This is a genomic window from Tardiphaga sp. 20_F10_N6_6 (assembly GCF_052076045.1).
GTDB classification, from domain to species: domain Bacteria; phylum Pseudomonadota; class Alphaproteobacteria; order Rhizobiales; family Xanthobacteraceae; genus Tardiphaga; species Tardiphaga robiniae.
In genome coordinates this window covers 2,543,198-2,658,540 of the sequence record NZ_CP197239.1, presented here as the reverse complement: position 1 = coordinate 2,658,540, position 115,343 = coordinate 2,543,198, and the positions used below count along the sequence as shown (strand labels likewise).

Sequence of the window (115,343 nt, the reverse complement as noted above, 5' to 3'; positions counted from 1 at the left end):
CCCGAAACCGTCGTCTCCGCAATCACCCGCATCGTTTGTCCTGACTTGCTTGCAACGTCCCGCGCCTGGTGCCAGCGCGACTCCACTCACGGGTCACTGATAGAGACACCCCCCTGGCGCTGACAGGTGAAAGAGAGCCGAATGATAGTGGCGACCAAAAATGGTCAGTTGCCGGGGACAAGCGGCATGTCATGGCGGTGTCGCTTCACGCATGGTCGGCATGCAAGTCCTGCGCGCTCACCGCATACGCCGCGAAGGCGGCATCGATGATGGCCAGCTTCGCGGCCTGCGCAACGTGATACTCGCGCTGGAAAGCAGCCGAGATCCACAACGGAGATTTGCCGCGCCCGCGCGTCCAGCCGAGACTCCCCATCGCTTCGGCACCGATGAATTTGCGACTGAGCTGGCTCCGCGACAAATTGAGATGTTGCGAGAGCGACGACACCGACGTGATATCGGTCCGAAGGCGCGGCGGCCCGACCTCGTCGTCCTGGCATCCGGCGATCAGGCGATCCATCACGATGCCACCGTCGTTGATCCAGGTGAACAGCGAGAACGTCCCCTCGGGCTGGCGCACCGTGCCCGAGGCCAGCAGGCCATCGGCGATCACAGGCTGCATGGCTGCGAGCAGCTCCGGCCGGCTTTGCAACGCCGCCGACCGCCGGCCGCTGTCGAGGCCGTCCAGCGTGGCCAGATGAATCGCCAGCCAGTTGTGCAGGATCGCCAGCGTCCCGGGCGACGGCTCGAACGGCCGGTGGCGCCGCCCTTCGCTGTTCGCCACATGGCGCACGATGCCGTATTTCAGCGATTCCCGCAGGAATGCGCCGGCCGTGTTGCGGCTGGCGAGGTCGTGCTCCAGCACCAGCTCGATGAATCGCTCGGCCAGGACGCCGGTGCCCGGCTGCCCGGCCTCGTTGCGGAAATATTTCGCCAGCGCGACCTGCGACATGAGCCAGCGCTGCTGTGTGGCGAAGGGTGACGTGACGCGCGGGTTCGCCTGATGGGTCAGAACGAGCGCCTGGGCCTGCTGCCGGATCCACACGGCCAGCGCCGGATGCGCCAGGATCCGGTCCGCTGTCAAAGCTGCCGAAATGACCGTCGCATCTCGCGGCGGCAACGCCGGATACCCCGGCATCGCCGCGCCCGAAGCGGAATCCGGCCCGGCCTGGCTCAGTGCGATCTCGGAAGGCGGATTCATCATGGCCGGACGCTACCGGGTCGCACCGGAAGCGTCCTGATGCCGGGCCGTTACATTCTGACGTTTCTCTGATATTTGGCTGATAGCGCCATTTGCGCCGATTTGTCTGGTATGGCCGCAGCATCGAACGACCCAAAAACGTCTGAGGATCACGTGCTGCGTTTTTCCGGCTTTGAACTGGATCGGCAGCGCGCCGAACTGCGCGGCGCCGATGGCGGAGCCATCAAGCTCCGGCCCAAGACCATCACCATGCTAATTCTGTTCGCGACCCGTTCCGGGCGCGTGCTGAGCAAGCAGGAATTGATGGATGCGGTCTGGCCGAACGTGCATGTCGGCGACGACAGCCTGTTTCAGTGCATCCGGGAGCTCCGGACCGCCCTCGGCGACGACCGCCGCCAGATCATCAAGCTGGTGCAAGGCCGCGGCTATCTGTTCGACGCCGAGGTCACCCAGATGCCGGTCGCGCCGGCGTCCGCCACCGTCCAACACGACCCGGACCAGCCGTCCACTCCGGCGCTGCCCACGCCACCAGTGCGCCGCATCGGCCGGCGCGCCGTTTGGGCGCTGGCCGCCGCGGCGGTTCTCGTCATGGGGCTGGCGTTAGTGACCGCCATGGTCGCCCCGGGACTGGTCACCGGACGCGGACCGATCACCCTGGCGGTGATGCCGATCACCGCGGCCGAGAGCGACCTCGCCGCGATGGCGCGTGATGTCACGACGCGTCTCGGCGATGGGCTCGCGAAAATCGACAATGTCCGCGTCGCCACGCCGCAGGATGCCCGCACGATCAAGGCGGACTTCGTCGTCTCCGGCGAACTCCTGAAGCGTGACGGCGCATGGGAGCTGCGGGCACGCATGACCCACACGGCGACCGGCAATATCGTCTGGACCGCGCCGGTCTCACTCGCGATCGACGACAGCGACGTTCTGTTGCAGCAGTCGCGATTGGCCGCCGGCGTCGGTCATCCGCTCGCCCTGCGCATCAATGCATTGCTCCATGCGGAGCAGAAACCCGCCAACGACCAATCCACATCCGGCAGCGCCGGAGTGGTGATCGAGCAGGCCATGGCGTCCATCACGCAGACGACGCGAGAGCGCTTCGCGGCATCGCAGACCATGCTCGACAAGGCGCTCTCCGACGATCCGGGCAATGTCGATCTCGCCATCGCCCTCGCCGCGCTTCAGCTGCGTGGCGTGCAGATGGTCTGGTACAATGCAGCGGACAGCGCAGCCGCTGAGCGCAAGGCGCGCGCCATCCTCGAGCGCGGCCTGAAGTTGAAGCCGGATTATCTGCCGGTGCTCGAAGCCTATTGCCGCTTTCTCAACGCCACCAACGAATTCGTCGAAAGCCTGGTGGCCTGCGCCCGCACGCTGAGCTTCGATCCCTGGAACGGCGTGGCGCTGTATCACATAGGCCTCGCCCAGCTTCAGCTCGGACGCTTTGAAGACGCCCTCGCGACGTTCAAGCAGGCGGATCGCTTCGACACGCCGCGGGTGTCGCGCTGGACCTGGCAGCTCGGCGCGGGGATGAGCTATCTGTTCATGGGTCGCGCCGAGGACGCGTTGCCCTGGCTGCAAAGCTCGATCGCCATCACGCCGGCGTCGGGACGCCCGCTTGTGCTGCTTGCCGCGGCCTACCAGCGGTTGGGCCGCACGGACGAAGCACATGCGGCTTTGACGCAAGGCTTGATGCTACGGCCCGGTTCGACCGTGAGCAACATCGGGATCCCGACCAAGAATGTCAGCGCCGCATATATGGAAGCGCGCGGCCGGATCGAACAGGCGCTGATCGCGGCCGGATTGCCGGAGCGCTGATTGACGGGAGCGGTCGCCCGTATTTCACCCAACAATTACTGACGATGTGCCGTGCTTAGAGCCGATCCAGGAAGAACTTGAGTCAGATGTGAAAGTCTGAACACCATTTGACGGCCGACCGGCGCAGCCTTCGCTATCCCAGTGATTTGATTGATGCGGAGGACGACGCGTGGAAGCACGCTGACGAAGCTGGGCTTGTCGATGTCATCGATGGCAAGACAGTATTGGAAGACGGTTACACGATTCAGCCGTGCCGCTTGGACGAGAACGGTGTGGCGGTCGCGGTGCCGCCAGCGGTCGAGTAGCTAGTATGAACTAACCATTGGCGCGCTTGAGCCTATTGAGCGGGATCCGCCTAGCCGCGATTTGCTCGCCCGGGATGCTCGGGGAAGCCACGCCTTTAGTGCCCCGGTGGGCGCAAATTGAGCAGTAAAGCCCAAGGCCGACCGGGCCGGCGGAACAGCGTCGCCCGAGGGAGCAAGGCGGGGGCGGGTCGCGGTCGGCGCAAAACGTGCCGAAGGGCTGTTTCCGGGGCGTGGGGAGGCAGGAAGTGGTGGGCCGGGGCGTGACGAAATTCAAGGATCGAGCTGGGTGTAATAATACCGTAGCCGTTATTGGACTTAGGGTAGGCACCTAACGACCGCGTGAGCGGATGGAATTTACAGCCCGATCCTCACCGCTGCGTATCCCTTTGTCCGGCAAGGCGTCGGAGCTTCGATCCGACTTCTTACAGGTTGGTCAAAACATTCGGCACCGGCGGCATTGCATCTAACGCAGTAGCGTACAAGGCCTCGCGAGACTGATTTGGCCGCTTCCTATGCTGGCCAGAAGTGCCGAAGAATTGAAACGCAGCGGAGATAGTTAGTTGCAGTACTAACGGCCGATCAAATGCCACTGGCGATTTCCTCTTTCCGATTGGTCGTTATCTAATTAGAAGTGCACTTAATCCAAAGCTCAGGAGAAAAGCCCGGGTGCAGTTCGATTAGGACTGTCTCTCCGCCGACGTGAGTCAATTTCCACGTCACCGTCTTTCGGCCAATGGTGCCTTCGTCATAACATTTCAAATCGGTAGCCAGTGATAGAGTAGTCTCTGATCCGGCTCCCACGAAATTGTTCGTCTTCAATATTCGCTGGCGGATGATGTCGCACCCTACACTGCCTTGATAATACTGAAGCTCGCCAGCTGAGAATTTCAATTGAGGAGCAGGAGCGCCAGTAATTTCCGGAAGTCCCTCTTTCCACCGCTTTGCGCTGCATTGATTTCCCGCTGTCTGCTTACGGGCTACAACATAGAAGCCGTCGAATTCTGCCGTTTGACTACTTTTTGATTCTTCCGCGCAGCTGGGGTTAGCGCTCAAAGCGTAGATTATCATCATCGAAACGATAGCGAATTGCTGCCGAACGCCCATTGCCACTTTCCCCATTTTAATTACTTCTGAGCTCTCGTTGAGAATGACTAGCGCTTCCAAATTCCGAGAAGGATAAAGTCGGATATCCGCTGCAGCACTGAGGCGAAGCTCCGTCCGTTGTCGTTCGGGTCAAGCAACACAAACGATGCTACCGCCGGAAGAGCTCCGACTAAGTTTTTGCATTGGAGGCGTTCAATCAAATACGGCCTGTCGTCGAGCGACTTGTCGCAATCAGCGCCATTCATGTAGAGCAAAAAACTGTGCGGCTTATAGCGACCTGATCCGCCGAACTCACACGCCGGAGTCCAGCCCACGCTTTGATTAAGATCGACCAGCTTTACGTTTCCGGAACAAAGCTCAATTGCTTGCCGCATCGAAAAGTGGGCGAGCGTGCTTTCTCCCTGCCAGAGCAAGGGCATTGGAATGTACTTGGCGACTTTGGGGTCTAGGAGCTTCGCCGCGACGGCGTACGCAAGCCTCTTCTTCGATCTAGGGTCGACTACAATCAGTAGCTCCACATAGACCCCGCTGTAGACTGCTATTGAGAGCCTCTTGCTCGTCGCCTCCTTCGAAGGAGGCCCGAACGCCTGTTCTATCGAGCGGATTGAGGTGAATTCATCGATCTTCGATAAAGCGATAAATTGGTCGTTGCACTTGTTGAGGCAATCGGACGGCGACCCCATAGTTTGGGCCATCGTCAATTCGCAAAACAACAATGAAAGGATGAAAGCAGCCGAACTTGCGACCCTTCTAAAGGTCTTGAATTGATCGAAATCAAAAGTTGCGCGTCCCATACTTGGTGCGTCGTTGGCGTAGCCGGCGAGCGCTGAAATCGCGGCTTCAGCGTTCCTCCGTTTCATTAGAGCTGTCATTTTGCTTCTCGTCCGGCGCTGTAAGAAGCTGTAGGGAAAATATATCAGCTCGATGGCTTACAATTTAGGGATTGGCACCCGAGAGCGCTGAAAGCGTTCCTCGTGGTCCTTTTTCGCTAGGACGTCGTCATGAAGAATCACTCGGCGTTGGTTGAGCAAAAAGAGCAGGACCTTTCCGTCGCCCAAGTCCCAGCTATATTCTGCATTTGATGGCGTTGGCGTCGTCGCTGGCTTCGTTGAGAACTGATCCGAGAGCGATTGCGCTATCTCTTCCACGCTGGCCGTTGTTCGCAGGTCCATGTTGAGCCCTATAAGCGGCGCACCATCGAGCACTGTTGAGAACCACAGCGTTAGCCCCTCGCACATGATGCCGTAGGGGATCGCTTCGCGCGTAAAGTTATTACAGGAATAACCTTTCTCCTTAACAACACGACCAGCCTCCACGAAGGACATGCCCGGCGCAAGGCCGCGAATGTCCCGTTTGCCCTGCTGGGCCAAGCACGACGAACTCATCACAACTAGTGCGGCGACGATTGTATGTTTTGCGGAAAACATCAGGTGCAATCACTTGAATTCGTAGGTCGACGACCCGGCATTCGTGTCGATGGCGATACGGACAGCCCGGCAGAACGGGATAAGGCCGATGCCACCACCCACGTCGAGGCTTATCGGCCATGGGTTCGCGTCGGGGTTGCCGAGGTTGAGCATCGTGACAACCTTGCAGTTGGCTTGATCGTTGACGCGGACGCGCCGAACTTGGATTGCCTTTCGTCCGATGTTCTGGATTTGAATTTCGCCATTGCGGCTGAGTGTCACTTTCAGGTCAGGTGATCCCCCAAGCAGCGACAGAAGGAAAAGCCCGAGGGCAGCGGCCAAAGCGATGTGCCACCAGCGCCAGCTCCGTTTCGCCGTAAGCTTTGGATCAGCGCTTATGTCCGACATTCCCATCTCAGCGCTGTCGCGCCGCCCCCAATGGTATGGCTCCATTTCGTCGAGCCTGTTGACCTGCAGATTTGTGGCCGCCGAAGCAAATAACAGCTCATTAGATATATGTCGAATATATTCGATTGTTTGATTTGAGCCAAATTGGTCGCGTGCGGCCATGCAAGGCCGAACCCGCATCGCTCTAAACCTGCGCCGTATCCGAGCGGCGAAAGGCATTACGCAGGAGGCCTTGGCATTCGATGCTGAGGTTGATCGGTCGTATATCAGCGGCATGGAACGAGAATCCTTCAATCCCACAATCGATATGCTCGAAAAGCTAGCTGGTGCGCTGTCGGTTGACGTGTCGGAATTTTTGACCATTCCGCGCGGAGCAGCGGCAAAACCGAAGCCCCTGAAACCCGGGAGGCGACCAAAAAGCGTTCGTTGAATTGACACGTCGGGTCTCAGTATTCGTCCGCGCGCATGATGGTCAGTACGCGGGTCGTGAGGGAAGGGGCAGTCGGGTCGGGCGAGCCGAACAGGACCCATTGGTCGAACGAATCAATCTTCCAAATGAAGCGATTGCTATTCTGGTTGACTGCTCCGAAGTCGTGCTCGCCATGGGGATCGTTTTCGGGGCTGAACTCGGCGAAGCTCCGTACGCTGAGGAGCAATTGGGCGACCTGCGTGGCCCCCAGCGAGGCGACACCGGCAGTCAGGTTTAATCGATAGCCCTTGCTCGTGCGGGGCAGCTTGTGTCTAAACGCATCGTTGAGTTCACGGATTCTGAGCGTGCGTTGAGTTTCGACGCTCGCACTGGCTACTCCTGATGTCGGGTGCTGTTCAGCGCTCAACATGGTTTCACCATCTTCGGATGCAGTAAGGCAACTTGGGTTATCTTTCGAGCGAACGTGCCGAGCTCAGGGTAGTCCTTCCAAAGCAAAGTTACCGTTTGGCTTTCGAGAACCACGTTTTGGACCTCGCAGTAAAACCAGCCTTGCGTAGGTTCGTCGGTCGCTAATACGAGCGACCCTCGGACCAATGCACCCCAATCGTCTGATGCACCGGCCTTGGCACCAGCCGCAGGAGGTACCGCTTTTTTGTCGACGTCGCCCGAAGGCGGTTTCGGCGGGGAGGCGGGAGGTTCGGTCCCGGCGACTGCAAGTAGTTTGTTGTAAAGCGCAGGCCGGACAAGCGGCACCACCGTTGTGCCTTTTGCCGACACCGTGCCCGTGGGAAGTTTCGAGGCGATGGCGCGCTGCTCATCGCTGACGATCCTGATCGTCCGCATACCCATCACCTGGGCGGCCTCCTGAGCCGATTTTGCGGCTTCAGCACCGAACCGTGATGCGTGAGGTCGTTTGCGTCGGTCAATTCCAAATACCGCCAAAGCGATGTCGGCTGGGATCTTCTGAGCGGCGTTTCGTTTGGTGCTCATGAGTGTGCCCTCGAAGAGCGAAAAAAGGGCCCCAGATGAGGAGCCCTTTTCGCTAGACCAATCGGTTCGGGTTGCTGACTGCCCCCGGATGGGGGGTCCAAAAGCTGGAAGCCGTGAAAAACCATTTTTCCTCCAAAAGGGCGCAAATCGCCCGTCCGTGAATTTAAGGTAATATAACACCTCTGTCAATAGTTTGTTTGAAATCAATGGGTTGGAATTTTGTCCTTTTTTTTGGCATCCAAACTCCCGCCGGGGCGTCTGCGAATTCGGGTCCAGAAACCAGCGCGGGATCGGGACTCAACCTCTGCGGTCTCGACTTATGTTCTCTATATGTTCTAATCGCGACATGTCTGATAAACCCGCGAGCTGGCGCATGCCGACCCCAAAACAGATGGAAAAGCTGACCGCAAAGCCGGACCAGCGTCCTTTGCCAGCGAGCCCTACGCCGGGGCCCGCTGATGATCTGCCGGAGGAATACTGGGATTCCATTGTGCGGGACCCAAGCGGGCAGATCCGCACCGGAATTCCCATTCAGCAACGTCGTCTGTCAGAAATTCCGCGCCATGTGTTGCGGGTGAGCTGCCGGAGGTGCGACCGCATTGTCGAGATTCAAACGGTAGACGCTGTACGCCTCTACGGTCAGCACGCGGTGTGGAAAGATGTTGGCATGAAGTTGCTCGACGATGGGTGCCAGCAACGCACCGGCAGCCGAGAAGACGATGGTTGTTGGCCGTCGTTCGAGACGCCGTAGCTGCAGGACAGTTCCTCCCGGTTTTGTTAGCTTGGACGCCCCGTATGGCTCCGAAATATCACCCCACGCCTCTCTCCGGCGGCGAACTGGACTGCGATCACTGGCGCTAGATATCGGGCGATGAATCTGGATCTCACGAGGCGTTTCGCTCAAATGCAGGGACGGCTTCGCGCGATTTACCAACTAGAGAGCGACTAGGTCGTAACTAGCGCATATCAGCTGTGACCACATTCGGGATGCATCGGTCGCCAATCTGAATTACTCGACCGTCTTCAAATCCACGTTGCTAAGCTGGGCGGTTCCCACGCTGGGAGCCGTTCATGTCTGACGTTTCGCGCCGCGCGCAATTGATTCTTCTCAAAAACGATTTGCACGTGTTGCGAGGTCGAGCCGAGCGGTTGGATTTGCCGGAGCTGGTCTCGCTTTTATCAGAAGCGATGGCGGTTATTTCGAAGCAGCCAGAACTACCGAAGTCTGAGCAACCGCCCGTTTGACGTTCTCACCTTGTCGCGCAGTTGGGTGTTAAGATCGAAGCCTAAGTGGCTGCTCGCTTTAAGCGTTACACCTCGACTTCAAGTTCAATGCGACCAGCAAGTCAACGAAGCTGTTGCTGGCCTGAATGCACGCCTTCTGCTCTGGCGCCGTTCGAACCCGGGCGACATTCTGCTTCGGCTTCTTAACGGGTATGCTCGGTTTAGCTGAAGATACAGCCTTCTTTGGTTGAGTTTTGATGCTCAACGTCTGCCGATTTCGCCCCTCCGTACTGATATCGGGCGCGGCTGCGATTGGGGGAGTAAGCTCAGTATTCGAAGGAGCGTCAGAGAACGGAGCAGGGCGATCCTTAATGGCTTCTGGCGCGTAGGCGACACTGAGCTTGTCAGCTTTCGTTAAAGTATCGACGGTGACGGTCTGCGAGGAGGCCGGCGTGGACTGTACAACAGGCGCTTCGACGACCGGCGCGGACGTGCCTGTGCCGGCTTTGGTCCCAATCAGGCCACCAACGCAGAGCAATGCGAAAAACGCCAACCAGACCGTTCGCACCACAGATCCCCTCAGCTTGAACTTGAGGCTGACTCCAGCTGCATCAGGATTCTTCCCGATTGCGGCGCAAGCGGGGCCACGCTGAAGCAGCGCCGGGGCGGCCCCCGTTAATATAACCAAGTCGTAAACGGCGCGAGGGACCGGCTCGTATAAGGGGGCGTGTTGATAGCTGGTGCGCGAATGGCGAATTGCACGAGGAGTGAGTGTCTCTTCGCCATTCGCGTGCGCTGCGGTTCAGCTCCTTAGTTAGGACGGTCGACAATAGCCGCGCGCCGCCCGTCCTTCTTTGGGGGCATCCATGCCTGCTGTTTCTCCGCGCCTACCCACCCTTGACGCTGACGCCAGGGTGCGGCGCACGGACGCAGTTGTCGTGCCAAACCGTCAACATGCTCCGTTTTCTAACCGTTAGCGAAAGACTTTCGGTTCAGCCCGACGAGCGCTCCAAAGATGACGCCGACGCATATCGGCATTCCAATCATCGACAGAGGCGACACAAGCAATTGCATCAGCACGGCGTAGCCCTTACCGTCAGCCTCGCTTGAAGACTGAGACTGAAGAAAGCTCGTCACGAAGACGGCTAACAGGACTGCGGCCACTGATACCTTGAGCCATGTGATGCTACTCGGAAGGCGCTGCGCGGTGTAACCTACTGCGACGGCCGGGAGCACAGTGAGCGCGGTGAACAGCGGGATAACGAAGATCATGACCAGTCTCGCTTCCAGCGCCGAACGGTCCTTTCGACACTTGAATGCTGTGGCAGAACTAACGTGATCGCTGTGAATGTTGTGATCCAGAGCAACATGTAGGACGGCAGAGCGAAGCCTTGATAATCCGCTGACTGGCTCGATAACGCCCAGAAGAGGGCGACAAGCAGAATGGGGATGACAACCATTCTCAGTTTGTACGTGGGCAGAAGCAAACCCAAGAGAAGAGCGGGCACCCCGAATATCGATGCTAGAAATAGCGAGCCGACCGCTACCCAAACCCATTCTGTTTGCTGGATACTCCGAACCGCAATTGCCAGCGCAGGCCATCCGAAGCCAACGACTAGGATGGCGGTGCGGGCCTTATTGACCCATCGATCCAAGGGAAGAACGCTCATAATCTCCCACTACCACTGCCGAATTACTCGACGTTTCATCGAATGCGTCGCATTTTAGGTGTGCAGAGCCCGCAAAAGCTAATGTTCATCGGGGACATTTGCTGGCCATGAAGGCGCTTCTCCTACCAGCCCTTAACCCAATGACCTTCTCGTAGGGAAAGTGAAGAGTACAACGGCGCTGCCCTCCAGCGCTTCGAAAAGCAATTATTTGGGCCAACCGCTGTATCGCCCTTTCCCGCGAGCAATGCGTCGAGCCAGCCGGAGAAATCGGCCTCAGCATTTTTGATGAGAAGCGCACGATTTGCATTGATCAAGTCAGTTTGGCCGAGCTTGATCAATGCAACGATCAGGGCACTCTTCGATTCATCATCGAATTCCTTTTCCTCACTGCGTTCAATGACTTCCTGCTTCATTGTGTCAACGACAACAGGGCTGGCGCGACCTATCCGACAGAGGGCAAGGGCTGGAAATAGCCGACGATCACCCTTTGCATTCATAAAGTCCGCTTCGTAGAATTCTTGAGTGAGTTCGGGAGCGAATTCCTTCGCGCGCTTCCATAGCTTGTCGAATTTACTGACATCGAATTGCGGGAAGTACGCAACAAGCGATGGAGCGACCTTGACAAAGGCATCGTTTGGCAGCGCCGCTAGCGCCCTAGCCAGTCCTTCGTAACGAAATAAGAAATCCTGACCGTCTCCGTTTGCCGGTCGATAGTTCGTGAGTTCTACAAATCGATTGGCCATCGCCTCCGCGAGAGGGACCAACCGTTCGGGGTTGGTTGCGACTGTATAGCCGATCTGCATGGGCACCCTCGGATACCCGCCTTCCGCCAGTTCCTTTATCAGATCGAACATTCGCTCGCGCACGCGATGTGGTTCGCCCTTCAGATACTCCATGACTGCGTCGTTTTCGGGATAGCCACGGAAATCCGTAAATTCGGCGACGACGAGTTTCGGAATTCCAAGCATCACACTCTCAGGTGTGTCAAAGCGGTCTCGGTCAATGGACTCTGGAACGGCCTGTAACTCTACCGGTGATCTATCGAAACGAGCACCGCACTGCCACGCCGGGGCGGCGCTATTCAATGAGCACCCGATGACTAGCTTGGGCAGGAGAGGTAACCGCCAAATCGACCCGGTCTTGAACCTCCCAAGGATCTGACCATTGAAAGTGACTTCGCTTAGCTGCTCGTGGATTGCACCGTTGCGGTCGCGGATGTTCTTGTCGTCGGTCTTCGCAACGGAAACGAGAGCGTAAGGCGGCTTTTCAGGGATGCTTAGCGTGCATGCGAAAATCTTCGAGCTTGACGGCTCGAAAACTCCCGACGTCTGAATGCGGACGAGCCCATCCTTCTCCAGCCGACACTGGTCCGAGCGCACCAACCGAAACGACCGAAATCCTTCCGGCTCTGCGTATTGATCGACCGCATAGGCGACGGGAATCCGGTGATCGCTGATGAAGGTTTGGGCCGTGGAGGTGACGAGCGAGTGCGCTGCGGGGTCGAACTCCATCACCTTGCCAGAATTTTCGCTGCGGAACTGAGCAGCGGCCATGCCAACCTTGATGCCCTCGTAAACGTACGCTCCATAATAGCCGCCATAAGCGAGAATAGGCAGCATAAGCGCAGCCCGAGGCAGTCTGCCGACCATCGCCTCCACAGCCAGCGCGATCAGGAACACATGAACCAGCAAACCCGTCCACAGTGGCGCGGCAAGAACCATCAAGAAAATGCCGGTTACGGGAAATGCCTGCGCGATTAATAGAGCGACGATGATGATCAGGACCATTCCGGAGAAGTTCTTGAACAAGCGGGGCACCTTGGTTCCTGAAGTCAAGTTGGTGATTTACCGCTTAGTCAGCGCTGTGGGTAGTCTTGATTGGCGCGCAAGCGGGACGCTGAAGCAGCGCCGAGGCGGCCCGGTTAACGTAACCAAGTCGTTAACGTGACGGCCAGATCTATCAAACGGCGGACCCTGTTAGTTTCTGCTGAAATTGCCGGGCGCGACTGCGCGATTTTTGGAGGTCTACTGAGATTTTTGCATTCTCGAAACCGAACTTCGCGCAGGCACTTTCTATTCGGCAGTGGGATTGGCCTCGCCGGGAAAAGTGCCTCGGATGCCGGCCCCTGTGAGGCCTCGGCGGGCCCTTTTGGGCATCACAGGGCCTGATCAATGCATGGTCGCGTGCTGAAGCAATTTAAGGAATCCGCTTCAATCTCGACCATCACCATTGGGAGCGGCCAATTAGCCAGTCTATACCTCACTTAGGTAGCTTGCTGATGCGGGTATATGCCTGTCGCCCAATCCGGCTATGTTCCCTTAGCCCATATTCCAGTCTATCCCCTATAAAGTAAGGCTATTGGAGGGGTTGGTGTGGGTTTGGGGTGGGGTACATTGGGCACACACTACTGACCCCGCCAATTGAGCTATTTTTGATGTCTTACCGCGATGTACGACGACCATATTTCGGTGACATCGCGAATTTCCTGATCACCTTCAAGTTCAGGCGACGCCCGTGCCGTCGAATGCCTCTCAACAGCATCCTACGGCCAATTGGATAGCTATCCAGAAAAAGGAGCAGTTCTGGCTGATGTTTGTCTGGGATGTAATTTCGTTTGATGTCCCTGTTGAGATTTCCCGTTTCTTCATTGATGTAACTGTGATGCGTATCAAAACGCATCTTGTAGCTGTAACCAACGGGTTCGAGCCGATCCACTAGCTTCCGAGAAGAGTACGGTTTCTTGGCGGCGGGCTCGGGAGGAAATGCTGCCTTGATCGCGGTCGTTAAGGCTTTCCCTTTCGGATGATCGATCAAGATATACAGATGCAGTTGCCAGAACGGGGGTCCTTGGAGAGGAATTTCCAACGAGACATCAAGTGCTCCCAAGATGAGGCAGTTTGTTAAAAGTGGCGACCGTTCAATGCGTTTCTGCAGGCGTCGAACTACCTTTCTGACATTCAGACGGAAAAGGCCGCCTATCGGGAACTGCAGGCCTTCGGTGATGATCGAATAGGCCGTTCCGCCCACCGGCATCACGTTTATCGATTGTTCGAGGAGCCGACTGCGGAAGTCGAACATGCATTTAGTGCACGCCTCCGACACGCATGGTTTTTGCGGCGAGCAACCGCGAAGCTTTAACGCTAAGTTTGTCCCGGGGAAATTGCTTGTCGAAAGGACCCGGATCGACTGAGCCTGCCACCTCTTACACTGGTCCTGCGTCTCACGGTCAAACGGCTTTCGGCGAGCTGTGACCCAAAGGCTGTTACCTTCGTAGTCTGATGCACCCAAGTCATGTTCCTCGCTCAATTCTTCCAGATCCTGTTTGCTCTCGACCATCCGCTGCATCGTTTTCGCTTTCGGAAATGAGGGTGCAATAGCTTGCGCGCATACGCGCAAACTCATTTTGGTTTACGGACGGTGGACTGGGCTATGTATCTACGGGCGAGAAAATGACTTGCGCGCCCACACGTGAGCGACCTCTCTACTTGATCGACGAAGCTGGATCCGCTTCTCCATTGAACCGAACGGCAGCCTTGAGCATGTCACGGTCATGCGCGATATCGTTCTGCAGAAGCTGAACAATGGCGGTCCCGACCTCATCGGTAGACACTTCGTGACGGATGCGCTCACGCTGCCCGTTACGAGTCATCGTCATTAACAACGTTGCCCGCTCGCGCGTTGGCGGACCGACCTTCGAGGACAGGGTAAGCACGAAAGACATCCTTCCAGCGGCTTTCCGAGACCTGCGGGAGGGTGCCTTAGCTTTCGGGATGGCCTGAGCGGTTGGTCCATCAATCTGTGTGGTCCCGCTTTGAGCTGCGGCCTTCGCACCCGCCCGGTTATCATTGGCTATAGTCAGATTGTCATAATCGACAGTCATGTCGCTTCCTTCTCGTTAGTCGACGTCGGTGACGAGCGAATTGAGGACGCTGCCTTGCCAAACCGATATCTTCGGCCCGAGCTTGATGGGCTTAGGGTAACGGCCGGATTTTACGCCGGCCCACCACGACGAAGCGCAGATGGGGAATTTCCCATGTGGCTGCACGATGTGCTTCAAGCGATAGAATTGGTCGTCCCGAAATGGCTGCATGATCGGCTCCTCAACGGGACCGAACATGGTCGGGAACGGCGATGTTAACTAGTGCGTCGGTCGAAGGAAGCTTACCGGTTAGGGTGAGGGGTTTTCGCCGGCACCGCCTTATTCAGCGTAGCGATCAAGGTCTCACGCAGCGGCTCCCATTTGGCCATCCATGCCGCAGTGGGACGGCCGCCGCCCGTACGGAGCCCAGCCGGAAGCTTTTTCCAAATTTTTTCACGAAAACGTTTATCGGAAATACTCCCGCCAACCACGCAGTCGATAACCAAATCCTGAAGAGCAGGCTTGTAATAGCGAAGCGAATGATGGTCGCCGAAGGCCCTAATCTCCGTCAAAAGCTTGGCAATCGCGCTCTCACTCGACGGCGTTAGAGTAGATTGTTTGCGCTGACTGATCAGCGATCGAAGACCCGCTGGTATCGTTATCGCGTTGTCGTTTGCCCACTGCACTAAGCGCGTCGGATTTGCGGGAAAATCGACATGCTCATATTCGAGAGCGTCACTAAGTTTCTCCGTGAGGCTCACGTATCTTCCCGCCACAAGCGAATACGGACCGGCCGCATCTAACTCGTTGAAGTTTAGCTTATCGGGATCGATGCTAAGCAAAAGCGCAACGAGCTGATTGTAGGTCCACGTCTTTTTAGCGGCCCAGACTTTAAAATTAACCCTCACGCTGGGATTGAGGGGATCGTTTTCCTTTCGCTCTTGAAGCATGCGCTTCCAGTACCGGTTCAACGCTGCTAGGTACGCTCCTCGGCAAGCTTGTCGGGAAAGGCCGAAAATAAAGGTTCGATCGTCCGCATAAGCTTGGAGAACCTCGCGCAACACATCACTCAAAGGAACTTGAGAAAGGAGCCTCTTGCCAAGCCGATCACGGACGAGCTGCTGCTTCTCGCGATACAAATCAAACCGTTGCCACTGGATTGGCAGATCAGCCAGGACCTCAACCAACTCCGCGTCGTTCTTAGCGTCGTTGAAAAGAATGTCCGAGCAAATTGGTGGCGAGCACCAGGGGTGCAGCAATTCGATAGTTTGTTCGCAGTAGTTCGGTGTGTATTTAGCTTTCTTGGTCTTTGCCAGTCGGCGCACAAGGGTTTTGGATTTCGGAGCTGCTGCCATTTTCAAATCGATTTCACGTGAAAGCTGCACGATTGTTGTTCCGTTGTAGCCGCAACAGTATAGCGTTGCCGGTCCTTGCAATGTCAAATTCACTACATTCGAGCGTCCAGCCGTGGCTTCGAGGTGGGGCGAAAGGTGGGATTCGTTACCGGCAGCTAGCGTGAGGCCCTAAAAAACAAGGGGCCGGGGAAACCTGTAGCTGGTGCTACGTCAGCTACGAGGGTGAACTAAATAGGCCCTCCGTAAGGTCGGACTACTGATCACAAGCGATAGCGGGAGTCGCTGATTTGATAGGCTCCAGGGGCATCGGCCTCGATACGCGCGTACCTTGGCCTCATTAGCCGACCGGATTTTTGCTCCGACGGAATCGCGCCGTCGCCGGCGGGGCAGGGCATCAGAGTTATGCGGTGGCTCGATAACGAACGATAATGCAACGTTATCACTCGTTTTTATTAACCATAACCTGGGGCGGTTTGGGCGGGATTTTATGGCGTAAAGCGCCGTCTCGATAACTTAGGCTGCGCGATGTCCCAGACAGCGGAGACCATGCGCAATTTGTGGCAAGGAGCAGTGGTTTCGGTCGCAGCGTGTCGCGAAGCGGCTATCCGGCTTATATCTCACCTTTTCCGAGCGTATCGATTAGCCATGCCAAACCTGCATCCATCATCGCAGCGACAGGTACCACGGCATTGAGCCGGAAGCTGCCAAGCGGCAGCGGCGGATCGAGACTGACGACTCCGAATCGTGGTGCATGCAGGGCGGCAAACCGCCGCGGTATGGCGGAGATCAGGTCGGTCTCTGCAACAACGGCGAGCGCGTACATGAAGTTCGGGACGGTCAGCGCGATCCGCCGCGAGCGGTTCTCGTTGGCGAGAACCTGATCGACGAAGCCATAGGGATCGCCCGCATGCGAGACGACCAGATGTTGCATCTCGCAATAATGTTTCAGAGTCGGGGCCTTCGCGAATGGGTGCCCGGCGCGCAAGGCGATTACGAAATCCTCTTCGTACAGGGTTCGCCGGTGGAAACGAGCCGGAATGTCGTCGCTGGGAACGACAGCGATGTCGATGGCGCGCGTGTCCAAATCGGCCAAAGCCTCTCGCCAGGCCCGCTCGGGCGCCGTTTCTCCCTGCACCGGCAACACCTGACGCAGGCTGATATCGATCCCGGGGGCGCTCCGCCGCAGTTCGGCCAGCAGCGACGGCAGGAAGACCGCGGAGACGCCGTCCGGCGCGCCGATCGTAAAGCGGCGCGTGGACGTTGCCGAATCGAACGGCTCGGCGGTTGAGATCACGCTGCGGACCCGCGCCAGGATGTCCGCTATCGGCGCCGCAAGCTCTGCGGCGCGATCCGTCGGGACAACGCCCTTCGGCGTCCGCACGAACAGCGGATCGTTAAGCAGGCGACGAAGCCGTCCGAGGCCATGACTGACCGCCGAAGCCGAGAGCATCAGCCGGTCCGCTGCCCTACCAACATGGCGCTCATCCATGACCGCCTCGAAGAGGACGAGGAGGTTGAGGTCGGTGCGGGACAGGTCAATTTGCTTCAGCATATCGCTGAAATCATATCATTGGATTCAGTAACGCGAAACTGCGATCCACCTGACGAAGCGTGGCCGCAAAGGCCATAGGTTCTGGAAAAGGATTGTCAGGAGCACACTATGCCAACCACACGACGCTCGCTTCTCGCCGCTGGCGGAGCGGGGTTTGCATCCCTCGCGACCGGTAGCTCGGCCCGGTCCGGAAAGAACCCATCCGTCGACCAAGTGGTCGCCGACCTCGTCGGACGATCCGAAGAGGCGAACGCCGCACTGATGCGCGGCGATATCGGTAGCTACCGTGCCCTGATCACGCTCACGGACGACTTCACCCTGATGTCGCCGTTCGGAGGCAATCCGTCGCGCGGAGCGCATATCACGGAGGCCAGCTGGGAGGCAATCGGCCGGTTCTTCAGGAACGGAAACTTGAAACAGCAACTAGTCCAAGCTTATGGGACGACCGACATGGTGGTGCTCGCGGTCATTGAGCACGGGCATGGCGAGGTCGGCGGCTTGCCGGCGCAGGATTGGCCGCTGAGGGTCACCCTAGTCTATCGCCGCGATGGCACCGATTGGCGGCTGGCGCACCGCCACGCTGATCCGCTGGTCGCGCAGATCTCGCTGGCGCAGTGCGCAGCCCTGGCCAGGGGCGCCTGATAATTCGATCGAGGCCGTCAGCTACTTGGATTCCTCACCGGCGCCATGCTGGGGAAGGTTGTCGGACGGCAATCTGACCTATCGTCGACGACATCGCAGCCGTCCCGCGAGCTGGTCGCCGGCCGCCGGCTGGCAGCTCCGCACCCGCAGACAGCTTACCGACGCGATCCGCACCCGCGACCGGGGCAGGGGAGCCCGGCAGCGCGCTGTCGGCGAGCGAGATGCAGGTGCTGCTATGTGTGGGTTATTTCGCCGATCACCCGCACCGAGCTCGGCAAGTTTTTCGGCAAAGAGATCAGCCGCGATGTCATCGGGCATCTGCGCAGGCTGGATCTGATCGGCTCCGGTCCGCGGGCGCCTGGCGCAGTTCGGCTTCGACACGCTGCGCGACCTGCCGGACATCGAGGCGCTCGAAGACGCTGGCCTGCTCAGCAAGGACAAGCTGTTCGCGGGCGTACCTTCTACCGTCGGATGATCGATGGGGAATGACTAGTTCGGAACGCGGAGTTTCTGCAAGTCATGGCTATTGGTGGATGTGATGGAGTAACGTCCTTCGCGGATGGGGGGCGGTATTGCCCTTGGGGTGTGCCTCGGAGCTGTTCTCGGCTTGGCCATCAAAAACGTAACCGCGGGCATCATTATCGGCATCGCTGGGCGCTGCAATCGTTGGTTACCAGGATCATAGATCCCGCTAAGCGAGCGCACGCCGTTTCAAAAGCGCGTCCGCTAAACGTTGGGATCGGCAGGGTGCTGGCGGCGGCCAATCATCTCGCACAAGGCGCACTACGGATGCAGCGAGTTGAGCCAGCGAGCGCGTGCCATACAGCTCGCTAGGCCAGAGTCTTCGGACGGTCATCGCGAGTCGCCTATCCATCGAACGCGGGAACATGGCGCGGCGACCGTCGTTTGCCCGTTATGTCCGACGACGATGAACCCGTCACCGAGATCGCCGCGCCGCCTGTCCCGGTTCCGGAAACCAACCGGCAGTGGAAGCTCACGCCTGCCCTTAATCTGCTCGAGAAGAGCAGGCAGATCGCAATCGTTTCTGCTGAGACCGAGGACGACGCGCGCGCCATTGCCACAACAGCAGACCCCATGGGCCGCAACTGGCGCGATGCCCATCTATTCACTGCCGACAGTATGGAGACGACTGAGCGACACGTGATCGGCGATGTCATATTTCGATCGACGCCGGCGCCGCCCGCTCCGAAGCCAAAGCCGAAACGAAGCAAGAAGGCTTGACCATGTCCAAGAAGAAGACAGAGAGCACGCTCGAGATGTGGGCCGCAGACTTACTGATGGAAGCCCATGCGATCGCTCCATGCCCCGAGCACGGTTACATGCGCCTTCGCCACAGCCATCATGCCATCGACTACGCTATGTCGCTTGCAGAGCATCGTAAGTTCTCAGGCAAGAATAAGAAGGAACGAATGGCCGCTGTTGAGCACGTGCTTGATGGCTTGGGAGATGAGTGCCCAGCCTACACATAACTTGCGTCACGGGTCAGTCCGCGGCGGCGATACCCTGATCCGTCGCATCGTAAACAACATCCGTCTTATTCACCATAACAGGAATAAGCCAGCCAAGGTCGACGAGGCGCTCATAGCGACTACGGTCGATGTTGCCTGCCGTGTATTTGCGGCCGCCGTTTAGGACGATGTCGCGGATCAGGACTAAGTCTTCAGGTGTCACCGTTGGCTCCAGGCTCGGATCGGGAGCGGTCGGTTCCACAACCGAGCAGCACTTTTCGCAGACCTACCGGAGAATCCGCCCTTGCGACTTAGACCAGCGAGGCCATGGAAACAAGCAAGCTACAAGGCTAGCGGGCACGGTTTCAGAGCCATTACGGAAGTCCGCAAGGGTATTTGTTAGCATTTGATGCAATGGCATTATTCAACCGCAACCCTTTGCCGGTAAGATCCGCAATGTTTGATGAGGTAGCCAATGCAGACAGTCGTGACCGGAACATTGATTATCTGGACCGCGTGGTTCGCCCTGATGCTCGTTCCGGCCTATTGGTTTTGCAGGCGGTTCGTGCCGGCACCACAGGTGAAGCATCCGCTTGCATATCTCATTCTTGCCGTTCTATTCGCGATGTACTCGAAACTCACGGCCTTGAAAGCAAGATAGCTTCTCGTCTACCGAGCGCCCGAGCTCGATTTTCGTCTTCGCCCTGCAAGACTCGCATCGGCACGCTTCAAGGGGCGGATGATCTCGGAACGCGACTGGCAAAGCTGTCGGACCTCTTCCTCGATCATCGCTTTGATGGCCAGAACCGCGCGTCCGAGCGGACGATCGCGGTGATGAAATAGGCCGCGGGTCAGGACGAGGCCCTGTAACGGTGCCCCAATGAATTCTCCTGAACGGAGCTCGCGGTCGAAAGACGAGGGCGGGACCACTAGAAACCCGGCACCCGCGCGAAGTGCTTCTCGACACAGCGTCAATGAATTCGCTTCCGTCAACACGCGGAGCCGGAACTTCCCCCGTATTTCATGTTTCTTCAGCAGCGTGTGCATGAAGCTTCCAACGATCAAAGGAAGGTCGTTCAGAACACTGGCTCTCAAGGACACGCCGCTATCGCCGAAAGTCCAGTTCCCCGGTGTGCCAACCAACCACATGGATTCCTCGAACAGAGCTTGCGACGCGAGCTCCGGATGCTGCGCTTCGAAGCTCATGATGCCCAAGTCGATCTTCCCGGCAAGTAAAGCATCACGAACCGCGAGAGCGTAGTCCTCCTGCAGATAGAGCTCGATCTTCGGATATCTCGCAAGGCTCTGAGACAGCAGTCGACCCATGAAAAGATTGGCGATCGACGGGGGGAAACCCAGCCCAACCTGGCCAAGAGGCTCGGCCCCCTCCGAACGCAGTTCGGCCTCGACCTGCTTGAGCGTCCTAAGAAGAAGTTCTCCGCGCGCGAGCAATATGCGGCCCGCCTCCGTCGGTTCGACGCCTCTCCGGTGGCGCATGAGCAATCGAACGCCCAACGAATCTTCCAACAGCTGGATCCGACGGGAGAGGGCAGGCTGCACCACGCCGAGAGAAACGGCGGCCTTCGAAATGCTGCGCTGCCGGGCCGTCTCGATGAAAAAGCGGAGCGAAATCAAATCCATATCGAGATGATATGCCAAACAGGCATGGTGTCTATAGTAAATATCTATTTTAACAATACCACCAAACGTGACCATTCTCCGTCAAGACCCGGTTAACGGGCGAAAGCGGACCTTCTGTATGGCCCGCCGTCCAGGAGGAGCGTGCAGATGATGAAGATGTTGGCCCTTGTTGTTGCCGGAGTTTGCATCGGCGCCACCACCGGGGGCGCCGATGAATATCCGAGCAGACCGATCACGATCGTCGTGCCCAGCGCAGCGGGCGGACTGGGAGACATTCTGGCGCGCTTGGTCAGCGATAAGGCAGGGGCGAGCCTTGGAGCGACATTCATCGTCGAGAATCGGCCAGGCGCGAGCGGGGCGATCGGAAGCACCAACGTCATGCGGGCGGCCGCGGACGGCTACACCATTCTGCTCGCGAATGGTGCGTCTCATGGCGCGTTGCCGACCCTGAACAAGAAACTTCAATACGATCCGATCAAGGACTTCGCACCGATCGCACGCGTGGGTGAGACTCAACTTGCCTTAGTCGCGTCGACGAAGCTGCCCGTTAAAAACGGACAGGAGCTCATCGCTTATGCGCGCAAGAATCCCGGCAAACTCACCTATGCCACATTCGGACACGCCTCGGCCGGACACCTATTCGGGGAAGTCCTGAAGAAGGAAAACGGCATCAGTATGCTGCACGTTCCCTATAAAGGCGAAGCAGCAGCGATACAGGCGGTGATTTCCGGAGAGGTAGATCTCGCCATGATTGTTTCCGCGAAACCATACGTCGATCAGGGACAGGTTACTTTGATCGGAACGACGAGCCCCGACGAGACCGCCGCCTATCCGGACTGGCCGACGCTGGCGTCGCAAGACATTCGTGGCTTTACGCAGGCCCGAGGTTTTCAAATCTTCCTCGCTCCGGTCGCAACGCCCAAGCCGATCGTCGAGAAGCTCGCCAACGCTTTCGCCGATGCGATCTCGAAGCCCGAGATGAAGCGAAAGCTGCTCGAACTCGGGGTCAATCCGGCAACCGAAAAGCCCGAAGAACTTCCAGCGTTTTATCGCTCACTCGTCGATCAGTGGCGCAGCATCGTCGAAGCCTCGGGTGTGACGGCTGAATAGCCTGTAGCCGATGGCTTCTCTTCCCTCCGATAGGTCTTTTGCAATGATAATCGAACGTGATCTTCTCATTCCCATGGACGATGGCTTGCAGCTGCGTGCCGATGTTTATCGGCCCGACCTCGCCGGGCCGGTGCCAGTCATCATGACGATGGGTCCGTATGGAAAGGGGATCCGATATCAAGATCATCATTATAAGCCAAGCTGGGATTGGATGACGAGCAAGCATCCCGATCTCTTGCCAGGATCGCAGCGACGCTGGCTCACGTGGGAAACAGTTGATCCGGAGATCTGGGTTTCCTGGGGATACGCGGTCGTGCGCGTGGATTCTCGCGGAGCCGGGCGTTCTCCGGGCTTTCTTGACATTCTCTCCGAGCGCGAGACCCTCGACTACTATCACGTCATCGAGTGGGCAGGCGTGCAGCCGTGGTCTACCGGCAAGGTCGGCTTAAACGGTATCTCCTACTATGCGATCAATCAGTGGCATGTCGCCGCGCTGCAGCCGCCGCATCTCACCGCGATGATACCTTGGGAGGGCGCCGCCGACACCTATCGCGACTTTTTCCGCCATGGAGGAATCCTCTCGAACAAGTTTCTCGAGAACTGGTACCCCCGTCAGGTTCTGTCAGTTCAGCATGGCAATCCGGATGCACCGCCAGATATCTGGTTGAACGAGTCGTCGTCCGGGCCGGAGGAGCTGTCGAAAGAGCAACTTGCGTCAAATCGTTTGGCAACGCTTGCCAATGCTCGCGCGCGAGAACTGGAGGATGAATGGTATCGGCGCAGATCGCCGGACTGGTCCAAGGTGATCACGCCGTTCCTGAGTGCAGCGAACTGGGCCGGTTACGGATTACACCCTCGCGGGAATTTCTCTGCATTCACGAATGCAGCGTCGGAGCAGAAGTGGCTTGAGGCGCATCCCGGACGGCATGAGGAGTGGTTCTACCTCGAATACGGAATGAATCTGCAGAAGCGCTTCTTCGATTTTTTCCTGCGGGGCGAGCAGAACGGCTGGGATGGCGAGCCGCGTGTCTGGCTGCACCTTCGTCGCCCCTTCACGGAAGCCGTTCAGTTGAGGAAGGAGGAAGCCTGGCCCCTCCCTGGAACCGAGTGGACCAAGCTGTATCTGGACGCCGGAGATCGCTCTCTGGCGTGGGAGCCACCCGCCGCAAAGGGCGTGACGCCATTCGCGGCGACGGTCGATCATCTCAAATGGACGTCGCCTCCGCTCGAAAGCGAAACCGAGTTCACCGGACCGCTGTCGCTCAAGCTATTCCTGTCGTCATCGACGATCGATGCAGACGTTTTCGTCACCCTGCAAGCATTTGCTCCGGATGGCCGTGAAGTCGAGTTTCAAGGAACGGTCGATCCTCATACGCCGCTCGCGCAGGGATGGCTCCGGGCCTCTCACCGAAAACTATGTGCCGAGCGTTCGAGGCCGTATCAACCTTATCATACGCATGACGAGAAGCAGCCGCTGATCCCCGGTCAAATCTATGAACTGGATGTCGAGATCTGGCCGACGTGCATCGTGCTCCCGCAGGGGTATCGCATCGCTCTCGATATTCGCGGCAGCGACTTCGCGAGAGCGAATGGCGATGCGGGCTCTCCGCATCGTGGATCTGGTCCCTGGCTGCACGATGACGTATTCGACAGGCCGGCTATGATATTCCAGGGAACAACGACATTGTATACTGGGCCTGAACATCAGTCACACCTGCTTCTACCCATCGTTCCAAACCGATTATCTCGCGAATCCGACACCAAGGATCTGGGTTCACTGACGGAGTTGGATGTGAAAGCTGGGTGATCTCGACCAAGCGGCAAGAAGTAGGCGGCCGAATATCACCACCTGTCGTGTCGTCGGCGGTGATCGGTTGCGCGCGCGTTCAATGCCAAACGCAACGGCGTCTCGGATGTAGCTCAATTCAAAGCAAATCGATGAGTAGCGATATTCCATAACATTCGAACGGCGAACAACCGGTGTAGCAGCAAAGCTAGATGTCAGCACTGAGCAAAGTTCAGATGTCAGTTTCCTGTCCTTTTGGGGACGCTGCAGGCTTTCGTTTCAATGAGCGTATTCGGGTCGTTGGCTAGACGCCTCGATAATGGTCCGCAGTACAGAGAGTTGATTTTCTGTCTGCGCCGCGAGACGCCCGGAAACTTCGCGATTGGCTGCCGACTTCAATCAGAGCTTGCTGCAGTCAGAGCTCTCTACACCGCACCGTCGTCGGGGATGTTCAGCAAACCTCCGCACGCCTTGCAGTGGACCGCATCGCGGTCGTGGCGCTGAAGCCCGCAAGCCGGACATTTGAACCGCACCTTGCTGGGGTTGAACAGCACGCGCGCGAGATTGAGAAACAGCGTCACGCCGAAAATCATGATCGCCACGGTGATCAGCCGGCCCATGGTGCCGGGCAGGGTGATATCGCCGAATCCGGTGGTGGTCAGCGCGGTGACGGTAAAATACAGCGCGTCGGCATAGTTGGCGATGTGAGGATTGGTATGGCGCTGGGTCTCGTAGACGACACCGGTCATCACAAAGATGAACACCGACAGATTGGCCAGCGCGGACAGCACCTCTTCGTGACGACGAAACAGGGCGCTGTCGCGGCGCAGATGTTCGAGCACACGAAACGTGCGTAGCATACGCAGGGTTCGCAGCACGCGCAGAAAGCCGGCGGCTTCACCGCTTGCGGATGCCAGCAGCGATCCGATCGCAGCGATATCGGTCCACGTCGTCAGTCGCATCAATTCGCGCAGCGGGCGACGGATTGCGATAAAGCGCGCTATGAACTCGATGAGGAAAATCGCGCCGAAGGTTAGGTCGAGCACGCGCGTGGTCTCGCCACGGGGCAGGAACGAGGTCGCGATGATGAACAGCAGAGAGACGAAGTCGAATGCCAGCAGTCCATACAGGAACCAGCGGGTCTGCGCGCTGTGCCCCTCGTAGAGTTGCCGCAGGCGATGGCGAAACCGGCGAAATGGCGTTCTCGGCGCGGGTATGTCGCCCGAATGGGGAATGCTCATCGCGTCACTTTGGGATAGAAACGACGCCACCTCAACCGGCGAGTAAGCGATATCGTGCAATGTCCCGATATGGCGTCATCCGCTTGCGGCCAGTACCAGGCGCGCAGCTCGTCGCGGCGACGCCGTTCTTAGAAGGAGAATGGGTGGCGTCGCTCGCTTCGCCACGTCATCCTGCGGGGTGGCGCGTCTTTTTTGCGATCGATTGTCATCGAAGCCTATGAACTTTCCAGCCTTCCGGTCTTTCATGTAGGATACAGATTATCAGGAGCGAGCCATGTCAGCACGTACGCAGATCTCAAAGACACCTCGGGATCACTTCATGGAAAAGCACAGGCCGAGATGGATGAGTTCGAAAGGCGAGAGCGCGAACTGAGGCGCAAGGCCAAGAGAGACCGTGCTGCGGAACTGACACTGCCCATCGATGTCGGTCGCGGTTCCCTAATGCGATGATCCGCCACACGGCGTTTACAAAACTGTCACATCGGTTTGTCCGGTATCTGAGTTAGATTGCTATGGCCCCCCTCCAGGTTGGAGCGTTGGGCCACTTAGCGTTTGGATAGCCGTCGAATGCAACAGCAGCGCGAAGTCGGCCGGCAAGAGCTTGCAAAAGCAGTTCTTGATCGTTTGCGGCAAAGGCCGGGTTTCGAAACCGTGTCCGACGTCAGCATCTCTGAGATCAACGATCCCGAGGCTAGCAGCAACTGGCGCGCGTCCGTCCTTGAAAAGCATCGCAACGATGCTCTCGACATCAAGCGGACGGTTGAGCAGATTCAGGGCGAGTTGCGGCCCCTATACAGACTTCGGCCAGAGTCCGCTTAACGGCCGTCGCACAAAACCGGCACTGTGCGGAGCTGGCGGCAATTGATCCCGATACCATTGCAGACGCGAGCGCTAGCCCGGTTTCTGAAGTCCCGGCGAATCGAGCCAGCCACTCATCTGCGACGCGGTTTCAAGCTGCCGCGCGAGCCGCAACAATCCCTCGCGCTCGGCACCAGCGGCAAGCGACTTGGCCCTTACGCGCAGCTCTTGCGCCTCTTCTTTCCATTTTTTGGTCGACGCCATGTTCATCCACGGCTTGTAACAGACAGAACGCCCGGGAAAACCTCATTTGCGGTTTTACGAGGATTCGGTGATGCAAATCTTTGCGCGATGCGCAGTCCTACGATTTCAAGCCATTTGCGTGTCGGTATGACGGGCAAAGCAACGCGTCGACAACGAGCCGAGGCGAAAATGGATGAGCGCCGACTTTAGTGGACAGTGGTCGGACTAGGATGCCAAGGTCGGTGGGCTGCGAAAAGCGCTATTTGAGAAGAGTTGCCGCTCACGGTCCGCCATCGCGATGTCTGCGATAAGCACCAGCGACGACATCGAGTGGCTTTTTCTGCTCAATAATCAAGATCCGATAGAAACGTCGTATTTACGATCTCTAGCTTCTTTGACCGCCAATACTCGAACATAGTAGCACGTCGGCTTTCATAAACTGTTGCAACGTAATCGTAACACTGTACGCCAGTGTGCTCTATTCCGAAGTACTCAACCTGAACCGCGAAGCTCTCTTCGCGATCTTGGCGATCTGCGATCTCCGCATAATAGACTGTTTGGTCATAAGCTCCTAAGACCCAGCACAACTGATGATGGGATGGAACAGTTGTCGTCGCGGCGAGCGAAGGTGTCGTGGCAAAGCAGAGTAGTAGAGCCGCAGCGCTCTGCCGTTTTTGCCAAACTCTCATACGTTTGTCATCTCACCGGGCTTGGCGCAAAGACGGCGTCTGCGCCTTTACGAGATTGGCGGCTTCACGTTGAGCGTAATCAGTCGGGGGTAGCGTCGATGCGATGACGAGTGCAAGGATAACGGCCGCTGTATAGAGCGCAACTACGGATACGGCCCACTTGCGGTGCGTACGACGGTCCTCTGGCGAGAGATTTTGTAGAAAGCGTTTCATGGAATTCCTCCACAGCTTGCCATGGTTATAGCGAGCGTTCGGAGGGACCACTGTGACCGACGTCACATCTTTTGTTGTTATCTTGTGGCCTGCGCGAGACGACGTCGGAACGCCGCGTCCAGGCGAATTATACATTCGCTCGTCAACCCAGATCCGACCGGAACCGATATGACGACTTCAAGGATAGCGTCGGGCATCGAGCAAGTATAATACGTCAGCGCTTCGGTCCTGCAGGTGCCAGCGCCTGCATGGTTAAACGGTGGACGTCGTCTCGCATGTTGTTGAGAGCGTGGGCTCGGTGGCCAGCCTGCAAGGCTTGGTCGATGCGGCCGGCGGTCAACTCTTGCAAAAGTGACATTTGCACTTTGCTAGTACGCCATCGGAACTCCAACTCCCATCGGGCGAGGGACGGGAAAGCCTAGGTTCCACCAAGTTTCGAACACCTGGGACACGACCGTTTTCGGCCGCCGCCGATAAAACCCGATTCACCTAGTTCGGTGCTGCGTTGCGACCAGGGCAACGTCGGCTAAGAGAGAGCCTGGGTTCATGTTGGAGCTGCAGGCTTTGGTGACTCCACAGCGGCTCTATGAGTGCAGCGCCGTGGTTCCAGAACGCGCATCTAGCTTTTGCGCAGCGATTACGACTTCGAGGCGATTGCGGACCTGAAGCTTTTGCATCAGGAGTGTCATGTAATGCTTCACGGTTTTTTCACTGATATGGATTGTCAGTGCAATCTCCTTGTTTGTTTTTCCATGCAACAGGAGACGGACGATTTGCTGTTCGCGCGTGCTAAGCTTGACCGCTTCCGCAGCCCGTCGGCGCAATGACGTGTCTCTCAGTGCCGCAATAACGCGGCTTGCAAAATGCTGAGTAATGTAAGTCTCACCCCCAACGGAAGCCATTATAGCGTCTATGAGTTCGCGAGCGCTGCTGCCCTTTAACACGTAGCCGCTTGCGCCTGAATCAAGCGCCCGAATTGCTGGTTCAACCCCTGTTGCGGCTGTGAAGGCAATAACCTTAGTCGAAGGTTCCAAAGTGACTGTTGAAGTTATGGCCGCGTAGACGTCTCCAGGCATATTTAGGTCAACCACCATGACCTGTGGTCTTGTCGTCCTGCCGATTTCAATCACGTCGTTCGCTGAACCGCCGGTGGCCAGAATTTCAAACCCGCCAGTTCGCAGGAGCAATGAACTAACTGCTTCGACCATCAATGGATGGTCGTCTATCAACGCAATGGAGATCATGTCCGAACGCCCCACAATATGGCCGAGATCTCTATGAATAAACGCGCATAAAAAATATGCACACAGACTAAGCGCTCCAAGATCAATGTGTAAATAGAAATTCTTGCGGCTGCCCTCATCGCCTTTCGGGGTACTCATTTTTAGTCGGCCGCTAATGCCGCGGAAAGGTGACTTTCACGCACATTGTTTCCTCGGTTCGATTTGTACTGAAGCTGCCACCCAAGGCTTCGACACGGCGGCGCAGCCCGGGCAGCCCTAGTCCGCCTATACGCATCTTGTTCTCAAACGAAAATTGCGCACGATTGGTGATGGTGATGGTGATGCACTGATTAGTTTCGTATGCGACTAAACGCTGCTCTTGGCCCTTTCCGTGAAAGTAAGCATTATTCAGCCCCTGCTGAACCACGCGAAATACGCATACACGAAGTGCTGCGGATGCTTCAAACGCTATTGGGCCTACTGTGCGTTTGACCGATGTGCCTGTGATCTTCTCATGATGATCAATAGCAAAATTCAGAGTTTCCGCGATGCTAAGTCCATCGAGTTCGGGTAACACGAGGCCAACTGAGATGTCGCGCAGTTCCCGGAGAATGGCGGCTGTAAGATCTTCGACATTGGTTTTTAGCTCGCTTTCTGATTTATCAATGTCCAGCTCCGAGTGATTTTGATAATTTAGTTCGCTGAGCTTGAGAGCAAGAATGCTGACTAGTTGCACTGGACCATCATGCAGATCTTGACCGATCTGACTCAGCAAGCGCTCGTTTGAGTGAAATACATCATCCTTCAGCGCCTCGGAGATTTGTCGAAGCTCAACGTTCTGAATTGACAGCGCCGTGGCTTCGGTTACCCTTTTTTGAAGTTCCCGTCGCTGGTCAGTCACAATGGCGCTCGCCCGCCACACCAGGAATAGAAGAGCCAGCATCATTGGGGCAGTTACCGCGCCTACGACACCTATGGCAGCCCAGCGAAACGACTTCAATTCAGACTGCAAGCGAAGGCCGCTATTATAAATTTCACCTACGGCAATGATTTCACGGGTACCGCTTCGATAAATTGGCGCGTATATCTCTATAAGAGGCAGCTCCAGATGTCGTTCTGCTTGGTTCTCTTCCTTTCCTAAATTGGTCAGCGAGCCAAATGCGCTGCCACGAAAGGCAGTGTCCAATTGAAGCGACGGAAATTTCTGGCCGACTAGCTGTTTGTCAGTCGCAAATATCAGCGTGCCGTCCCGCAACCAGATCTTTACAGCCTTGGTGCGGTCGCCAAGTGCTATTTTCAATAATTCGTCCAGTTTTTCTGTCTGCGGCTGCGAAAGCGTCTTGGACGTAGCAAGTTCTTGGAGGGACGGGCCGAGGAGTATGTCGATTACAATGGCGCCTTCCTCCGCAGCAGTCTGCATCAGGCTGGACTCAAGCTGGCGGGAGATGAAGAAGGACAGGAGAGCCATCGAAAGGAAAATAGTAGCGGCGGCTGCGCTCAAGAACTGCCGAAGGAGTCTTGGTCGTTTGCCGAGACCGCCGGATTGCAAAAACATTCGGCCTCCATTGCGCAGGATGGTCGCGAGCTTGGCAATTTTAACTTTTTCAGTTGATTGTCCAGGCTTTTACTCTGTTGGCCGTCTTTTTAAGATGGCAGGCGGAGATTAATGCTTCGAGCCGATTTCTAGCGTGCATTCTCTGCGTCAGGCGTGCCACGTGGTGTTCAACATCCGTCTTGCAAATCCGCAGAGCGTCGCTGATCTCCTCATTAGACTGATCGCGCACAAGTAATCGAATGATCTGTTCGTCGCGCATAGTCAACGTTACCGCTTCCGCAGCTCTTCGACGAAGCGTTTCATTTTTTAAATAAATGGCAGCCTGATCCGAAAAAGCTTTCGTGATATATGTTTGGCCTTGATCGACAGCCACGATGGCATTCAGAAGGTCCGCTGTAGCGTTGAATTTAAGCACATAACCCATCGCGCCCGCGTTTAGTGCCCGCACAGCAGGCGCTACGCCGGAGGCGGCGGTAAAAATCAGTACTTTCGTTTCGGGCGACAAGAGGGGCACAATCTTTATTGCGCTAAAAATGCTTCCTGGCAGATCGACATCAGTTATCAAAACGCGCGGCCGGCTTCTGGACGCGATACAAATTACGTCATTGGCGTTTGTCCCGGTGTCTACGATTTTAACGCCCGGCGTTCGGCCGACCAGAGCGCTGACCGCCTCGATCATCAGTGGATGGCCGTCCACCACAGCAATATCCACCACTTTCATTGCTTTTGGCCTCGCTAAATAATCAACGAAGGACGATCAGCTTGTCGAGAACGCTGAGTATTGATGAGTGTCAGGCAATTTGCATGCTTAGAAAACGCGCCGTCGGGGACGTTCCGTGTATTCTGTGCCGGCACCGCCGATGTAGTTGACGTGACTTCACGGCCGGCGAGACAATCTTCGTGAAGATCGCATTAGAAAAGAATGTCAGGGGACGATCGTTCCTCATTCTCTATCGTCTGGTTGCTTGTGGTCAAGCTGCTGGGTGTCGGGCAATGCCCGCCTGACTTCGCGGTGCACCAGATTCTCCCGCTGCAGCTCGGATCGCTATCAATTTACCGATCCTCAGACAAAGGTCCGATGATAGTGCGACCTTTGACTTAGCGACGCTCAGACCTTTCTCAGTTTCTCCGAAGCCGGAGCAGGCGCAACTTGTAGAGCATCTCGACCGTCAGAAAAATGGCCAGACCCGTGGCCAATGACGGCATGGCTCTAGCAACAGGAGAGCACTATGGTCTCGTACATCAGAAGCGATCTCGATTTCATCCTCGCGCAGATCAAGATCGCTGAGGACCATGCGTTGTTCGAACGGACGGGCGGTGCTCAGGGCAAACCCCTGTTCGGACCGACCGGGTCCATACCGACCTACAATCTTAGTTGGGGCCTGCGCACGGTCGATGGCACATACAACAACTTGCTGAATCCGGAGCTGGGCGCCGCAGACAATGAATTTCCCGAGGGGCTGGGCACCCAATTCCGCACCATCATGGTCGATCCCGACGGGCCGGGGCCCGCGCCGATGGTGCCCGTCACCTATACGCCGGGTGTCGATAATGACGGCCCCGGATCCGCCGGTCCCGGCGATGTGTTCGATCCCTATGTCCGAACGATCTCCAACCTGATCGTGGATCAGACGCTGGGCAACCCGTCGGCCATTTTGACCGGGCTGCAGCGCGCCGGGATCGTGGCGCCGGCTGACCAGATGGCTGTCACGGCGCAAATTTCGGCGGCTTACGCGCCGCTCGCCGATGAGTTCAAGGCTGTGTCCGACGCCGAACGGGCGGACGCGGAAGCGCAGGCTGCATTATCCGCCAGCCCGGGCAATCCGGATCTTCAAGCTGCCGCGGCAGCCACCGCGGCGGCCTTGTCGGCAGCACAGGCGGCGCTGGATACTGTTGATGATGACCTGATGGCGCTGCTCACCGCCAACGGCATCGAGCTCGAAGGAGCCAACGTCAAGATCACCAACACGGCCCCGGACGAGGGCCTGTCGGCACCCTTCAACTCATGGTTCACACTCTTCGGCCAGTTCTTCGATCACGGGCTCGACCTTGTCGCCAAGGGCGGCAACGGCACGGTATTCATCCCGCTGATGCCGGACGATCCGCTATACGTTCCCGGTGGTACGACTAATTTCATGGTGCTGACCCGCGCCACCTTGGCGGGACCTGGCGCCGATGGCGTGATGGGAACTGCGGACGATACCGACCGTCCCGTCAACACCACCACCTCGTTCGTTGACCAGAACCAGACCTATACCTCGCACCCGTCGCATCAGGTGTTCCTGCGGGAATATGAGCTTAACGCCGCTGGCGAGCCGGTTGCAACCGGCCGACTCATCGAGGGCGCCAATGGTGGGATGGCGACCTGGGCCGACCTGAAGGCTCAGGCACGCAACATCCTGGGAATTGAACTGGTCGACGCTCATGTCGGCAATCTGCCTCTGCTTGCTACCGACCAGTACGGCAACTTCATCCCGGATCCCATTACAGGTTTCCCGCAGGTCGTGATGGCGGGGCCGCCACAGTTCTTGGCGTCGGGCACCCCTGACGCTCCGCTGAGTCTCGTGAATACCGTGCCGGATGGTCCGGACGCCGATGCGCTGCCTGACCTGGTCCATCTGGCAGTCCGCACCGGCCACGCCTTCCTTGCCGACATCGCTCACAATGCGGTTCCAACAGGCCTCCAAGATGGCGATATCGAGATCGGGCTCGGCAATGGTGACGGCAGCGCGACTGACGGGTTCTATGACAACGAACTCCTCGACGCGCATTTCGTCGCCGGTGACGGCCGCGCAAACGAGAACATCGGCCTGACCGCCGTCCACCATGTTTTCCACTCTGAGCACAACCGGCTCGCCGAACACACCAAGGCCGTCGTATTGGCCGACGCTACAGCTCTGCTCGACGGTGGTGCATCGCAGGCGGAGGCGGTCGCTTTCCTGAACGAATGGCTGATCGATGACGTGGCGAGCGTGCCGGCCAGCCCGGCAGACCTCATTTGGGATGGCGAACGCCTGTTCCAAGCGGCCAAGTTCGGCACCGAGATGCAGTATCAGCATCTGGTGTTCGAGGAATTCGCCCGCAAGATCCAGCCCAACATCAACGTCTTCCTGGTTCCCGACGGTTATGACGTGACGCTCGATCCCTCGATCGTCGCCGAGTTCGCTCATGTGGTTTATCGCTTCGGTCACTCTATGCTCACCGAAACGATTGATCGCTTCGACCCAACCTTCAACGCCGACCATATCGGCCTGATCGAGGGCTTCCTCAATCCGCTGCAGTTCATGAACAACGGCACCACCGGGACGGTCGATGCCGACATCGCGGCAGGCGCCATCATCCGCGGCATGACGCGACAGGCGGGCAACCAGATCGACGAGTTCGTCACCAGCGCCTTGCGCAACAACCTGCTGGGTCTGCCGCTCGATCTCGCGACCATCAACCTCGCTCGCGGCCGTGACACCGGCGTGCCGACTCTGAACGAGGCCCGGCAGCAGTTCTATGAGGCAACCAACGAAGACTCCCTGCTCAAGCCCTATGAGAGCTGGGTCGATTTCGCCGGTCACCTCAAGAACGAAGCCTCGATTATCAACTTCATCGCCTCCTACGGCACCCATGCGCTGATCACGAGTCAGGCGACGCTTGAGGGGAAGCGCGACGCGGCGCTGACCATCATTAGCGGCGTTTCTGTCGGCGGCCTTGCGGTTCCGGCAGACGCGTCTGACTTCCTCAACGGTCTGGGCGCCTATGGCGCAGCCGGGGCGCTTGGCGGTCTTAACAACGTCGACCTCTGGATCGGCGGCCTTGCCGAAGCGACCATGCCCTTCGGTGGCATGCTTGGTTCGACCTTCAACTTCGTCTTCGAAGTCCAGATGGAGAACCTGCAGAGCGGCGACCGGTTCTACTACCTGCAGCGCCTCGATGGTCTGCATCTGTTCGGTGAAATGGAGAACAACTCCTTCGCCGCATTGATCATGCGCAATACCGATGCGACGCACCTGCCGTCGGATGTGTTCTCCACTCCCGGTCTCATCCTGGAAGTGGATACAACCCGGCAGTTCAACGACCTGAACGGAGACGGAATTCTTGAGAGCACCGATCCGGTGGGCGGCGGCATCCTGACACCCCTGGTGGTCCGCAACGACCCGACGACCCCCGGCACAGACACAAACTACCTGCGCTACACCGGCGGCGAACACGTGGTTCTCGGCGGCACTGAGCTCGCGGACACGTTGATTGCCGGTATCGGTGACGACACGCTGTTCGGCGACGGTGGCAACGACAAGCTCGAAGGTGGCTTCGGCAACGACATCATCAACGGTGGCGATGGCGATGACATCATCAAGGATAGCGGCGGCGACGACAACATCAAGGCAGGCGCCGGCAACGACGTGGTTCATGCCGGACCCGGACTTGATCTCGTCATGGGCAATGACGGTCAGGACTTCATCTTCCTAGGCACCGACATGGGCTCGGAGGTCTTCGCCGGAACCGGCAATGACTTCATCTACGGCAACAAGAACGCTGAGCGCATTCTCGGCAACGAGGGCAATGACTGGATCGAAACCGGGACCTTCGACGGCGCGCCGGGCGATAACTTCGACGAGATCTTCTCGCACGACACCATTGACGGGCACGATGTATTCCTGGGCGATGGCGGGTTCGACGAGTTCATCGGCGAGGGCGGCGACGAAATTTTCGTCGGTAGCGCCGGCCGCGGCAAGATGGTGGGCATGTCCGGCTTCGACTGGGCAACCTACAAGGACAATCCGAACTTCGTGAACGCCGACCTGTCGATCCCGATCATATTCGACGAAGCCCCGACGCTGCCCCAGAATGCTGCGCTCGACGAGTATGAGTCGGTCGAAGGCCTGTCGGGCACGCGGTTCAATGACGTGCTGACCGGCACCAACCTACTCGCCGCCGATCGCCTCCCCACTCTCCAAGGGGGTACCGAAGGCTACCAGGGCAGTGCGCTCGACGCCGAAGGCATCGCCTTGATCGCCGGTCTGCAGGCGGTTCTGGGCGCTGGCGTCACTGAATATAGCGCCGGCGACATCATTCTTGGCGGCGACGGCAGCGACCGTATCACCGGCCAGGAAGGCGACGACATCATCGACGGCGACAAATGGCTCGACGTGCAGATCGGAGTTTTCGCACCCGGTGATACCGAGCATGCGGGCACACCGATCGCGCTGCATAATTCCATGACCACCCTTGCAGCCAGCATGTTCAATGGCACCATCAATCCGGGCCAGCTGGGTATCGTCCGCACGATCCGGAACAGCACCACGCAGGAAGCCAATGGCGAGACCGTCGACAGCAACGGTGTTGCAGACGTCGACACGGCCGTGTTCTCCGGCGCACGGGCCGAATATGACATCACCTTCAATCCCAATGGCACCCTGACCGTAGCCCATACCGGGGGGCTGGCGACCGACGGTACGGACACGCTGCGTAACATCGAGGTCCTGGACTTTACCGACCAGGACATCTCGCTGCTGGCCCCGACGCTGGATCTCAACGGCGATGTCACCACCACGACAACCACGACAGCTGCGCAGGCCTATCGTGACACGTTCGATACCGCCGCTCATAACAACAGCAACGGCAGCGTAGCCTGGGGGGGGACACCCTGGATCGAGACCAACGATACCACGACCGGCAATGTGGTTACCGGTGGCCAGATTCAGCTCGACAATGGAACCAACGAGCTGCGCTTCACCGCTGGCGACGGCGCGCAGATCACGCGCACTGTCAATCTCAGCGGCGTGACGACTGCCACGCTTTCATTCGATTACGATCGGAACAACGGCACCAGCAGCATCGATGCCGGCGAGTCCATTGTAGTTCAATACTCTCAGTCCGGATCGTTTGCGCCTGGAAGTTTCACGGTCCTGACGACGATCAACGAAACCTCAGGAGGAGGTGACGGCGCGGATACGTTCAGCGTCGCTCTGAACCTCACTGGTGCAGGTCCGAACTCGGCGATCCGGTTCGTCTCCAGTGCGATCAGCGCCGGCGAATATGTCCTGATCAACAACTTCAACATCGCGACCACAACCACCACGACCACCACTACGCCCGGCACTCCAGGCAATAACTATGTGACGAACTACGCAGAAAATGGCGCTGCCGTCGCAATCGCCGCTGGTTCTCGGATCACCGATGACGGCGTGACCATAGCCTCGGCCCGTGTCATTCTCACAAATGCCAGTGCAGGCGATCTGCTGACGGTACTTGGTGGACTGCCAGGCGGCATCACATCGGCGGTCGACGCCAGCGTTGCCGGTCAGATCACCTTGACCCTGACTGGCAGCACCTCGCTCGCCAACTACCAGACAGCGATCGGGCAGGTCCGCTACTCCAACAACTCGGAGAATCCGACCGTTGGCGCACGCACCCTGCAGGTCACTGTCAATGACGGCTTGCTCGACAGCGCGGTCGCCACGACGACGGTGAATGTTACCGCCACAAATGACGCACCGGCCGCCAATAACGACACGGTCATCACCAATGTAGCCGCGAACACCTCGTTCTCCATTTTGCAGGCAGCCCTGCTCGCCAACGATACGGACCCCGAGGGTTCTCCGATCACCATCACTGCAGTGGGCGGTGCCACCGGCCTTGCAGCTGGACCGGCACTAGGGGCGGGGGTTATCACCCTCTCCGATGATGCGTCAGCCGGCGGCTCCTTCACCTACACCGGCAGCGACGGGACTTTGACCGACCCGGCCACGGTGACGATCAACCGCGTTACCACGGCCAACATCACCGGCACCGGAGCTAACGACATCATCGTCGGCAACACCGCCGTCAATGCGATTACCGGCGGTGCCGGCAATGACCACATCAATGCCGGCGACGGCGGCGACACGGTTAGCGGCGGCACCGGTAGCGACATCATCCTCGCCGGCACCGGTAACGACACCATCAACTGGAATGCCAACGCAGCGGGCGATACCGATGGCTTCGACATGGTCAACGGCGAGGCCGGTGCAACCGACACCTTCGTGGTGAACGGACGAGCCGGCACTGCCGAGACTTTCATAATCTATGCCAGGGCAGCAGCCCTAGCGGCTGGGGTCCAGGTAACCGGAGCCGATAGCGAGATCATCATTACTCGCACGGTCGCCGGCACGACGACGGTCATTGCTGAACTCGACAATATCGAGGAGATCTCGGTCAATACGCTCAATACCACTATCAACAACGGCAACAATCCGACAACTCCGGATGGAGGTACGAGTAACGGCGACACGATCCAGGTCATCGGCAATTTCAATGCGCCGTTCACCAGCCTGAACTTCAGCACCATCACCATCGACGGCAATGCCGGTGACGATACTGTCGACATCTCGGCCCTGACCTCGGCGCACCGCATCGTGTTCCGCTCGAACGGCGGCAACGATACGATCATCGGGACGTTGCGGCCGCAGGACGTGATCCGGCTGCCGGAAGGGGCAGTTCCAGGCGATTACGAGGTCACGACCGATGCGAGCGGCGTGACGACGATGACGAGCGCCAGCCAGAGCATCTCCTTCACGAGTCCCAATGGCCTGCCGCAGTTCGGCGACCATGACGACGAGGATGACGACGATACGGCTGGCAACGACGATAGCGATGATGACTGTGACGACGACGATGACACCGATACTGCCGGTTCAGGAACCGGTGGTGTTCGAGCCGGGACGGCTCAGGCCGACGTATTGGTCGGAACGGCACAGGATGACAACATCGTCGCTTTCGACGGAGACGATATCGCGATGGGGCACGCTGGAGCCGATGCGATTTCGGCAGGCGCCGGCGCGGATTTCGTCAATGGCGGTGACGGCAGGGATGTCATCTTCGCCGGCATTGGTGACGACCAGGTGTTCGGTGGTGGCCATGCCGACATCATCTACGGTGATGCAGGTGCGGATCGCATCCTGGGCGAGGCAGGCAACGACCTCATCAATGCCGGTGCAGGAGATGACGCCGTGTTCGGCGGTGCCGGCAACGATCTGATCGTGGCCGAGATCGGCGACGGCAACGACGTCTACTTCGGCGACGACAGTGACGGCGGCAACGGCATCGACACGCTCGACATGTCCGCGGCGACCGTGAACGTTACGGTCAACCTGGGATCCGGGCCCATGTCGAACGGAACGGCGTCCAGTTCCCAGACGGGCAACGACACCATCTGGGGCATCGAAAACGTCAATACCGGGTCCGGCAGCGACACCATCACCGCGAGCAATGCAGTCAACGTGATCCATGGCGGAGCTGGTGGCGACACGTTCAGGTTCACTTCGGCTTCGGCCGCCGAGGGCGACACCATTCTCAGCTTCGAACCCGGTGACCGGCTCGATCTGACGGCCATCGACGCCAGCATCGGCACGGCGGGCGACCAGAGCTTCACGCTGGTCGGCGGCGCCGCCTTCACCGCGGCGGGCCAACTCGCGGTGACCTTCGAGACGCGCGAAGACGGCGAGTTCACCGTCGTCCAGGGTAACATCGACGGGAATACCGATGCGGACTTCAAGTTCGAGGTTGCAGGTCACCATAACCTGACTGCCACGAACGTCGGTCTCTGAGACCAACAGGCAGGCGGCGCCCCGCGCCGCCTGCCTGCCTGTCTTCTCTCCAGTTCCCTAACCAGGACGCATAGGCATGGCCAAGTCCAAAGAACTGACGCCAGGCAAGCGGCGGAACCTCGCCGAGCTGACACGCGGCTTCCGCGGCATCGTTATCTTCCTCTTCCTGATCTCGGGGATGATCAACGTGCTGGCCCTGACCGGGTCGCTTTACATGATGCAGATCTACGACCGGGCGCTCACCAGCGGCAGCATTCCAACGCTCTTGGTGCTCTCGACACTGGCAATTGGACTGTATCTGTTCCAGGGAGCCTTCGACGTGATCCGCTCCCAGGTTCTGGTGCGCGTCGGCGCACGGCTGGACAAGAAAGTGGCGCCGCTCGCGCACCGCGTGGCGATCGATATGCCGCGATTCGGGTTCTCGACGTCTGAGGCGCTTGAGCGCGGGCGCGACGTCGATACGGTGCGTGGCTTCCTCGGAAGTCAGGGGCCGGCGGCGCTGTTTGATCTGCCGTGGATGCCAATTTACTTAGCGTTCATCTACTTCTTGCATCCATTATTGGGCGCTCTGACTTTCGCGGGCGCCTTCGTGCTCACAGTTCTGACGGTTATCAGCGAAATTCTCACAAAGCGGCTCAGCCTTTCTACCCGCAAGGCGGCGATCGTGCGCAACACGATCGCCGACAGCAACGCTCGCAATGCAGATGTCCTCAAGGCGATGGGATTCGCCGGCCGCGCCGTCGGGCGCTTCAACGACGCCAACGGCGATCATCTGGAACTGCAAACCAAGGCCAACGATATCACCGGCACATTCGCCGCCGTGTCCCGGGTGCTGCGTATGCTGTTGCAGTCAGCGGTGCTTGGTCTCGGTGCATATCTGACGATCAAGAACGAACTCTCGGCGGGTGCGATCATCGCCTGTTCGGTAGCGTCTGCGCGTGCCCTGGCGCCGGTGGACCTGGCGATTGGCAACTGGAAGTCCTTCATCGCGGCGCGGATGGCCTATCAGCGGCTTCGCGATACGGTGGTGGCCTTAACGTCCGTCGATCAACCGATGCAGCTTCCCGTGCCGAGCCGACGTCTTAGCGTTGAAAAAGCGACGGTTGCGGTCCCAGCCTCGGGCCAAGTAATCCTGAGCGATATCAGCTTTGAACTCGAGGCCGGGCAGGCGCTCGGCATCATTGGTCCCAGCGCCGGGGGCAAGACCACCCTGGTGCGAGCCCTGACCGGCATCTGGCCCGTGCTACGCGGCAACGTCCGGCTGGATGGCGCTGATCTCACTCAATGGCGCGAGGACGAAATCGGCCAGCACATCGGCTATCTGCCACAGGAAGTCAGCCTGATGGACGCTACCATCGAGGAGAACATCTGCCGGTTCGAACCAGCCCCGGACTATCGCAAGGTTGTCGCCGCTGCCCGGGCCGCCGGTGTTCACGACATGATCGTGAAGATGCCCGACGGCTATCGCACCGAGCTTGGGCCGCAGGGCGCGGCGCTCTCGGCGGGACAGCGGCAGCGGGTCGCTCTGGCGCGTGCCCTTTATGGCAATCCGTTCATCGTTATCATGGACGAACCCAATTCGAATCTGGATGGGGAAGGTGAGGAGGCCCTGACAAAGGCGATCGAGGGTATCAGTGCGCGCGGCGGGATCACTATCGTCATTGCCCATCGGCCGAGCGCGCTGGTCGCGGTCGGCCTGGTCGCGATTGTACAGAACGGACGCCTGGTCGCGTTCGGCGACAAGCACGACATCATGACTCCGGGCCTGCGGCCGGCCGCAACTTCAGCTTCCGAGGCTGTCCCTGTCCCGAACGAACCAGCATTCAACGTCGAGGCGCGGAGGCCAGCATGATCACCGTAAAGGCTCTCACGCAGCAAGCGCATCCAAAGCAGACGTCGCGCGAGGATTTTGTCGAGCAGCAGAATGGCAAGCGCAGCATCATCCCCCTTGCCTTTCTGCTCTTCCTTACCGCATGCGCGGCATATCTAAAGAGCTTTTTGCCAATCCGGCTCGAAGCCCGGGACGATAAGGAGGAGCGGGAAGACGACGAGACCAAGCAAGGCGCACCCGAGCAGGACACCGTTATCGGTAGCGGAGATAGCGAGGACGCCACCCCGGTTCTTGCGAAATCGTCAGACAGCGTGAGCCCGCTTCGCATTTCGGCGCCATTGGATGCCGCATTTTCGGAAAACGAGAGCCGGGACCCCAAGGAGTCCGTAAGGCCGCCGGTGGTTCGGGTAGATACAGGCTCATTCGCCGACGAAATGAAGACCGCGACCGTTCATCGTTCGCCTGGCCAGTCTTCGCCGGGAAGTGGCGGCGGCGGAGGAGGTGGCGGAGGAGGTGGCGGCCAGAGTCCTGAGCCGCTGCAGCGACTTGGTGTGGTCGACAAGCCTCCTGCTCTTGAGCCCGGGCCGACGGATGCGGATCAAGCCCGCAACCGCGCGCCACGGGTAACAGGACCAGTGCGTCTGCAAGACATGGTTGGCTGTCAGACGTTCCTGATACCACTGCTGGCGTTGCTCTCCGGAGCCTCGGACGCAGACGGAGATTCCCTCACAGTAGTCGGTTTGTCGTCCTCATCGGGAACACTCACCCGGACGTCAGACGTCGAATGGGAATTCGTCCGCAACGGTTCCATGACTGGCGATGTGACGCTCACCTACACGATTAGCGATGGTCACGTGTCCGTTGTTCAGACCGCATATTTCCGTATAGTCGAAGCGCCCCCTATTTTCGGTACTACAGGCGACGACAGCCTGCTCGGCACGCATTGCGCCGACACCATTCTTGGCGGGGATGGCAACGACAATATTGATTCACGCGAGGCGGCTGATCGCATCACTGGTGATGCAGGCGATGACCACATTGTGTCCGGCTCTGGCAACGATATCGTCTATGCGGGCGCGGGGGAGGACATCGTATTCGCTGGCGCCGGCAATGACATCGTGTTCGGCGGATCGGGAAACGACTTTCTGTTCGGCGAAGATGGCGACGACACGTTGACGGGCGATGAGGGAAACGATGTCATCTTCGGCGGGGCAGGAAACGATCTCCTGCTGGCGGGCGAAGGAGACGATAAGGCCGAGGGAGGCGACGGAACCGACACACTCTATGGCGGCACCGGTAATGACAAGCTCTCAGGTGGGGCAGGTCGCGATGTTATTGTCGCAGAAGCTGGCAACGACCTGTTGGAAGGCGGAGACGATAGCGATGTTCTTTCCGATGGTGGCGGATCCGACGCGGTTTGGGGCGGTGCGGGCGACGACTACCTGATCGCTGCAGCGGACGCGGCCGCCGATATTTATGCAGGCGATACAGGATTCGACACGCTCGATTATTCCGCATCTTCAGCGGGCATCGTGGCCGACCTGACGGCCAAGACCGTGACCGGCAACGACGTGGGGCGCGACGAGATCTCTAGTATTGAGAAAATCATCGGGGGATCAGGCAGCGACCGCATTTCCGCCGATGCGTTGGAGGCAGTCTGGATGGATGGCGGCGCGGGAGACGATGTGCTGTATGGCGGATCCGGCGATGATCTGCTCGCTGACGGAGCAGGGCGCGATATGGCTCATGCCGGCGAAGGATCTGATCGGGTGGTTGCCGCTGCTGATGCATCCAGTGACGACTACAGCGGCGGTGATGGGCACGATACCCTGGATTATTCATCCGCCACGCTGAGCGTGACGATTGATCTAAGGCGCGGCACCGCTAGCGGGGCCGACGTGGGTGAGGATCTCATCGCCGACTTCGAGGAGGTTATCGGCGGGTCGGGCAACGACTGGCTTATCGCTGGTACGGGTGACGTCTCCATGAGCGGAGGAGCGGGTGACGATACTTTTGAATTCTATCAGCGGAGCGAAGGCGATCAATCGGCCATGACCGTACGTAAGATTACCGATTTCACAGTTGGCGACCGGATCGTCGCCGCAACCTACGAAATCAGCTATTTTGGAGAAGTTGGTGCCGAGTCCGTAGCCGACCTATTCGACGACATTTACCTATCTGGCGAAGTTGACAATCGCCCGATTCGTTTTCGGTTTGAGAACCGTGACGCCGGCGTCGATGTCACATTGGTCGACGTTCATGATCGCCCTGACGCGGACGATTTCTATTCGATTGAATTGCTCGGACATCACCATCTCCAATTTTCTGCTATCACCTGATTCAGTGTGGAACTAATTATGAAGCATCAGAATCTAGATCATTTCTCTGGAGCAGCCTCAATTGGCTCTAAGGCCACAGTCCCGGACGAAAGGACTTTCCGGCTTTGGCCCAGAATGGTTGCTGGCTTGGTGCTTGTTGTAGCTTTGATCGTGGGACTGGGAGGCTGGGCGGCGCTCGCACTCTTGGAGGGCGCGATTGTCGCTTCCGGGGTTGTGAAGGTCGATCAAAACCTCAAGGAGGTACAGCATCGGGACGGCGGCATCGTCAAGTCGCTTGCGGTCCGACAAGGTGATCTCGTCCAAGAAGGGCAAGTGCTTGCCACGCTAGACGACGTTCAGATCAAGGCGGAGTTGCTCATAGTGCGCTCACAACTTGGCGAGGCAATGGGCCGGCAAGCTCGCCTGATCGCCGAACGCGATAATTTGGACAGCATCGAATTTCCCACGGATCTCTTCCGTCTTTCGGCCTCTGCCGACAGCGTAGTTCATGGCGAAACGCGATTGTTCGCCGGCAACAAAATCGGCCGAGATAGTCAGAAGGAGCAACTTGGGCTCAGCATTATTCAAACTGGAGAGGAAATTAAAGGAATGGAGGCTCGCCTTGCGGCCAAGGAACACGAGATAGTACTAGTTGGCGCCGAGCGTGATAAAATGGACGGCCTCTTCGAAAAGAAGATCGTTGAGTACACTCGTGTCTACTCAGTTCATCGGGACTGGGCCAGAATACTTGGCGAAAGGGGCGAGATATCGGCCAGTATCGCCAGAGCGAAGGTTCGCGCCAGCGAAATCAAGGTGCAGGTCATTGCTGTTGACCAGAACGCGAGCACCGAAGCTCAGCGTGATCTGCGTACCGTCGATGCTCGGATCTCAGAACTGAGCGAGCGCAAGCTTGCGATCGAGGATCGGCTATCGCGAACCGAAATCAAATCGCCGGTGACTGGCTATATCAATGAACTCTCGGCATTTACAATTGGAGGCGTCATTACGCCAGCCGCGCGCATTGCCACTGTGGTTCCGGAGAGCGCGGAGCTAAAACTTGAAATCAAGATCTCGCCCAATGACATTGACCAGGTTCGTGAAGGGCAGGCCGCGCGTGTTCGTCTCACGGCATTTAACCGTACCACGACGCCGGAAATGAAGGGTTTGTTGGGCATGGTCTCGCCTGCTTCCTCGCGAGACCCCACAACGGGCCAGGAGCATTACATTGCCTACGTCCATTTGCTGAAAACTGAGGACGCGCTAAATCAGTTAAAAGGGATCAGGCTGGTTCCCGGAATGCCCGCGGAAGTCTTTGTGACAACGCAGGAGAGGAGTGCAATGTCATACCTTGTCAAGCCATTTGCTGACCAAATGAACCGGGCGTTTAGAGAGCGGTGAAATATAAGCCTCGGCGTCGCGTTCGCTTACTGTCAATACTGCCCGGGGAGCAAACTTTGGCGAGAACATGATTGATTGCGTCGGTGCACTTACAGTGCATCGAAACGAATATGATCAATGGGCGATCAGAGTCGGCACTGTGATGTTCCTGAGCAATGACCGTGTCACGCCGCCAAAAATGAATTCCCTGGTTCTAGCATGGCTGTAGGCCCCGAGCACGATCAGGTCCGACCCATCGTGGGTCGCGAATTCGCGAATCACGTCGGCGACGGCTTTGCCTTCGGACTGTCGTTGTTCGACGGTGGCGATGACGCCATGCCGGCAGAGATAGTGCGCTACATCGGCGCCTGGCTGTTCGCCATGGGACGCATTCTTCTTCGGATCAATCACCAGCACGGTCACGGATTGCGCGGTCTTCATTAGCGGCAGCGCATCGCTAATCGCCCGCCGCGCCTCGCGGCTCGCATTCCAAGCAAACAGGATTCTGTTAGCGACACCGTCGCTACTCCAGCTCTCCGGCACGATCAAAAACGGAACACCAGTCGCCAGCAACATGCCCGCCGGAGTTCCCTGCGCAGGCAGCCCGCCTGGCGACGGATAGCCAACGACGACTAAGTCGCTGTGAAGCGAATGCAGGCGTGCCAGTTCGTCGGCGTTGTTGGCCTCGATGGACCTGAATTCAAAGGTCACGCGCTCGCGGCCGGCTAGGGCCTCGAAATTCTTGATGGCCTCCTCAGCCGCCTCCCGCTCGAACAGGCTGTGGCGCTCCACCATTTCCCGCACGGCAACGGCTCCGGCGACGAAGCCATCGGCGGGATTTCGCCGCCAGCCTGTAGGCGCGATGAACACGCCGATCAGGTGCGCGTCGTGCTCAGCGGCAAGGCGGACGGCATAGCGAGTGCGGACCACGCCTCCTGGCGACGGGTTGACGAACACGATCAGAGACTTGAGGGCCATGGCGCCTAACCGTTCACATTCCGCGCCTCGCGCACCTGCTTTGCCGGTTGCAGTGCAAACGATCTGCCCTGATCGCGCTGGCGGGCCAGTCCAGATGCAAGACGGCGCTTTGCTATACTGATGTAAAGATGACGTTGACCCTGCCAAGAGGCGGGAGCGACGCCCCGAGATCTACTGCACAGCAGTGGGCCGGCGGGACTGAACGACGTCTGAACGAATACAGCAGGCATTCTCCGTTGCCTTCGCACAGTAGATTGGCCAGCGAGCAGAGAAGATGCATCTGGACCTTGAGCGGCCTAGTACCAAGATTGATGGCGAATTAAATGGTCTCTAGCCTCTACCTAATTTCGATGACCTGAGCCGCTCGAAGCGGGGAGCGACGGACGAAGCCGGGACGCTGGCTTCCCGACGCCCTCGGGCCTCGCCGAGATGTGTTGTGGCCAATGTGCGCAGTTGTCCATATCGACATGGTACCGGCGGCGTTTTGGACATCTGGACACTGAGTTTCACGCGGTGGTAAAACTGCACTACACGTCGCCTTGTGGGGAAGCTAGGGCATGAGCTCGAGTAAGCCGGCATCTGCAGAAAGAAGACATCCTGATTGGTCCGACGGTTATGAGGTAGGTTATTTTGCATTCAAGCACGATCTGACCATAGACGAAGCCCAGCAGATTATGAGGCGGGTCGAGAATTCTCGCGCAAAACTGGATGCTGCCGCGGTCGCGTTTAAGAGCCGATCGCTCCCAGACCCTTTGTAACCTCGCATCGCAAGCGGCGCTTCGCACTCGTAGGATCCCTCGTGCGGCAGCACCGCCCCACCGAAGCGCGGTTTATTGTCCGTTAAGTAACTTCGCCCACTGTTGCGGAGGATGGCGCGGGCTTTGGCGAGCATGGCGTCATCTAAAAAGCCGCCCGGCCGCGACCGGGCGGCTTTTCTTTTCGCCAACCGTTGCGCCCCACAGAAACCTTCACCGCCAGCGCAAGTTGGGAAGTACCACCCTAACAATCAGCGGAACAATGCGAGGTGCTTGTACGAGCTCCGCTAGAAAGGCGTTTCGTGTTTTCACCAGTTCGCCGTGCCACCGCTTTTTTTCGCTGGCCGATGCTCCGCCCGCCTGAAACCGCTGGGACAAACATGTAGCAGCTGATCTTTCGGAGATGGAGCCTTACTTGGGCCAGCTCGGGAGCTTGCCGGAGTTGCGTGCCGCACTTGCAATCAAAGGCTATAGCCGGCTTCAAAGTCGAATAGAAAGCTCGGTTAACGTCACTCATGTTGTGGCCAAGATCGAGGAGAAGCTCGAATGTATCTATCTGAAGCACTCTTCGCTTACGATAGGAGACGATTCAAAAGAAAGCAAAACGCTTTTGCCTGAGCTTCGCTCAATGAACGAAGCCGGTGCGTCCCGACCTCTGCATAATCGTCTTCAATCCGATCCCAGACTATCCAATTGTTAACAGGGTCGGGAAACGCTTCAAATCGCTGATCGATCTCTTCCAATTCGCGCCTCTTGTAAGGGTGCTTATGGTCTTGATCGTCAAAGAAATTGGCAGCAGTTTGGTCTAATGCGGATTGTCCACAGTGGCGGAGGCGCGTCATCCTCCGGCCTTGTTGTGAGCACGCAACAGCCCTGGAAATCGCGACGCGGCAAGATGTAGCAGCTTCCAGCGGAGCGGCTGCGGGCATACAAAAGTGGGAGCTTAGAACCGGCCTCCTGGGACATTTTACGAGGGCCCGGGACACCATCACCGAACTTATAGCAAACATCGAAGAAGCGTGAGCTATGCACTCCGCCGTCGTCGTGCAAGCTCGCCGCCGCCGTCCGCGACCGGTGGCCGCCTATTCACATCATCATCACGACGGGGAAGGCGAGACCGATGAGCATCCCGGCCAACGCGCTGTTTATCCCGAAGCCCTACCTGGGAAGGAATGTGGTCACGGCGATGCGGACGTTCGAGAACATGAGCTAAGTCTCCGGCCAGGAGGTAGCGTCCAACGGAGGTCTTGCTACCTGTTCAACAACCTCCCCGCAGGTTGGGCACTCAAATGTCCTCAGCTCAACGCTCTCGGCCATCGGCGACCTCCGCATCAAGTAGGTACGCGTCGAGCATTTTGCGCAGTGCGGGCGGATGATGTGATCGGTGTTGGGTAGCATCGGGATCTTTCGAGGACGAATGGAATTTACACCTGGGATAATCCGATTCCACTATAATTATTCCCCGGAACAATTGCTGCCTCTATTGCGTTATGCGGCCCGGGAGGTTGGGCCTCATGCGTGCGACAAAAAGGTCATGGACGGAAGAAGATAGCGCCCGCCTCGTTGAGCTGGTGAGGAGCGGGGTAAGTGCGACCCGCTGCGCCGTTATTTTCAAGCGCCGAATAACATCGGTTCAGAAGGAGGCTCGTCGGCTGGGCTGCGGCTTCCCTGATACACGGGCTGTGAAGAAAGCAAGAATTGCCCGCGGGGTTGAAGAAGAAAACAGGCTGCGGCAGACTTAAACATCCCCCGATTTCGGCACACGCTCGCGGTGCACCTCGTTGTTGTCATCGTCTACCGCGAGAACACTGCGGTCAGCTTTTATACCCGCGGCCCCAACCGTACGGGCGATAAGCTTGGCGTGGTCCTTTGCTTCCTCGTCGTTCCTCAGGCTTACGCCGGTAGGATCGGGAAGCTTGGTGCCGTCTACAATCGGAAAGTGATACTTGGGCATATTGTCTCCTGCACCGTTAATTGCGAGGGGCGCCTAGAGTTCCGGGCGTAAGCCTGTTGACTTGACCGTTGTTCTATTGGCCATCATCCGGAATGGGCTCATGGGACTCGACCACATCAAGGCCGAGATCGCGCGCATGCGCGTGCAGGATCAAGCGGCAGCAGAAAGACATCTCATCCCTTCAGAAGGCCGGCATCAGTACCGCGTCTGCTGTCGCCCTTCTGAAGCGGATGCAGGACAAGGTCGATGCGCTTTGCCAGGAATGTGACCGGCTGAACGGCGAAGAGCGGCTCAAGCAGCGGACCTATCCCAGCGGCAAAGCCATCAGGGGCGTACCAGATCATCGCAGGATGTGATGGACAACCTTCGGCGGTTTCCGGCGCCGTGGTCGATGCAGGAAAGCGATGACCACTACTTCTGGGTGTACGACGCGACCGGGTTTTTCAACGCTATCGCACCGCGAGGATTTGCATTCCCGGAACTACCAGTATGCCGACGCCCACATGCGGCGGGAGGAGGCGAGGCGGACTGCCAAGGCTATTTCCCGGTTGCCGGAGCTCTTGAGGCGACCGCCCTATTAGGGAACCCGCGAGGGAGACGAAGATCGCTCCAGCTCAAGCTTCGAAGGTGGCAGCGCGGAACGAATCCAATTCGTGCCGTTTGAATAGGCATGAGAAACAATCCTGGCCAACTGGTTCACCTCGCTGTCCTCATGGAAGAGGCGATCCAAATTGCATGGGATTATCTTGCACGGGCAGGCGAGATCGAGGACGCAGAGTTCTGCTCGCACATTCTGCTCCGCTCGGTTGAAACCATGATCCGGCAGGGGGTAAGGAGCCGCCTGCTGCTCTCGAACAGAGCCATTGCTCAATACTTGGAAGCTCTCGAAGCGCGCACGCTTCAAGCGGCCTCGTAGAGGGGGCCATAACGATGGTGATGGGTGGAAATCAAATATATCTAAGGCGTCAGCAGACGGGCATTGGATGGCTCGTCGATAAGTGGCTGGCTTATTGTCAGGCTGAAAATGTCGGCGGTCGAACCGACGGCCTCAAGAGAAGTAAAGGGCGACGATAATCTAGGACTTGGGGTCCTCGTCATTTTCCTGCTGGTGCTGGGCTTGCCCTTACTTCTCTTGTAATACCTAGAGCCAGGCCACTGACAGCAAAAAAATTGCGGTCGCTATGAGCGCCACAGCCGTCGCCGCCGCAATCGTCATTGAAAGCACGCGCATGCCGTAGCGAAGCGGATACGCACCCGATCATCAAGAGCGTATTGCCAGGATCAGATATGCAGAGCAGAATCGGTCAATGGTGGACAGACACGCACGATCAGAGGCAAGAGGCGGAACTCGCCGCCGCGCTGGCCGTCCAGCTGGCAGCGGTCGCTACGGTGAGCCTACGGTTACTGTTCGAGTCCCTGTGAGCCTGGCCTCGTCTATCGACGAGCTAATTAAACAGGGAGGCCGCAAGAGGCCTCTGCTAGAGGTGGGATGCCCAAGGGCTAAGCGCGAAAGAAATTTAGGTCGTTCTTGGCCTCTAATGACATATTTTCCCGCACCATCTTGAGTTGGTTGGCATGCGTATCCCAGACGACCTCTATGGCGTTTCGCACCACCGAAAGATTTACCGCATCCCTTATATGCCACGGTGACAAGGCTTGAATTTCAGCCTTAATCTTCTCATCCCTGAACGCAATAAACAGCTTCTTCGGACTGATGGGAATGGCAAGGTGTCCGCCCTTGTTGCCGACACCGTTTGACATCACTACGGGACGGTCAGAAGTAAGAAAACTCAATTCCGGCAAGCCAAGGTCATAAACAGACCAAATCATGCCGTTAAGCATTTGCTCCACCTCGGCATTTTGCATGAGCCTTGCCGTGGTAAGCAGGGCGCCAGTCTTTATGACTTCCGCGGGAAGGTCCTCATACCGCCCACCAGGAAAGTCCTTTCTATAATTGCGCTGAAGCTCCCTGTACTCTTGAGTGGTAGGGGTGGTCATCCGTTTGTAGACATTCGCGACTTGGGCCGGCGAGCGTATTAATAGCCCGATAACGAAACGAGGCCAGGCGAGGCGCACATTCCTCGGAAGCTTGGAAATGCTGTCATTGAGGATCATTCGGTGCGCAACAGCAGCGTTACTGTCTATCCGCCCCATCAGGATTGTCTCGATGCGGTTGGCAAGAACAGGGTCAGCACCGCCGAGCCAGTAAAGCCCACGGATGTAGCCGGTATGCGTTGGAGGTTTCGGCGTCGCGACGACCTTGTCCCCGTACGGGGTCGCCTGAATGCGATGATACGGCCATCTTGGGCGGCCCACTGGTTTAAATAGAATACAGGGACGTAGTGATGCTTTGGGAGCTTCTTCATCGATCAAGAGGGTTAGAGTAAGCCGCGCGCAACCTCTAGCATCTGTCGCTGCGTTCCGTACTTCGCTTCGAACGACTTCGTGCCGTTATGCACAGCCTCGCCGAACGGCCCTTGGCGATGATGATAAGGGCAGAGGGGATCGTCCGCGTAGTGAAAGGCGATCTCATCTCCCAACACCTTACGGTCGTTCCACGGGCGCGTGTTTGACAGGTCGCAGTTTCATAGCGCTATCAAAGAGCTTATCGGCGATGTCGAGAACTCAGATGAAGCTTTAATTGACGCCATGGGCCGCATCTACGTGGATGGAAATCACGTTGGATGGGTGAAACGTGACGCCGGTCTAGTTGAACTTAAAGCCCTCGCTGCGGCGATGGAATGCCAACTCCCCAGCCTTGATGCTATGCTTGAACTAAAGGAAGTGAGGTCATGACCCTCGCCGATATCCGTCAAGAATATCTGCAACGGCACTTTCGTGATGGCGTCGGTCGCATCGCCTTCGCACCGGAAGTCCGTCAACCCCAACCCGCCTGCCTGCTGCTCGACTACAAGGGCGTCCTCGCCAGCGACAAGCAGCAACCTCATGATATCGCCAGCCGCGCGGCAGCCAACCGGGCCTACAAACCTGTAAAGGCCCCGGTTGCTGAGCGGGCGCGGCTGTGGATGGAGCAACACCCCAATCTACGCCGCGTTCGTCCCGGCTGCGTTTGACGAAGCCACCTACACCAAGCGTGGCAGTGCCAAGTTCATCGCAGAGTGCCTGCGGCGGCGCCGTGACCTGCTGGTCGGTAAGCCGTTCAAAATTCCGAATGCGTACGTGACCTACATGGCGCTGCGCTTCGTGGAAGAGCATCTCGCACATGGCGGGCTGTTCAAAACAACCAAGAGAAAGTGAGGAATATGAATGAACAACAAGCCGGCGGAGTAATTCTGCTCGGAGGCGTCGTTATGGTGGTCGGCGCTCTGATAGCGAATAAGACGAGCACCTCACCAACGGTGGCTTGCTCACCCACCCGGTTTGTGGTCGCGGAAGTGCCTCTAACCGCTACCGAGAAAGTTGGGCGGACGCGAAAGATTAAAGATACCCGCGATCTGGCGGAAAAAGTGGCTGCGAGGCGGGCTACTTCCGAAAGGGTCGGAAGCGACCGGCGCGGTCTTAGCCTGCGACGTTTTCGCCAAAGCAACTAAATCTCAATTTACGTATTGTATGCGGTTGTTGGGTGATGGGGTTTTGTTATGCGTACGGCGATTGTCGGTATCGTGTTGCTGTGGGCAGGGCAGGCGTCCGCCCAACCCATCCTCGCTCGTGAGCCGCTCACCCTGAATCCCTTCGCCGTGGTTTACGTCCAGAGTGGCACCTGTGGCTTCGGCAAGGTGATGAAGGTCGTCGGCTCCTTGAGGGGCGTGCAGCGCAAGCGGACCTGCGTTTCCGTGATCTCGGCCTATGCAGAATTCTAGTCCGCGCCGCCGAAGGATCGCCCCGGTTGCTGTGCTGGCCATCTGGCTCATCGCCGTGGCAGCTGTGGGCATTTTCCTGATAAGACTATAAACCTCATACTTCCGCCGCAATCCGTTCCGAATATGTTCCTAACGACATGGAGGCGGCGATGAAGAGGGATATGGGGGAATTGCTGGACCACGTGCCGGTGCTGGTTCGGGCGTATGGGAAGTGGCCGAGCTACATTTATTTGTTGCTATTCACGCCATTGAGTCGGGGATTACTCGGCTTCGTAGCGGCAGCGCTAGGAGTTTTCATCTATCGTGGGTTGCAGTAAGCGGAGTTTGAGCCGTGGGAGCCAGCTTTGGAAGCCGTTATGCTTGATCGCCTCCGTGGGCGCACTGATCCTGTCCGCTTACGAAGGGCTTAACCAGCGTGTCACGTCAGCGACTTTTCTCGGCGCACTTGGGGTGGTGTGCACCTTTATGCTGTTCATGCCAAAGCTCGAAGTTTTCAAAGTCTGGGGGATCGAAGCTCGCCTAGTGAAGACGTTGGATCGGGCGGAGGAAATCCTAGCAAAATTGCGGCGGCTTTCTCTGATAAGCGCAAAATCCACTGCGATGAATCTGGCGTGGGGAAACCGAATGGCGACCCCGCCAGCAAAGGAAAAGCAGTCGATATTGGACGAAATGGACGCTCAGCTTGCCGAGCTTAAGGTGTCGCCCGAGGATCGGAAGCCGTTACAAAGACATACGTTCAGATAATGGGGTTCGATTTTTATCAGATCTACGTGCGCACCCTTCGAAGTTACGGAGGTATGCGGCTAGATAAACTGATAGCCCGCATGAATGCTTCGCAAGATGAGACTCATCGGCAGATCCATGAAGCTCATATTAGGGGCATCACAGAATGGGACAAACAAAGCAAGGATACAAACGTGTTCGCCAGGTTGAGCGCCTACAAGCTCGATGAGGAACTGAAGCGTGCGGCCCCGACACAGTGGGTCGCGAGCTGGACATTGCTCTGGAGTTCAGAGACGAACTCCAGAGACTATTCAACGAAAGCAGCGCGGAGGGTGGTTACACGCCCGCCGCCGCGGCGTTCTATGACCAATTCGAGAACAATCCAGGGCGCAAGGCTCATGAGTTGTTTGACGGGGTCCTAAGTGAAATTAAATAAAGGGCATACGCCGGGAACGGGTTAGATTGCCACGCATACCGATGCGTTGCTGTCGCGACGAGAAACCGGCAAAATCGCCGCGTCCATCATCCCCGTTGTTGCCGGTTGTCACCCAGCGCATGCGCAGAGAAATGCCGGAAGCAAAATTGGTTTCCGGCCACTAGCTGAAATGAAATGGCCCCGACGAGCCGGGGCCATAAGGCCTAGACCCAAGGTGTGCCGTAATAGTCGTTCACTGCGCGCGAGCGCTTGGTGTCCGACCAATCCCAATCGTTCTCATTGGCGTACTTCGGTGCGCCGTCGAGTTGGGTCTTCGTCACATTGGTGACATACCCCTCAAGATTGGTGTCGTATTTCAGAGTCTGCCACGGAAGCGGGTAATGGTCATCGCCCATTCCGAGGAAGCCGCCAAAGCTCAGGACGGCGTACGCAACCTTGCCACTGACCTTGTCGATCATCACGCTCTCAATCGAGCCGATCTTTTCGCTGTCAGGACCGTAGACCGTGGTGCCTTCGACTTTCTCGCTGCTAATGAGATTGCCCATTTCGTTCGCCATGTTGGCTCTCCCTAGTTAGTGTAGCGGTAGAACCGGGTATTGTGCCTTTCGTTCCGGCGATGGGTTATTGTGTCGCAGAAACTGACACAATCCCGCGGGCGGTCTGAAGCCGGAAGACAGGCGCGTGCCGATCGAAGTGTTCGCTATGATGATCAGCCGGGTACCGAAGAGACAGCACACCACTGGCGGAATAGCATCTGGCTACGTGCAATGGAGTACGGGAGCCTCTGGAGCGCTCGTCGATCTTTTGATCAAGCTCCGCAAGGAGAACAACATCGGCGACAGGGCGGCGATGAAATGCGGATTGGCGCAAGCCCAAGTATTTACGAAGTAAGGAAGCCCTGCAACAGAGCGATTGCGGGTGCGTTCGCGGGTCCAGATTCTCGATAAAATGCATCGACTCGCCGACGGGTGTTGGTGGAAAGGTTATGCTATCACGCATGCTTCCCTTCAAAATTGTCATCTATTTCGATCACGACTTTGCCGGACGCAGTTTTTGAGCGGATGGCATCATGGGCGTCGGCAATCGTGCGTAGCGTGTAGCGATGCAAATCTAGTCGGGGCACTAGCTTGCCGGCGTGGCACAGCTTTGTGGCCTCGCGCAAGATTTCGCCGTGCCGGGCACGGCCTTCGCCGGTCAGGATCGGCAGCAGCGTGAATACGCCGGAATAGCTCGCTGCGCGGAACGACAAAGGCGCGAGGGCATGCGTTCCCCAGCCGAGCGCACTGACCACATGGCCGAACCTTGCCACGGCATTGAAAGATGCATCGAGGGTAGCTCCGCCGACAGTGTCATAGACGACGTCGAAGCCACGGCCTGCGGTGTGTTTCCCAACATAATCGGAGACGGTAGTTTCCGTGTAGTCGATGAACGTGGCGCCGGCGAGTTCGATGATGTCCTTGTCTTTCGCGGAGCCCGTGGCGAAAACGGTGCCGCCGAAAGCGCGTGCAATCTGGATGGCCACATGGCCGACGCCGCCGGCGCCGCCATGGATCAAGACGGTCTGTCCCGCGCCGACGCCAGCGCGATCAATCAACCCTTCCCAAGCAGTGATGACCACTAGCGGCAACGCGGCAGCCTCCCGCATGCCGAGGTTGACGGGCTTCAGGGCCAGCAGCTCTGCATCCACCGCCGCAAATTGCGCCAGCGAGCCCTGCACGCCGCCGACACCGCCGGTGAAGCCAAAGACCTCATCACCGGGCCTAAACTGTGTAACCCTTGCGCCCACCCGTTCAACGACGCCAGCAAGATCCATTCCCAGGATTCCCGGCAGAAGATGGCGCGCATGAGCTGCCTCGCCGCTATATATCTTGAGATCAAGCGGGTTGACGCCGCTGGCTCTAACGCGGACGAGAACCTCAGTTGCTGCGACGGAAGGTAGCGCGACCTGCTCGATCTGGAACGGCACATTTGGGGCTGCGAGAACGGCGGCTGTCATGAAAAGGGGGAGCGACATGGGTTGTTCCTTTGCGATAGTCCGCAAATAATCGTGGTGATCCCGCTTTGAAACCGACAATGCTGCACGCTTCGCAAACGAAATTGAATGGACCAACCGATGGAATGGAGTGACCTCCGCGTTTTTCTCGCCATCGCCCGGGAAGGCACGCTCGGCGGAGCCGCTCAGAAGCTGGGCAAGAGCCAGCCGACCATGGGTCGCCGGCTTCGGGCGCTTGAACAGGCCGTCGGCCAGACGTTGTTTCAGCGAACCGGCGACGGTTTCGTGCTTACCGACGAAGGCAGAGCCGTGTTGACGCATGTGGAGCACATCGAGGATGAGGCTTTCGCCGTTCAGCGCCAACTCGATGGCCTGCACCGCGAACTCGACGGCCCCTTGCGGATTTCGTCGTCAGACTGGTTCGGCGCACATCTTCTAGCTCCGGTGTTTGCAGACTTCGTCAAACAGCACCCAAGGGTCGTCATCGAACTTTTGACGAGCCAGGTTCAGTTCAGCCTGCCACGTCGCGAGGCAGACATAGCGTTTCGTATCCAGCCATTCGAGGAGGCCGAAGTCATCTCCCGGAGACTGATGCATATTCCATACGGCGTCTACCTCCGGGCCGACCTCGAAAGGCCGGTTGCCGGCGATGGTGGCGGGACGCCTCTCATTACGATGGACGCAAATTTCTCGGGAATGCCGGACGCTGTTTGGCTGAAAGCCATTCTGCCGAAGGCCCATATTGCATTGAGGAGCAACAATCGCGACGTGCAGGCCCGCATGTGCGAGAACGGCGCCGGCCTCGCCGTCTTGCCGCGCCCGCTCGGCGATGCAATGCCAAGCTTAATCCGGATCGAATTGGGAGAGCAGCCACCCGGTCGTGATACATTTGTCGGCTACCACCGCGACATGAAACGCCTAGCCCGATTGCGAAGTCTCCTAGACTTGGTCATTGAGCGATTAAGCGATTACAGGTGACGTTAAGCTTGGAATAAAAGGCGCTATCGGACGAGAATTAGATTGATCGCGGCTTTGGGCGAGGCGGACATTGGCTATCTTCATTTGTTTCTACGGAACGGCTTGCCCGGAAGAAAACGCGACAGATTGCGGCGCCCGCATGCCTTCGACAAGGAATTCCAGCAGCGGCTGAATGAGCGACTTCTCGGCGGTGTCATCTCCGAGCACGACGATTTCAGTCATTGGCAACGGTGGCCAGTGCTCGGGCACATCAAGGATCTGCATTCCGTCCTGAATGAACGAACGGCCAAGCAACGTGATGCCGAGCCCGCCGGCAACGGCAGCCTGAACACCCATGAGGCTGCTTACCGTGCAGGCCGTCACCCATTCCTGTCGTGCGGTATCGAGCGTTGTGAACATGAGCTCTCGGTAAGTGCAAGGCGGTTGCAGAAGCACAAGCGGGAGCGGCCGGTTGAGATTGAGCTGGAAGTCGGAGGCCCCGAACCACACCATTGGTTCGCGCCAAATCACGCGACCTCGCTCCTTGAACTCGCGCGTCGCGATCACAAGGTCCAGATTTCCTGCTTCGAATTCCCGGAGCAGGCTATGCGTGAGACTTGTGTTGATGTCGAGCTGGATGCCCGGATGCAACCGAAGAAAGCGTGCCAGAAGCTTTGAGAGTTGGAGCGGGACAAAGTCCTCGCAAATTCCCACCCGTAATCTGCCTGTCGTTTGCGGCGTCTGAAGCGAGCGAACCACATCGTCGTTCAGGTCAAGCAACCGGCGCGCTCCGATCAGCAACTGCCCGCCGGTGCCCGTCAAAGCCAACGATCGGCTATTTCGGTCGAATAGCGGAAATCCGACAAGCTCCTCGAGCCTTCGAATTTTTTGACTCACGGCAGACTGCGTGCGGCCGACCGTGTCTGCTGCAGCGGTGAAGCTGCCCGCATCGGCGACCGCAACGAAAGCACGCAGCAAATCTAGATCAAGGTCGCGCACACTGCATCCATTAGGTTAGCTACTGGGCCCATTCAAATTATGCGTTTCTCTTCTCGCCGCCGGACGGCGATACATTTGTGAGAGCGTAGTGCAGTCGCACGCAGCTGGCAAATAATGAAGTTCTACTGCGCGCTGCTCCGTTACGGCAGCGCGCTGCAAAACGTCTGTTCACAGGAGCAATCGTGCACTTCACCAAGAACGACCTGGCTCAAGACACGCGCGTGGCGATTATTAGTCTATGCAATGCTCGTTTGGCCGATGCCATCGATCTTCAGACGCAATGCAAGCAAGCGCACTGGAATGTGAGAGGCACTACGTTCATCGCACTCCATGAACTCTTCGACAGCATCAATGAGGCGGTCGAAGACTTTGTTGATCTCATCGCGGAACGCGCTGCACAATTGGGTGGCGCGGTGGAGGGAACCGCCCGCACCGTAGCGCGGCGTTCTACACTTGCGGAATATCCGCAAGCTAGGGGCAGCCGTGATCATGTGGACGCGCTGAGTTCGGCGCTCGCCGCCTTTGGCAAATCAATCCGCGCCGCAAGCGATGAGAGCGGCCGGCTCGGCGATGCAACCACGGCCGACATCTTCACTGAGGTCTCGCGAGGCATCGATAAGTGGCTCTGGTTTGTCGAAGCTCATCTCGACAACGAAGGGCGAGGCTAGGGATATGAAAGCCATCGGTTATCGAACGGCAGGTCCCGTTTCGGCGCAAGACTCGCTCATCGATCTCGATTTACCCGCTCCAGTGCCGGGCCCGCACGACCTGCGCGTCGCCGTCAAGGCGATCTCGGTCAACCCAGCAGACGTGCAAATGCGCGCGCGCATGTCGCCGCCCAATGGCGAGGTGCGGATTCTCGGTTTTGACGCCGCCGGCATTGTCGATGCGGTCGGCTCGGAAGTTACGCTCTTCAAGCCCGGTGATGAGGTATTCTATGCCGGCGCAATGAATCGGCCGGGCACCAACAGCGAGCTCCATCTCGTTGACGAACGCGTCGTCGGCCATAAGCCGAAAACACTGACCTTCAGTGAGGCGGCGGCGCTTCCGCTCACGTCGATCGCGGCATGGGAGCTGCTATTTGAACGCCTTGCCGTTCCCTATGGGGTGAAATCCCAGACCGGCGCGCTCCTCATCATCAACGGCGCGGGCGGTGTCGGATCAATCCTGACACAGATGGCACGCCGGCTGACCGGCCTGACGATCATCGCGACAGCATCCCGTCTGGAAACCGAGGCGTGGTGCTGCAGGATGGGCGCGGATCACGTCATCAATCACCATCATCCGCTGGACCGGGGGCTGAAGGAGATCGGTATCGATCAGGTCGAATATGTTGCGGGGCTGACCGCGACCGACAAACACCTGCCAGCCATCGTGGAAGCCATTACACCGAACGGCAGGTTGGCGTTGATCGACGATCCGCACGTGTTCGATATTGTCAGTCTCAAACTCAAGAGCGTCTCAGTTCATTGGGAGTTGATGTTCACGCGAACGCTGTACGGGACCTCCGACATGATCGTGCAACATAAGCTGCTAAACGAGGTTGCGGCCCTCGTTGACGCCGGAGTGTTGCGCACGACGCTCACGGAAGATGCCGGCGCCATCAACGCGATCAACCTCAAGCGCGTTCACGCATCGATCGAGAGCGGGCGGAACATCGGCAAGACAGTTTTATCCGGGTTTTGAATCCCGGCTCCGGCCGGACCCGGTCGCAGCCATCCATCATTGCGCGCCTTGTAAGGAACACACAAAAATGCGGCTTCACATCACTGCTCTTGCCTTTCTTCTCGCTGGCTGGCCAGTCCTGAACGCGCCGGCGATGGCGCAGGACCGCCCGGCGCCATCGCTGTCGGAAGCGCCTGCCGTCACCGATGCGCCGGGAAAGGGTATTCAGCCTGGCGTCAGCGGCCATTCCGCGACGATGCCGGTACTCTATCAGCTTGACCAACAGCCGATCGAGCAGATCTCTCCGCTGGTGCAACGTCAGTACCTGTCGGGCGCGCAATCAACATTCGTGAAATGGACCGTGAAGAAGGGCGGCGTGTTTCCGCTGCATCATCACGCCAACGAACAGATCACCTGGATTACCGAAGGGCGGTGCGAGGTCAGCTCGCAAGGCAAGAAGTTCATCATGACGGTGGGGACGGTTTTGATCATTCCACCAAACACACCGCACGAATTCGTCTGCACGGAAGACACGATCGATATCGATTTCTTCGCTCCCCAGCGGCAGGACTGGATCGACGGCGTTCCTTCGATTGCCGCGACGTCAAAGTGAGACGGGCGCGCAATCAGCCCGGTTAGAACAGACGCCAAAACCTCTTTCGAAAGGTCACACTATGTCCAGCCAGTCCCTCATACGGAACAATCAACAACTGACGTACGCGGCGGCCGCCATCGCGATCGAAGCCGCAGTCGCGAAATCCAGGGAGATCGCGGCGCCGGAGTGTATCGCCGTCGTCGACGCCGGCGGCAACCTCCTGGCATTCGCGCGGGTCGAAGGCGCTGCCGTGCTTGCCCGCGATCCTGCGATCGCCAAGGCCGCGACCAGCGCGTCGATCGGCACGGCGACCGGCGGAATTCCGTACGAATTCGGGGCCAACCTGGGATTCGCAAGCCACGGCGGCATCGTTAATCTCGGAGGAGGTTTTCCAATCGTCTTTCGCGGTGAACTGGTCGGCGCGATCGGCGTCGGATCGGGGACCACCGAACAAGATGTCGCGGTGGCCGAAGCCGGGCGGGATGCGGTGCTGGCGGCGCTCGCCGCTTCAGCGTGATTTGTGTAGCGCGTGTTGATGGAACCGGAAATCGGCTGATGAACTTGTCCAAAACAGCAACGATCGCTTGTCTCGTTATTCTCGTCGGTTCAGCGACGGTGGCACTCGCGGGAAATCAGGGAGACACTGCTATGGCTTCGAAAGCGTCATCGGCATCCGGCTCGGCGACACACCTCGCCAGCGATCGTCCGATCGGGAAGATCGAGTCTGTGTTCGAGTTCCATGATGCTATGCCGACCGGTGTGTCTGTCGCCGCCGATGGGCGTATCTTCATCAATTTCCCGCGATGGGGCGACGACGTGCCGTTCACCGTCGGCGAGATCCGCAACGGCGAGGTTGTTGCTTATCCTGATGCTGCGATCAACAAATTCGATCCGGCGCGGCCTGGAGAGACGCTGGGCAGCGTGCAGAGCGTGGTCGTCGATGCCGCTAACCGACTGTGGATTCTCGACACAGCGGCGCCGGGTTTTTCGACACCTGTTGTGGGTGGCGCAAAGTTGGTCGCAGTAGATCTCGCGAGCAACAAGGTGGTGAAGACGATCGTGTTGCCGTCATCGACCGTGTTGCCGACGACCTATATCAACGACGTGCGCTTCGACTTGCGTCAGGGCAAAGCTGGAGTCGCTTTCATCACGGACTCTTCCATCAGCGGACCGGGCGGCATCATCGTGGTCGATCTCGACAGTGGTGAAAGCTGGCGGAAACTGACGGGGCACAAGTCGACCTCACCAGATCCCGCATTCATTCCTGTCGTGGAAGGGGAGCGGCTTGCGGTGCGTGAAAAAGGAAAGCCTCCCGCGCCCTTCAACGTCGCCTCCGACGGCATCGCCATTTCTGCGAACGGCGCGACGCTCTATTACTGTCCTTTATCCAGCCGGCACTTGTATTCGATCCCGACTGCTCTCCTTCTCGATCGGTCCGCAACGGACGCGACCGTCGCCGAGGCCGTGGTTGATCTGGGCGAGAAGGGCGCGTCGGACGGTCTTGAGGCCGATGACAAGGGCCGCATCTACGGGGGAGACTACGAGCGCAACAGCGTTCGTCAGCGCCAGACGGACGGCGAGTGGAAGACCATCGCGCACGATCCGAGGATCCTTTGGCCCGACACGTTGTCGGTTGCCTCAGACGGCTACCTGTACTTCACCGCCAATCAGCTTCATCGGCAGGCGCAATTCAACGAAGGGGAGGACCAGCGGGTGAAGCCTTATACTCTGTTCCGTGTTCGGATCGATGCAGGTCCGGTGCTGCTGAAGTAACCGAGGTGCATCGATGCAGGCGGGATGCGTGATGCGCCACTTGTTGCTTGCCCTTTTTCTCGCCCCTCTTCTCGCCTTTGTTGTTGCGAGTCCATCTGCAATGGCGGCCCCCATGGATCAACTCGTCCCGGAGTTTGCGTCAAACACGCTGATCATGAACGGCGTGACAACGGCGCCCGACGGGCGGCGCTTCGTCGTCGTCCAGCCGCAAAAGCCGGGGCAACCCGAAATCGCTGAAATCACCTCCGGATCGGCGAAACCTTATCCGGACGTGGCGTGGAATAGCTGGCAAGCGGGTCAGGATGGACGCACGGCATTTGTCGGCGCGAATTCCCTGCGTGTCGGCCCGGATGGCGCATTGTGGGTCGTCGATCGCGGAGCCCCGGGGATCGGTGCGCCGTTGGTCGACGGCGGCCCAAAACTTGTCCGGATCGATCTCGCCACCAATCGGGTGAGCCGGGCCTACGATCTGGCCTCGGTCGCGCAAGGCGCGAGCTTTGTCGATGACGTGCGATTCAATGGCGGCGTTGCCTACCTGACCGACGCAGGCCGTCCCGCGCTGATTGTGCTCGATTTGGCCACAGGCCAGGCCCGTCGCGTGCTGGAGAATGATCCCTCGACAGTCGCGGCGCGGCCGCTGATGGGGGAGAGCAGGCAACTCATGGATGCGCAAGGCCATCCGGTTGTCGTTCACGCCGATCAACTTGAAGTCTCCGGCGACGGGCGCTGGCTGTTCTATCAGCCGTGCTCGGGCCCGATGTTTCGACTTGCAACGCACTTTCTGGACGATCCGTCGCTCGACAAGGAGACGCTGTCCGGTCACGTCGCTCCATTTGCCGACACGCCCTCAACCGGCGGGACTGCCATTGACGCCACAGGAACAATCTATGTCAGCGACACCGATCGTTCGCGCATTCTGAAGGTTTCTCCCTCCGGCGAGATCTCGACCCTGATCGCCGATCCCCGACTTGCCTGGGTAGATGCCATGTGGATCGACGATAGTGGCAAGTTGTGGCTGCCGGCCGCGCAGCTCAATCGAACGTCGGGCCTCAATCAGGGCAAGGACGCAGTCATTTGGCCGGTGACTCTTTATTCCATTGCAATCGGAGCGAAGCCGGTGCGGCGATAGCAGCGCAACACCCTGCTGTGACGCAGCCTCGTGCCGTTGCGAGGGTTGATTGGAGACATGATGAAGATCGCAGATACGCCAATCAGGGCAGGCGCCGATCGGGGAAGCCGGCCTCTCGCCGTCACCGCCGCGTTAGTGTCTGCGGTCTTCTTTGGCGTCAATGCCGTCGCGTCGAAGATCCTTTATGCGCCCGAGGCCGCCGCCGGATTCGATGCGGTCAGCCTTTTCGTCGCGCGGGGGACGTGGTCGTTACCGCTGTTCCTGCTGCTCGCCGCCGTCACCAAACCGCGACAACTTCCTCCGCTGACGAGGAAGAACGCTGCGCTGTTTCTGTTTTGCGGCATCGCCTATGGTCCCGGGACCAACGCGCTGTCCGCGCTCGGCGCGCACGGCACCAGCGCCGCCCATGCCGTGTTACTGCTCAGCCTGTTTCCGCCCCTGGCTGCGGGGCTCGCTTCTGTTTTCCTGCGCGAGCGGCTTTCGGTTCTGAAGATGATTGCGATTGCCGTCGGCATCATAGGCGCTGCAACGCTGACGCTGTCCAAATCATCCGGTGGCACGACTACAACTGGCGACCTTCTGATCGCCGCCTTCATCCTCACCTGGGCGATCCTGACACTCGGGATTCGCCAGCTCGATAAAACCTATCCCGCGCTATTCGTCGTGGGTGTGTTCGGCACCATCGGATGCCTCGCGCTCGGAGCAATTGGGGCAACGGCCGGACGCCTCGATTCTGTTCTTATCCCACTGCGGCATTTCGATCTGCAAACCGTGCTGTGGTTCGACCTGGAGCTGGTGCTGTTGCTGTCACTCATCGGCCAGTTGTTGCAGGGTGTTGCGCTCCGCGCGCTAAATGTGGCTCTTGTGGTCGCATTGACGTCCTACGGCTCGATTTTTTTCGGGTTGGCAGCCTCGCTCGCCGTCCTCGGTGAGCGACTGACAGTGCAGGACATCATGGCCGGTGCCTTTCTGGTGACGGCTCTTGGCCTTTCGTTGGTCCCCGAACACTTGTTCTCGAAATAAGGTGATGCTTCGGTGAAAGTTCGCTCAAATCGTCGTTCGCGAAAAGCGACTTTCCATCAGCAGAGCACCGTAATTTGGGCGAATTGCGGACGCGCCCTTCGCTGCGACGGAACACGGAGAACGCTATGGCCGCAACCACGTCATCCGCTGGTACAGCACCAACTATCCCCGCGCCGCGCGATCAGAATTTGCGAGACTGCCGAGCAGATCGAGCACGGCATGCTCGCGGCCGAACTCAAGCTAAGTGAGGCGAACGATGGCAGGCCTACGAATGAAGACATAAGCGCAGCGGTGGTCCGCGTGGTTCGACACGCGCTCGGCGAACAAGACCAGCAGCGAATTGATCGCGTACTTCCCGCAATCTCAGTTCTGGCCACTGCTGCTCACAGCTTCTCAAATGACAACTCTAGTTAGGCCAAAATTCTAGTTAGGGCCGAGCCGTGTATTCAGGCGGCCGATCGAAGTGTGCGCTATGATGTTCAACCGGGCACCGAAGAGACAGCACACACCGCTGGCGGAACAGAATCTGGCTACGTGGAATGAGTACGGGAGCCTCCACAGCGAGCTACGTCACTGGCATCGATCTTCCAATCCATTCCTGGTGAGGAGGCTTACGCGGTTGAACGTATCCGCACGTCTCCTCAACGGACAATTAGCCAATCAGGTGACTACCGCCTGTGGACTACTTGCTGAGAGTCCGAAACATTCGATGCAGCTTGTCGTTCATCATCATCTCAGCTGAGGTGTGCGGCAGGAAGACGCATAGGCAAACGCGAAAGCGGAATTCGACATGGCGAGTGCTTATCAACTTCTGTACTTGAATGTTTCGACGCGATGCGGATGAGCTGCCGAAATGCTTGGCTTGGTGCGCTGACTGCGATCATAAAATGGCCGGTCGCGCGGGTATGGGCGAAAGGTGGGGCTGAAACCGAAACTCAAATAAAACGCAATAAAATCAAATGTATAATGCGGGATGAAGCTGGCATCACCACAGCTCCACCCCGCGTCGCCGGTCAATTGGGGCAGGGGACGACCGGCTTCCGGGAAGACGCGCGAGGGTGAAAAGCGTTCCCGCGGGCGTCAAATTATTTAACACACGGTTAAGTGATCGCCGTTCTTGAACCTAGAGCCTTGACGCACGTTCCTATTATGAGCGCCACGCAACGACGCGGTGCAGGGCAGGCGAGGCTCACATGTCAAAGGTATCCAGCTTGGTCTTGGGAATGGTCGCTGGAGCGACCATGTTCGGCGCCATCCAGTATGCTTCCGGCAATGATCTGCGGGGCACGCTGACTGATTCAGACAAGGCTGCATCCAGCGGCGTCAACCGGGCTGCCAAGGGCGACCGGGCATCACTAATTACCACACAGAACGAGCAGAGCCAGACTCTCTCGTTCCGCGTTCAGGGGCTGTCGGATACGTCCGTCCTTTTGCGGATGGGCGTCGCGCCCGTGGTGGCTCCAACCAAGAATGAAGCCGTCAATATCCGACCTCTCCCCATGAATGCCAAACCGCAGCGTGCGGCGGTGGGCTGCGAACCGCCTGTGAGTGTGCTCAGCGAGATGGCAAAGATGCTGCAGCCGGGTCGCTGTGTGACCTGATCTTCACGCTGACAATTTAAATCAATCGTCGGCGACCTCATCGGGGTCGCCGGTTTCGTTCGTATCATCATCTGCCGCAGCGCTGCTGCGATTGGCCATATAGCCAAGTGCGACGCCGACCAGCGCTAGCAGCGGAATAACCTTCTTCAGGCCGAGCGTGCGCGCGATCTGAATGCCGGTCGCTACCAGCATCGGATCGATCAGCGGCGCATTCGCAGCAGCTCTGGCCGCTGCGCGCGCCGCGGCTGCTGCGCGCTCGCGGGCCTGCTTCTGCTTGGTCGCATAGATCTGTGCGAAGATCGCCGCGATGACCAAAAAGATGCCGGCGATGGTGAGGCAGGCCTCAATGACGCCGTAGCGCTGCATCACCGTGATGAAAGCCGCCGCACACAGGAAGCACAGTGCCACAAAGCCAGCAACACCAGCCAGCGCCATGAGTGAAGTCATGCGCAGGCTGTTGCCTGTGCTGATCCTCAGATCGTCGATGATACCCTTCAACATGAAAGCCCCCGAACCCGAACTCTAAAATACAAAGAAAACTGACGGCACCCTCGGGCACCGCCAGTTCATCACATTCCAATCCTGCGCATATGACTCAGCGGCGCCAGGCCATCCCGATCAGCACGCCGAGGCCGAGCGCCAGGCCGACTGCAGCCAATGGGCGCTGGGTAATGCTGTCTTCCAGCGTTTCCTCCAGTGAATAGGCTGCGTCATGCGCAGCATCATAGGCCGCGCTGCCGCGCTCCCGCATGTCGGACATCATGTCTTCGGCGTCGGCACGGGCTTGCTTGACGCCGCGGCGGGCTTGTTTAGTAGCTTGACCGGTAAAGGCATTAAGCGCGTCGGTGATCTGTTCGGTCAGGGCGGCAACATCGTCTTTCACGGCGGTGAGATCCTTCTGAAGGCGGCTATAGGTTGCTTTGTCGGTCAGTTTCTTGAGTTCATCCAGGCCATCGATATCCGCCATGCGAAGCTCCCCTGATACTGAAAATGCAATGCAGAAACGCCCGGTTAGACCGTAGGTTCCATCAGTAGAGCTGGATTAATCCGGCGGCAACTGCGGCGAATTGATCGGCATCAAATGCTCTTTCAGGATCAGCCCGACGATCAGGATCGGCGCCGCCAGGAAGCCGCCCATCGGGCCCCAGAGCCAGGTCCAGAACGCCAACCCGATGAACACCGCCAGCGCGTTGAGTTGCAATTTGCGTCCGATGATCGTGGGCGTGATGAAGTGGCCTTCCATGAAGGTGAGGCCGACGAACAGCAGCGGCGCGATCATGCCCGCTGCGATCGTCTCCGACGAAATGATACCTACCGCGACCAGGATGACGAACATGGCGACGGGGCCGATGATCGGGAAGAAGTTGAGCGTGGCTGCCAGCGCGCCGAGGCCGGCCGGGTTGGGCATGCCGGTGGCCGCGCAGATCACGCCGGTGGCAATGCCGACTCCGAAATTGATCATAGTGACCATCAACAGATATTCGCCAAGGCTGGTCTCTATCGCATTGAGAATGCGCAGCGTCCGCAGCCGCCATTCGTGATCGGCGAAGTTCATCACCAGCGCGCGGCGCAGGTCTTTCCAGCTTGCGATGAACAGCACCAGCGTGGCGAAGAACAGCAGGAATTCGGTGAAGGTTGGCGACAGGAATTCGACGGTTGGCTGCACCCAGTCGATCTTGGGCAATTCGAACTTTGTTGTCGCAAGCGTTTCGGCGCTGCTGAACATGCTCTGTATCTGGTGCCAGAGCGCCAGCGGTCGGTCGAAGACATGCAGCTTGTTCTTGAGCAGCGAACCTAGTTCGGGGAGCCGCGTCGTCCATTCCATCAGCGGGGACGAAATAAGCCCCACGATGAAGGCGAGCCCGGCGCAGACCAAGATAACGATCAGGACTGCCGAGACGGATCGCGGAATGCGGCGCTTTTCGAGAAAGCTCGCTGCGGGCGACAACATGGTGCCAATGATGAAGGCTGTCACGATTGGCAGGAAGAATGCCTTGGCGACATAGAGCACCGTAATCACGGTGATCACCAGCATCGATACCAGCGTGAAAGCAACCACTTCGGCACGACGGAACACCGGCGGCTGCTCGATCTTGCTCTCGGGCACCGGCGTGCCTGCAGGCTTTTCGGGGAGAGCGCGGACTTCACTCATGAGCTGTCCCGACATGCCGCCATTTGGTCGCGCAGACCGCGTTCGCGCGTCAGATCGCTGACATGCGATCGGGCTTTACAACACGAGCATACCGCAAAAGTTCCGTCGCGATTTCGTGATGGTTCCTTGGTTGACAAATCATTCGGTGAACGCCCGCGGGGAGGGAACCGTGAGGCTTCGGCGCAGTTGGTTGCGGTCATCACGACGATGACGCGTCGCCAAACGGGGCAGTCACATGTCACAGGCATCATCTGGAAACCGCAAGCTGTCGCTGCGTCTCACAAGCGCGCTCGTTGTTGCAGCCACTCTGATCGTTGCTCCGCCGTTCATCTCCAGCGCATCGGCGCAGGTGATGAACTATGCACCGGCTGCGCAAAGCGCGTTCCCACCGGACGACGACGTGATGGCTGCACCGCGGGTGCGGGAAAATATGGATGCCGCTCTCCCCGAGCGCCTGCGCCGCGCTGAAGTCGGCTATATGACCCGCGAAGCGCCGGGCACAGTGATCATCGATACCGGCAATACCCAGCTTTATTATGTGCTCGGCAACAACCGCGCGATTCGCTACGGCGTCGGTGTTGGCCGCGAAGGATTCACCTGGTCCGGAACGCAGACTGTCACGCGCAAGGCGGAATGGCCGGATTGGCATCCGCCGCAGGAAATGATTGCGCGCCAGCCCTATCTGCCGCGCTTCATGGCTGGCGGCCCCGGCAACCCGCTCGGTGCCCGCGCGATGTATCTCGGCTCCAGCGCTTATCGCATCCATGGCACCAATGATCCGTCAACCATCGGCAAGTTCGTGTCGTCGGGTTGTATCCGCCTGACCAATGAAGATGTGCAGGACCTTTTCAGTCGCGTCAGCGTTGGGACCAGGGTTGTGGTGCTGCCGAAGTCCGTTGCCCCACACTATGAGGCGCGCACGGCTCCGGCGCCGCGCAGCGTCACATCGATCTCGGTTCGCCCTGCCGGCGTGCAGCAGGCTCCGGGCCGTCAGGCGATGAACCTTTCCGCGTCGTCGCTCTACTGAGAGTCGATCATTCTGCTTTGATGCCGCGTTGCAGGCCCCATGACCCGATTTCCAGGACAACGGATGGCTCTCGGCGCGGTTACGGCGATTGTCATGCTCGGTGCCGCCCCAGCGCAGGCACAGGATTTCTTCTCGGCATTGTTCGGCGGGATGGCGCGTGGTCGTGGCCCGGATATCTCGCTCCCTTTCGTCAATGAAGGTCCGCCGGTGCAGGAGCAGCGCCCTCGCGCAGCAAGCGGCGGGCGTCAGGCTTTTTGCGTGCGCACGTGCGATGGGCGTTACTTCCCGATATCAGCGACCGACAGTCAGAGCCGCGCGGCGTCGTGCAATAATTTCTGTCCGGCGAGCGATACCAAGGTTGTTTATGGCAGCAGTATCGACACGGCGGCGACCGAGAGCGGCAAGCCCTATTCCGAGCTGCCGAATGCATTCAAGTATCGCATCGAACTGGTGGCCGGGTGCACCTGCAACGGTAAGGACCAGATCGGTTTGGCACCGGTGAAGCTCGAGAACGATCCAACACTGCGCAAAGGCGATATCGTCGCCGGTGCCGATGGGCTGATGGTCACTGGCCGCGGCGCTGACAAACGCGGTGCATCGCTGAACATGTCGCCGGTGTCGCCGTCGGTGCAGGCGAAATATGAGCGCATGCCGGTCGTGGCGCGGGAATAATCCGCGCCACGTGATCGATTGCGCTTAAGCCGCGCGGATCTTCCCGAGGAAGTCCGTTACCTGAGTACCGAGCTGGCGTGTCTGCGTCGCCAGGGTCTCTGATGCCACCTTCACATCCTGAGCGGCTGCACCGGCTGCGTCGGCGTCGGCACTGACTCCGCTGATATTGTCCGACACGTTGCGGGTGCCATCGGCCGCCTGCTGGGTGCTGCGGGTGATTTCCTGCGTCGCCGCGCCCTGTTCTTCGACCGCAGCCGCAATCGCGGTGGCGACTTCATTCACTTCGCCGATAATGCCGCCGATCGACTTGATGGCTTCGATGGCCTCATTGGCGACCTTCTGGATATCCGCGATCTGTTCGGAAATATCCTCGGTCGCCTTGGCCGTCTGGCTGGCCAGCGACTTCACTTCGGACGCAACGACCGCAAAGCCCCGTCCGGCATCGCCGGCGCGCGCAGCTTCGATGGTGGCATTGAGTGCTAGCAGGTTGGTCTGCGAGGCGATGTCGTTGATCAGCCCGACGACTTCGCCGATCCGGTTCGCTGTCTGGGCGAGGCCCTGAACGGTATTGTCGGTCTGCTGTGCCTGGCTGACGGCGCGGCTGGCGATGCCGGCCGCATGCGATGCTTGGCGGCTGATGTCGTTGATCGAGGCACTCAGCTCCTCCGCCGCAGCGGCAACGTTCTGCACATTCGCTGAGGCTTCGCCGGAGGCGCGCGCAGCATCTTGCACGCGGGCATTGGTCTGGCTGGACACAGTGGCCATGCCGTCAGATGTCGTATTCATTTGGTCAGAGGCGCTGCCAAGGGCTCCCAGCGTGTCGCGCATCTGGATCTCGAACATGCCGATATACTGCTCGACGGCCTGCTGGCGCTGGCTCGCATTGGCATTGCGATGGCGTTCCTGCGCCTCGATCTCGGCTTTTTCCATCGCCTGCTTTTTGAAGGTCTCCAGCGCACCGGCCAGCCCGCCGATTTCATCCTGGCGATCGGCATAGCCGGCATCGACGGTGAGATCGCCGCCCGCCACTTTCAGCATCGCGTCGCGGATGGTGAGCAGCGGCGTGGTGACACGGCGCGTGATAGTGACTATGGCGCCAACGACGAGCATGATGGCGGCCCCCAGTAGCACCAGTTGCAGGATCAATGAGCGTTGCGCAGCAGACCACTGCACAAGGCTGTGGTTCTTGGCCTCGTCCAGCGCGCGTTCGGCTACCACCACGGCTGTGCTCATCTTGTCGACGGTGAGCGGTGTCCAGGCCGTCGCCGGCATTTCGGGCTTCTCGCCGGTGGCGACAGCCTGAATCAGGCGGTCGCGCAGTGCCAAGTATTGAGGATCGAAATAGGATGCTTTCGCTGCGGCAAGGGCCGTGATGAGACCTTGCGGCAGTTCAGTTCCCGACGATGCGATGTCCAGCGCATTCCATCCAGTTTCGATGCCGCCCGTCAGCTTCACATAGCTTCGCTGCAGCTCCGGCGAGATCTTGTTGACCGCGAGCGCGTTCGACACAATGACGGAGGCGTCGCCCGATGTGTTGCGCATCAGCCAGGCCATCTGCTTGATCGACAGCAATTGATCGATCACCGGATCGTTGTGGGTTACGGCGGCGGTGAGGGCTGACGAGACTTTTTCAAGCATGGCCAGAACGGAATCGACATTGTCCTGGAATTCCTTGGCAAGGCCGGCGCGGCGCGAGGCCTTCGGCTTGCTCATCTGGTCCCAGGATTCTGTCTGCAGCGCGATCAAGGCCTGCATCAGCCGGTTAAACTCGGGCACCAGCGTTGCCTTGCCGGGGAAGTCGGCGGTGACCAGCAATTCTCCTGCTGCTTTCATTGCCGGCATTTCAGCGCCGCGGATACGGCGCAGATAGGCCTCGGTATCGGGCTGGATCACGACATCGGCGTTCAACGTGCGGAACGTCGTGGACCGGTCGGTGCGCAGATTGTGCATTGCCTTGAACACATGGCCGGATGCCTCGGCGATCGTCGACATGCGCCCCGCGACGTTGAGGCGCCCATATGATTCCCACGCGCTGAGAACGAGGAATGTGACGACACAGACCGCCATGATGGCGATCACGGACTTGAGCAATGCGGAAACGGTCAATCGATGAAGCACAATGAATCCCCCAAAAAATATTTTGGTATTTAAGGCTGCAATTGGTAAATATTCACGCTCATGCTCGTTCTGATAAATTCTTTCTAATATCGCCACTTAAGGTAGAAGATTGTCGTGCCCGGCGCTGCTTCAACAAAAAAAGCCCCGACAATGCCGGGGCTTTTGATACTTGTCAGGGCTCGATGACGTGACTGATGAGGCCTGCCTAGGCAGCCCGGATCTTGCCGAGGAAGTCCGTCACCTGAGTGCCGAGCTGGCGCGTCTGCGTGGCTAGCGTTTCCGAGGCTACCTTCACATCCTGCGCGGCAGCGCCAGCGGCGTCCGCATCGGCGCTCACACCAGCGATGTTGTCCGACACATTGCGGGTGCCATCGGCGGCCTGCTGCGTACTTCGGGTGATCTCTTGTGTCGCGGCTCCCTGTTCTTCGACGGCTGCGGCGATGGCGGTTGCTACTTCATTGACTTCGCCGATGATGCCGCCGATCGACTTGATTGCCTCGATGGCCTCATTGGCGACCTTCTGGATATCTGCGATCTGCTCGGAAATATCGTCGGTTGCCTTGGCGGTCTGGCTGGCCAGTGACTTCACTTCCGACGCGACGACCGCAAAGCCGCGTCCGGCCTCGCCAGCGCGCGCGGCTTCGATAGTGGCGTTGAGCGCTAGCAGGTTGGTCTGCGAGGCGATATCGTTGATCAACCCGACCACCTCGCCGATCCGGTTGGCGGTCTTGGCGAGGCCTTGGACGGTGCCGTCGGTTTCCTGCGCCTGATTGACGGCGCGACTGGCGATTCCCGCGGCGTGCGCGGCCTGCCGGCTGATATCGTTGATCGACGAGCTCAGCTGTTCGGCGGCCGAGGCGACATTCTGCACGTTCAGGGAGGCTTCGCCCGAAGCTTTTGCTGCGACCTGCACGCGGGCATTGGTCTGGCTGGATACGACCGCCATGCCATCCGATGTGGTGTTCATCTGATCGGACGCGTTGCCGAGCGCGTTGAGCGCATCGCGCATCTGGACCTCGAAGGTCCCGATGTGCTGTTCGATGGCCTGCTGCCGCTGGGTCGCGTCGGCGTTGCGATTGCGCTCCTGCTGTTCGATCTGTGCTTTCTCCTTGGCCTGTTGCTTGAAGGTCTCCAGAGCGCCGGCGAGCGCGCCGATTTCGTCTTTCCGTTCGGAATAGCCGGCATCGACGACGAGATCGCCTGCGGCGACTTTCAGCATCGCATCGCGAATGGTGTGCAGCGGGGTGATGACGCGGCGGGTGACGGCAACCATGCTGCCGAATGCTATGCCGAGCGCGGCTGCGAGCAGCGCCAGTTGCAGGATCAACGCGTGCTGCGCGGCAGTCCACTGCGTCAAGGTGTGGCTTTTTGCTTCATTCAGCGCTCGTTCGGCGACTGTAACCGCACTGGCCATGCGATCAACGGTGATTGGAGTCCATTCGCTCGCGGTGATTTCGGGCTTTTCGCCGCTCACGAGTGCATTCATGACACGGTCACGAAGAGCCATATATTGCGGGTCGAAATAAGCCACCTTCGCAGCAGCCATGGTTGCAGCCAGGTTGGGCGGCAGCTGCATTCCAGACGCGGACAATTCCAGCGCATTCCAGGCAGCGTCGATGCCGCCAACAAACTTGGTGTAGGCGAGCTTATTCTCAGGTGTGGCGCGCCCGACAGCAAGGCCGTTCGCGACGAGGAGGGATCCTTCGCCGGCGGTGTTGCGCAACAGCCAGGCCGCCTGTTTGATCGACAGTAATTGATCGATCATGGGATCGTTGTGGTTCACCGCGGCGGCGAGCTGGGCCGACACCTTTTCCAGTGTTTCAAGCAGAGCTTGCGTGGTCTCCATATACTCCTTGCCGAGGGCTGCACGGCGCGACGCCTTCGGCTTGCTCATCGCGTCCCAGGATTCGGTTTGCAGAGCGGTCAACTTGTCGACCAGCTGGACCAGCGTCGGGTGCAGCGTCTTTTGATCGGCGAATTCGATGGTGGCAATGAGGTCAGCCGCTGCTCGCATCGCCGGCATCTCGGAATCGCGAATGGAGCGGAGATATTTTTCTCCGTCCGGCTGAATGACTGTCTCGTTGTTCAGGTTTCGGTTCGTCGATGCACGGTCGGTGCGCAGATTGTGCATCGCCTTGAAGGCATTCGCGGAGGCGTCCGCAATTACCGAGATGCGGCTGGCTGAACGTAGCCGCCCGTAGGAGTCCCAGGCTGTCGTTGCCAGAACGGCGACCACACAGAGCGCCATGACCACGATGACAGATTGAAGCAATGCGGAAACGGTCAATCGATTGAACATCATGAATCCCCCAAATATTTGATTTAGTAAGGCTTCAAATGGTAAATATTTCCGATTGCACACGTATCGTGAAGTAGGCTTGAATACGGCTACTTTAGGTGGTTCGTGCGTAAGCGTTCTTGCGGCACGGCGATCGGTTCTGCTTCTCCGCGCGGGTTCGGCACTCCGCTGGTGGCGCGGATTTTACGTGACCGTCGGTGACCTGAGGGCCAGCTTGCGTGCCTAGTTTGGCGAGGTTCTTTTGTTCCGATCCGGGAACCCAATGCTCTCGCCCACGTTGGATCACTGTTGAGCAGCTGCGATGGCCGGGGCTGCTATTCGTTTCCATTGAGTCTGGGGGGATACGCACATGCTCGTCGGCGTCTTGATCACTTTTCTCGTCGTCATTCTCATTCTGTACTTGATCAATCTGTTGCCGATCGACGGCCGCGCGAAGCAGATTTGCCGCGTCGTCGTGATCATTCTCGGTGTGATCTCGCTGCTGAAATACATCGCGGTTTTCTAGCGAGATGGACTAACGAAAAAGCCCCGGCGGTTTGCCGGGGCTTTTTGCTATTGATAGTGCCGCTTGCGATCAAGCCAGCGCCTTCGCCTCGCGGCGGCGCGCCGTGAGGATGTATTCAGTATAGCCGTTCGGCTGTGTGCGTCCCTCGAAGATCAGGTCGCAGGCGGCCTTGAAGGCGACGCCGTCGAACGAGGGCGCCATGTTCTGATACAGCGCGTCGCCCTTGTTCTGCTCGTCCACCACCACAGCCATGCGCTTCAGCGATTCCATCACCTGATCCCTGGTAATGACGCCCTGATGCAGCCAGTTGGCAAGGTGCTGGGCGGAGATGCGCAGCGTGGCCCGATCTTCCATCAGGCCGACGCCATGAATGTCCGGCACCTTGGAACAGCCGACGCCCTGGTCGATCCAGCGTACGACATAGCCGAGGATACCCTGGCAGTTGTTGTCGATCTCCTGCTTCACATCATCCGGCGCCCAGTTCGACTGCGACACCGGAATGGTGAGGATGTCGGTGAGCTTGCCGCGCGGCCCGCCCTTGGCGAGATCCTTCTGGCGCGTGGCGACATCGATCTGATGATAGTGCAACGCGTGCAGCGTCGCGGCGGTGGGCGAGGGCACCCATGCGGTGGTGGCGCCGGCCTGCGGATGGCCGAGCTTCTGCGTGAGCATGTCCGCCATCTTGTCGGGCGCGGCCCACATGCCCTTGCCGATCTGGGCATGGCCCGGCAGGCCATCGATCAGGCCGACATCCACGTTCCACTCTTCATAAGCCTTGATCCACGGCGTCGCCTTCATGTCGTTCTTGCGGATCATCGGACCCGCTTCCATCGACGTGTGGATCTCGTCGCCGGTGCGGTCGAGGAAGCCTGTGTTGATGAACATGATGCGCTTGGATGCATTCTGGATACAGGCCTTGAGGTTCACCGTGGTGCGGCGTTCCTCATCCATGATGCCGACCTTCATGGTGTTCTCGGGCAGCGACAGCAGTTTCTCAACGTGCGCAAAGATTTCGCAGGTCAGCGCCACTTCATCGGGGCCGTGCATCTTCGGCTTGACGATATAGATCGAGCCGGTGCGGCTGTTGCGGATCGGACCCTTGCTCTTGAGGTCGTGGATTGCGATCAGGCCAGCAACGGCGGCATCAAGCAGGCCTTCCGGAATTTCCTCGCCGGCGCTGTCGAGCACCGCATCCGTAAACATGTGATGGCCGACATTGCGCATCAGCATCAGGCTGCGGCCATGCAGGGTCAGGTTCTTGCCGTCGATCGTCTTATAGACACGGTCTTCATTGAGCGAACGCTTTAGCGTCTTGCCGCCCTTTTCGAAATCGGCCGAGAGCGTGCCGTTCATCAGGCCCAGCGTGTTGCGATAGACCAGCACCTTGTCGTCAGCGTCCACGGTGGCGACGCTGTCTTCCATGTCGAGAATGGTCGAGACGGCCGACTCCATGATCATGTCGGCAACACCAGCGGAGTCGTCCTTGCCAATGGTGTTGGTTCGATCGATCTTCACTTCGATATGCAGGCCGTTATTGACCAGCAGGATCGAGGTCGGGGTGGCGAGCTCGCCGAGATAGCCAGCGAGCTGGGATTCGTTCTTCAGCGCGGTGAGGTTGCCGCTCTTGAGCTTGGCCGAGAGCTGGCCCGCAATGATGCTGTAGGCCGTGACATCGGTGTGGCTGCCGGTAGCGAGCGGCGCGGCCTGATCGAGGAAGGCTTTTGCCTTGGCGATGACTTTGTCGCCGCGTGCCTTATTGTAGCCTTTGCCACCTTCAGACGGATCGTGCGGGATCGCATCGGTGCCGTAGAAGGCATCGTAGAGACTGCCCCAGCGCGCATTTGCGGCATTCAGCGCATAGCGCGCATTGGTCAGCGGTACCACGAGCTGCGGGCCGCAGATCTGGCCGATCTCGATATCGACATTGGCAGTCTCGACCTGCTTGGTTGCGGGCTCCGGGAGGAGGTAGCCGATTTCCTTGAGGAACGCCGTATAGGCGTTCATGTCGAAGGCGCCCTTGTTGGCCAGATGCCAGGCATCGATCTTGGCCTGCAGCGTATCGCGCACCTTGAGCAGTTCGCGGTTCTTCGGGCCCTGGTCTTTGATGAGAGCGGCGACGCCGGCCCAGAACGCATCCGGCTGGATGCCGGTCCCGGGGGCGGCTTCCTTGGCGATGAAGTCGAACAGGACGGGGGCGATCTGCAGTCCGTGGGCGTCGATGCGTTTCATGGTGTCTTTCTCGCGAGAAGCGGCAATTCTGCTCTAATTTCAGGGAGTATAAGCATAAACGGCGCCAAACCGCGGCGCCCATGGGACCTTTTAACGCCAAACGCTACCCGGTGAGAAGTCCCCTAAAGGGATCAGTGGCCGGGCGGCCGGACCGGGGCCTGCGCGTGATCTGGCGAGATCCGCTCCAGCGCCACCTTGATCACGATGGTGAGCAGTGCCACGGCCGTCAGCACCGTCGCCGCGGCGAAGGCGCCGGCGACATTGTAGTCCTGATACAGAAGTTCGATCTGCAACGGCAACGTCGTGGTCTGGCCGCGGATGTTGCCGGAGACGACGGAGACGGCGCCAAATTCGCCCATCACGCGCGCGTTGCACAGGATCGCGCCATAGAGCACCGCCCAGCGCACATTCGGCAGCGTGACCCGCATGAAGGTCGCAAAGCCGGAAGCGCCGAGTGTGACGGCGGCCTCTTCCTCATCCGTGCCCTGCACCTGCATGAGCGGGATCAACTCACGCGCCACGAAGGGCGCGGTCACGAACATGCTGGCGAGCACGATCGCCGGCAGTGCGAACATCACCTTGATGCCCATGGCCTCGATCAGCGGGCCGAACAGGCCCTGCGAGCCATAGACGAAGATATAGGCGACGCCGGCGACGATCGGCGAGATAGAATAGGGCAGTTCGATCAGCGAAATGAGTAGCGTGCGGCCTGGGAAGACGAACTTGGTCACCGTCCACGCCGCGGCGAGGCCGAACACGATGTTGATCGGCACAGCGATCAGCGCGGTGGTGACTGTCAACAGAATGGCATGCTGCGTGCCGGGCTCGGTGAGGCTGTTGAAGAACGTGCCGATGCCTTGCGACAGCGCTGAACTGAAGATCAAAGCCAGCGGTGCGATCAGGAACAGCAATGTGAGGATCGCGACGATGCCAAGTACCACGCGGCGCGTCACCGGGCCGGCACCGACGGGCGTCACCATCCATTCGGTATGGGCGCGTTCACTCGTCGGATGCGACATCACACGTCTCCCCGGCCGAGATAACGCAGGTTCCAGGCCTGCACCGCGTTGGTGACAATCAGCATGGCGAAAGCCATCGCCAGCATTACCACGGCAATCGCGGCGGCGGCCTGGTAGTTGTATTCCTCGAGCCGAATATAGGTCAGCAGGGCAACGATCTCGGTCTTCATCGGCTGGTTGCCGGCGATGAAAATCACCGCGCCGAATTCGCCGAGGCTGCGTGCGAAGGACAGCGAGCAGCCGGCGAGGAACGCCGGAAAGATCGCGGGGAAGATTACGCGCCAGAGAATCTGCAGATCATTGGCGCCGAGCGAGCGGCCGGCTTCCTCGACATCGGAGCCGAGATCCTCGATCACCGGCTGCACCGTGCGCACCACGAAGGGAATGCTGGTAAAGGCCATCGCGATGGCGATGCCGAGCGGTGCGTAAGCGACCTGGATGCCAAGTGCATCGAGCGGTGCGCCGAACCAGCCTTTCTTGGAAAACAGCGCCGTCAGCGCGAGGCCAGCCACGGCGGTCGGCAGCGCGAAGGGCACGTCGACCAGCGCGTCGAGAATGCGCTTGCCGGGAAATTGATAGCGCGCCAGCACCCAGGCGAGCAGCAGGCCGTAGATGGCGTTGAATGCGGTGGCCGCCAGCGCCATCGTCACCGTGACGCGGATGGCCGACAGTGTGCGCGGCGACGACAGGATGTCCCACAATTGCGCAAGCCCGACGTCCGAGGCTTTCAGGATCAGCGCGCAGAGCGGCAACAGCACGATCGCTCCGAGATAAAAGAGCGTAATGCCGAGCGAGAGCCCGAAACCTGGAATGACGCTACGTCGCAAGGGAAGGTCCGTGTGTGAAGCCGTTGGGGCTTCTCTTAGACGATTTGCGCGGAAAGGGAATGCGGCGAGGTCGTCTAATGCAGGCGCCCGTCCTCTCCCATGTCATGGCCGGGCAAAGCGCGAAGCGCCGCTTCGCTAGATGTTCCCGGCCATCCACGTCCTTAGCCCATTTGCAGCCAAGACGTGGATGCCCCGGTCAAGCCCGGGCATGATGGAGTTTGTGGCTCACTTCCCGCCGAACAGTGTGTCCAGCTTTGCGCCGGGATTGAGGTGTTCGGCATTCAGCTTGTCCCAGCCGCCGAATTCGTCCTCGACGCGGTACAGCTTCACTTCCGGGAATTTGTCCTTGTATTTTGCCATCACGGTCTTGTCGGTGACGCGGTTATAGCCCTTGGCTTCGATGTCCTGGCCTTCCGGCGAATACAGGAATTCAAGATAGGCGGTCGCGAGGGCCTTGGTGCCGTGCTTGTCGGCATATTTGTCGACGACGGTCACCGGGAATTCGGCGAGCACGCTGGTCGGTGGCACCACCACTTCATACTTGTCCTTGCCGCCGGCATCTTTGCCCGCGAGGTCGCGGATCGACGAGGTCTCGGCCTCGAAGGTGATCAGCACATCGCCGGTACCGCGCTCGACGAAGGTCGTGGTGGCGGCGCGGCCGCCGGTGTCAAACACCGGGACATTGGCGAACAGCTTCTTGATGAAGTCGTCAGCCTTGTCGGCACCATACTTGTTCTTCGCGAAGGCATAGGCGGCTAGATAGGTGTAGCGCGCATTGCCGGAGGTCTTCGGATTCGGGAAAATCACCTGCACGCCCGGCTTCACCAGATCGTCCCAATCCTTGATCCCCTTTGGATTTCCGGCGCGCACCAGGAAGGCCGGCAGCGAGTAATAAGGCGAGGAATTATTCGGCAGCCGCTTGGCCCAATCGGCCGGAATGAGCTTGCCGCGATCATACAGTACCTGCACGTCGGTGACCTGGTTGAAGGTCACCACATCGGCCTCGAGGCCTTCGAGGATCGAGCGTGCCTGGCGCGACGAGCCGTTATGCGACTGGTTGATGGTAACGTCCTGGCCGGTTTTGGCCTTCCACTGCTTGGCGAAAGCAACGTTGATCTCGGCATAGAGCTCGCGCGAGATGTCGTAGGAGACATTGAGCAGCGTGTTCGGCGTCTGCGCCTGGGCGGGTGCAGTCGCGAGAATGCCGAGTCCGGCGGCGAGAGCGATAATGAAGCGGTTCACGTGTAGTCCCCTGTGAGTGAGAGCGATCGGATGGCCGGGAGCGGCGGCTGCGGCGTTTTGCCCGGCAAACGGTCCGGAATTTGCTGCGCAACGGGGGCGGGCACGGGTGCGATTTCGCGCAACTCCTGCATCGGCCGACCGTTATTGAGAAGAAGCATCTACGACGCTTGGTGTTTGAGGACAAAAATTCTATAGTTAGAACGCCTCGAAGAAGATAAAATCTTCTCTTTGCGCCTCGTTATCGAGAGATATATAGAATATAATTCCAGTCAACCCCCGAATTCGGGGCAGCGGAGTATGTATGCGGTTTCTGCCTGTCTTCCTCGATTTGCAGACCGGGCCGATCATTCTTGTCGGCCAGGGCGAACTCGTGCGCGCCAAGCTGAGGCTGCTGCTGGCGGCCGGTGCGCGGATTCGCTGGTACGCGACGGACGGCAATCGTGACACGTCCGGGCTCGATGCTGAGGGCGTGGCGCGCATTGAGCATGTCGAGGGCGATCCGGTGACCGCCGATCTTTCGGGGTGCATCGCGGTGCTCTGCGCCGGCGCCGGTGAACTCGGTCACGCGGTGGCTGCCCGCGCCAAAGCGAGCGGCGTGCCCGTCAATGTAATGGATGAGCTTGCGCACTCCACTTTCATCTTTCCGGCCATCGTCGACCGCGGCGATGTGGTCGTCGCTGTCGGAACCGGCGGTGCGTCGCCGGTAGTGGCGCGGCGTGTGCGCGAAAAGATCGAGGCGATGCTGCCGGCGCGGATCGGCGATCTTGCCGGCTTCATCGGGCGCTGGCGCAAACCGATCAACGACAAGATCGCCGAGGCTCCGTTGCGTCGCAGGTTCTGGGAACGCATCGTCGATGGTCCGATCGGCGCGCTGGTGCTGGCGGGGCGTGGTACCGAGGCCGAGAAGGCGCTGACGGAAATCGCCGATCTCTCGATCTATGCGGGTGCAGCGCAGGCCGGCGTTGTCGAAGGTCGCGTCACGCTGGTGGGAGCAGGGCCGGGCGATCCGGATCTCCTGACCATCAAGGCGTTGCGCGCGCTGCAGGACGCCGACGTTGTATTTTACGACGAACTGGTGTCACCCGAAGTCCTCGACCGCATCCGCCGGGATGCATCGCGCATTCCCGTGGGTCGCCGGGTCGGCAAGCCCGGTATCGGTCAGGATGCGATCCACAAATTGCTGATCGAAGCCGCGAAAGCTGGGCAACGCGCCGTGCGCTTGAAGGGCGGTGATCCCTTCATTTTCGGGCGCGGTGGCGAGGAGATCGAAGCGCTGCGCGAAGCGGGTGTTGCTTACTCCGTTATTCCCGGCATCACCGCAGGCCTTGGCGCTGCGGCTATGTTCGAGGCGCCGCTGACCTATCGCCGCGAAGCGCTGCGCATCACCTTCCTGACGGCTCACAAGGAAAAGGACGCCGACAAGGTCGACTGGTCGACGCTCACCGACGAGAAGATGACCGTCGTTGTTTATATGGGTATGACCGCTGCCCCCACGATCCGCGCTGGATTGCTCGCTGCCGGGCGCTCGCCACAAACGCCGGTTGGCGTGTTTGCGCGCGTGACGCGTCCGGACGCGCAAGCGGCGGTGGGTATGCTCGACGATCTCCCGGCGCTGGTCGACCAGATCGATGGCGGTCCGGCGGTTCTCATCATTGGCGATGTCGTGGCGCATTCCGCGCCGTGGCGGGCCGCTCAGATCAACAAGCTCGTTTCAGATTTATTGGTGGCTGCCGAATGACCTCTCCGCTGCAACAGAAAATCAAGATCACCGGCCCGTCGGTGGTGACTGCCAACCGTACCTGGGACGGCGTCGTGATTTATCGCGATGCCCATAAAGGCTGGACCACCGACCTCGCAGAGGCTGCCATCGTGCGCACTGCCGATGATGCGCGTGCGCTGCTTGCTGAATCCACAGCCGATGACGTTGGCGCCATCGGTCCCTATATCGCGCCGGTCGCCGTGAACGACAACGGCACCGTCGAGCCCGGCAATCTCCGTGAACAGATTCGCCGCAAGGGCGTCACCATCGACCTTCCGGCTTCGGCTTAAGGCACCTGAATTATGTATGCTTATGATGAAATCGACCGCACGCTGATCAACGAGCGTGTCTCGGAATTCCGCGATCAGGTGAAGCGCCGTCTCGCAGGTGAACTCACCGAAGATGAGTTCAAGATGCTGCGGTTGATGAACGGCGTCTATCTTCAGCTTCACGCCTATATGTTCCGCGTCGCCATTCCCTATGGCACGCTGTCATCGCCGCAACTGCGCAAGATGGCGCATGTGGCGCGACGCTATGACCGCGGCTATGGCCACTTCACCACACGGCAGAACATCCAGTTCAATTGGATCAAGCTCGCCGATCTGCCGGATGCGCTGGAAGATCTCGCTTCGGTCGGCATCCACGCGATGCAGACCTCGGGCAATTGCACACGCAATGTCACCACCGATCAATGGGCGGGTGTCGCGCCGGGCGAGGTCGAGGATCCACGCATCTGGGCGGAATTGCTGCGGCAGTATTCGACCATGCATCCGGAATTCTCGTTCCTGCCACGCAAGTTCAAGATTGCGATCACTGCGTCGGCCCATGATCGCGCGGCGATCAAGGTGCATGACATCGGTCTACGAATTCACAAGAACGAGGCCGGCGAAACTGGCTTCGAAGTGCTGGTCGGCGGTGGCCTCGGTCGCACGCCATTCATCGGAAAGGTGATCAAGCCGTTCGTGCACGGCCGCGACATTCTGAGCTACGTCGAGTCCATCCTGCGCGTCTACAACCAGTATGGCCGCCGCGACAATATCTACAAGGCGCGCATCAAGATTCTGGTTCATGAGCTGGGCATCGAGAAATTCGCCGGCGAAGTTGAGGATGAGTGGCTGGCGACGCGCGAGAGTGCGCTGACGCTGGACAACGAGGTTGTCGAGGATATCCGCTCGCGCTTCAGCTATCCGCACTATCAGAAGCTCTCCGACACGCCGGACGAGTTGGCGGCCGCGTCGGCCGATCCGCATTTTGCGCGCTGGCTCAAGAACTCGGTCGCGCCGCATCAGCGGACCGGCTACGCCATCGTGACATTGTCGTTGAAGCCGGTGGGCGGCCCGCCCGGCGATGCCACGGCCGACCAGATGGATGCGGTTGCCGATCTTGCCGACAAATACTCGTTCGGCGAAATCCGCGTGGGCCATGAGCAAAATCTAGCGCTGCCGAGCGTGGCCAGGCGTGATCTGCCCGCACTGTGGCGGCAGCTCGACAAGCTCGGCCTCGCCACGCCGAACGTCAATCTGGTCACCGACATCATCGCATGCCCTGGCCTGGACTACTGCTCGCTGGCTAATACGCGTTCGATCCCGATCGCGCAGGAACTAACGCGGCGTTTCGCCAATAACGATCTCGCGGAGCTGATCGGTCGGCTGCATATCAACATCTCCGGCTGCATCAATGCCTGCGGCCATCACCATGTCGGCCATATCGGTATTCTCGGCGTCGAGAAGAACGGCGAGGAATTCTTCCAGATCACAATCGGCGGCCGTGCCGACGAACATGCCGTGGTCGGCACCCTGATCGGTCCGGCAGTGCCTTTTGCCGAGGTTGCCGACGTCATCGAGGATATCGTTGAAGCCTATCTGGCACTGCGTGCTCGGCCGGATGAATTGTTTGTCCAGACTGTCGAACGCCTCGGCGTCGAGCCGTTCAAGGAGCGCGTTTATGCCACTCGTTAAGCAAGGCAAGATCGTTGCCGACGGCTATATTCACGTGGCCGACGATGCGGAGATTCCGGTCGACGGAGCGGCGTTGGTGCCGGCTGCGCGTTTTCTCTCCGATCCGGAGGCGCTGCTGAAGCGCAGCAGCCCGACCGGTGTGATCTGGCCGAATAACCGCGATCCGGAAGAGCTGGTGCCTTATCTCGACAGGCTCGCGGTGGTCGCGCTGGTCTTCCCGTCGTTCCGCGACGGCCGAGCCTACAGCCAGGCGCGCCTGCTGCGTGAACGCTACAAATACAAGGGCGAATTAAGGGCAACCGGCCAGGTGTTACGCGATCAGTTCGTCATCATGCTGCGGGCCGGTTTTGATTCATTCGAAGTGAAGAAGGATGCCGATGCGGAAGCGTTCGCGGCTACGGTGAAACGCTACACGGTGTTCTATCAGCCGACGGGCGATGGTCGCATCACGGCGCTGCATCAGCGCATGCAGTTGCGTCATGCGGAGAACGCGCGCTAATTCGCCGCATGTCGACAGCTTTCGCAGCGTTGGTTGATGACAAATGACCAGCGCGCGATACGGTCTCCATACGAAGGCATATTCATAGCACATTGCTGCCGTCATGCCGCCAACATTGGAATCTGGTTTCGTTGACTTAGCGGTGCTTCTTCAAGATTTTGCCCCCACCTCATGACGATCGTGTTGTGAGGTTGGATGGAGATCAAAATGGTCCGTCGTATTCTTCCCGTCATTGCGGGTCTCTTAATTGCAACATCGGCGCACGCGGCAGACATTTCGCTGCTCAACGTGTCGTATGACCCGACGCGCGAGCTGTATGTCGATTTCAACAAATCATTCGCTGCTGCGTATCAGAAGGAAACCGGCAAGAGCGTCGAGATCAAGCAGTCGCATGGCGGCTCGGGGGCGCAGGCGCGCTCTGTGATCGATGGTCTGCAAGCCGATGTGGTCACCCTCGCGCTCGCCTACGATATCGACGCAATCGCCAATAAGGGCCTGCTGGCGAAGGACTGGCAGAAGCGCCTGGCGCAGAATTCATCACCCTATACGTCGACCATCGTGTTCCTGGTGCGCAAGGGTAACCCCAAGGCCATCAAGGACTGGGACGATCTGATCAAGAGCGGCGTCAGCGTCATCACGCCAAATCCGAAGACTTCTGGCGGCGCGCGCTGGAACTATCTCGGCGCCTGGGGCTATGCTCTGAAGAAATATGGATCGCAGGACAAGGCAAAGGAATTCGTCGGTAACATCTTCAAGAACGTTCCGGTTCTCGATACCGGCGCGCGTGGCTCGACCATCACCTTCGTCCAGCGCGGCGTCGGCGATGTCTTGCTGGCCTGGGAAAACGAGGCGTATCTGGCAATCCAGGAATTCGGCAAGGACAAGTTCGAGATCGTCGCGCCGTCGCTTTCAATTCTCGCCGAGCCGCCGGTCGCCGTCGTTGATACCGTCACTGATAAAAAGGGTACCAAAGCCGCTGCCGAGGCCTATCTGAAATACTGGTACACCAAGGAAGGTCAGGAGATCGCCGCGCGCAATTTCTATCGTCCGCGTGATGCCGATATTGCCAAAAAGTACGAGGCTTCCTTCGCCAAGGTTGATCTGTTTACGATCGACGACGTGTTCGGAGGTTGGACCAAGGCGCAGAGCGAGCACTTTACCGACGGCGGCGTGTTCGACAAGATCTACAAGAACTGATCGTTCGCAGCGAAACATCCAGACCGGTATGCCGGTCTGGGGCTTTTACCAAAGCAAGGGGACATTGTGAGCGCGGCACCTAAACGAAGTTCGTTGCCGGGGTTCGGCCTGAGCATGGGCCTGACCCTGACATGGCTGTCGCTTTTGATTCTGATCCCGTTGGCCGGGTTGTTCGTCAAGACAGCCGATCTCAGTCTCTCGCAGTTCATCGATACCGTCACCAGCAACCGCACCCTACACGCGCTCAGGATTTCGTTCGGATTGGCCTTCGCGGCTGCGCTGGTCAATCTGGTCGCTGGCCTGATTATCGTCTGGGCCCTGGTCCGTTACCGGTTTCCCGGTCGCCGGATGTTTGATGCCATTGTCGATATCCCGTTCGCCCTGCCCACTGCAGTGGCAGGCATAGCACTGACGACGTTGTTTGCGCAGAACGGATGGCTCGGCGCGCCGCTGGCGTCGCTCGGCATCAAGGTGGCGTTTACGCCGCTCGGAATTTTCCTGGCGATGGTCTTCATTGGCATTCCGTTCGTGGTGCGGACGGTGCAGCCGGTGCTGATCGACCTCGATGTCGAGATCGAAGAGGCCGCGGCCTGTCTCGGTGCCTCCCGCTGGCAAACCATCACCCGCGTCATCATTCCCAGCCTCACGCCGGCCATTCTCACCGGCTTCGCCCTGGCCTTCGCCCGCGCCGTTGGCGAATATGGCTCCGTGATCTTCATCGCTGGCAACCTTCCAAATGTGTCGGAGATTGCGCCGCTCTTGATCGTCATCCGGCTGTCGGAATTCCGCTATGCCGATGCGACGGCGATCGCGGTGGTCATGCTGGTCTTCTCATTCCTGATCATCTTCGTGCTCAATCGGCTGCAGCGCTGGGCGCAGACACGCGCGCTGGCCGTGAGTTGACCTGACATGACCATTACAATTATCAATTCGCCAGTCACCGTGGAGCGCGCCCAGTCCGTGGCACGACAGGACCTGCATACCGAGCCATGGCTCGTGCGCGGCATCATTATCGGTGTCGCAGTGATGTTCCTGACAGTGTTCGTGGTCCTGCCGCTGATTTTGGTATTCTCGGAGGCATTGTCCAAGGGCGTTGGGTTCTATCTGTCGGCCTTGGCAGATTCCGAGGCGCTCTCGGCCATCTGGCTGACGCTGATCACAGCAGTGATCTCGGTCAGCCTCAATCTGGTATTCGGCGTTGCCGCCGCTTGGGCGGTGGCCAAATTCGAATTCAGGGGCAAGACCTTGCTGGTCACCCTGATCGATCTGCCGTTCTCGGTCAGCCCCGTTATCTCCGGTCTGGTATTCGTGCTGCTGTTTGGTGCCCAGGGTTTCTTTGGGCCATGGCTGATGTCGCATGGCATCAACATTCTGTTTGCCGTGCCAGCGATCGTGCTGGCGACAACCTTCGTCACCTTCCCATTCGTCGCCCGGGAGCTGATACCGCTAATGCAGGAACAGGGGTCGCAGGAGGAAGAGGCTGCGATTTCGCTGGGAGCGAGTGGTTGGCGTACCTTCATTGTGGTGACGCTCCCCAACATCAAATGGGGCCTGCTCTACGGCGTACTGTTGTGTAATGCACGGGCGATGGGTGAGTTTGGCGCAGTTTCGGTGGTGTCGGGCCACATTCGCGGCGAGACCAACACCATGCCGCTGCTGGTGGAAATCCTGTATAATGAATATCAACTGGTGGCGTCGTTCGCGATCGCGTCATTGCTGGCTCTGCTGGCGCTCTTGACGCTGATCGCAAAGACCATCCTCGAAGGCCAGATTGAAGAAGGACAGCTGCCCCGTGACGATTGAAGTTCGGAATATCGTAAAGCAGTACGGTGCCTTCAAGGCGCTGGATAATGTCGACCTCAGGGTTGCTGATGGTGAGCTGCTCGCGCTGCTCGGACCGTCCGGTTCCGGCAAGACGTCATTGCTGCGAATTATCGCAGGGCTCGATTGGCCGGATTCCGGCGAAGTCTCGTTCGATGGCGAAAACGCATTGGCGCGGGGCGCCGGCGAGCGCCACGTCGGTTTCGTGTTCCAGCACTATGCGTTGTTCCGCCACATGAGCGTGTTCGAGAATGTGGCCTTCGGCCTGCGCGTGCAGCCGCGCGCCGTGCGCAAGAGCGAAGCGCAGATCCGCGCGCGGGTGAAGGAGCTTCTCGATCTCGTGCAGCTCGACTGGCTCGCCAATCGCTATCCCAGCCAGCTCTCGGGCGGCCAGCGGCAGCGTATTGCGCTGGCGCGTGCGCTCGCCATCGAGCCGCGCATTCTGCTGCTCGACGAGCCGTTCGGCGCGCTCGATGCCAAGGTCCGCAAGGAGTTGCGGCAGTGGCTGCGCACGTTGCACGAGGAAATCCATGTTACCTCGATCTTCGTCACGCATGACCAGGAGGAGGCGCTCGAAGTCGCCAATCGCGTCGTGGTGATGGACAAGGGCAAGATCGAACAGATCGGCACGCCTGGCGACGTTTACGATAACCCGGCGACGGCTTTCGTGCACTCATTCATAGGTGAATCGATCGTGCTCCCGGTCGATGTAAGCGACGGCCAGGTGAAGCTCGGCCATCGCCCGCTCAACATCGATGCGGGCAGCGCAAGCGGACCGTCGAAATTGTTTGTTCGTCGTCACGACATGCAGATCGGTCCGCTCGGCGAGGGAGCCCTCGAAGGCACCGTGCGCCGCGTCCGCACCTTCGGCCCGATCCAGCGCGCCGACATCGCGTTGTCCGGCGATGATACGCTGGTGGAGATCGATGCCCCGCGCGACCGTCCGCTCACCACGGGCGATGCGATCAGCCTGCAGCCGCGGCGCTACCGGATCTTTGCCGGGCAGGAGTGACTGCGCTTCTAAAAATCCCGTCCGTTCACCTTTCAGCCACGGTTGGTGTGCAACAACGGCCCCTTGATTTGGGGGATTGCCGATGAAGCGGGTGGCTCTGGCCAGTCTGGGAGTTCTGTTGCTGGCAGGGTGCGCGGGGACCGTCGATACCGTGCCGGACCAGCCCACCATGTATCTCAGCATGGCCAATGGTGGCGCCAAGCTCGATCCGGTGGCCGCAGCCTCGATGATCTCGCTGTACCGGCAGAACAACGGCCTCGGTCCGGTAGTGGTCGATCCCGCATTGATGGCGCTGGCGGAAGACCAGTCCACCGCCATGGCGAAACGGAACAAGCTCGATCACGACGTGAAGGCGCCGCTGGCCAAGCGTCTGAATGCCGGCGGTTATCCGGCGAGCTTGGCCGTCGAGAACGTCTCTGCGGGCTACCATACGATGGCCGAGGCCTTTTCTGGCTGGCGGGACTCGCCGCCGCATCGCGCTAATATGCTGAAATCCGGTGTCACAAAACTGGGCATCGCCGCGACCTACGCTCCCAACACCAAATACAAGGTGTTCTGGACCATGATCCTGGCTTCGACGGATTCCAAATAAGCCTTTCCAGATAGCCGAAGCGTGATGGTGCTCCGCACCATCCGAGATTGACGCCGCCGCAAGGGGACGCCACGGTACGGTTCCCGTCGCCGACAGGATCGAGTGGTCTCATGGATATGTCCGATCAGCCTCAATCCAGCGCTGCCAGCAAACCCGCCGAAGCCAAGCGCGTCCTGGTGCTGCAAGGGGGCGGCGCGCTTGGCTCCTATCAGGCCGGCGCCTATGAGGCGCTGTGTCATCATGATTTCGAGCCGGAATGGGTGGCTGGCATCTCCATCGGTGCCATCAATGCGGCGATCATCGCGGGCAACGAGCGCGACAAGCGGATCGGCAAGCTCAAGGAATTCTGGGAGATGGCGGCATCGCCGGTCCCTTGGAGCCCGATGCTGACGGATGACCGCGCGCGCTCTTATTTCTACGAGGCAGGCGCCGCTGTCATTGCTACATTCGGTGTGCCAGGCTTTTTCGTGCCGCGGATTCCGCCAGCTCCGCTGTGGCCGCCCGGCAGTCCGCAGTCGCAGAGCTTTTACGACACCGCGCCGCTGAAAGCGACGCTGGAACGGCTGGTTGACTTTGATCGTCTCAACGATTGCAAGACCCGGCTAAGCGTTGGCGCCGTGAGCGTGACCACCGGCAACTTCACTTATTTCGACAACACGCTCTTCAAGAAAGATCGCAAAAGGATCGAGCCCGAGCACATCATGGCCTCCGGTGCGTTGCCGCCGGGGTTTCCCTCGATCGTCATCGATGGCGAGCATTTCTGGGATGGCGGCATCGCCTCAAACACGCCGCTGGATTTCGTACTGGATGACGTCACCAGCGATCTGCTGATCTTTCAGGTCGATCTGTTCAGCGCGCGCGGGCCATTGCCGCAATCGATCCTGGAAGCGCAGGAGCGTGAAAAGGACATTCGCTATTCCAGCCGTACCCGCATGAATACCGACAAGAACAAGAAGATCCACAACATCCGCAAGGCGCTGCGTGATCTGATTGGCAAATTGCCGGCAGAACTGAAGCAGGATCCCGGAGTGGCCCTGCTGTCGGAAGCTGCGAAGGAAAATACCGTCACGGTGGTGCATCTGATCTATACGAGCAAGAATTACGAGTCGTCGTCGAAGGACTACAATTTCTCGCGCATTGGCATGGTCGAACACTGGGGCGCCGGCGAGCGCGATGTGTTCCTCTCGATGCGCCACAAGGATTGGTTCGAGCGGCCGCAATCCGATGAATCGATGGTGACCCATGCGCTCACCGCAGACGATTACAATGACCTCCCGCAGCATTTGACGTCCAACAGGAGCAAGTAATGGCTAATCTCACAGGCAAGACCGCCGTCGTCACCGGTTCGACCAGCGGCATCGGCCTCGCTTATGCGCGCGCTTTCGCAAGCGCTGGCGCCAATATCGTCATCAACGGCATGGGCGCGCCTGCTGACATCGAGAAGGAACGCGCGGCTATCGAGAGCGATTTCAAGGTCAAGGCGATCCATTCGCCAGCGGACATGACCAAGCCGGCCGAAATTGCCGAAATGATCGCGCTCGGCGAGAAGACCTATGGATCGGTAGATATTCTCGTCAACAATGCGGGTATCCAGTTTGTGTCTCCGATCGAGGAATTCCCGATCGAGAAGTGGGATGCGATCATCGCCATCAATCTCTCCTCCGCCTTCCACGGCATCCGCGCCGCCGTGCCCGGCATGAAGAAGCGCGGCTGGGGCCGCATCATCAACACCGCGTCGGCGCATTCGCTGGTCGCTTCGCCATTCAAGTCGGCTTATGTCTCTGCCAAGCACGGCATCGCCGGCCTGACCAAGACCGTGGCGCTGGAAGTCGCGACCCACAAGATCACCTGCAACTGTATCTCGCCCGGCTATGTCTGGACGCCGCTGGTGGAGAAACAGATCCCCGATACCATGAAGGCGCGCGGACTGACCAAAGAGCAGGTCATCAACGACGTCCTGCTGGAAGCGCAGCCGACCAAGGAATTCGTGACCTCCGAACAGGTTGCGGCATTGGCGCTGTTCCTGTGCGGTGACGATGCCGCACAGATCACTGGAACAAACCTGTCGATCGATGGTGGCTGGACGGCTGAATAAGTTTGCTTCCTGACCTCCTCCTGCTTTGCCGGGGGAGGTTGTTAGGCGCGTTGCTTTCCGAAGGCGAGCACGTGCAGTCCAAGCCGCTGCCGCACAATCCAGAACAGCAGGATCGTCTCGAAGGTAAGCGCAATCGACGTTGCCGCGGCGGCGCCATGGCCGCCGAATTTCGGCACCAGCACGAGACACAGCACCAGGTTCATCACGAAAGCCGACGCGTAGGCCACGGCGCAAATATGTTGGTGACCGAGCATGTTGAGCAGCCGCTCGACGGGACCGATTGCGGCGCGCACCACGAGGCCGATGGCCGCGATGAACATGATGTCGTAACCGCTGGTGAATTGCGGACCGAACAGCCATAGCAGCGGCTTGCCCAGAGCGAGCAGGATCAGCGTAGCTGCGAGCGAGGGCCAGAATGTCCATTTGATCGCGTGGGTGACATAAGCGGCGAGGCGGTCCTTGTCGCCGGCCGCGTGATATTCGGTAAAGCGATGCGCTGTTGTCGCCGACATCGCGTAATGAATGAACGATACCAGCGCCAGGGTCTTCACCACAGCGAAGTACACGCCGACTTCGTCCGATGAGACGAACTGCTGCAGCACCAGCACGTCGGTGTAGGACAGCAGCAGATAGAAGCTCTCAACCAGCAGGATCGGCAACGACACTGCGAGCCAGCCGCGATAGTCATAGGCTTTCGGGCCGGGTTCGATATGCGCCGCGAGCCGGCGATTGAGCACGATCATCTGGCCGATCATCGCGACCCAGACGGCCGCCACGCTGGCTAGCATTGCGATGGTCGCACCAAGCTTAAAGCCCAGTGCGAAGGCGCCGGCGGTGAAGCCGATGATGAGCGCCTGGCGGATGATGAATTGCGGCATCAGGCCGAGGCGCATCCAGTCATGCGAGCGCGCGATACCATCCTGCGTGTTGGCGACGACGAAGGCCGGCAGCGTCAGGCAGCCGAGATAGAGCGGCACCACCGTGTCGGCGTCGATCCACGGCGAGATGAGTTTGACGAGGCCAGCGAGCAGCAGCGAGACCATCACCGAGACGATACCGGTCATCCAGCGGCTGCCAGAGAGAAAGCCGCGCAGCCGCGCGTGGTCGCCGCTGGCGCGATACTCCGGGATGATCTTCTGGGCTGAAGCGGCGATGCCGAAATCCATCATCGAGCCGAGCAGCAGTACCCATGTCCAGACATAGACATAGATGCCGTAATCCGACGTGCCCATCCAGCGCGCCAGCAGGATCTGGGAGAAGTAAGCGAGGCCGGCCGAGATCACGCGGATGAGGAAGATGGTGCCGGCGAGGCGGCGCGTCAGCGCTTCGCCTGAGCCGGTGAACAGCGCGCCCAGCCTAGCCTTGAGGCCGGTGGGCGCGGTTGCGGGTGCGGAGTTTGCGTCCATCACGGCCACGACAAGGTCCTCAGCCGCAGGCGTGCGGCAGCGGTCTGGCGTAGCAAGTAGTCGTTAACATCCGGTTGGGCGGAGATATACAGGTTGCGCGCAACAGGTCACGCGCCAGCGGTATCAGGGCAGGTTGACGTTGAATTCATAGGCGCGGTCGCTGCCGACCAGCGTCAGTTTCAGGGCCGCGCCATCGGTCGTGGCGCCGGGCGGCACGCCGTCGAGTTCGAAGCTGAAGCGCTTCACGCCCGGCGGGCTCTTGGCCTCGAGTTTGGGGATCGGCAGCGCCCATTCCGGCGTCGGGCCCTCGACGAACAGGTTGGGTTCGCTGCCTTCGGGCGCCACGACGTCAACGAACACATTCTTGCCCTCGCGCTTGAGGTCGCGCACCGTCAGCGGACTGGTGTCGCCCATGGTTGCCGGCTTAGGCACGGTATCGAGCGCCGCGGTCAGCGCGCCGTCTTCAGTGCTGGCCACGCTGGTAAAAGCGAGTTCGGCATTGGCGTCGACCGGAATGCATAGCTTGTCGCAGACCGCATAATTGATCGCCGCACGGAGAATCACCGGCTTGCCGGGGTCTTTGGCGATCACCCGCATCGGTAGCACCACCTGTTTCACATAGCCCAGCGACAGGCCACCAGCTCCATCCTCGAATTTTTTCGGCGCCGGCCACAGGATGGTGACGGTATCCAGGTTCTCCGATTTGGAAAAATCGAAGCGGGGCGGTACCCCGGAATCACCGGGATTCCGCCAATAGGTGTGCCAGCCGGGCTGCAGCTGGATCGCGATGCCTCCCAGCATTACCGGCCCGCTACGCGAGCCTGCCACAAGCCTGATCTGCGAATGACTGTCTATCTGCCAAGGTGAGGTGTCCTCCGCCTGCGCGCTGCAGGTGAGGAGCAGGCCCGCGGCGCAGACAGCGACAATGTGGTGCGGAACAGATGCGGTCATCGGGCGTCCTTACAGGGTGGGCCTGTCATAAAGCCAAACCTGTCTTAAGCTATTGAACTGCTTGTGATCCGGTTTTCGTATGCGTTGCGGAAGGCTGATTGACAGAACCCAGACCCAATATCAGGATAGGCAACGAAATGAGAGCGGTTTGCTGATGGAACCCACTCGCAAGCGCCCCCGGAGAAGCCGCGCGAAATCCGGCGCCGGCGACACTGGCAACTACCTCGACGGGCAGTTGCTGATCGCCATGCCTGTGATGGAAGACGAGCGCTTCGCCCGTTCGGTGATTTACGTCTGCGCGCATTCGTCGGAAGGTGCCATGGGCATCATCGTCAATCGGCCTGCGGGGAGCATCGATTTTCCCGAATTGCTGGTTCAACTGGACATCATTGAAAAGTCCGACAGCATCAAGCTCCCGGAAAGCGCCGAAAGCATGAAAGTGCTGAAGGGCGGTCCGGTCGAGACCGGCCGAGGTTTCGTGCTGCATTCCAGCGATTTCTTCATCAAGGACGCGACATTGCCGATCGACGATGGCGTCTGCCTCACCGCGACCGTGGATATCCTGCGCGCCATCGCCAATGGCGGTGGACCCAAGCACGCGATTCTCGCGCTGGGCTATGCCGGCTGGGCGCCGGGCCAGTTGGAAGACGAAATCCAGGGCAACGGTTGGCTGCATTGCGCAGCTGATGAGGATCTCATCTTCGGCGGTGATGTTGAGGAGAAGTATCTTCGCGCGCTGCAGAAGATCGGGATCGCCCCGGGGATGTTGTCGGCCGAGGCCGGGCACGCGTGAGCGTCCGCTAGACTTCCAGCTATCAGCGACGGCCCTACTCAGCTCGCCGCTTCCAATCGCTCTTCCGTTAGCATGCGCATCGCCGCATCCGCATCCATCGGCTCACCGAAGGCAAAGCCCTGGGCGTATTCGCAGCCGAGCTGATACATCTCCACCGCATCCGAATCTGTCTCGACGCCTTCAGCGACGACGTCCATGCCGAGATCGTGGGCCATCGCGATGATGGATTTGAGGATCACCGGGCGGGTGCCGCGCGAGGTGGTGCGAACGAAGGACTGGTCGATCTTCAGCGTGTCGAACGGGAAGCGCTGCAGATAGGATAGCGACGAGTGGCCAGTGCCGAAATCGTCGAGCGAAAGGCCCGTACCGAGTTCGCGGATCCGGTGCAGCATCTGCGCTGCATGTTCCGGATTTTCCATCACCAGCGATTCCGTGAGTTCGAGCTTCAGCGTGCCGCGCGCGACTGACGAGCGTGACAGCACGGTGCGGATGTCATGCAGGAGGTCGTGGCGCAGCAGTTGCCGCGAGGAGACGTTGACGCTGGCGAAGATCGGTTCGCGCGAGCGCATCGCGCGCTGCCAGATCGCGAGCTGGCGTGCAGTCTGATCCATCACGAACATGCCGAGATCGATGATCAGGCCGATCTCTTCCGCGATCGCAATGAATTCCGACGGCGACATCCGGCCGAGCTTCGGATGATCCCAACGGGCCAGCGCTTCGAAGCCGGCGATGGAGCGATCTTCCAGCCGAACGATGGGCTGATACAGGATGGTGATTTCCTGGCGCTCGATGGCGCGGCGTAGTTCGGATTCGAGCGTCAGGCGGTCGGTCTTGCGCGCGCGCATTGCCGGTTTGTAGACGTCGATACGGTCGCCACCGATCCGCTTCGAATGATACATCGCGAGCTCGGCGTCCTTGATGAGCTCGTCGGTCAGCGGCACAGCTGGATCAGAAAGCGCCAGGCCTATCGAGGCCGTCAGGAAAATTTCGCGGTCATTGAAGGCAATCGGGGCGCGGATGGTCTTGCGAATGGTTTCGGCGAAAGCCGTGATCTTGGCGGCGTCCTGTTCGGACATCAGGATCAGGCCGAACTGGTCGCCGGCGAGGCGGGCCAGCGTGTCCTGCGGCTTCAGGATGCGGGTGAGACGACGGGCCAGCGTCAGCAGGATCGAGTCGCCGACGGCTATGCCAACGGAATCGTTGACCTGTTTGAAGCGATCGAGATCGATCACCATGATGGTTGGCCGCATGGTCGGCACAGTCTTGGAGAAATTCGCGACGGCGTTGAGGCGGTCGATGAACAGCTTGCGGTTCGGCAGACCGGTGAGATTGTCGTGCACCGAGTCGTGCAGCATGCGTTCTTCGGCGTTCTTGATCTCGGTGACGTCGGTGAGGGTGCCGACCACGCGTGACACTTCGCCGTCGGAGCCAACCACCGGGCGTGCTTTCAGCGCGAACCACATGAAGTGACCGTCGGGGGTGCGCAGGCGGAAGTCCTGCACGAGGCGGCCGCGACGCTGGTCGAGCACGCTGTCCAGCGCCGCCCGGAAGCGATCCTGATCGAGCGGGTGGAGCACTTCGAGCCAGCTTGCGGCAGGGCCTTCCAGTGTGCCGCGCTTGAGGCCAAGCAGCGCTTCGGTCTCGGGCGAGGTGAACACTTTGTCGGCGGAGACGTCCCAGTCCCAGATCAGATCGCCGGAGCCGGTCAGCGCCAGCGCGCGGCGCTCGACGTCCGACACGATGCCATTGGTGGCGCCGCCGCCCGCGAAGGCGTGCTGCATGACCGTGAAGCCGATCAGCATCACGATCAGCACGAGGCCGCCGAGCAGCGCAGGCCCGACGATGTCATTGGTGACACTGCCGGCGACGGTCATGCCCGCGGCCACAACCCACACCACGAGCAGGAACCAAGTGGGGATCAGCAACACCGCGCGGTCGAAGCCATGGGTGGAGAGATAGACGATCAGCGCAAAGCCGGCGAAGGCGATGAGCACCAGTGAGATGCGCGCGATACCTGAGGCGACAGCAGGATCGAACAGCGCCAGACCTACGAGAGAGCCAAGGAAAGCCAGCCAGCCTAGCGTGATGTGCGAGTAGCGGACATGCCATCGACTGAGATTGAGATAAGCAAACAGGAACACCAGCAGCGTCGCCGCCAGGATCGCTTCCCCCGAGGCGCGCCAGACGCGCTCGGCGCCCTGGGACATGTCGAGCACCTTGCCCCAGAAGCCGAAGTCGACACCGATATAGACCAGCACGGCCCAGGCCAGGGCCGCGGCGGCCGGGAACATGATGCTGCCCTTCACGACGAACAGGATCGTCAGCACCAGCGCCAGCAGGCCGGAGATGCCGATGACGATGCCTTGGTACAGTGTGAATGAGTTGACCTTGTCCTTGTAGGCTTCCGGCTCCCACAGATAGAGCTGCGGCAGCTTGTTGGTGCGCAGTTCGGCGACGAAGGTGATAACGGCACCGGGATCGAGGGTGACGCGGAAGATATCTGCAGTGGCACTATCCTGACGTTCCGGACGGTCGCCGGTCGACGGTGTGATGGTCGCAATGCGCGACAGGCCGAGATCGGGCCACAAGAGGCCGGACGACACGATGCGATAATGCGGTGCGACGATCAGACGATCGAGCTGATCGTCGGTGTTGTTGGCGAGCGCGAACACCACCCAGTTCTGACCGGCTTCGCGGCCACGCACCTCGATGCGGCGAACGATGCCGTCGGTGCCGGGTGCGGTGGAGACCTGGATGCGGTCGGTGTCGCTATGCTGATATTCGAGGATGCCGGTGAGATCGATCGCAGGCGCGTCACCGCGGACGCTAACAGCGTCAACAGCCTGTGCCGGTGCTGCGGCAACAACAATCATCAGGCCGAGCGCGAGCGGCGCGAGCCACCTGATCAAACGCAATGTCATTCTCCGCGATCAACAAAACATCGACCCTGCGTCACGCAGAAGCAGGGCCATTTCCCGACGCGCGATAAATGACATGAAAGCGAGATAAATCAAAGGGTTTCCGGCTGTTCTCCAGCCCTAAACGACCAACACAATTTTGCCAATATGTGCGCTGGTTTCCATGCGTTTGTGCGCGTCTGCAGCCTTTTCCAGCGGGAAAGTGCTGTCCATCAGGGGCTTAACCTTGCCGGCCTTGAGTAGCGGCAGAACATTGGCCTCGATCGCCCTGACCATGGCGGCCTTGTCGGCATTAGTGCGGGGCCGCAGAGTCGAGCCGGTATAGTGCAGCCGCTTCACCATGATCTTGGCGGCGTTGATGGTGGCTTTCGGGCCGTTCAGCACCGCAATCTGCACGATGCGGCCATCGACGGCGGCGGCATCGAAGTTTTTCTCCACATAGTCCGCGCCCACCATGTCGAGGATCAGCTCGACGCCGGTCTTGGTGATTTCCTTGACGCGTTCAACGAAATCCTCGGTCTTGTAGTTGATGGCGTGATCGGCGCCGAGCTTGAGGCAGGCATCGACCTTGTCTTGGGAGCCGACGGTGACGATCACCTTGGAACCTAGCGCCTTGGCGAGCTGGATCGCCATGGTGCCGATGCCGGAAGAGCCGCCATGGATCAGCACGGTTTCGCCGGGCTGCAAGCCGCCACGTTCGAACACGTTATGCCAGACGGTCATCAGGGTTTCGGCGGTGGCGCCGGCCTCGGTCATCGAGAAGCCTTCGGGGACCGTCATCGCCTGCGCATCCTGTGCGATGCAATATTGCGCGTAGCCGCCGCCGGCGACCAGCGACATCACCTTGTCACCGAGCTTGTGTTTGGTGGCGCCTTCGCCGAGGGCGACGACTTCACCGGAGATTTCGAGGCCGGGCAGATCGCTGGCGCCAGGCGGCGGCGGATAGGCGCCGGAGCGCTGTGCGACGTCCGGACGGTTCACACCGGCGGCTGCGACCTTCACCAGGATTTCGCCGGGACCCGGCTTTGGAACGGGGCGCGTTTCGGGAATCAGCACCTCGGGGCCGCCCGGTTTGCTGATACCAACGACGGTCATTTGCGTGGGCAGCTTTTCCATGATTTGTCCTTGCGGCGTACGGGATGTCGGTTGGCCATCTGATTAAACAGCCGGATCAATGCTGGCAACATCCGGTGCATATTCGAATTTGAGACGGGGAGGGCCCCAAATGGCGATCGACGACGACGACAAACCGAAGAAGAAGGTCAGCCATGAGGTCGGGCAGGACCTCTCGCTGCTATCGGTCGAGGAACTCGCCGAGCGGATCGCGCTGCTCAATGGCGAGATCGCGCGGCTGCAATCGAGCATGACCTTGAAGCGCGCGACGCGCGATGCGGCAGATCGCTTTTTCAAATCGTGACGGGCTATTGAACGGCGCTCTCCCGGCTCTCTGCCGTCATTGCGAGGTGAAGGAAAGCTGTGCTGCAGCTTTCCTCTTAGCGAAGCAACGCGGCAAGCCATACGCGAAGAAAACTGGATTGCTTCGCTCTGCTCGCAATGACGGACGAGAGGCCTGTGCAATACCGCCGACGCTTCCTCAGTCGCGATCCCGACATTGTCTCATTCCGATACAGTTTGCGAGGCGTCGCATGGCAAACGGATCGTGAAGAAAGCCCGCGTATTTACGCGCAATTAAGCTTTCTCGCATATTACTTAAATTGTCCTTGTTTGGACACCGAGTGGCTCCTGTCCACTCTGTTTGACGCCTCCCTGTTATCAACTTTAAAGCCGCCGGAAACGGCGGCTCTTTTTTTTGGTACTCATGTCTTCTTTCGGGGCGATCGTTAAATCGCGTTGGAAACCATAAATACTTCTTTAATTTTACGCCGCTGGACTCTCACGCACGCACGCGTAATGATTTGTTCATCATAAGCCCGCCGTTCAGAGCTGGCTGCGAAACCATTTGCGTGAGGCGTTAACTATGTCGGATCGTTTGCACAGCGAACCCGCTCTCGTTCAGTTTAGCGAGCGGCTGACCAATTCTGCTGCCTTCGGCGCCTTGTTTCGCGAGGGGATGGATCTGGTCGAAGAGACCGCGGCCTATCTCGACGGCGTCGGCCGTAGCGAGGCCAAGGCACTGGATCGCTCCGTCAGCCTGACTTACGCCACCGAAAGCATGCGCCTCACCACCCGCCTCATGCAGCTTGCCTCATGGTTGCTGCTGCACCGTGCGGTGAAGGAAGGCGAGATGACGTTGACCCAGGCCAATCGTGAAAAGACCAAGGTCAAGCTCAGCGCCGCCGATCCGAGTCCGGAAGAAATGCTGCTCAAGCTGCCCGAGCAGCTGCAGATCCTGATCACGCGTTCGATGGTGCTGCAGACCAAGGTTCGTCGCCTCGACATCTCGATCCATGCCGCGACCACCACGCATGCGCCGATCGGCAATCCGCTGGTGCCGCAGCTCAATCGCCTAAAGGCTGCGTTCGAACGCTAATCGCGCGTCCCTCACATTCCTGAACGCTGTTCCTCGCTCGCCGCTCATGCGCTAAACATGAGCTAGGCGCAGCGGGGGCATTTGCGATGGCAGACGATATCAGGGCATTGACCGGGGTGCGCGGCGTCGCAGCCGCTGTCATCGTCGTGTATCATTTCGGTGACGTGCAGCTCGCAACCGGTGGCACGGGCTCGTTCTTCCGCATTCCCTACGGCTATTTGCTCGTTGACCTGTTCTTCATGCTGTCAGGCTATGTGATGGCGCTGACCTATCGCGACGCGTTCCTGCATCTCACCGGCAAGGCCTTTGCGCATTTCATGCTGAAGCGGGTCGCGCGGCTGTACCCGGCCTATTTCATTATCGGACTGTTCTATGTGGCCAAGATCGCAGCCGGTCTGTCCGGCGAGAAGCTGGAGATGTATTCGGCCTGGGACTGGACCGGCAACCTGCTGATGATGACCGGCTGGGGTCTCTACATTTTCCCGATCATCGGCGTAGCCTGGGCGGCGAGCGCCGAAATGGGCTCCTATCTGCTGCTGCCGATCCTGATGCCCTTCACTCAGCGCGGCAGTAAATGGATCGCGGGTCTCGCCGTGATCGTGGCGTTGCTCGGCATCTATGCCGTCAGCATCAGCGGCCGCGGGTCGGGCGGACCGCTCGATGTGGTCAACGGCAATTCGCTCTATCCGCTGCTGCGCGCGGTGGGAGGCTTCACGCTGGGCCTCGCGATTTTTCGCTTTGGGGATGTGGTCGATCGACTGTCGGCGGGCGTGCAGGACATTTTGGTGGTCGCGCTGCCGCTGGCCATCATCGCGGTCGGTCTCGCCGATGCCAGCGATCGATTGATGTATCTGCTGTACATCCCGCTGGTCGCGGTGCTCTCGCGTGATGGCCGGATGGCGCAACTGCTGTTCGGCAACGCGCTGGTCTACCGGCTCGGCATCATCTCGTACTCGATCTATCTGATCCATCCGCTGTTCGTCAGTTTCGCTATCAGGACCTGGCGGCATTTAGGCCAGACTGAGGTTGTCTATATCGCTGCATCGCTGGTCTGTTTCGCCATCATCTGGGCGCTGGCGGAAGTGAGCTATCGCTTCGTCGAAATGCCCGGCCGCAACTGGATCACGCAGCGATTCATCCCGCGGAGAAGCGACGCGCCGGTGAAGGCGTAGGCATCGGGGCTATCAAGTCGGTAGTGCGGCGCGATGCCGCAGACGGCGGCGATCCATTCTTTCAGATATTACTGCCACGCTGCCCGGAAATGTGAGCGATGACGCCGCAGGCATAGCGTCATTTATCGCAAAGCCTTGCCTGAATAGGGTTTCTCGCCAGAGAGCTACACTTCTGATGCCGAGCCAATGCGAGTTTGGAGGAGGCGTCGCGCCAGCTATCTTCGCATTGTTGCGGTGACTCCATGTCGCACGGGAGCAATCGCAACGATGTGGCATTGAAGCGCGGCCACACCGAAAGTCCGCGCCGATCCAAGTAGGAATCTGATGTCTTTGTCTCCTCGTCTGTTCGGTCTCATTGGTGTGTTGGCTTGTCCGGCGGTTGCGGTTGCGGCTGATCCGGTGGTGATGCTGCCATCGGTGCCCTTCGTGCCCTCGGCCTCCGGTGGCTGGACCGTGACCGTCGGGATAGGCGGCGAGATGCAGCCATCCTATGAAGGCGCCGGGAGTTCTGAACTTGCGCCAAAGCCGATCATCTCGATTCGCCGTGCCGGCACGCCGGCCCGTTTCAAGAGCATGCGCGACAATGCAAGCTTCGCCCTGATCGACGTGGGCGGCTTTCGCGCCGGTCCCGTCGGCAACTATAAAGCAGCGCGCAAGGCCGCCGATCACAGCGAGCTGCGTGGCCTGAGGGACGTTGATTTCGCGGTCGAACTCGGTGGTTTCGCCGAATACTACGCCTTCGACTGGCTGCGCCTACGCTCCGAACTGCGCCGCGGTCTCGGTGGCCACGAAGGTATCGTCGCGGATTTCTCGGCTGACGTGATTGTGCCGATCAACGAGCGGATGACCTTTGCTGCCGGCCCACGCTACCGGGTGACGGATGCGAAATATGCGGAGACTTACTTCAGCGTCAACAATATCGAGGCGCTTGCGTCAGGTTTGCCGGTTTATGACGCCAAGGGCGGTTCGAGTTCGGTCGGTGCGGGCGCGCAATTGCGCTACAAGCTCGATCCGCAATGGGAAGTGCGCGGCTATGTCGAATATGACAAGCTGCTCGGCAGCATCGCCGACAGTCCGCTGGTGAAATTCCGTGGGTCGACCAATCAGGTCACCTACGGCGTCGGCGTGGCCTATTCGTTCGACGTCGGCGTGCGATAGCACGTGCGATTGCACAGCGTGGCCAATACGGCGCACGCTAGCTCACGCTTCTAGCGCTCCCCGATCAGATAGTACGACAACATCGTATCCAGCTCCTGTTCCAGCTCGCCATTGGCGAAGGCATCCGGACGGAATGCGATCGCCGCATCGAGTGCCGAGCCGACCATTCTCGGAATGAAGAAACTTCCGGCTTCGCGATTGAAGCCAGGGCGTAGCTCGTCGGCATGGCTGTCAAACATGCCACGCAAGAGGCCTTGCCGCTGCGGAAAGGGGTCGAATGGCCACTGAACAGGGGGACGGCCGGAGGCGGTCTCCATCAAGACCTTCAGCAGCGGCAGCACGCGGGCATGCTGGCTGATCGCGGTGTTCAGACCGGAGCGGACGAATCCACGCAGATCCAGCCCTTCGAATCCTGAAATGGTCTGCCAGATATTTTCTGACATTTGGGCTTCCGTCCGGCCATGGAGGGCCCCGAACAGCGCGTCCCGGTTTGGAAAATACTGATAGAGGGAGCCGATGCTGACGCCGGCGCGTTCGGCGATTCTGTTGGTGGTGGCGCGTTCGTAGCCTTCGTCCACCAGCACGAGGGCAGCGGCGTCCAGGAGGATGCCCACGGTCGCAACGGAGCGGGCCTGACGCGGCTTCTTGCGGTGGTGCCCGGTATTGGTCGGCATGGTCTCGTTGCGCCCCCGCGCAAGATGATGTGGCGCACCTTATAGGGAGGGCAACGGAGGCGGTTTTAAGGTACCGCCATGGCCAATGTCGGCCAGCAACGAAAAACGCCCCTGCTGGCTGCAGAGGCGTTTTGAAAGGCAATCGGATAAGCCTGAAAGGCCGATCTTCCTTGTGAAGATCAATCTTCCTTCTTGAGGAAGCCCGAGAACTTCTTCTGGAAGCGCGACACGCGGCCACCGCGGTCGAGAAGCTGGGTGGTGCCACCGGTCCAGGCTGGGTGCGACCTCGGATCGATGTCGAGGTTCAGCTTGTCGCCTTCCTTGCCCCAGGTGGAACGGGTCTGATACTCCGTACCATCGGTCATAACGACCGTAATGTTATGATAATCCGGGTGAATTTCGGCTTTCATGACGGTTCCTTCGGCGCGCCGGCGCCTGAATCTCTGTGATTTCGATGGCGGATTTGGCCGCTCTATATCGCAGGAACGTGCGGGAGACAAGGACTCCCGTCGTGGATCATTGCCTCTGCAATTGACCTAGGTCATTTGCCTCGGGGCCCGCTCCGGCCTATCTCAGGGCAACGACAAGAACGGTTATAAATCATGAGTGCAGTCGAACGGCTTGAGATCCCCCGCGCGGCCAAGCCGACGCTTCCGCAGCCCGATCCGGTGCTTCCGGAGCCGTCGCTGGCGGATACCGTTGTGGAGCCCCAGATACCACCCAGCCGAGCCAAATTGCGGCCGCTCCTGGCGTTGGCGCCCTATGTGGCGCGGTATCGCGGCCGGGCGCTGCTGGCGCTGGTGTCGTTGACCGTTGCGGCTGTGACCACCCTCGTCGTGCCTGTGGCGGCACGGCGGATGATCGACTTCGGCTTCAGCCCCGAAGGCATCGCGATGATCAACAACTATTTCAGCGTCATGATCGCTGTGGTGGTCGTGCTCGCGCTGGCCAGCGCGGCCCGTTACTACCTCGTCATGACTATCGGCGAGCGCATCGTCGCCGATCTGCGCCGCGACGTGTTCCAGCATCTCACCGCGCTGTCGCCGTCGTTCTTCGATACGTCGCGCTCCGGCGAACTGGTGTCGCGGCTCACGGCCGATACTACGCAGATCAAGTCAGCGGTCGGCGCGTCCGTATCCATCGCGTTGCGCAACCTTGTGCTGTTTCTCGGCGCGGCAGCCATGATGGTCGTTTCCAGCCCGAAACTCTCCGGCTTCGTGCTCGCGGCGATCCCGCTGATCGTGATCCCGCTGGTGGCCTTCGGGCGCTGGGTGCGGCGTCTGTCGCGCAACGCACAGGATACGCTGGCGGAAGCCTCGGCCTATGCCGGCGAACTCGTCGGTTCGATCCGTACCGTGCAGGCCTATACCAACGAGCAGCTGGCGAACGCGCGCTTCGGTAAGGAGGTCGAGCAGGCCTATGACGCTGCGCGCGGCTCCACGCGCGCGCGCGCCGTGCTGACCGCGGTTATCATCTTCATCGTGTTCTCCAGTGTCGTGGGCATTCTCTGGGTCGGCTCGCATGACGTGTTGACGGGCGCACTGACACCGGGCCGGCTCGGCCAGTTCGTGCTCTATGCGGCCTTCGCGGCCTCCAGCCTCGGCCAGCTCAGCGAAGTCTGGGGCGAGATTTCGGCGGCGTCGGGCGCGGCGGAACGACTGTTCGAAATCCTCAACGTGAAGTCCGCCGTCGTTGCTCCGGCAGTGCCGCGGGCCTTGCCGCAGCCCGCGCGCGGCGACGTCGTGTTCGACAATGTCTCCTTTGCCTATCCGACGCGTCCGGAGATCCTGTCGGCCGCTGGCGTATCGCTATCGGTGAAGGCTGGCGAAAAGGTCGCCATCGTCGGCCCGTCCGGCGCCGGCAAGAGCACGCTGTTTCATCTGCTGCTGCGCTTTTACGATCCCAAGGGCGGCGCCATCTCGGTCGATGGCGTGCCAATCCGTGATGCCGATCCGCGCGAGCTCCGCAAGCGTATCGCACTGGTGCCGCAAGACTCCGTCGTGTTCGCTACAACCGCCCGCGAGAACATCCGCTTCGGTCGTCCCGATGCGACGGACGCTGAAGTCGAGCATGCGGCATCGCTGGCGCATGCCACGGAATTCATTCGCCGCCTGCCTGATGGATTCGAGGCGCAGTTGGGCGAACGCGGCGTCACGCTCTCCGGCGGCCAGCGTCAGCGCATCGCCATCGCACGCGCCATCCTGCGCGATGCACCGCTGCTGCTGCTCGATGAAGCAACGTCTGCACTCGATGCCGAATCCGAGACGCTGGTGCAGACTGCTCTGGAAGAGCTGATGAAGCACCGCACCACGCTGGTGATCGCCCATCGCCTCGCCACCGTGCTGTCCTGCGATCGCATCCTCGTCATGGATCATGGCCGCATCGTCGAGCAGGGCACGCACGCCTCGCTGGTTGCCGCGAACGGGCTTTATGCCAGGCTGGCAAGGTTGCAGTTCGGGGTGTGAGTGTCGACGATCGGAGGCTTGCTACGGCTTCCATTCCATCAGGTCGACGGCGCGGCCTGACGTGTTCACTTCATCGCCCGTTTTGACGAAGCCGTTGCGTGCATAGAATTTGATAGCGCGGGCATTATCGGCATTGACCTTGAGCGTCACGCCGCCCGGCGATAGCCGCTTGGCGTCATCGACGAGTAGGCGAGCAACATCCGATCCCCATTTGGTTGGACTCACCACCAGTTGGTCGAGATATCCGGTGCGGTCGATGGTGACGAAACCGACCATCGCACCGTTTTGCTCGGCGACCACGATCTGCGCTACGGGTACCAGTTCGTCGCGCCATCGCTCGCGCCACCAGTCGACGCGGGCGTCGAAATTGATCGAGGGATAGGCCTGTCGCCATGTCTCCAGCCACAGGGCTATAGATGAGTCTTCATCGCTCTCGCGATAGGACCGCAGCTGGAATGCCTCGGACATGTCCTCAGCGCTCGGTGAGCTTGAGTTCGATGCGGCGGTTGCGCTTGTAGGCTTCCTCGGTCTGGGCCGTATCCAGCGGTTGATTTTCGGCGAAGCCGGCGGCGACGAGGCGTTGTGCGGGGACGCCGAGCGAAATCAGATACTGCACCACCGAGATCGCGCGCGCCGATGACAGTTCCCAGTTCGATTTGAACAGCGGGCTGTTGAGGATCGGCCGCGAGTCGGTGTGGCCGTCGACGCGCATCACCCAGGCGATTTCGGCCGGGATTTGCTTGTCGAGCTCAATCAGAGCGCTTGCGACTTTGTCCAGTTCGGCGCGGCCTTCGGGAAGCAAAGCCGCTTGGCCGACATCGAAGAATACTTCGGACTGAAACACGAAGCGATCGCCGACCACCCGAATGTCAGGCCGGTTGCCGAGAATGGCGCGCAGGCGTCCGAAGAATTCGGAGCGATAGCGCGACAGCTCCTGAACGCGCTGCGCGAGTGCGACGTTGAGGCGCTGGCCAAGATCGACGATGCGGCCCTGCGATTCCTTATCTCGTTTCTCGGACGCTTCCAGCGCTTCTTCGAGTGCCGCGAGCTGGCGGCGCAGCGCGGAGATCTGCTGGTTCAGCACCTCGACCTGCGCCAGCGCACGGGCGGAGAGCTGCTTCTCGGAATCCAGCGCCTTGTTGAGCTCGGTGTTGCGGCCTGCGGCATCAGAGCCCGCACCGGCGAGGCCGTCATACAGGCCCTTGATCCGGTCGCGCTCCGATTCCGCGGCGGACAGCCCGGCGCGCATCTGAGAAAGCTGTTCGTCGAGATTGAGCTTGCCGAGCTTCTCCAGCGACAGCAGATCGTTCAGCTGTGCCAGTTTGGCGGTGAGCTGTTCCAGCGCCTTGTCCTTGCCGGTGACTTCCTGCGACAGATAGAATTGCACGACGAGGAAGATCGACAGCAGGAAGACGATCGCGAGTACCAGCGTCGACAGCGCGTCGACGAAGCCCGGCCAGTAATTGAATTCGGAAGAGCCGCGGCGATTGCGTGCCAATGCCATGGATCAGTTCTTCTCAGGTTGGCGAGCGATGTGTTCCAGCAGCTTCTTGATCTCGCGGCTCTGTTCGCCCTGGCCATCGGCCCATTCGCGGATCATCTCCTGCTCGCTGCGCATATGCGCCACAAGGCTCTGGATCGCATCGGCGAGATTGGCCATGGCGGTCGTGGTGCCACGGTTGTTGTTGCCGTCCTCGATGGAGCGACGCAGGCGCTCGATGGCATCCTGTAACTCGGCCGGGGTGCCAGATGAGGTAACGGGGGCTGTCTCGCCGGAATATTCCTTCACGGTGGAGGCGAGCCAGTCTTCCAGATCCGTATAGAACCGGTTCTGCGCCTGGCTGGATTGCAGGTCGAGGAAGCCGAGGATCAGTGAGCCGGCGAGGCCGAACAGCGATGACGAGAACGAGATGCCCATGCCGGCGAGCGGCGCGGCGAGGCCTTCCTTCAGCGTGTCGAACAGCGAGCCGGCATCGCCGCCGACCTTGAGGCCTTCGATCACCTTGCCGACGGAGCCAACGGTCTCGATCAGGCCCCAGAAGGTGCCGAGCAGCCCGAGAAATACGAGGAGGCCGGTCATATAGCGCGAGATGTCACGGGATTCGTCGAGGCGCGTCGCGATCGAATCGAGCAGATGCCGCATGGTCTGCTGCGAGATGGTCATACGGCCGGTACGCTCACCGCCGAGGATCGCAGCCATCGGAGCCAGCAGGGTCGGGCGTCGGTCCAGCGCGAGGCCAGGATCGGAAATCCGAAAGCTGTTGACCCACGAGACTTCCGGATAGAGCCGGATGACCTGCCGGAACGACAGGATAATGCCGATCGCCAATACCGCGCCGATCAGCGCGTTGAGCCCGGGATTGGCAAAGAAAGCGAGAACGATCTGCTTGTAGAGCACGGTCATGATCAGACCGCAGAGCACCAGAAACACCAGCATTCGGACCAGGAAGATCCGGGGCGATGAGAGCTTGGTCAGTTCGATTTCCATCGCGGAGCGGGAGGAGGAGCCAGGCGCCATGTGCTGATCATCTGCATGCGAGGAAAGGTTCGACGCGCAATATGGCACAGCCCCGCGACAAAAAAAGATCGGATACCGCCGGAATCAGCGATGTCACCGGGAACTTCCAGTTGAAACCCGGCTCGATCTGCCGCGTATTTAGAAAAGACCTTTTTGTTGAGCCGTTTGTGGAGAAGAGTGGCGCTGGAGCGGCACGCGCTACGCACGCACGGCGAATGACTGGCTCGACAATTTCGATTGCCATCGCGACGAGATCGAACGCATCCTGCGTCTGGTCCATGGACGCAACTCCGCATATGGATGCGGTGCTGGCGCCGGTTCTTTCTGCGACCGCAGGCTTGTTTGTCTATGCGAATGGAAGCGAATAGTGGCGTGAGCCACTATCGAATGGCTGCTGTTAACTAAACGTATGCCGGTTCCATCCGATTCACGTTCGCGTGAGCCTCGAAAGCCTTTGTGAGTTCAATACGATAGGCCGTGTGGCAATGCGCCGCCTCGATATGTATTGCGCCGCAGCACCGCGGTTTTTATTCTAGGCTATCAAAGAAGTTCGATAAATCCGGCTACGCGCATGAAGACCACAGAGGTCCGGCGTATCCGTTGATGCATGTTCGAATTCGCAACTTGGGATATCAAAGTAAATGACGATGTTGAACGCACGCTCTGCAGGCTTCGCGCTTCTGCTGGCGGGACTCGCGCCCGTGCTCGCAGGATGCAACGAACCCAAGGACGCGGTGGCGTCTGCGCCGCCTCAGGTGAGCGAGCCTGAAGTCAGCATCATTTCCGTCACGCAACAGCGACGTGCGCTGGTTCGCGAATTGCCCGGACGTATTGCGCCGACGCGCGTTGCCGATGTGCGTTCGCGTGTGTCGGGTATTATCATCGAGCGCGCGTTTCATCAGGGCACCGAGGTGAAGGCGGGCGACACGCTGTATCGCATCGATCCGAAGCCGTTCGAGGTGGAATTGCAGTCCGCAAAGGCGTCGCTTCACAAGGCGGAAGCTGCCTATGATCTCGCGTCGATGCAGGCCAAGCGCGTGTCGGGTCTTGCACTGCAGAAAGCAGTCTCCGAAGCGGAAGCCGAGAAAGCAGTCGGTGCGCAGCGTCAGGCTGAAGCCGAGATTGCATCCAAGAAAGCCGACGTCGCGCGTGCGCGCCTCAATCTGGACTATGCAACCATCCGCGCGCCGATCGACGGCATTGTCGGAGCCGCTCTGGTGACCGAAGGTGCGCTGCTTGCGCAGAACGACAATACGAATCTCGCCACCATTCAGCAGCTCGATCCGATCTATGCCGATTTCACGCAGTCGGTGTCCGAATTGAATAACTTGCGCCGCTCTTTCGAGACCGGCGATCTCGAGCGGATCGCGCCTGGCGCGGCCAAGGTGAGACTGATGCTTGACGACGGCACGCTCTATTCGCTGCCGGGCAAGCTGCTGTTCTCCGAAGCCAAGGTCGACACCTTCACGGGTCAGGTAACGCTGCGCGGCGAATTTCCGAACCCGAAGCGTGAGCTGTTACCGGGCATGTATGTCCGCGTGCAGATTGAGCAGGGCATCGACACCGATGCCATTGCGGTTCCGCAGCAGGCAGTGCAGCGCAATGGTGGCGGCGGAGCTGAAGTATTCGTTGTCAAGGATGACGGTCATGTTGCGGTCCAGATGGTACGAACAGGTGCCGTGCAGGATGGTCAGTGGTTCGTGACCGAAGGCCTGAAGGGCGGCGAGCGCGTCGTGGTCGAGGGCTTCCAGAAATTCGCTGCTGGCGACAAGGTCAAGGCGACCGCCTGGACTGACGCGAATGCCACTGCGGGCCTTCCGCCCGAGGGGCAGAAAACCACTCAAGCGCGTCCCTGAGTAAATCGACATGGCTAGTTTTTTCATCGACAGGCCGATTTTTGCCTGGGTCGTCGCGCTTTTCATTTGTCTTTTCGGCGCCATTGCGATTCCGCAGCTGCCGATTGCGCAGTATCCGATCATCGCGCCGCCGTCGATTTCGATCTCGACCAGCTATCCGGGCGCGTCGCCGGAGAATCTCTACAACAGCGTGACGCGGCTGATTGAAGAGGAACTCAACGGCGCTGCGGGCATCCTGAACTTCGAATCGACGAGCGACTCGCTGGGCGCCGTCGAGATCATCGCGAACTTCCAGCCCGGTACCGATACCAGCCAGGCGTCAGTCGAAGTGCAGAACCGCCTGAAGCGCGTGGAAGCGCGTCTGCCGCGTGCTGTGATCCAGCAGGGTATCCTGGTCGAGGAAGCCTCTGCCGCGGTGCTGAACATCATCACGCTGCGCTCCACCGATAACAGCCTGGATGAAGTCGGCCTCGGCGACTTCATGATCCGCAACATCCTTGGTGAAATTCGTCGTATTCCCGGCGTCGGCCGTGCCTCGCTTTATTCCACCGAGCGCTCGCTGCGCGTCTGGGTCGATCCCGCCAAGCTGGTTGGCTACAATCTGACCTCCGACGACGTCAACAAGGCCATCACCGCACAGAACGCCCAGGTTGCCTCCGGCAGCGTCGGTGCCGAGCCCTCGACAGCGACCACCAAGACGTCGTCACTGGTGCTCGTCAAAGGCCAGCTCTCCACGCCGGAAGAATTCGGCGCCATCGTGCTACGCGCCAATTCCGATGGCTCGACCGTGCGGCTCCGCGACGTCGCCCGTATCGAGATCGGCGGCCTCAGCTACCAATTTACCACGCGCCTGAACGGCCAGCCGACGGCCGGCCTGTCGGTGCTGATGTCCCCGAAGGGCAACGCGCTGGCGACGGCCTCGGCTATCGAAGCCAAGATGAAGGAGCTGTCGAACTTCTTCCCTGCCAACATCGCTTACGACATTCCGTACAACGTCACGCCGGTGGTCAAAGCATCGATTATGAAGGTGGTGATGACGCTGATCGAGGCGGTTGTCCTCGTCTTCATCGTGATGTTCATCTTCTTGCAGAATTTCCGCTACACGCTGATCCCGACCATCGTCGTGCCCATCGCGCTGCTCGGCACCTGCACGATGCTGTTGTTGGCCGGCTATTCGATCAACATGCTGACCATGTTCGGCATGGTGCTGGCTGTCGGCATCCTCGTCGACGATGCCATCGTCGTGGTCGAGAACGTCGAGCGCATTATGAGCGAGGAGGGGCTTCCGCCGAAGGAAGCCACCAAGAAGGCGATGGGCCAGATCTCTGGCGCCATCATCGGTGTCACGCTGGTGATGATCGGCGTGTTCGTGCCGATGGCGTTCTTCCCCGGCTCAGTGGGCATCATCTACCGCCAGTTCTCGGTCACCATGGTCGCCTCGATTGCGTTCTCCGCGCTGCTGGCGCTGTCGCTGACGCCGGCGCTTTGCGCAACCTTCCTAAAGCCGATCAAGGAAGGACACGGCCATGCCAAGAAGGGCGTGTTCGGCTGGTTCAACCGCAAGCTCGACGCTACCCGCGACGGCTATTCGAGGACGGTGGGCTGGTCGATTCAGCGCACCGGACGCTTGCTGATCGTCTATGTCGCGCTGCTCGTCGGACTGACCTGGGGCTTCATGCGGATGCCCGGCGGCTTTCTGCCGATCGACGATCAGGGCTTCATCACCACTGACGTGCAGACGCCGTCGGACTCCTCGTTCGCTCGCACCGAGGGCGCCATCGAGAAGGTCGAGGCATATCTGAAGAAGCGTTCCGGCATCGAGAGCGTCGTGTTCCTCACCGGCTTCAGCTTCCTCGGGCAGGGTATGAACACCGCGCAGGCCTTTATCACCCTGAAGGACTGGGCTGAACGCCCGCCCGGCGATTCCGCCGCGGCGCTTGTCAACGATATCAATCGGGAATTGTCGTCGATCCGCGACGCCAAGATCTCCGCTTTGCAGCCGCCGCCGATCGATAACCTCGGCAACTCTTCAGGCTTCAGCTTCCGCCTCCAGGACCGCGGCCAGAAGGGGTTCGTCGCGCTTAATGCTGCATCCGACAAGCTGATTGCAGACGCCAATGCCAGCCCGGTGTTGCAGAAGGTGTTCGTCGAAGGTCTGCCACCAGCGCCATTGGTCAATCTGATGATCGACCGCGAAAAGGCAGGCGCCTTCGGCGTCACCTTCGAGGATATCAACAGCACGATCTCGACCAATCTCGGTTCGAACTACATCAACGACTTCCCGAACCGCGGCCGTATGCAGCGCGTCGTGGTGCAGTCCGAGGCCGCCAACCGGATGAACGCCGCCGACATTCTGAACTACAATGTCAAGAATAGCCGCGGGCAGCTGGTGCCGTTCTCGTCCTTTGCCACTGTGGAATGGGCGAAGGGTCCGACCCAGATTGCCGGCTTCAACTTCTATCCGGCGGTGCGAATCTCCGGCGAGGCACGGCCCGGTTTCACCTCGGGCGACGCCATCAAGGAGATGGAGCGTCTGGCTGGCCTGTTGCCGCGCGGTTTCGGCTTCGAGTGGACCGGCCAGTCGCTGCAGGAGAAGCTGTCCGGCTCGCAGGCGCCGTTCCTGCTCGCGCTGTCAGCGCTGGTGGTGTTCCTGGTGCTCGCAGCGCTTTATGAGAGCTGGACGATCCCGGTGGCCGTGCTGATGACGGTGCCGCTCGGCATCGTTGGCGCCGTGCTGGCGGCGAATTTGCGGGGCCTGCCGAACGACGTGTATTTCACGGTGGGTCTGATTACGATCATCGGTCTCGCGGCCAAGAACGCGATTCTGATTATCGAATTCGCCAAGGACCTGCGCGCGCAGGGCAAGTCGCTGGTGGATGCCACGATGGAAGCGTGCTTCCTGCGGTTCCGGCCGATCGTGATGACCGGTCTCGCCTTTATCTGCGGTGTGTTGCCAATGGTCGTTGCATCGGGCGCCGGCGGTGCCAGCCAGCAGGCGCTAGGTACATCGGTCACCGGCGGCATGATCGCGGTGGTGATCCTGGCGCTGCTGATGGTGCCGGTGTTCTTCGTGTCGGTGCAGAGGCTGTTCTCGCCGGACAAGGCGCCGAAGACGGAAGAGGCAAAGCAGGAGCCGAGCGCATCGCCGTCCGTGTCGCACAGCTAAGGCAATCATACAAAAAGCCCGAATGGCGCAACGCCATCCGGGCTTTTTGTATTCGAGCGATCAATCTTACTTCGTCAGCGGCCGCAGGATCTTCGTTAGAGCGCCGTGGACGAACTCGTTGCCGGCAACGATGTTGCCGGTCGTCAGCACATCACCGCCATTGATATCGCCAACAGTACCGCCGGCTTCCTTGATCAGGATCAGGCCGGCAGCGATGTCCCAAGGCTGCAGGTTGCGCTCCCAATAGCCATCGAGGCGACCGGCTGCCACGAAAGCCAGATCGAGCGAGGCCGCGCCGAAGCGGCGCAGGCCCGCGACCTTTGGCTGCAACGCGGCCATTTCGTTGCGTGACAATTCGAAGTCGCCGCGGCCGATATGCGGCAGGCCGCAGGCGATGACGCATTCGTTGAGTTGCTTGCGGCCGGCGACGCGCAGGCGGGTGTCGTTGAGGAACGCGCCCGAGCCCTTCTCGGCCATATAGAGTTCGTCATTGGCCGGATTGTAGATCAGGCCGGCAATCACCTGACCTTCGCGCGCCAGACCGATCGAGACTGCGAATTGCGGGATGCCGTGCAGGAAGTTGGTGGTGCCATCGAGCGGATCGACAATCCAGGTGTGGCTCTTGTCGGTGCCGTCACGGTTGCCACCCTCCTCACCGAGGAAGCCATAGCCCGGGCGGGCCTTGTTGAGGTCCGTATAGAGCATCTCCTCGGCCCGCTTGTCGGCGAGGCTGACGAAATTGGCGGGGCCCTTCATCGAGACCTGCAGGTTCTCGATCTCGCCGAGGTCGCGCTTCAGGCTACGGCCGGCGCGGCGCGCGGCTTTCACCATCACGTTCATAAGGGCTGAATTGATCATGCGTTCGTCTCACGACGACCTGACGGCAGGTCTGATTGGGGGTTGCTGAGGCGATGGGTGCCCTGCGGGCGGCATCTCGTCAAGGCAAGATCGCTACAGGGGTCATTTCTGGGTCGTGCCCAGCCACTTCTTGGCGGCTTCCTGGGCCTTGGTCTTTTCCTCGGGGGTGGCTTGGGCCAGAAGCTCGTCGAGCATCAGGTCCCCCTTTCCGGCGGTTTTGGCGACGATGTGCCATTTCAGACCTTCCAGCCGGTCGTCTGTATTGGTGCGGAGCGCCAGCACCCGGGCGAGGCGGTTCTGGGCGATCGGGCTGTTCTGTTTGGAGGCCTTGCGAAGCAGGGCGATGGCCGCAGCCTCGTTCTTGGGGGTTCCCGTGCCGTTATAGAGCGCAATGGCATATTCGACCTCGGCGTCGACATTGTCGGCCAAGGATGCCGCCTGGAGCAGACGGACCGCCTTGTCGATGCTTTTCTCGACCCCGGTCCCTTCCTTGTAGAACGTCGCCAGCGCGTATTGCGCTTCGGGGTTACCGGCATCGGCGGCGACGCGGAGCAATTCGGCCGAACGCTTGACGTCCTGCGGCAGCGTCTGTCCGTCGAGATAGAGCAGCGCCAGATTGTAGGCGGCCTTCGGATTACCGAGCTTGGCGGAGGATGCCAGCAGCTTCACGGCCTCATCGCGTTTGCCGACATTGCCGCGATCCGACAGTCGCAGCATCGCCAGTGCGAACATGGCCTCGCGGTCGCCGCGTTCCGACGCGCGCTGATACCATTCTGCAGCTTTCGCATAGTCGCGTTTTACCCCCAGTGCATTGGCGTAGAGTTCGCCAAGCATGGTCATCGCCTTCGGATCGTTGTTCTCCTGCGCGCGTTTGCTCGCGAGGTCGAAAGCGGTCTTGTACTGACCGCGTTGATAGGCGCCATAGACCAGGTCGGCATTGGGGTCGGTTGGTGCGGCTTCTGCAGGCTGCGCGGGCTTTTCAGCAGGCGGCGTAGGAGCTTTCTTCGCTGCTGTTGGCGCTTTCGCCGGTGCCGGCGCCTTTTTTGGAGCTGCCTTGCTTGCAGCCGGTGGTGGCGTTTGCACCCCCGGCGGTGTCAGCGAAATCTGCGCGGTCGCGCTGGCTGCCCAGGTCAGGCAGCCGGCAATTACAGTGAGGGAACGCAGAATTTTCATTCCGGCGTTATTCCTGTTCGACCTTGGACTGCCCCGAGACGAGCGTCGCGTATCCCTGCTGGATTGCCTTCTCTGCGTCCATCAAGGCTGCAGCAGCACCGCGCGCGTCGTTCCAGATGACGTCGCCGACCAGCACGAAGTCAGCGCCGGCAGCTGCGAATTCCCTGGCCTCATCGAGCGTTGTGGCAAAGCCTACGCAAGGCGGTTCGAACAATTCGGCCCACCACTGAAGGCGCTCGACAATGGCGTCAGCCGATGGGCGCTGGCCGTTCGGGTCGGGTTCGCCGAATAGCACGTAATCGGCACCGGCCTCGCCCGCTGCCATCGCATTATGGCGCGTCGACAATCCGCCGCAGCCTGCAATGCGATCAGGCTTCAGCGAGGGGAGTGCATCCTGCAGGGGAGCGAGACCGGGCAGATGCGCGCCATCGGCGCCGCCGCGTGCGACGAGCTCGACATTGCCTTCGACCAGCATCGCGGCGCCGTTGGTCTGGATGACAGGCGCCAGCGCCTTGATGCGCGTGATCATGGTGCGCTGGTCGGTCGTCGCCAGTCGCACCAGGACGGCAGCGACATCTGCTCTCTCAAGAAGAGCAGGTAGGTTCGCCGCCAGCACTGACGGATCCTCGACGACGGGCGTCGCGAGATAGAGGCGCGGCATCGGCGGTGGCGGGACGGGTTTGGAAGCCAAGATTATAGTGCCTTCTGTTCTTGATCAGTCGTCCACTCGCCCTTGCTGGCGAGTGAATTCATGTGTGCACGATGGGTGAAGGCCTGCTGACCGGCGGGCACATTGTTGGCTTTGCCGGACCATGCCCTTTGCGGCGCTGCCTGGAGCGCGCGGCCATAGGAGAATGTCAGTGGCCAGGGCAGGCTGCCGATCCTGTTCATGGCGTCGAGATGCGCGGTCGCATCTTCGTCAGATTGGCCGCCGGAGAGGAATGCGATGCCGGGCACCGATGCGGGCACGCAGTTCTTCAGCATGCGCACGGTCTTCTCGGCCACTTCAGCCACACCAGCCTGCGTCTTCGACTTCTTGCCAGAGACGGCCATGTTCGGCTTCAGGATCATGCCTTCCAGCGCGACCCGCTGGACCCGCAATTCCTGGAACGTCTTGTTGAGTACGCGCTGCGTCACCTCAACGCAGCGGTCGATGTCGTGATCGCCGTCCATCAGCACTTCGGGCTCGACGATCGGGACGATCTGAGCTGCTTGGCATAGTGCTGCATAGCGAGCGAGCGCGTGCGCGTTGACGGAGATTGCGGTCATCGAGGGAATCCCGGCACCGATATCGATCACCGCGCGCCACTTTGCGAAGCGCGCGCCGCGCGCGTAATATTTGGCAAGACGCTTGGCGAGCTTGTCGAGGCCCGCTGTGACGAGCTCACCGGGACAGTTCGGCAAGGCCTGCGTGCCCTCATCGACCTTGATGCCGGGAATGGCGCCGGCTTCCTCGATAAGCCGCACCAGCGGCGTGCCATCCTTGGCGTTTTGCCAGATGGTCTCGTCGTAGAGGATCACGCCGGAAATGTAGCTGCTCATCGCCTCGCGCGAGCGAAACAGCATTTCACGGTAATCGCGGCGGTTGTCCTCGGTCGACTCGACGCTGATCGCATCGAAGCGCTTCTTGATCGTGCCTGACGATTCATCTGCGGCAAGCAAGCCCTTGCCCGGCGCGGTCATGGCGCGGGCGATTTTGTTGAGTTCGGCGAGATTCATGGGCATGTCCTGAGCGGGCTAGTCCTGCAGGTCAATCTAGACCGTTCTCGGGCAAAATCCGAGCATCTGGCTGGCCAATGAGCCCGTCCGCATCCGATTCCGGCAAAAATTCAGCCTGCCATAGGCTGTATGGCAGGCTGAAACACAGTCAATTGGCAGTTTGGGCTCAGGCGATCTTCGCGTTCAGCTCGCCCGATGCGTAACGCTTGGCCATTTCGGCCGTGGTCAGCACCTTTTTGATCTTGCTGGCCTGGCCGGCGGTATTGAATTCCTGCAGGCGCTGCTTGCAGAGCTTGACCATCGCTTCCATCGCCGGCTTCAGATATTTGCGCGGGTCGAATTCGCTGGGGTTCTCGCTCAGCACCTTGCGGATCTGGCCGGTCATGGCCATCCGGTTGTCGGTGTCGATGTTGATCTTGCGCACGCCGTGCTTGATGCCGCGCTGGATTTCCGACACCGGGACGCCCCAGGTCGGCTTCATCTGGCCGCCGAACTTGTTGATGATATCCTGCAGGTCCTGCGGGACCGAGGATGAGCCGTGCATCACCAGATGGGTGTTCGGCAGCTTGCGG

General features: G+C 59.5%; 106 protein-coding genes (2 of these 106 running past the window's edge). 52 read left to right on the top strand and 54 right to left on the bottom strand.

What is annotated here, in order from left to right:
* Positions 1–32: the start of an autotransporter outer membrane beta-barrel domain-containing protein gene (locus AB7813_RS12875; RefSeq protein ID WP_441228154.1), read on the bottom strand. 2,734 nt of this gene lie to the left of the window's left edge; 32 of the gene's 2,766 nt are visible here — the first part of the coding sequence; its start codon is at positions 30–32; the stop codon falls past the left edge of the window.
* A 173-nt stretch (positions 33–205) separates the two neighbouring features.
* Positions 206–1,201 carry a hypothetical protein gene (locus AB7813_RS12870; RefSeq protein ID WP_441228153.1) on the bottom strand — a complete coding sequence of 332 codons (996 nt, stop codon included), beginning with the start codon at positions 1,199–1,201 and terminating at the stop codon, positions 206–208.
* A gap of 150 nt (positions 1,202–1,351) precedes the next feature.
* Here AB7813_RS12870 and AB7813_RS12865 point away from each other — a divergent pair, with 150 nt between their 5' ends.
* Both AB7813_RS12865 and AB7813_RS12860 read left to right on the top strand, forming a co-directional pair.
* On the top strand, positions 1,352–3,013 hold the full coding sequence (locus AB7813_RS12865; protein ID WP_439066933.1) for a winged helix-turn-helix domain-containing protein: 1,662 nt from the start codon (positions 1,352–1,354) through the stop codon (positions 3,011–3,013).
* Between the two features lie 107 nt (positions 3,014–3,120).
* Positions 3,121–3,318 carry a hypothetical protein gene (locus tag AB7813_RS12860; RefSeq protein WP_441228152.1) on the top strand — a complete coding sequence of 66 codons (198 nt, stop codon included), beginning with the start codon at positions 3,121–3,123 and terminating at the stop codon, positions 3,316–3,318.
* 621 nt (positions 3,319–3,939) lie between these two features.
* On the opposite strand, the gene AB7813_RS12855 is transcribed toward AB7813_RS12860, so the two are convergent.
* Genes AB7813_RS12855 through AB7813_RS12840 form a run of 4 tightly spaced genes read right to left on the bottom strand, consistent with a single transcriptional unit; the run spans position 3,940 to position 6,398 of the window.
* On the bottom strand, positions 3,940–4,437 hold the full coding sequence (locus AB7813_RS12855) for a hypothetical protein (protein ID WP_441228151.1): 498 nt from the start codon (positions 4,435–4,437) through the stop codon (positions 3,940–3,942).
* Between the two features lie 32 nt (positions 4,438–4,469).
* A complete protein-coding gene (locus AB7813_RS12850; protein ID WP_441228150.1) occupies positions 4,470–5,294 on the bottom strand; it encodes a hypothetical protein in 825 nt (274 codons plus the stop codon).
* A 57-nt stretch (positions 5,295–5,351) separates the two neighbouring features.
* The gene (locus tag AB7813_RS12845) at positions 5,352–5,849 is read right to left on the bottom strand and encodes a hypothetical protein (RefSeq protein WP_441228149.1); all 498 of its coding nucleotides are present in this window, start codon (positions 5,847–5,849) and stop codon (positions 5,352–5,354) included.
* 9 nt (positions 5,850–5,858) lie between these two features.
* The gene (locus AB7813_RS12840; protein ID WP_441228148.1) at positions 5,859–6,398 is read right to left on the bottom strand and encodes a hypothetical protein; all 540 of its coding nucleotides are present in this window, start codon (positions 6,396–6,398) and stop codon (positions 5,859–5,861) included.
* On the opposite strand from AB7813_RS12840, the gene AB7813_RS12835 reads away from it, so the two are divergent.
* The gene (locus AB7813_RS12835; protein WP_441228147.1) at positions 6,397–6,666 is read left to right on the top strand and encodes a helix-turn-helix domain-containing protein; all 270 of its coding nucleotides are present in this window, start codon (positions 6,397–6,399) and stop codon (positions 6,664–6,666) included. The genes AB7813_RS12840 and AB7813_RS12835 overlap by 2 nt on opposite strands.
* A gap of 16 nt (positions 6,667–6,682) precedes the next feature.
* Here AB7813_RS12835 and AB7813_RS12830 read toward each other — a convergent pair whose 3' ends face one another.
* Entirely contained in the window at positions 6,683–7,075 is a 393-nt protein-coding gene (locus tag AB7813_RS12830) for a DUF3768 domain-containing protein (protein WP_441228146.1), read from the bottom strand.
* Positions 7,069–7,656, bottom strand: coding sequence for a hypothetical protein (locus tag AB7813_RS12825; protein ID WP_441228145.1), 588 nt, complete (start codon positions 7,654–7,656; stop codon positions 7,069–7,071). The genes AB7813_RS12830 and AB7813_RS12825 overlap by 7 nt, the downstream gene beginning before the upstream one ends.
* Before the next feature lie 346 nt (positions 7,657–8,002).
* On the opposite strand from AB7813_RS12825, the gene AB7813_RS12820 reads away from it, so the two are divergent.
* A complete protein-coding gene (locus AB7813_RS12820; protein WP_441228144.1) occupies positions 8,003–8,407 on the top strand; it encodes a hypothetical protein in 405 nt (134 codons plus the stop codon).
* Positions 8,408–8,727: 320 nt separating this feature from the next.
* Positions 8,728–8,901, top strand: coding sequence for a hypothetical protein (locus tag AB7813_RS12815; RefSeq protein WP_441228143.1), 174 nt, complete (start codon positions 8,728–8,730; stop codon positions 8,899–8,901).
* Positions 8,902–8,959: 58 nt separating this feature from the next.
* Here AB7813_RS12815 and AB7813_RS12810 read toward each other — a convergent pair whose 3' ends face one another.
* The 8 genes from AB7813_RS12810 to AB7813_RS12775 all read right to left on the bottom strand — a co-directional run bounded on the left by AB7813_RS12810 (position 8,960) and on the right by AB7813_RS12775 (position 17,316).
* Positions 8,960–9,448, bottom strand: coding sequence for a hypothetical protein (locus tag AB7813_RS12810; protein ID WP_441228142.1), 489 nt, complete (start codon positions 9,446–9,448; stop codon positions 8,960–8,962).
* Positions 9,449–9,846: 398 nt separating this feature from the next.
* The gene (locus tag AB7813_RS12805; protein WP_441228141.1) at positions 9,847–10,152 is read right to left on the bottom strand and encodes a hypothetical protein; all 306 of its coding nucleotides are present in this window, start codon (positions 10,150–10,152) and stop codon (positions 9,847–9,849) included.
* Between the two features lie 520 nt (positions 10,153–10,672).
* Entirely contained in the window at positions 10,673–12,358 is a 1,686-nt protein-coding gene (locus tag AB7813_RS12800; RefSeq protein WP_441228140.1) for a hypothetical protein, read from the bottom strand.
* Between the two features lie 631 nt (positions 12,359–12,989).
* On the bottom strand, positions 12,990–13,952 hold the full coding sequence (locus AB7813_RS12795; RefSeq protein ID WP_441228139.1) for a hypothetical protein: 963 nt from the start codon (positions 13,950–13,952) through the stop codon (positions 12,990–12,992).
* A 79-nt stretch (positions 13,953–14,031) separates the two neighbouring features.
* Complete coding sequence (locus AB7813_RS12790; protein WP_441228138.1) at positions 14,032–14,430, bottom strand: hypothetical protein; 399 nt, start codon at positions 14,428–14,430, stop codon at positions 14,032–14,034.
* A 15-nt stretch (positions 14,431–14,445) separates the two neighbouring features.
* Positions 14,446–14,640, bottom strand: a complete 195-nt coding sequence (locus AB7813_RS12785) for a helix-turn-helix transcriptional regulator (protein WP_441228137.1) — start codon at positions 14,638–14,640, stop codon at positions 14,446–14,448.
* A gap of 71 nt (positions 14,641–14,711) precedes the next feature.
* On the bottom strand, positions 14,712–15,794 hold the full coding sequence (locus AB7813_RS12780; protein WP_441228136.1) for a hypothetical protein: 1,083 nt from the start codon (positions 15,792–15,794) through the stop codon (positions 14,712–14,714).
* Between the two features lie 580 nt (positions 15,795–16,374).
* Positions 16,375–17,316 carry a LysR family transcriptional regulator gene (locus AB7813_RS12775; protein ID WP_441228135.1) on the bottom strand — a complete coding sequence of 314 codons (942 nt, stop codon included), beginning with the start codon at positions 17,314–17,316 and terminating at the stop codon, positions 16,375–16,377.
* Between the two features lie 108 nt (positions 17,317–17,424).
* Here AB7813_RS12775 and AB7813_RS12770 point away from each other — a divergent pair, with 108 nt between their 5' ends.
* The 3 genes from AB7813_RS12770 to AB7813_RS12760 all read left to right on the top strand — a co-directional run bounded on the left by AB7813_RS12770 (position 17,425) and on the right by AB7813_RS12760 (position 19,448).
* Entirely contained in the window at positions 17,425–17,958 is a 534-nt protein-coding gene (locus tag AB7813_RS12770) for a YybH family protein (RefSeq protein WP_441228134.1), read from the top strand.
* A gap of 915 nt (positions 17,959–18,873) precedes the next feature.
* Positions 18,874–19,200 carry a hypothetical protein gene (locus AB7813_RS12765; protein ID WP_441228133.1) on the top strand — a complete coding sequence of 109 codons (327 nt, stop codon included), beginning with the start codon at positions 18,874–18,876 and terminating at the stop codon, positions 19,198–19,200.
* Between the two features lie 2 nt (positions 19,201–19,202).
* Positions 19,203–19,448: a hypothetical protein gene (locus tag AB7813_RS12760; RefSeq protein WP_441228132.1), complete on the top strand. Its 246-nt coding sequence runs from the start codon at positions 19,203–19,205 to the stop codon at positions 19,446–19,448.
* Between the two features lie 13 nt (positions 19,449–19,461).
* Here AB7813_RS12760 and AB7813_RS12755 read toward each other — a convergent pair whose 3' ends face one another.
* Entirely contained in the window at positions 19,462–19,650 is a 189-nt protein-coding gene (locus tag AB7813_RS12755) for a TenA/THI-4 family protein (RefSeq protein WP_441228131.1), read from the bottom strand.
* 252 nt (positions 19,651–19,902) lie between these two features.
* Here AB7813_RS12755 and AB7813_RS12750 point away from each other — a divergent pair, with 252 nt between their 5' ends.
* Positions 19,903–20,088, top strand: coding sequence for a hypothetical protein (locus AB7813_RS12750; RefSeq protein WP_441228130.1), 186 nt, complete (start codon positions 19,903–19,905; stop codon positions 20,086–20,088).
* A gap of 8 nt (positions 20,089–20,096) precedes the next feature.
* Here the strand turns inward: AB7813_RS12750 and AB7813_RS12745 are convergent, their stop codons facing one another.
* On the bottom strand, positions 20,097–21,143 hold the full coding sequence (locus AB7813_RS12745; protein ID WP_441228129.1) for a LysR family transcriptional regulator: 1,047 nt from the start codon (positions 21,141–21,143) through the stop codon (positions 20,097–20,099).
* 72 nt (positions 21,144–21,215) lie between these two features.
* On the opposite strand from AB7813_RS12745, the gene AB7813_RS12740 reads away from it, so the two are divergent.
* Complete coding sequence (locus tag AB7813_RS12740) at positions 21,216–22,178, top strand: Bug family tripartite tricarboxylate transporter substrate binding protein (protein ID WP_441228128.1); 963 nt, start codon at positions 21,216–21,218, stop codon at positions 22,176–22,178.
* Positions 22,179–22,221: 43 nt separating this feature from the next.
* Positions 22,222–23,985, top strand: a complete 1,764-nt coding sequence (locus AB7813_RS12735) for a CocE/NonD family hydrolase (RefSeq protein ID WP_441228127.1) — start codon at positions 22,222–22,224, stop codon at positions 23,983–23,985.
* Positions 23,986–24,389: 404 nt separating this feature from the next.
* Here AB7813_RS12735 and AB7813_RS12730 read toward each other — a convergent pair whose 3' ends face one another.
* Positions 24,390–25,205, bottom strand: a complete 816-nt coding sequence (locus AB7813_RS12730; protein ID WP_441228126.1) for an ion transporter — start codon at positions 25,203–25,205, stop codon at positions 24,390–24,392.
* Positions 25,206–25,772: 567 nt separating this feature from the next.
* Between AB7813_RS12730 and AB7813_RS12725 the strand changes: the two genes are divergently transcribed.
* On the top strand, positions 25,773–26,024 hold the full coding sequence (locus tag AB7813_RS12725; RefSeq protein ID WP_320446771.1) for a hypothetical protein: 252 nt from the start codon (positions 25,773–25,775) through the stop codon (positions 26,022–26,024).
* A gap of 72 nt (positions 26,025–26,096) precedes the next feature.
* Here the strand turns inward: AB7813_RS12725 and AB7813_RS12720 are convergent, their stop codons facing one another.
* From AB7813_RS12720 to AB7813_RS12700, 5 genes are all read right to left on the bottom strand, one after another.
* The gene (locus AB7813_RS12720; RefSeq protein ID WP_320446772.1) at positions 26,097–26,267 is read right to left on the bottom strand and encodes a hypothetical protein; all 171 of its coding nucleotides are present in this window, start codon (positions 26,265–26,267) and stop codon (positions 26,097–26,099) included.
* 1,095 nt (positions 26,268–27,362) lie between these two features.
* Positions 27,363–27,539 carry a BTAD domain-containing putative transcriptional regulator gene (locus tag AB7813_RS12715; protein ID WP_441228125.1) on the bottom strand — a complete coding sequence of 59 codons (177 nt, stop codon included), beginning with the start codon at positions 27,537–27,539 and terminating at the stop codon, positions 27,363–27,365.
* A gap of 193 nt (positions 27,540–27,732) precedes the next feature.
* Positions 27,733–28,530, bottom strand: a complete 798-nt coding sequence (locus tag AB7813_RS12710) for a LuxR C-terminal-related transcriptional regulator (protein ID WP_441228124.1) — start codon at positions 28,528–28,530, stop codon at positions 27,733–27,735.
* 13 nt (positions 28,531–28,543) lie between these two features.
* Positions 28,544–29,926, bottom strand: coding sequence for a sensor histidine kinase (locus AB7813_RS12705; protein ID WP_441228123.1), 1,383 nt, complete (start codon positions 29,924–29,926; stop codon positions 28,544–28,546).
* 49 nt (positions 29,927–29,975) lie between these two features.
* Positions 29,976–30,647 carry a response regulator gene (locus tag AB7813_RS12700; RefSeq protein ID WP_441228122.1) on the bottom strand — a complete coding sequence of 224 codons (672 nt, stop codon included), beginning with the start codon at positions 30,645–30,647 and terminating at the stop codon, positions 29,976–29,978.
* 508 nt (positions 30,648–31,155) lie between these two features.
* Between AB7813_RS12700 and AB7813_RS12695 the strand changes: the two genes are divergently transcribed.
* From AB7813_RS12695 to AB7813_RS12680, 4 genes are all read left to right on the top strand, one after another.
* Entirely contained in the window at positions 31,156–38,502 is a 7,347-nt protein-coding gene (locus AB7813_RS12695; RefSeq protein ID WP_441228121.1) for a peroxidase family protein, read from the top strand.
* Between the two features lie 76 nt (positions 38,503–38,578).
* Complete coding sequence (locus tag AB7813_RS12690) at positions 38,579–40,354, top strand: type I secretion system permease/ATPase (protein ID WP_441228120.1); 1,776 nt, start codon at positions 38,579–38,581, stop codon at positions 40,352–40,354.
* Positions 40,351–42,672, top strand: a complete 2,322-nt coding sequence (locus tag AB7813_RS12685) for a cadherin-like domain-containing protein (RefSeq protein ID WP_320446778.1) — start codon at positions 40,351–40,353, stop codon at positions 42,670–42,672. The genes AB7813_RS12690 and AB7813_RS12685 overlap by 4 nt, the downstream gene beginning before the upstream one ends.
* A gap of 18 nt (positions 42,673–42,690) precedes the next feature.
* A complete protein-coding gene (locus AB7813_RS12680; protein ID WP_320446779.1) occupies positions 42,691–44,049 on the top strand; it encodes an HlyD family type I secretion periplasmic adaptor subunit in 1,359 nt (452 codons plus the stop codon).
* 114 nt (positions 44,050–44,163) lie between these two features.
* Here AB7813_RS12680 and AB7813_RS12675 read toward each other — a convergent pair whose 3' ends face one another.
* Positions 44,164–44,985, bottom strand: a complete 822-nt coding sequence (locus tag AB7813_RS12675) for a universal stress protein (RefSeq protein WP_441228119.1) — start codon at positions 44,983–44,985, stop codon at positions 44,164–44,166.
* A 2,514-nt stretch (positions 44,986–47,499) separates the two neighbouring features.
* Positions 47,500–47,715: a DUF6894 family protein gene (locus AB7813_RS12670; RefSeq protein ID WP_441228118.1), complete on the bottom strand. Its 216-nt coding sequence runs from the start codon at positions 47,713–47,715 to the stop codon at positions 47,500–47,502.
* A gap of 670 nt (positions 47,716–48,385) precedes the next feature.
* On the opposite strand from AB7813_RS12670, the gene AB7813_RS12665 reads away from it, so the two are divergent.
* Positions 48,386–48,631, top strand: coding sequence for a hypothetical protein (locus AB7813_RS12665; protein ID WP_441228117.1), 246 nt, complete (start codon positions 48,386–48,388; stop codon positions 48,629–48,631).
* 584 nt (positions 48,632–49,215) lie between these two features.
* On the opposite strand, the gene AB7813_RS12660 is transcribed toward AB7813_RS12665, so the two are convergent.
* Positions 49,216–50,088, bottom strand: a complete 873-nt coding sequence (locus tag AB7813_RS12660; protein WP_441228116.1) for a DUF4238 domain-containing protein — start codon at positions 50,086–50,088, stop codon at positions 49,216–49,218.
* A 419-nt stretch (positions 50,089–50,507) separates the two neighbouring features.
* On the opposite strand from AB7813_RS12660, the gene AB7813_RS12655 reads away from it, so the two are divergent.
* The 3 genes from AB7813_RS12655 (at position 50,508) to AB7813_RS12645 (ending at position 52,280) form a co-directional block, all read left to right on the top strand.
* Positions 50,508–50,789 carry a hypothetical protein gene (locus AB7813_RS12655; RefSeq protein WP_441228115.1) on the top strand — a complete coding sequence of 94 codons (282 nt, stop codon included), beginning with the start codon at positions 50,508–50,510 and terminating at the stop codon, positions 50,787–50,789.
* 525 nt (positions 50,790–51,314) lie between these two features.
* A complete protein-coding gene (locus AB7813_RS12650) occupies positions 51,315–51,536 on the top strand; it encodes a hypothetical protein (protein ID WP_441228114.1) in 222 nt (73 codons plus the stop codon).
* Between the two features lie 360 nt (positions 51,537–51,896).
* Complete coding sequence (locus AB7813_RS12645; RefSeq protein ID WP_441228113.1) at positions 51,897–52,280, top strand: hypothetical protein; 384 nt, start codon at positions 51,897–51,899, stop codon at positions 52,278–52,280.
* Between the two features lie 618 nt (positions 52,281–52,898).
* On the opposite strand, the gene AB7813_RS12640 is transcribed toward AB7813_RS12645, so the two are convergent.
* Entirely contained in the window at positions 52,899–53,252 is a 354-nt protein-coding gene (locus AB7813_RS12640; RefSeq protein WP_441228112.1) for a PRC-barrel domain-containing protein, read from the bottom strand.
* 124 nt (positions 53,253–53,376) lie between these two features.
* Between AB7813_RS12640 and AB7813_RS12635 the strand changes: the two genes are divergently transcribed.
* Positions 53,377–53,586, top strand: a complete 210-nt coding sequence (locus AB7813_RS12635) for a hypothetical protein (protein ID WP_441228111.1) — start codon at positions 53,377–53,379, stop codon at positions 53,584–53,586.
* 100 nt (positions 53,587–53,686) lie between these two features.
* On the opposite strand, the gene AB7813_RS12630 is transcribed toward AB7813_RS12635, so the two are convergent.
* A complete protein-coding gene (locus AB7813_RS12630) occupies positions 53,687–54,709 on the bottom strand; it encodes a zinc-dependent alcohol dehydrogenase family protein (RefSeq protein ID WP_441228110.1) in 1,023 nt (340 codons plus the stop codon).
* A gap of 99 nt (positions 54,710–54,808) precedes the next feature.
* Between AB7813_RS12630 and AB7813_RS12625 the strand changes: the two genes are divergently transcribed.
* Positions 54,809–55,666, top strand: a complete 858-nt coding sequence (locus AB7813_RS12625; protein WP_441228970.1) for a LysR family transcriptional regulator — start codon at positions 54,809–54,811, stop codon at positions 55,664–55,666.
* A gap of 90 nt (positions 55,667–55,756) precedes the next feature.
* Here the strand turns inward: AB7813_RS12625 and AB7813_RS12620 are convergent, their stop codons facing one another.
* Complete coding sequence (locus AB7813_RS12620; protein WP_441228109.1) at positions 55,757–56,644, bottom strand: LysR substrate-binding domain-containing protein; 888 nt, start codon at positions 56,642–56,644, stop codon at positions 55,757–55,759.
* 182 nt (positions 56,645–56,826) lie between these two features.
* On the opposite strand from AB7813_RS12620, the gene dps reads away from it, so the two are divergent.
* The 8 genes from dps to AB7813_RS12580 all read left to right on the top strand — a co-directional run bounded on the left by dps (position 56,827) and on the right by AB7813_RS12580 (position 64,430).
* Complete coding sequence (dps, locus tag AB7813_RS12615) at positions 56,827–57,312, top strand: DNA starvation/stationary phase protection protein Dps (RefSeq protein WP_441228108.1); 486 nt, start codon at positions 56,827–56,829, stop codon at positions 57,310–57,312.
* A 4-nt stretch (positions 57,313–57,316) separates the two neighbouring features.
* On the top strand, positions 57,317–58,330 hold the full coding sequence (locus tag AB7813_RS12610; RefSeq protein WP_441228107.1) for a zinc-binding alcohol dehydrogenase family protein: 1,014 nt from the start codon (positions 57,317–57,319) through the stop codon (positions 58,328–58,330).
* Positions 58,331–58,397: 67 nt separating this feature from the next.
* Positions 58,398–58,922 (top strand): cupin domain-containing protein, encoded by a 525-nt coding sequence (locus tag AB7813_RS12605; protein WP_441228106.1) that lies wholly within the window; start codon positions 58,398–58,400, stop codon positions 58,920–58,922.
* Positions 58,923–58,983: 61 nt separating this feature from the next.
* On the top strand, positions 58,984–59,421 hold the full coding sequence (locus AB7813_RS12600) for a GlcG/HbpS family heme-binding protein (RefSeq protein WP_441228105.1): 438 nt from the start codon (positions 58,984–58,986) through the stop codon (positions 59,419–59,421).
* Between the two features lie 38 nt (positions 59,422–59,459).
* Positions 59,460–60,677 carry an L-dopachrome tautomerase-related protein gene (locus AB7813_RS12595; protein ID WP_441228104.1) on the top strand — a complete coding sequence of 406 codons (1,218 nt, stop codon included), beginning with the start codon at positions 59,460–59,462 and terminating at the stop codon, positions 60,675–60,677.
* A 31-nt stretch (positions 60,678–60,708) separates the two neighbouring features.
* Positions 60,709–61,806, top strand: a complete 1,098-nt coding sequence (locus tag AB7813_RS12590) for an L-dopachrome tautomerase-related protein (protein ID WP_441228969.1) — start codon at positions 60,709–60,711, stop codon at positions 61,804–61,806.
* Positions 61,807–61,863: 57 nt separating this feature from the next.
* Positions 61,864–62,829 carry a DMT family transporter gene (locus AB7813_RS12585; RefSeq protein WP_441228103.1) on the top strand — a complete coding sequence of 322 codons (966 nt, stop codon included), beginning with the start codon at positions 61,864–61,866 and terminating at the stop codon, positions 62,827–62,829.
* Between the two features lie 1,241 nt (positions 62,830–64,070).
* Complete coding sequence (locus AB7813_RS12580) at positions 64,071–64,430, top strand: hypothetical protein (protein WP_244527934.1); 360 nt, start codon at positions 64,071–64,073, stop codon at positions 64,428–64,430.
* A gap of 21 nt (positions 64,431–64,451) precedes the next feature.
* Here the strand turns inward: AB7813_RS12580 and AB7813_RS12575 are convergent, their stop codons facing one another.
* The 3 genes from AB7813_RS12575 to AB7813_RS12565 all read right to left on the bottom strand — a co-directional run bounded on the left by AB7813_RS12575 (position 64,452) and on the right by AB7813_RS12565 (position 66,582).
* The gene (locus AB7813_RS12575; RefSeq protein ID WP_439082977.1) at positions 64,452–64,931 is read right to left on the bottom strand and encodes a hypothetical protein; all 480 of its coding nucleotides are present in this window, start codon (positions 64,929–64,931) and stop codon (positions 64,452–64,454) included.
* A gap of 94 nt (positions 64,932–65,025) precedes the next feature.
* Positions 65,026–65,397: a DUF883 family protein gene (locus AB7813_RS12570; RefSeq protein WP_439082978.1), complete on the bottom strand. Its 372-nt coding sequence runs from the start codon at positions 65,395–65,397 to the stop codon at positions 65,026–65,028.
* 75 nt (positions 65,398–65,472) lie between these two features.
* Positions 65,473–66,582 carry an AI-2E family transporter gene (locus AB7813_RS12565; RefSeq protein ID WP_120291925.1) on the bottom strand — a complete coding sequence of 370 codons (1,110 nt, stop codon included), beginning with the start codon at positions 66,580–66,582 and terminating at the stop codon, positions 65,473–65,475.
* Between the two features lie 235 nt (positions 66,583–66,817).
* Here AB7813_RS12565 and AB7813_RS12560 point away from each other — a divergent pair, with 235 nt between their 5' ends.
* Complete coding sequence (locus AB7813_RS12560; RefSeq protein WP_120291751.1) at positions 66,818–67,609, top strand: L,D-transpeptidase; 792 nt, start codon at positions 66,818–66,820, stop codon at positions 67,607–67,609.
* Positions 67,610–67,672: 63 nt separating this feature from the next.
* The gene (locus tag AB7813_RS12555; RefSeq protein ID WP_441228102.1) at positions 67,673–68,281 is read left to right on the top strand and encodes a DUF2865 domain-containing protein; all 609 of its coding nucleotides are present in this window, start codon (positions 67,673–67,675) and stop codon (positions 68,279–68,281) included.
* 24 nt (positions 68,282–68,305) lie between these two features.
* Here AB7813_RS12555 and AB7813_RS12550 read toward each other — a convergent pair whose 3' ends face one another.
* Positions 68,306–70,399: a methyl-accepting chemotaxis protein gene (locus tag AB7813_RS12550; RefSeq protein WP_120291747.1), complete on the bottom strand. Its 2,094-nt coding sequence runs from the start codon at positions 70,397–70,399 to the stop codon at positions 68,306–68,308.
* 205 nt (positions 70,400–70,604) lie between these two features.
* Positions 70,605–72,698, bottom strand: coding sequence for a methyl-accepting chemotaxis protein (locus AB7813_RS12545; protein ID WP_184511507.1), 2,094 nt, complete (start codon positions 72,696–72,698; stop codon positions 70,605–70,607).
* Positions 72,699–73,047: 349 nt separating this feature from the next.
* Here AB7813_RS12545 and AB7813_RS12540 point away from each other — a divergent pair, with 349 nt between their 5' ends.
* Entirely contained in the window at positions 73,048–73,203 is a 156-nt protein-coding gene (locus AB7813_RS12540) for a Thivi_2564 family membrane protein (RefSeq protein WP_086937086.1), read from the top strand.
* A gap of 69 nt (positions 73,204–73,272) precedes the next feature.
* On the opposite strand, the gene AB7813_RS12535 is transcribed toward AB7813_RS12540, so the two are convergent.
* The 4 genes from AB7813_RS12535 to cysP form a co-directional block, all read right to left on the bottom strand.
* Positions 73,273–75,432 (bottom strand): malate synthase G, encoded by a 2,160-nt coding sequence (locus tag AB7813_RS12535; protein ID WP_441228101.1) that lies wholly within the window; start codon positions 75,430–75,432, stop codon positions 73,273–73,275.
* A 131-nt stretch (positions 75,433–75,563) separates the two neighbouring features.
* Positions 75,564–76,451, bottom strand: a complete 888-nt coding sequence (gene cysW / locus AB7813_RS12530; RefSeq protein ID WP_439082981.1) for a sulfate ABC transporter permease subunit CysW — start codon at positions 76,449–76,451, stop codon at positions 75,564–75,566.
* Positions 76,451–77,278, bottom strand: coding sequence for a sulfate ABC transporter permease subunit CysT (gene cysT, locus AB7813_RS12525; RefSeq protein ID WP_089265424.1), 828 nt, complete (start codon positions 77,276–77,278; stop codon positions 76,451–76,453). The genes cysW (AB7813_RS12530) and cysT (AB7813_RS12525) overlap by 1 nt, the downstream gene beginning before the upstream one ends.
* A 225-nt stretch (positions 77,279–77,503) precedes the next feature.
* Positions 77,504–78,520: a thiosulfate ABC transporter substrate-binding protein CysP gene (gene cysP, locus AB7813_RS12520; RefSeq protein WP_089265423.1), complete on the bottom strand. Its 1,017-nt coding sequence runs from the start codon at positions 78,518–78,520 to the stop codon at positions 77,504–77,506.
* 301 nt (positions 78,521–78,821) lie between these two features.
* Between cysP and cysG the strand changes: the two genes are divergently transcribed.
* From cysG to AB7813_RS12465, 11 genes are all read left to right on the top strand, one after another.
* The gene (gene cysG, locus AB7813_RS12515) at positions 78,822–80,258 is read left to right on the top strand and encodes a siroheme synthase CysG (protein WP_439062852.1); all 1,437 of its coding nucleotides are present in this window, start codon (positions 78,822–78,824) and stop codon (positions 80,256–80,258) included.
* Positions 80,255–80,569 (top strand): DUF2849 domain-containing protein, encoded by a 315-nt coding sequence (locus AB7813_RS12510; RefSeq protein ID WP_089265421.1) that lies wholly within the window; start codon positions 80,255–80,257, stop codon positions 80,567–80,569. Before cysG ends, AB7813_RS12510 begins: the two co-directional genes overlap by 4 nt.
* Positions 80,570–80,581: 12 nt before the next feature.
* Positions 80,582–82,237 (top strand): nitrite/sulfite reductase, encoded by a 1,656-nt coding sequence (locus AB7813_RS12505; RefSeq protein ID WP_439062851.1) that lies wholly within the window; start codon positions 80,582–80,584, stop codon positions 82,235–82,237.
* Positions 82,224–82,736, top strand: a complete 513-nt coding sequence (locus AB7813_RS12500) for a DUF934 domain-containing protein (RefSeq protein WP_439078018.1) — start codon at positions 82,224–82,226, stop codon at positions 82,734–82,736. The genes AB7813_RS12505 and AB7813_RS12500 overlap by 14 nt, the downstream gene beginning before the upstream one ends.
* A gap of 207 nt (positions 82,737–82,943) precedes the next feature.
* Positions 82,944–83,933 carry a sulfate ABC transporter substrate-binding protein gene (locus AB7813_RS12495; protein ID WP_089265721.1) on the top strand — a complete coding sequence of 330 codons (990 nt, stop codon included), beginning with the start codon at positions 82,944–82,946 and terminating at the stop codon, positions 83,931–83,933.
* Between the two features lie 66 nt (positions 83,934–83,999).
* Positions 84,000–84,836, top strand: coding sequence for a sulfate ABC transporter permease subunit CysT (cysT, locus tag AB7813_RS12490; RefSeq protein WP_439062849.1), 837 nt, complete (start codon positions 84,000–84,002; stop codon positions 84,834–84,836).
* A 6-nt stretch (positions 84,837–84,842) separates the two neighbouring features.
* On the top strand, positions 84,843–85,736 hold the full coding sequence (cysW, locus tag AB7813_RS12485; protein ID WP_089265417.1) for a sulfate ABC transporter permease subunit CysW: 894 nt from the start codon (positions 84,843–84,845) through the stop codon (positions 85,734–85,736).
* Positions 85,726–86,766 carry a sulfate/molybdate ABC transporter ATP-binding protein gene (locus AB7813_RS12480; RefSeq protein ID WP_089265416.1) on the top strand — a complete coding sequence of 347 codons (1,041 nt, stop codon included), beginning with the start codon at positions 85,726–85,728 and terminating at the stop codon, positions 86,764–86,766. Before cysW (AB7813_RS12485) ends, AB7813_RS12480 begins: the two co-directional genes overlap by 11 nt.
* 82 nt (positions 86,767–86,848) lie before the next feature.
* Positions 86,849–87,358 carry a CAP domain-containing protein gene (locus tag AB7813_RS12475; RefSeq protein WP_439062848.1) on the top strand — a complete coding sequence of 170 codons (510 nt, stop codon included), beginning with the start codon at positions 86,849–86,851 and terminating at the stop codon, positions 87,356–87,358.
* A gap of 110 nt (positions 87,359–87,468) precedes the next feature.
* Positions 87,469–88,665, top strand: a complete 1,197-nt coding sequence (locus AB7813_RS12470; RefSeq protein ID WP_093756813.1) for a DUF3734 domain-containing protein — start codon at positions 87,469–87,471, stop codon at positions 88,663–88,665.
* Positions 88,665–89,453 carry a 3-hydroxybutyrate dehydrogenase gene (locus tag AB7813_RS12465; protein WP_089265413.1) on the top strand — a complete coding sequence of 263 codons (789 nt, stop codon included), beginning with the start codon at positions 88,665–88,667 and terminating at the stop codon, positions 89,451–89,453. Before AB7813_RS12470 ends, AB7813_RS12465 begins: the two co-directional genes overlap by 1 nt.
* A 41-nt stretch (positions 89,454–89,494) precedes the next feature.
* On the opposite strand, the gene AB7813_RS12460 is transcribed toward AB7813_RS12465, so the two are convergent.
* On the bottom strand, positions 89,495–90,868 hold the full coding sequence (locus tag AB7813_RS12460; RefSeq protein WP_439062847.1) for a flippase: 1,374 nt from the start codon (positions 90,866–90,868) through the stop codon (positions 89,495–89,497).
* Positions 90,869–90,982: 114 nt separating this feature from the next.
* Positions 90,983–91,810 carry a protein-disulfide reductase DsbD domain-containing protein gene (locus AB7813_RS12455; protein WP_089265411.1) on the bottom strand — a complete coding sequence of 276 codons (828 nt, stop codon included), beginning with the start codon at positions 91,808–91,810 and terminating at the stop codon, positions 90,983–90,985.
* Positions 91,811–91,964: 154 nt separating this feature from the next.
* On the opposite strand from AB7813_RS12455, the gene AB7813_RS12450 reads away from it, so the two are divergent.
* Positions 91,965–92,603 carry a YqgE/AlgH family protein gene (locus AB7813_RS12450; protein WP_439062846.1) on the top strand — a complete coding sequence of 213 codons (639 nt, stop codon included), beginning with the start codon at positions 91,965–91,967 and terminating at the stop codon, positions 92,601–92,603.
* A 38-nt stretch (positions 92,604–92,641) separates the two neighbouring features.
* Here the strand turns inward: AB7813_RS12450 and AB7813_RS12445 are convergent, their stop codons facing one another.
* Entirely contained in the window at positions 92,642–95,518 is a 2,877-nt protein-coding gene (locus AB7813_RS12445; protein ID WP_309948672.1) for an EAL domain-containing protein, read from the bottom strand.
* Positions 95,519–95,641: 123 nt separating this feature from the next.
* Positions 95,642–96,637, bottom strand: a complete 996-nt coding sequence (locus tag AB7813_RS12440; RefSeq protein WP_120291731.1) for an NAD(P)H-quinone oxidoreductase — start codon at positions 96,635–96,637, stop codon at positions 95,642–95,644.
* A gap of 109 nt (positions 96,638–96,746) precedes the next feature.
* Between AB7813_RS12440 and AB7813_RS12435 the strand changes: the two genes are divergently transcribed.
* The 4 genes from AB7813_RS12435 (at position 96,747) to AB7813_RS12420 (ending at position 100,342) form a co-directional block, all read left to right on the top strand.
* Positions 96,747–96,938 (top strand): DUF1192 domain-containing protein, encoded by a 192-nt coding sequence (locus AB7813_RS12435; RefSeq protein WP_089265408.1) that lies wholly within the window; start codon positions 96,747–96,749, stop codon positions 96,936–96,938.
* Between the two features lie 561 nt (positions 96,939–97,499).
* Positions 97,500–98,012, top strand: coding sequence for a protease adaptor protein RcdA (gene rcdA / locus AB7813_RS12430; RefSeq protein ID WP_089265407.1), 513 nt, complete (start codon positions 97,500–97,502; stop codon positions 98,010–98,012).
* An 86-nt stretch (positions 98,013–98,098) separates the two neighbouring features.
* Positions 98,099–99,184, top strand: a complete 1,086-nt coding sequence (locus AB7813_RS12425) for an acyltransferase family protein (RefSeq protein WP_439062845.1) — start codon at positions 98,099–98,101, stop codon at positions 99,182–99,184.
* A 324-nt stretch (positions 99,185–99,508) separates the two neighbouring features.
* The gene (locus AB7813_RS12420; protein ID WP_089265405.1) at positions 99,509–100,342 is read left to right on the top strand and encodes a MipA/OmpV family protein; all 834 of its coding nucleotides are present in this window, start codon (positions 99,509–99,511) and stop codon (positions 100,340–100,342) included.
* 50 nt (positions 100,343–100,392) lie between these two features.
* Here the strand turns inward: AB7813_RS12420 and AB7813_RS12415 are convergent, their stop codons facing one another.
* Positions 100,393–101,016: a TetR/AcrR family transcriptional regulator gene (locus AB7813_RS12415; RefSeq protein WP_175368316.1), complete on the bottom strand. Its 624-nt coding sequence runs from the start codon at positions 101,014–101,016 to the stop codon at positions 100,393–100,395.
* Between the two features lie 179 nt (positions 101,017–101,195).
* Entirely contained in the window at positions 101,196–101,426 is a 231-nt protein-coding gene (gene rpmE, locus AB7813_RS12410) for a 50S ribosomal protein L31 (protein WP_089265403.1), read from the bottom strand.
* Between the two features lie 192 nt (positions 101,427–101,618).
* On the opposite strand from rpmE, the gene AB7813_RS12405 reads away from it, so the two are divergent.
* Positions 101,619–103,481: an ABC transporter ATP-binding protein/permease gene (locus AB7813_RS12405; protein WP_439062844.1), complete on the top strand. Its 1,863-nt coding sequence runs from the start codon at positions 101,619–101,621 to the stop codon at positions 103,479–103,481.
* Positions 103,482–103,502: 21 nt separating this feature from the next.
* Here AB7813_RS12405 and AB7813_RS12400 read toward each other — a convergent pair whose 3' ends face one another.
* From AB7813_RS12400 to AB7813_RS12385, 4 genes are read right to left on the bottom strand one after another with little or no spacing between them, the layout of a single operon-like run.
* Complete coding sequence (locus AB7813_RS12400; RefSeq protein WP_439062843.1) at positions 103,503–103,949, bottom strand: GNAT family N-acetyltransferase; 447 nt, start codon at positions 103,947–103,949, stop codon at positions 103,503–103,505.
* 4 nt (positions 103,950–103,953) lie between these two features.
* Positions 103,954–104,985, bottom strand: a complete 1,032-nt coding sequence (locus AB7813_RS12395) for a peptidoglycan -binding protein (protein WP_089265400.1) — start codon at positions 104,983–104,985, stop codon at positions 103,954–103,956.
* 3 nt (positions 104,986–104,988) lie between these two features.
* Positions 104,989–105,999, bottom strand: coding sequence for a flagellar motor protein MotA (locus tag AB7813_RS12390; protein ID WP_089265399.1), 1,011 nt, complete (start codon positions 105,997–105,999; stop codon positions 104,989–104,991).
* 7 nt (positions 106,000–106,006) lie between these two features.
* Positions 106,007–106,279 (bottom strand): hypothetical protein, encoded by a 273-nt coding sequence (locus AB7813_RS12385; RefSeq protein ID WP_439062842.1) that lies wholly within the window; start codon positions 106,277–106,279, stop codon positions 106,007–106,009.
* Between the two features lie 361 nt (positions 106,280–106,640).
* Here AB7813_RS12385 and AB7813_RS12380 point away from each other — a divergent pair, with 361 nt between their 5' ends.
* Entirely contained in the window at positions 106,641–107,855 is a 1,215-nt protein-coding gene (locus AB7813_RS12380) for an efflux RND transporter periplasmic adaptor subunit (protein WP_089265398.1), read from the top strand.
* A 10-nt stretch (positions 107,856–107,865) separates the two neighbouring features.
* Positions 107,866–111,021 (top strand): multidrug efflux RND transporter permease subunit, encoded by a 3,156-nt coding sequence (locus tag AB7813_RS12375; RefSeq protein WP_439062841.1) that lies wholly within the window; start codon positions 107,866–107,868, stop codon positions 111,019–111,021.
* 66 nt (positions 111,022–111,087) lie between these two features.
* Here the strand turns inward: AB7813_RS12375 and AB7813_RS12370 are convergent, their stop codons facing one another.
* From AB7813_RS12370 to fba, 5 genes are all read right to left on the bottom strand, one after another.
* Entirely contained in the window at positions 111,088–111,879 is a 792-nt protein-coding gene (locus tag AB7813_RS12370) for an inositol monophosphatase family protein (protein ID WP_231079726.1), read from the bottom strand.
* Between the two features lie 102 nt (positions 111,880–111,981).
* Entirely contained in the window at positions 111,982–113,052 is a 1,071-nt protein-coding gene (locus AB7813_RS12365) for a tetratricopeptide repeat protein (RefSeq protein ID WP_175368321.1), read from the bottom strand.
* A gap of 7 nt (positions 113,053–113,059) precedes the next feature.
* On the bottom strand, positions 113,060–113,743 hold the full coding sequence (locus AB7813_RS12360; protein WP_231079728.1) for a thiamine phosphate synthase: 684 nt from the start codon (positions 113,741–113,743) through the stop codon (positions 113,060–113,062).
* A gap of 2 nt (positions 113,744–113,745) precedes the next feature.
* Positions 113,746–114,771, bottom strand: coding sequence for a class I fructose-bisphosphate aldolase (locus AB7813_RS12355; RefSeq protein ID WP_441228100.1), 1,026 nt, complete (start codon positions 114,769–114,771; stop codon positions 113,746–113,748).
* A 166-nt stretch (positions 114,772–114,937) separates the two neighbouring features.
* Positions 114,938–115,343: the end of a class II fructose-bisphosphate aldolase gene (gene fba / locus AB7813_RS12350; protein WP_315843266.1), read on the bottom strand. 662 nt of this gene lie beyond the right edge of the window; only the last 406 of its 1,068 coding nucleotides appear in the window; its start codon lies beyond the right edge, outside the window; its stop codon occupies positions 114,938–114,940.

What these genes read in the sequence shown, in the direction of transcription:
- AB7813_RS12870 (WP_441228153.1), bottom strand. Translation starts at nt 1,201, where the DNA reads ATGATGAATCCGCCTTCCGAGATCGCACTGAGCCAGGCCGGGCCGGAT.
- AB7813_RS12595 (WP_441228104.1), top strand. Translation starts at nt 59,460, where the DNA reads ATGAACTTGTCCAAAACAGCAACGATCGCTTGTCTCGTTATTCTCGTC.
- AB7813_RS12765 (WP_441228133.1), top strand. Translation starts at nt 18,874, where the DNA reads ATGTCCGACGACGATGAACCCGTCACCGAGATCGCCGCGCCGCCTGTC.
- AB7813_RS12710 (WP_441228124.1), bottom strand. Translation starts at nt 28,530, where the DNA reads ATGAGTACCCCGAAAGGCGATGAGGGCAGCCGCAAGAATTTCTATTTA.
- AB7813_RS12580 (WP_244527934.1), top strand. Translation starts at nt 64,071, where the DNA reads ATGTTCGGCGCCATCCAGTATGCTTCCGGCAATGATCTGCGGGGCACG.
- rpmE (WP_089265403.1), bottom strand. Translation starts at nt 101,426, where the DNA reads ATGAAAGCCGAAATTCACCCGGATTATCATAACATTACGGTCGTTATG.
- AB7813_RS12585 (WP_441228103.1), top strand. Translation starts at nt 61,864, where the DNA reads ATGATGAAGATCGCAGATACGCCAATCAGGGCAGGCGCCGATCGGGGA.
- AB7813_RS12785 (WP_441228137.1), bottom strand. Translation starts at nt 14,640, where the DNA reads ATGCAGCCATTTCGGGACGACCAATTCTATCGCTTGAAGCACATCGTG.
- AB7813_RS12390 (WP_089265399.1), bottom strand. Translation starts at nt 105,999, where the DNA reads ATGGCGCCTGGCTCCTCCTCCCGCTCCGCGATGGAAATCGAACTGACC.
- AB7813_RS12545 (WP_184511507.1), bottom strand. Translation starts at nt 72,698, where the DNA reads ATGTTCAATCGATTGACCGTTTCCGCATTGCTTCAATCTGTCATCGTG.
- AB7813_RS12405 (WP_439062844.1), top strand. Translation starts at nt 101,619, where the DNA reads ATGAGTGCAGTCGAACGGCTTGAGATCCCCCGCGCGGCCAAGCCGACG.
- AB7813_RS12655 (WP_441228115.1), top strand. Translation starts at nt 50,508, where the DNA reads ATGACCCTCGCCGATATCCGTCAAGAATATCTGCAACGGCACTTTCGT.
- AB7813_RS12540 (WP_086937086.1), top strand. Translation starts at nt 73,048, where the DNA reads ATGCTCGTCGGCGTCTTGATCACTTTTCTCGTCGTCATTCTCATTCTG.
- AB7813_RS12670 (WP_441228118.1), bottom strand. Translation starts at nt 47,715, where the DNA reads ATGCCCAAGTATCACTTTCCGATTGTAGACGGCACCAAGCTTCCCGAT.
- AB7813_RS12820 (WP_441228144.1), top strand. Translation starts at nt 8,003, where the DNA reads ATGTCTGATAAACCCGCGAGCTGGCGCATGCCGACCCCAAAACAGATG.
- AB7813_RS12450 (WP_439062846.1), top strand. Translation starts at nt 91,965, where the DNA reads ATGGAACCCACTCGCAAGCGCCCCCGGAGAAGCCGCGCGAAATCCGGC.
- AB7813_RS12605 (WP_441228106.1), top strand. Translation starts at nt 58,398, where the DNA reads ATGCGGCTTCACATCACTGCTCTTGCCTTTCTTCTCGCTGGCTGGCCA.
- AB7813_RS12505 (WP_439062851.1), top strand. Translation starts at nt 80,582, where the DNA reads ATGTATGCTTATGATGAAATCGACCGCACGCTGATCAACGAGCGTGTC.
- AB7813_RS12685 (WP_320446778.1), top strand. Translation starts at nt 40,351, where the DNA reads ATGATCACCGTAAAGGCTCTCACGCAGCAAGCGCATCCAAAGCAGACG.
- AB7813_RS12850 (WP_441228150.1), bottom strand. Translation starts at nt 5,294, where the DNA reads ATGACAGCTCTAATGAAACGGAGGAACGCTGAAGCCGCGATTTCAGCG.
- AB7813_RS12420 (WP_089265405.1), top strand. Translation starts at nt 99,509, where the DNA reads ATGTCTTTGTCTCCTCGTCTGTTCGGTCTCATTGGTGTGTTGGCTTGT.
- AB7813_RS12835 (WP_441228147.1), top strand. Translation starts at nt 6,397, where the DNA reads ATGCAAGGCCGAACCCGCATCGCTCTAAACCTGCGCCGTATCCGAGCG.
- AB7813_RS12610 (WP_441228107.1), top strand. Translation starts at nt 57,317, where the DNA reads ATGAAAGCCATCGGTTATCGAACGGCAGGTCCCGTTTCGGCGCAAGAC.
- AB7813_RS12650 (WP_441228114.1), top strand. Translation starts at nt 51,315, where the DNA reads ATGCGTACGGCGATTGTCGGTATCGTGTTGCTGTGGGCAGGGCAGGCG.
- AB7813_RS12735 (WP_441228127.1), top strand. Translation starts at nt 22,222, where the DNA reads ATGATAATCGAACGTGATCTTCTCATTCCCATGGACGATGGCTTGCAG.
- AB7813_RS12700 (WP_441228122.1), bottom strand. Translation starts at nt 30,647, where the DNA reads ATGAAAGTGGTGGATATTGCTGTGGTGGACGGCCATCCACTGATGATC.
- AB7813_RS12575 (WP_439082977.1), bottom strand. Translation starts at nt 64,931, where the DNA reads ATGTTGAAGGGTATCATCGACGATCTGAGGATCAGCACAGGCAACAGC.
- AB7813_RS12665 (WP_441228117.1), top strand. Translation starts at nt 48,386, where the DNA reads ATGAGAAACAATCCTGGCCAACTGGTTCACCTCGCTGTCCTCATGGAA.
- AB7813_RS12375 (WP_439062841.1), top strand. Translation starts at nt 107,866, where the DNA reads ATGGCTAGTTTTTTCATCGACAGGCCGATTTTTGCCTGGGTCGTCGCG.
- cysG (WP_439062852.1), top strand. Translation starts at nt 78,822, where the DNA reads ATGCGGTTTCTGCCTGTCTTCCTCGATTTGCAGACCGGGCCGATCATT.
- AB7813_RS12705 (WP_441228123.1), bottom strand. Translation starts at nt 29,926, where the DNA reads ATGTTTTTGCAATCCGGCGGTCTCGGCAAACGACCAAGACTCCTTCGG.
- AB7813_RS12600 (WP_441228105.1), top strand. Translation starts at nt 58,984, where the DNA reads ATGTCCAGCCAGTCCCTCATACGGAACAATCAACAACTGACGTACGCG.
- AB7813_RS12725 (WP_320446771.1), top strand. Translation starts at nt 25,773, where the DNA reads ATGCAACAGCAGCGCGAAGTCGGCCGGCAAGAGCTTGCAAAAGCAGTT.
- AB7813_RS12760 (WP_441228132.1), top strand. Translation starts at nt 19,203, where the DNA reads ATGTCCAAGAAGAAGACAGAGAGCACGCTCGAGATGTGGGCCGCAGAC.
- AB7813_RS12745 (WP_441228129.1), bottom strand. Translation starts at nt 21,143, where the DNA reads ATGGTCACGTTTGGTGGTATTGTTAAAATAGATATTTACTATAGACAC.
- AB7813_RS12830 (WP_441228146.1), bottom strand. Translation starts at nt 7,075, where the DNA reads ATGTTGAGCGCTGAACAGCACCCGACATCAGGAGTAGCCAGTGCGAGC.
- AB7813_RS12590 (WP_441228969.1), top strand. Translation starts at nt 60,709, where the DNA reads ATGCGCCACTTGTTGCTTGCCCTTTTTCTCGCCCCTCTTCTCGCCTTT.
- AB7813_RS12535 (WP_441228101.1), bottom strand. Translation starts at nt 75,432, where the DNA reads ATGAAACGCATCGACGCCCACGGACTGCAGATCGCCCCCGTCCTGTTC.
- AB7813_RS12825 (WP_441228145.1), bottom strand. Translation starts at nt 7,656, where the DNA reads ATGAGCACCAAACGAAACGCCGCTCAGAAGATCCCAGCCGACATCGCT.
- AB7813_RS12795 (WP_441228139.1), bottom strand. Translation starts at nt 13,952, where the DNA reads ATGAGTTTGCGCGTATGCGCGCAAGCTATTGCACCCTCATTTCCGAAA.
- AB7813_RS12775 (WP_441228135.1), bottom strand. Translation starts at nt 17,316, where the DNA reads ATGCTGAAGCAAATTGACCTGTCCCGCACCGACCTCAACCTCCTCGTC.
- AB7813_RS12625 (WP_441228970.1), top strand. Translation starts at nt 54,809, where the DNA reads ATGGAATGGAGTGACCTCCGCGTTTTTCTCGCCATCGCCCGGGAAGGC.
- AB7813_RS12570 (WP_439082978.1), bottom strand. Translation starts at nt 65,397, where the DNA reads ATGGCGGATATCGATGGCCTGGATGAACTCAAGAAACTGACCGACAAA.
- AB7813_RS12695 (WP_441228121.1), top strand. Translation starts at nt 31,156, where the DNA reads ATGGTCTCGTACATCAGAAGCGATCTCGATTTCATCCTCGCGCAGATC.
- AB7813_RS12630 (WP_441228110.1), bottom strand. Translation starts at nt 54,709, where the DNA reads ATGTCGCTCCCCCTTTTCATGACAGCCGCCGTTCTCGCAGCCCCAAAT.
- AB7813_RS12495 (WP_089265721.1), top strand. Translation starts at nt 82,944, where the DNA reads ATGGTCCGTCGTATTCTTCCCGTCATTGCGGGTCTCTTAATTGCAACA.
- AB7813_RS12565 (WP_120291925.1), bottom strand. Translation starts at nt 66,582, where the DNA reads ATGAGTGAAGTCCGCGCTCTCCCCGAAAAGCCTGCAGGCACGCCGGTG.
- AB7813_RS12395 (WP_089265400.1), bottom strand. Translation starts at nt 104,985, where the DNA reads ATGGCATTGGCACGCAATCGCCGCGGCTCTTCCGAATTCAATTACTGG.
- rcdA (WP_089265407.1), top strand. Translation starts at nt 97,500, where the DNA reads ATGTCGGATCGTTTGCACAGCGAACCCGCTCTCGTTCAGTTTAGCGAG.
- AB7813_RS12560 (WP_120291751.1), top strand. Translation starts at nt 66,818, where the DNA reads ATGTCACAGGCATCATCTGGAAACCGCAAGCTGTCGCTGCGTCTCACA.
- cysW (WP_089265417.1), top strand. Translation starts at nt 84,843, where the DNA reads ATGACCATTACAATTATCAATTCGCCAGTCACCGTGGAGCGCGCCCAG.
- AB7813_RS12365 (WP_175368321.1), bottom strand. Translation starts at nt 113,052, where the DNA reads ATGAAAATTCTGCGTTCCCTCACTGTAATTGCCGGCTGCCTGACCTGG.
- AB7813_RS12510 (WP_089265421.1), top strand. Translation starts at nt 80,255, where the DNA reads ATGACCTCTCCGCTGCAACAGAAAATCAAGATCACCGGCCCGTCGGTG.
- AB7813_RS12770 (WP_441228134.1), top strand. Translation starts at nt 17,425, where the DNA reads ATGCCAACCACACGACGCTCGCTTCTCGCCGCTGGCGGAGCGGGGTTT.
- AB7813_RS12805 (WP_441228141.1), bottom strand. Translation starts at nt 10,152, where the DNA reads ATGATCTTCGTTATCCCGCTGTTCACCGCGCTCACTGTGCTCCCGGCC.
- AB7813_RS12740 (WP_441228128.1), top strand. Translation starts at nt 21,216, where the DNA reads ATGATGAAGATGTTGGCCCTTGTTGTTGCCGGAGTTTGCATCGGCGCC.
- AB7813_RS12475 (WP_439062848.1), top strand. Translation starts at nt 86,849, where the DNA reads ATGAAGCGGGTGGCTCTGGCCAGTCTGGGAGTTCTGTTGCTGGCAGGG.
- AB7813_RS12840 (WP_441228148.1), bottom strand. Translation starts at nt 6,398, where the DNA reads ATGGCCGCACGCGACCAATTTGGCTCAAATCAAACAATCGAATATATT.
- AB7813_RS12385 (WP_439062842.1), bottom strand. Translation starts at nt 106,279, where the DNA reads ATGGACCAGACGCAGGATGCGTTCGATCTCGTCGCGATGGCAATCGAA.
- AB7813_RS12470 (WP_093756813.1), top strand. Translation starts at nt 87,469, where the DNA reads ATGGATATGTCCGATCAGCCTCAATCCAGCGCTGCCAGCAAACCCGCC.
- AB7813_RS12380 (WP_089265398.1), top strand. Translation starts at nt 106,641, where the DNA reads ATGACGATGTTGAACGCACGCTCTGCAGGCTTCGCGCTTCTGCTGGCG.
- AB7813_RS12415 (WP_175368316.1), bottom strand. Translation starts at nt 101,016, where the DNA reads ATGCCGACCAATACCGGGCACCACCGCAAGAAGCCGCGTCAGGCCCGC.
- AB7813_RS12455 (WP_089265411.1), bottom strand. Translation starts at nt 91,810, where the DNA reads ATGACCGCATCTGTTCCGCACCACATTGTCGCTGTCTGCGCCGCGGGC.
- AB7813_RS12370 (WP_231079726.1), bottom strand. Translation starts at nt 111,879, where the DNA reads ATGATCAATTCAGCCCTTATGAACGTGATGGTGAAAGCCGCGCGCCGC.
- AB7813_RS12855 (WP_441228151.1), bottom strand. Translation starts at nt 4,437, where the DNA reads ATGGGGAAAGTGGCAATGGGCGTTCGGCAGCAATTCGCTATCGTTTCG.
- AB7813_RS12435 (WP_089265408.1), top strand. Translation starts at nt 96,747, where the DNA reads ATGGCGATCGACGACGACGACAAACCGAAGAAGAAGGTCAGCCATGAG.
- AB7813_RS12425 (WP_439062845.1), top strand. Translation starts at nt 98,099, where the DNA reads ATGGCAGACGATATCAGGGCATTGACCGGGGTGCGCGGCGTCGCAGCC.
- AB7813_RS12680 (WP_320446779.1), top strand. Translation starts at nt 42,691, where the DNA reads ATGAAGCATCAGAATCTAGATCATTTCTCTGGAGCAGCCTCAATTGGC.
- AB7813_RS12790 (WP_441228138.1), bottom strand. Translation starts at nt 14,430, where the DNA reads ATGACTGTCGATTATGACAATCTGACTATAGCCAATGATAACCGGGCG.
- AB7813_RS12555 (WP_441228102.1), top strand. Translation starts at nt 67,673, where the DNA reads ATGGCTCTCGGCGCGGTTACGGCGATTGTCATGCTCGGTGCCGCCCCA.
- AB7813_RS12690 (WP_441228120.1), top strand. Translation starts at nt 38,579, where the DNA reads ATGGCCAAGTCCAAAGAACTGACGCCAGGCAAGCGGCGGAACCTCGCC.
- AB7813_RS12400 (WP_439062843.1), bottom strand. Translation starts at nt 103,949, where the DNA reads ATGTCCGAGGCATTCCAGCTGCGGTCCTATCGCGAGAGCGATGAAGAC.
- AB7813_RS12815 (WP_441228143.1), top strand. Translation starts at nt 8,728, where the DNA reads ATGTCTGACGTTTCGCGCCGCGCGCAATTGATTCTTCTCAAAAACGAT.
- AB7813_RS12730 (WP_441228126.1), bottom strand. Translation starts at nt 25,205, where the DNA reads ATGAGCATTCCCCATTCGGGCGACATACCCGCGCCGAGAACGCCATTT.
- AB7813_RS12750 (WP_441228130.1), top strand. Translation starts at nt 19,903, where the DNA reads ATGCAGACAGTCGTGACCGGAACATTGATTATCTGGACCGCGTGGTTC.
- AB7813_RS12720 (WP_320446772.1), bottom strand. Translation starts at nt 26,267, where the DNA reads ATGGCGTCGACCAAAAAATGGAAAGAAGAGGCGCAAGAGCTGCGCGTA.
- AB7813_RS12845 (WP_441228149.1), bottom strand. Translation starts at nt 5,849, where the DNA reads ATGTTTTCCGCAAAACATACAATCGTCGCCGCACTAGTTGTGATGAGT.
- cysW (WP_439082981.1), bottom strand. Translation starts at nt 76,451, where the DNA reads ATGTCGCATCCGACGAGTGAACGCGCCCATACCGAATGGATGGTGACG.
- AB7813_RS12355 (WP_441228100.1), bottom strand. Translation starts at nt 114,771, where the DNA reads ATGAATCTCGCCGAACTCAACAAAATCGCCCGCGCCATGACCGCGCCG.
- AB7813_RS12500 (WP_439078018.1), top strand. Translation starts at nt 82,224, where the DNA reads ATGCCACTCGTTAAGCAAGGCAAGATCGTTGCCGACGGCTATATTCAC.
- AB7813_RS12440 (WP_120291731.1), bottom strand. Translation starts at nt 96,637, where the DNA reads ATGGAAAAGCTGCCCACGCAAATGACCGTCGTTGGTATCAGCAAACCG.
- AB7813_RS12465 (WP_089265413.1), top strand. Translation starts at nt 88,665, where the DNA reads ATGGCTAATCTCACAGGCAAGACCGCCGTCGTCACCGGTTCGACCAGC.
- AB7813_RS12640 (WP_441228112.1), bottom strand. Translation starts at nt 53,252, where the DNA reads ATGGCGAACGAAATGGGCAATCTCATTAGCAGCGAGAAAGTCGAAGGC.